The 113,741-nt window shown below is 64.9% G+C and carries 105 protein-coding genes and 8 pseudogenes (1 of these 113 only partly in view); 58 read left to right on the top strand and 55 right to left on the bottom strand.

From position 1 onward, the window contains the following. Positions 1-958: 958 nt before the first annotated feature. The 5 genes from H0B43_RS13850 to H0B43_RS13830 all read right to left on the bottom strand — a co-directional run bounded on the left by H0B43_RS13850 (position 959) and on the right by H0B43_RS13830 (position 6,206). Positions 959-1,255 carry a DUF4193 domain-containing protein gene (locus H0B43_RS13850; protein WP_185727388.1) on the bottom strand — a complete coding sequence of 99 codons (297 nt, stop codon included), beginning with the start codon at positions 1,253-1,255 and terminating at the stop codon, positions 959-961. 112 nt (positions 1,256-1,367) lie between these two features. Next, a complete protein-coding gene (locus tag H0B43_RS13845; RefSeq protein WP_185727389.1) occupies positions 1,368-2,633 on the bottom strand; it encodes an amidohydrolase in 1,266 nt (421 codons plus the stop codon). Between the two features lie 5 nt (positions 2,634-2,638). Continuing rightward, a complete protein-coding gene (locus H0B43_RS13840; protein ID WP_185727390.1) occupies positions 2,639-3,361 on the bottom strand; it encodes a TRIC cation channel family protein in 723 nt (240 codons plus the stop codon). 175 nt (positions 3,362-3,536) lie between these two features. Next, on the bottom strand, positions 3,537-4,109 hold the full coding sequence (locus tag H0B43_RS13835; RefSeq protein WP_185727391.1) for an NADPH-dependent FMN reductase: 573 nt from the start codon (positions 4,107-4,109) through the stop codon (positions 3,537-3,539). Between the two features lie 1,167 nt (positions 4,110-5,276). Further along, positions 5,277-6,206 carry a LysR family transcriptional regulator gene (locus H0B43_RS13830; RefSeq protein ID WP_185727392.1) on the bottom strand — a complete coding sequence of 310 codons (930 nt, stop codon included), beginning with the start codon at positions 6,204-6,206 and terminating at the stop codon, positions 5,277-5,279. Positions 6,207-6,419: 213 nt separating this feature from the next. Between H0B43_RS13830 and H0B43_RS13825 the strand changes: the two genes are divergently transcribed. Then, entirely contained in the window at positions 6,420-6,827 is a 408-nt protein-coding gene (locus H0B43_RS13825; protein WP_185727393.1) for a hypothetical protein, read from the top strand. A 27-nt stretch (positions 6,828-6,854) separates the two neighbouring features. Then, the gene (locus H0B43_RS13820) at positions 6,855-7,736 is read left to right on the top strand and encodes an alpha/beta fold hydrolase (RefSeq protein WP_185727394.1); all 882 of its coding nucleotides are present in this window, start codon (positions 6,855-6,857) and stop codon (positions 7,734-7,736) included. Between the two features lie 1,139 nt (positions 7,737-8,875). On the opposite strand, the gene H0B43_RS13815 is transcribed toward H0B43_RS13820, so the two are convergent. The 11 genes and pseudogenes from H0B43_RS13815 to styA all read right to left on the bottom strand — a co-directional run bounded on the left by H0B43_RS13815 (position 8,876) and on the right by styA (position 17,593). After that, the gene (locus H0B43_RS13815) at positions 8,876-9,046 is read right to left on the bottom strand and encodes a hypothetical protein (RefSeq protein ID WP_185727395.1); all 171 of its coding nucleotides are present in this window, start codon (positions 9,044-9,046) and stop codon (positions 8,876-8,878) included. A 308-nt stretch (positions 9,047-9,354) separates the two neighbouring features. Next, positions 9,355-9,990 carry a styrene-oxide isomerase StyC gene (gene styC, locus H0B43_RS13810; RefSeq protein ID WP_397517541.1) on the bottom strand — a complete coding sequence of 212 codons (636 nt, stop codon included), beginning with the start codon at positions 9,988-9,990 and terminating at the stop codon, positions 9,355-9,357. Between the two features lie 49 nt (positions 9,991-10,039). Further along, a pseudogene (locus tag H0B43_RS13805) lies at positions 10,040-10,332 on the bottom strand (nitric oxide synthase oxygenase); the annotation flags it as partial. 96 nt (positions 10,333-10,428) lie between these two features. Next, complete coding sequence (locus H0B43_RS13800) at positions 10,429-10,731, bottom strand: hypothetical protein (RefSeq protein WP_312037640.1); 303 nt, start codon at positions 10,729-10,731, stop codon at positions 10,429-10,431. Between the two features lie 151 nt (positions 10,732-10,882). Continuing rightward, positions 10,883-11,296, bottom strand: coding sequence for a hypothetical protein (locus H0B43_RS13795; protein ID WP_185727396.1), 414 nt, complete (start codon positions 11,294-11,296; stop codon positions 10,883-10,885). A 523-nt stretch (positions 11,297-11,819) separates the two neighbouring features. Continuing rightward, positions 11,820-12,617 carry an ABC transporter permease gene (locus H0B43_RS13790; protein ID WP_185727397.1) on the bottom strand — a complete coding sequence of 266 codons (798 nt, stop codon included), beginning with the start codon at positions 12,615-12,617 and terminating at the stop codon, positions 11,820-11,822. Further along, positions 12,614-13,561 (bottom strand): ABC transporter ATP-binding protein, encoded by a 948-nt coding sequence (locus tag H0B43_RS13785; RefSeq protein ID WP_185727398.1) that lies wholly within the window; start codon positions 13,559-13,561, stop codon positions 12,614-12,616. The genes H0B43_RS13790 and H0B43_RS13785 overlap by 4 nt, the downstream gene beginning before the upstream one ends. A gap of 82 nt (positions 13,562-13,643) precedes the next feature. Beyond that, a complete protein-coding gene (gene styD, locus H0B43_RS13780; protein ID WP_185727399.1) occupies positions 13,644-15,134 on the bottom strand; it encodes a phenylacetaldehyde dehydrogenase StyD in 1,491 nt (496 codons plus the stop codon). Between the two features lie 76 nt (positions 15,135-15,210). After that, entirely contained in the window at positions 15,211-15,717 is a 507-nt protein-coding gene (gene styC, locus H0B43_RS13775; protein ID WP_185727400.1) for a styrene-oxide isomerase StyC, read from the bottom strand. A 65-nt stretch (positions 15,718-15,782) separates the two neighbouring features. Further along, positions 15,783-16,271 carry a styrene monooxygenase NADH-dependent flavin reductase subunit StyB gene (styB, locus tag H0B43_RS13770; protein ID WP_312033765.1) on the bottom strand — a complete coding sequence of 163 codons (489 nt, stop codon included), beginning with the start codon at positions 16,269-16,271 and terminating at the stop codon, positions 15,783-15,785. 44 nt (positions 16,272-16,315) lie between these two features. Then, positions 16,316-17,593, bottom strand: a complete 1,278-nt coding sequence (gene styA / locus H0B43_RS13765) for a styrene monooxygenase subunit StyA (protein WP_185727402.1) — start codon at positions 17,591-17,593, stop codon at positions 16,316-16,318. A gap of 419 nt (positions 17,594-18,012) precedes the next feature. On the opposite strand from styA, the gene H0B43_RS13760 reads away from it, so the two are divergent. From H0B43_RS13760 to H0B43_RS13745, 4 genes are all read left to right on the top strand, one after another. Continuing rightward, a complete protein-coding gene (locus H0B43_RS13760; RefSeq protein WP_185727403.1) occupies positions 18,013-19,029 on the top strand; it encodes an AraC family transcriptional regulator in 1,017 nt (338 codons plus the stop codon). 194 nt (positions 19,030-19,223) lie between these two features. Next, positions 19,224-20,240, top strand: a complete 1,017-nt coding sequence (locus H0B43_RS13755; RefSeq protein WP_312033767.1) for a helix-turn-helix domain-containing protein — start codon at positions 19,224-19,226, stop codon at positions 20,238-20,240. Positions 20,241-20,463: 223 nt separating this feature from the next. Then, a complete protein-coding gene (locus H0B43_RS13750) occupies positions 20,464-21,363 on the top strand; it encodes an alpha/beta fold hydrolase (RefSeq protein WP_185727404.1) in 900 nt (299 codons plus the stop codon). Positions 21,364-21,974: 611 nt separating this feature from the next. Next, positions 21,975-22,304 carry a serine recombinase gene (locus H0B43_RS13745; RefSeq protein WP_185727405.1) on the top strand — a complete coding sequence of 110 codons (330 nt, stop codon included), beginning with the start codon at positions 21,975-21,977 and terminating at the stop codon, positions 22,302-22,304. 14 nt (positions 22,305-22,318) lie between these two features. Here the strand turns inward: H0B43_RS13745 and H0B43_RS13740 are convergent, their stop codons facing one another. Next, on the bottom strand, positions 22,319-23,218 hold the full coding sequence (locus tag H0B43_RS13740; protein WP_185727406.1) for a helix-turn-helix transcriptional regulator: 900 nt from the start codon (positions 23,216-23,218) through the stop codon (positions 22,319-22,321). Positions 23,219-23,319: 101 nt separating this feature from the next. On the opposite strand from H0B43_RS13740, the gene H0B43_RS13735 reads away from it, so the two are divergent. From H0B43_RS13735 to H0B43_RS13720, 5 genes are read left to right on the top strand one after another with little or no spacing between them, the layout of a single operon-like run. Further along, the gene (locus tag H0B43_RS13735) at positions 23,320-24,369 is read left to right on the top strand and encodes an alcohol dehydrogenase catalytic domain-containing protein (protein WP_185727407.1); all 1,050 of its coding nucleotides are present in this window, start codon (positions 23,320-23,322) and stop codon (positions 24,367-24,369) included. After that, positions 24,366-25,214, top strand: a complete 849-nt coding sequence (locus tag H0B43_RS41510) for an MFS transporter (protein ID WP_312033769.1) — start codon at positions 24,366-24,368, stop codon at positions 25,212-25,214. Before H0B43_RS13735 ends, H0B43_RS41510 begins: the two co-directional genes overlap by 4 nt. Further along, positions 25,211-25,828: an MFS transporter gene (locus tag H0B43_RS41505; protein ID WP_252189793.1), complete on the top strand. Its 618-nt coding sequence runs from the start codon at positions 25,211-25,213 to the stop codon at positions 25,826-25,828. The genes H0B43_RS41510 and H0B43_RS41505 overlap by 4 nt, the downstream gene beginning before the upstream one ends. A gap of 4 nt (positions 25,829-25,832) precedes the next feature. Continuing rightward, positions 25,833-26,717 (top strand): aldo/keto reductase, encoded by an 885-nt coding sequence (locus tag H0B43_RS13725; protein ID WP_185727408.1) that lies wholly within the window; start codon positions 25,833-25,835, stop codon positions 26,715-26,717. Between the two features lie 9 nt (positions 26,718-26,726). Continuing rightward, entirely contained in the window at positions 26,727-27,146 is a 420-nt protein-coding gene (locus tag H0B43_RS13720; protein ID WP_185727409.1) for a cupin domain-containing protein, read from the top strand. 255 nt (positions 27,147-27,401) lie between these two features. Here H0B43_RS13720 and H0B43_RS13715 read toward each other — a convergent pair. The 5 genes and pseudogenes from H0B43_RS13715 to H0B43_RS13695 form a co-directional block, all read right to left on the bottom strand. Beyond that, a pseudogene (locus tag H0B43_RS13715) lies at positions 27,402-27,818 on the bottom strand (hypothetical protein); the annotation flags it as partial. A 292-nt stretch (positions 27,819-28,110) separates the two neighbouring features. Continuing rightward, on the bottom strand, positions 28,111-29,757 hold the full coding sequence (locus H0B43_RS13710) for an NAD(P)/FAD-dependent oxidoreductase (protein WP_185727410.1): 1,647 nt from the start codon (positions 29,755-29,757) through the stop codon (positions 28,111-28,113). 214 nt (positions 29,758-29,971) lie between these two features. Beyond that, a complete protein-coding gene (locus H0B43_RS13705) occupies positions 29,972-31,117 on the bottom strand; it encodes an acyl-CoA dehydrogenase family protein (RefSeq protein ID WP_185729969.1) in 1,146 nt (381 codons plus the stop codon). Between the two features lie 147 nt (positions 31,118-31,264). Next, positions 31,265-33,055, bottom strand: a complete 1,791-nt coding sequence (locus H0B43_RS42835; RefSeq protein ID WP_185727411.1) for a helix-turn-helix domain-containing protein — start codon at positions 33,053-33,055, stop codon at positions 31,265-31,267. A gap of 84 nt (positions 33,056-33,139) precedes the next feature. Next, the gene (locus H0B43_RS13695) at positions 33,140-34,831 is read right to left on the bottom strand and encodes a long-chain fatty acid--CoA ligase (protein ID WP_312033771.1); all 1,692 of its coding nucleotides are present in this window, start codon (positions 34,829-34,831) and stop codon (positions 33,140-33,142) included. A gap of 132 nt (positions 34,832-34,963) precedes the next feature. Here H0B43_RS13695 and H0B43_RS13690 point away from each other — a divergent pair, with 132 nt between their 5' ends. From H0B43_RS13690 to H0B43_RS13670, 5 genes and pseudogenes are all read left to right on the top strand, one after another. After that, the gene (locus H0B43_RS13690; protein ID WP_087556109.1) at positions 34,964-35,863 is read left to right on the top strand and encodes an SMP-30/gluconolactonase/LRE family protein; all 900 of its coding nucleotides are present in this window, start codon (positions 34,964-34,966) and stop codon (positions 35,861-35,863) included. A gap of 2 nt (positions 35,864-35,865) precedes the next feature. After that, complete coding sequence (locus tag H0B43_RS13685) at positions 35,866-36,840, top strand: nitronate monooxygenase family protein (RefSeq protein WP_179220131.1); 975 nt, start codon at positions 35,866-35,868, stop codon at positions 36,838-36,840. Positions 36,841-36,859: 19 nt separating this feature from the next. Beyond that, entirely contained in the window at positions 36,860-37,741 is an 882-nt protein-coding gene (locus H0B43_RS13680) for a crotonase/enoyl-CoA hydratase family protein (RefSeq protein ID WP_185727412.1), read from the top strand. An 18-nt stretch (positions 37,742-37,759) separates the two neighbouring features. Then, positions 37,760-37,973 (top strand): annotated as a pseudogene (locus H0B43_RS41495) (acetyl-CoA C-acyltransferase); the annotation flags it as partial. Between the two features lie 158 nt (positions 37,974-38,131). Further along, positions 38,132-39,229, top strand: coding sequence for a hypothetical protein (locus H0B43_RS13670; protein WP_160102256.1), 1,098 nt, complete (start codon positions 38,132-38,134; stop codon positions 39,227-39,229). A gap of 162 nt (positions 39,230-39,391) precedes the next feature. On the opposite strand, the gene nudC is transcribed toward H0B43_RS13670, so the two are convergent. The 3 genes from nudC to H0B43_RS13655 form a co-directional block, all read right to left on the bottom strand. Next, complete coding sequence (gene nudC, locus H0B43_RS13665; RefSeq protein WP_185727413.1) at positions 39,392-40,321, bottom strand: NAD(+) diphosphatase; 930 nt, start codon at positions 40,319-40,321, stop codon at positions 39,392-39,394. Positions 40,322-40,394: 73 nt separating this feature from the next. Then, positions 40,395-40,697 carry a Dabb family protein gene (locus H0B43_RS13660; RefSeq protein ID WP_087556114.1) on the bottom strand — a complete coding sequence of 101 codons (303 nt, stop codon included), beginning with the start codon at positions 40,695-40,697 and terminating at the stop codon, positions 40,395-40,397. 73 nt (positions 40,698-40,770) lie between these two features. Continuing rightward, a complete protein-coding gene (locus H0B43_RS13655) occupies positions 40,771-41,511 on the bottom strand; it encodes an alpha/beta fold hydrolase (RefSeq protein ID WP_185727414.1) in 741 nt (246 codons plus the stop codon). Between the two features lie 233 nt (positions 41,512-41,744). Here H0B43_RS13655 and H0B43_RS13650 point away from each other — a divergent pair, with 233 nt between their 5' ends. Next, positions 41,745-42,677, top strand: a complete 933-nt coding sequence (locus tag H0B43_RS13650; protein WP_185727415.1) for an alpha/beta hydrolase — start codon at positions 41,745-41,747, stop codon at positions 42,675-42,677. Positions 42,678-42,701: 24 nt separating this feature from the next. On the opposite strand, the gene H0B43_RS13645 is transcribed toward H0B43_RS13650, so the two are convergent. Continuing rightward, positions 42,702-43,457 carry an IclR family transcriptional regulator gene (locus tag H0B43_RS13645; RefSeq protein ID WP_185729971.1) on the bottom strand — a complete coding sequence of 252 codons (756 nt, stop codon included), beginning with the start codon at positions 43,455-43,457 and terminating at the stop codon, positions 42,702-42,704. Positions 43,458-43,609: 152 nt separating this feature from the next. Here H0B43_RS13645 and H0B43_RS13640 point away from each other — a divergent pair, with 152 nt between their 5' ends. Genes H0B43_RS13640 through H0B43_RS13630 form a run of 3 tightly spaced genes read left to right on the top strand, consistent with a single transcriptional unit; the run spans position 43,610 to position 47,021 of the window. Next, positions 43,610-44,833, top strand: a complete 1,224-nt coding sequence (locus tag H0B43_RS13640) for a CoA transferase (RefSeq protein ID WP_312033773.1) — start codon at positions 43,610-43,612, stop codon at positions 44,831-44,833. A gap of 14 nt (positions 44,834-44,847) precedes the next feature. Next, positions 44,848-45,993: an acyl-CoA dehydrogenase family protein gene (locus H0B43_RS13635; protein ID WP_185727417.1), complete on the top strand. Its 1,146-nt coding sequence runs from the start codon at positions 44,848-44,850 to the stop codon at positions 45,991-45,993. Continuing rightward, the gene (locus H0B43_RS13630; RefSeq protein ID WP_185727418.1) at positions 45,993-47,021 is read left to right on the top strand and encodes an acyl-CoA dehydrogenase family protein; all 1,029 of its coding nucleotides are present in this window, start codon (positions 45,993-45,995) and stop codon (positions 47,019-47,021) included. The genes H0B43_RS13635 and H0B43_RS13630 overlap by 1 nt, the downstream gene beginning before the upstream one ends. Before the next feature lie 106 nt (positions 47,022-47,127). Here H0B43_RS13630 and H0B43_RS13625 read toward each other — a convergent pair whose 3' ends face one another. The 7 genes from H0B43_RS13625 to H0B43_RS13595 all read right to left on the bottom strand — a co-directional run bounded on the left by H0B43_RS13625 (position 47,128) and on the right by H0B43_RS13595 (position 57,003). Beyond that, positions 47,128-47,928 (bottom strand): crotonase/enoyl-CoA hydratase family protein, encoded by an 801-nt coding sequence (locus tag H0B43_RS13625; RefSeq protein ID WP_185729972.1) that lies wholly within the window; start codon positions 47,926-47,928, stop codon positions 47,128-47,130. 163 nt (positions 47,929-48,091) lie between these two features. Continuing rightward, on the bottom strand, positions 48,092-49,075 hold the full coding sequence (locus H0B43_RS13620; RefSeq protein WP_312033774.1) for an alpha/beta hydrolase: 984 nt from the start codon (positions 49,073-49,075) through the stop codon (positions 48,092-48,094). Next, a complete protein-coding gene (locus H0B43_RS13615) occupies positions 49,042-50,658 on the bottom strand; it encodes an NAD(P)/FAD-dependent oxidoreductase (RefSeq protein WP_185727419.1) in 1,617 nt (538 codons plus the stop codon). The genes H0B43_RS13620 and H0B43_RS13615 overlap by 34 nt, the downstream gene beginning before the upstream one ends. Positions 50,659-50,760: 102 nt before the next feature. Continuing rightward, a complete protein-coding gene (locus tag H0B43_RS13610) occupies positions 50,761-52,233 on the bottom strand; it encodes an aldehyde dehydrogenase family protein (RefSeq protein WP_185727420.1) in 1,473 nt (490 codons plus the stop codon). Between the two features lie 1,351 nt (positions 52,234-53,584). Beyond that, entirely contained in the window at positions 53,585-53,869 is a 285-nt protein-coding gene (locus H0B43_RS13605) for a YciI family protein (RefSeq protein WP_185727421.1), read from the bottom strand. Positions 53,870-54,259: 390 nt separating this feature from the next. Then, a complete protein-coding gene (locus tag H0B43_RS13600; RefSeq protein ID WP_185727422.1) occupies positions 54,260-55,258 on the bottom strand; it encodes a histidinol-phosphate transaminase in 999 nt (332 codons plus the stop codon). A 62-nt stretch (positions 55,259-55,320) separates the two neighbouring features. Then, positions 55,321-57,003, bottom strand: coding sequence for a nitrite/sulfite reductase (locus H0B43_RS13595; RefSeq protein WP_185727423.1), 1,683 nt, complete (start codon positions 57,001-57,003; stop codon positions 55,321-55,323). Between the two features lie 125 nt (positions 57,004-57,128). Between H0B43_RS13595 and H0B43_RS13590 the strand changes: the two are divergent. From H0B43_RS13590 to H0B43_RS13580, 3 genes and pseudogenes are all read left to right on the top strand, one after another. Beyond that, positions 57,129-57,609 (top strand): annotated as a pseudogene (locus H0B43_RS13590) (sulfurtransferase); the annotation flags it as partial. Between the two features lie 275 nt (positions 57,610-57,884). Continuing rightward, positions 57,885-58,667 carry a hypothetical protein gene (locus tag H0B43_RS13585; protein ID WP_185729974.1) on the top strand — a complete coding sequence of 261 codons (783 nt, stop codon included), beginning with the start codon at positions 57,885-57,887 and terminating at the stop codon, positions 58,665-58,667. A gap of 853 nt (positions 58,668-59,520) precedes the next feature. Next, a complete protein-coding gene (locus H0B43_RS13580) occupies positions 59,521-59,898 on the top strand; it encodes a phage holin family protein (protein ID WP_185729975.1) in 378 nt (125 codons plus the stop codon). Positions 59,899-60,391: 493 nt separating this feature from the next. Here H0B43_RS13580 and H0B43_RS42500 read toward each other — a convergent pair whose 3' ends face one another. Then, positions 60,392-60,517 carry a hypothetical protein gene (locus tag H0B43_RS42500; RefSeq protein WP_282555437.1) on the bottom strand — a complete coding sequence of 42 codons (126 nt, stop codon included), beginning with the start codon at positions 60,515-60,517 and terminating at the stop codon, positions 60,392-60,394. A gap of 642 nt (positions 60,518-61,159) precedes the next feature. Here H0B43_RS42500 and H0B43_RS13575 point away from each other — a divergent pair. The 9 genes and pseudogenes from H0B43_RS13575 to H0B43_RS13540 all read left to right on the top strand — a co-directional run bounded on the left by H0B43_RS13575 (position 61,160) and on the right by H0B43_RS13540 (position 66,844). Continuing rightward, a complete protein-coding gene (locus H0B43_RS13575) occupies positions 61,160-63,313 on the top strand; it encodes an MMPL family transporter (RefSeq protein ID WP_185727424.1) in 2,154 nt (717 codons plus the stop codon). Between the two features lie 96 nt (positions 63,314-63,409). Beyond that, on the top strand, positions 63,410-63,679 hold the full coding sequence (locus tag H0B43_RS13570) for a metal-sensitive transcriptional regulator (RefSeq protein ID WP_185727425.1): 270 nt from the start codon (positions 63,410-63,412) through the stop codon (positions 63,677-63,679). A 33-nt stretch (positions 63,680-63,712) separates the two neighbouring features. After that, positions 63,713-63,892, top strand: a complete 180-nt coding sequence (locus tag H0B43_RS13565; protein WP_185727426.1) for a DUF2892 domain-containing protein — start codon at positions 63,713-63,715, stop codon at positions 63,890-63,892. A gap of 87 nt (positions 63,893-63,979) precedes the next feature. After that, complete coding sequence (locus H0B43_RS13560) at positions 63,980-64,393, top strand: DUF302 domain-containing protein (protein WP_185727427.1); 414 nt, start codon at positions 63,980-63,982, stop codon at positions 64,391-64,393. 31 nt (positions 64,394-64,424) lie between these two features. After that, a pseudogene (locus H0B43_RS43135) lies at positions 64,425-64,544 on the top strand (sulfite exporter TauE/SafE family protein); the annotation flags it as partial. A 283-nt stretch (positions 64,545-64,827) separates the two neighbouring features. Next, the gene (locus H0B43_RS13555) at positions 64,828-65,121 is read left to right on the top strand and encodes a WhiB family transcriptional regulator (RefSeq protein ID WP_185727428.1); all 294 of its coding nucleotides are present in this window, start codon (positions 64,828-64,830) and stop codon (positions 65,119-65,121) included. 441 nt (positions 65,122-65,562) lie between these two features. Next, positions 65,563-65,730 carry a hypothetical protein gene (locus tag H0B43_RS13550; protein ID WP_185727429.1) on the top strand — a complete coding sequence of 56 codons (168 nt, stop codon included), beginning with the start codon at positions 65,563-65,565 and terminating at the stop codon, positions 65,728-65,730. 23 nt (positions 65,731-65,753) lie between these two features. Beyond that, positions 65,754-65,945 carry a hypothetical protein gene (locus H0B43_RS13545; protein WP_185730165.1) on the top strand — a complete coding sequence of 64 codons (192 nt, stop codon included), beginning with the start codon at positions 65,754-65,756 and terminating at the stop codon, positions 65,943-65,945. Between the two features lie 461 nt (positions 65,946-66,406). After that, a complete protein-coding gene (locus H0B43_RS13540) occupies positions 66,407-66,844 on the top strand; it encodes a hypothetical protein (RefSeq protein WP_252190869.1) in 438 nt (145 codons plus the stop codon). Positions 66,845-66,880: 36 nt separating this feature from the next. Here the strand turns inward: H0B43_RS13540 and H0B43_RS13535 are convergent, their stop codons facing one another. Further along, positions 66,881-67,891 (bottom strand): NADP-dependent oxidoreductase, encoded by a 1,011-nt coding sequence (locus H0B43_RS13535; protein ID WP_185727430.1) that lies wholly within the window; start codon positions 67,889-67,891, stop codon positions 66,881-66,883. A gap of 234 nt (positions 67,892-68,125) precedes the next feature. On the opposite strand from H0B43_RS13535, the gene H0B43_RS13530 reads away from it, so the two are divergent. From H0B43_RS13530 to H0B43_RS13500, 7 genes and pseudogenes are all read left to right on the top strand, one after another. Continuing rightward, positions 68,126-69,094 carry a polysaccharide deacetylase family protein gene (locus H0B43_RS13530; protein WP_185727431.1) on the top strand — a complete coding sequence of 323 codons (969 nt, stop codon included), beginning with the start codon at positions 68,126-68,128 and terminating at the stop codon, positions 69,092-69,094. 52 nt (positions 69,095-69,146) lie between these two features. Continuing rightward, positions 69,147-70,667: a long-chain fatty acid--CoA ligase gene (locus tag H0B43_RS13525; protein WP_185727432.1), complete on the top strand. Its 1,521-nt coding sequence runs from the start codon at positions 69,147-69,149 to the stop codon at positions 70,665-70,667. Positions 70,668-70,753: 86 nt separating this feature from the next. After that, the gene (locus tag H0B43_RS13520; protein ID WP_312033775.1) at positions 70,754-71,707 is read left to right on the top strand and encodes an AraC family transcriptional regulator; all 954 of its coding nucleotides are present in this window, start codon (positions 70,754-70,756) and stop codon (positions 71,705-71,707) included. Between the two features lie 136 nt (positions 71,708-71,843). Beyond that, a complete protein-coding gene (locus H0B43_RS13515) occupies positions 71,844-72,680 on the top strand; it encodes an SDR family oxidoreductase (protein WP_185727434.1) in 837 nt (278 codons plus the stop codon). Between the two features lie 117 nt (positions 72,681-72,797). Continuing rightward, positions 72,798-73,131 (top strand): annotated as a pseudogene (locus H0B43_RS13510) (acetyl-CoA C-acyltransferase); the annotation flags it as partial. Positions 73,132-73,175: 44 nt separating this feature from the next. Further along, on the top strand, positions 73,176-73,949 hold the full coding sequence (gene fabG / locus H0B43_RS13505; protein ID WP_185727435.1) for a 3-oxoacyl-ACP reductase FabG: 774 nt from the start codon (positions 73,176-73,178) through the stop codon (positions 73,947-73,949). Next, positions 73,946-74,401 (top strand): MaoC family dehydratase, encoded by a 456-nt coding sequence (locus H0B43_RS13500; protein ID WP_185727436.1) that lies wholly within the window; start codon positions 73,946-73,948, stop codon positions 74,399-74,401. Before fabG ends, H0B43_RS13500 begins: the two co-directional genes overlap by 4 nt. A gap of 543 nt (positions 74,402-74,944) precedes the next feature. On the opposite strand, the gene H0B43_RS13495 is transcribed toward H0B43_RS13500, so the two are convergent. Next, complete coding sequence (locus tag H0B43_RS13495; RefSeq protein WP_185727437.1) at positions 74,945-75,118, bottom strand: hypothetical protein; 174 nt, start codon at positions 75,116-75,118, stop codon at positions 74,945-74,947. A 200-nt stretch (positions 75,119-75,318) separates the two neighbouring features. After that, positions 75,319-75,495, bottom strand: a complete 177-nt coding sequence (locus H0B43_RS13490) for a hypothetical protein (protein WP_185950066.1) — start codon at positions 75,493-75,495, stop codon at positions 75,319-75,321. Between the two features lie 66 nt (positions 75,496-75,561). Between H0B43_RS13490 and H0B43_RS13485 the strand changes: the two genes are divergently transcribed. Beyond that, positions 75,562-77,772: an acyltransferase family protein gene (locus H0B43_RS13485; RefSeq protein ID WP_185727438.1), complete on the top strand. Its 2,211-nt coding sequence runs from the start codon at positions 75,562-75,564 to the stop codon at positions 77,770-77,772. 310 nt (positions 77,773-78,082) lie between these two features. On the opposite strand, the gene H0B43_RS13480 is transcribed toward H0B43_RS13485, so the two are convergent. Next, entirely contained in the window at positions 78,083-78,730 is a 648-nt protein-coding gene (locus H0B43_RS13480; RefSeq protein WP_185727439.1) for a TetR/AcrR family transcriptional regulator, read from the bottom strand. 389 nt (positions 78,731-79,119) lie between these two features. On the opposite strand from H0B43_RS13480, the gene H0B43_RS13475 reads away from it, so the two are divergent. Further along, positions 79,120-79,632, top strand: coding sequence for a DUF4863 family protein (locus H0B43_RS13475; protein WP_185727440.1), 513 nt, complete (start codon positions 79,120-79,122; stop codon positions 79,630-79,632). An 86-nt stretch (positions 79,633-79,718) separates the two neighbouring features. Further along, positions 79,719-80,405: a nitroreductase gene (locus H0B43_RS13470; protein WP_252189795.1), complete on the top strand. Its 687-nt coding sequence runs from the start codon at positions 79,719-79,721 to the stop codon at positions 80,403-80,405. Positions 80,406-80,543: 138 nt separating this feature from the next. Here the strand turns inward: H0B43_RS13470 and H0B43_RS13465 are convergent, their stop codons facing one another. Next, positions 80,544-81,056, bottom strand: coding sequence for a DoxX family protein (locus H0B43_RS13465; RefSeq protein WP_185727442.1), 513 nt, complete (start codon positions 81,054-81,056; stop codon positions 80,544-80,546). 530 nt (positions 81,057-81,586) lie between these two features. On the opposite strand from H0B43_RS13465, the gene H0B43_RS13460 reads away from it, so the two are divergent. Further along, positions 81,587-82,972, top strand: a complete 1,386-nt coding sequence (locus tag H0B43_RS13460) for an MFS transporter (protein ID WP_185727443.1) — start codon at positions 81,587-81,589, stop codon at positions 82,970-82,972. A gap of 38 nt (positions 82,973-83,010) precedes the next feature. Here the strand turns inward: H0B43_RS13460 and H0B43_RS13455 are convergent, their stop codons facing one another. Beyond that, positions 83,011-83,991, bottom strand: a complete 981-nt coding sequence (locus tag H0B43_RS13455) for a GlxA family transcriptional regulator (RefSeq protein WP_185727444.1) — start codon at positions 83,989-83,991, stop codon at positions 83,011-83,013. Between the two features lie 132 nt (positions 83,992-84,123). Here H0B43_RS13455 and H0B43_RS13450 point away from each other — a divergent pair. The 4 genes and pseudogenes from H0B43_RS13450 to H0B43_RS13435 all read left to right on the top strand — a co-directional run. Further along, positions 84,124-84,763, top strand: a pseudogene (locus tag H0B43_RS13450) (HD domain-containing protein). A gap of 81 nt (positions 84,764-84,844) precedes the next feature. Beyond that, positions 84,845-85,282: a carboxymuconolactone decarboxylase family protein gene (locus tag H0B43_RS13445; protein ID WP_185727445.1), complete on the top strand. Its 438-nt coding sequence runs from the start codon at positions 84,845-84,847 to the stop codon at positions 85,280-85,282. A gap of 634 nt (positions 85,283-85,916) precedes the next feature. Beyond that, the gene (locus H0B43_RS13440) at positions 85,917-86,555 is read left to right on the top strand and encodes an HD domain-containing protein (protein ID WP_185727446.1); all 639 of its coding nucleotides are present in this window, start codon (positions 85,917-85,919) and stop codon (positions 86,553-86,555) included. 164 nt (positions 86,556-86,719) lie between these two features. Then, positions 86,720-86,885 (top strand): annotated as a pseudogene (locus H0B43_RS13435) (IS701 family transposase); the annotation flags it as partial. A gap of 25 nt (positions 86,886-86,910) precedes the next feature. Here the strand turns inward: H0B43_RS13435 and H0B43_RS13430 are convergent. Together H0B43_RS13430 and H0B43_RS13425 are read right to left on the bottom strand one after the other, a co-directional pair. Next, positions 86,911-87,063, bottom strand: a complete 153-nt coding sequence (locus H0B43_RS13430) for a hypothetical protein (RefSeq protein WP_185730166.1) — start codon at positions 87,061-87,063, stop codon at positions 86,911-86,913. Between the two features lie 166 nt (positions 87,064-87,229). Then, positions 87,230-87,826, bottom strand: coding sequence for a recombinase family protein (locus H0B43_RS13425; protein WP_185727447.1), 597 nt, complete (start codon positions 87,824-87,826; stop codon positions 87,230-87,232). Between the two features lie 262 nt (positions 87,827-88,088). Here H0B43_RS13425 and H0B43_RS13420 point away from each other — a divergent pair, with 262 nt between their 5' ends. Next, positions 88,089-88,574, top strand: a complete 486-nt coding sequence (locus tag H0B43_RS13420; RefSeq protein WP_312033778.1) for a hypothetical protein — start codon at positions 88,089-88,091, stop codon at positions 88,572-88,574. Positions 88,575-89,261: 687 nt separating this feature from the next. Here the strand turns inward: H0B43_RS13420 and istB are convergent. The 3 genes from istB to H0B43_RS13405 form a co-directional block, all read right to left on the bottom strand. Next, positions 89,262-90,026 carry an IS21-like element helper ATPase IstB gene (gene istB, locus H0B43_RS13415; RefSeq protein ID WP_072816447.1) on the bottom strand — a complete coding sequence of 255 codons (765 nt, stop codon included), beginning with the start codon at positions 90,024-90,026 and terminating at the stop codon, positions 89,262-89,264. A gap of 53 nt (positions 90,027-90,079) precedes the next feature. Then, the gene (gene istA / locus H0B43_RS13410) at positions 90,080-91,618 is read right to left on the bottom strand and encodes an IS21 family transposase (protein ID WP_185723831.1); all 1,539 of its coding nucleotides are present in this window, start codon (positions 91,616-91,618) and stop codon (positions 90,080-90,082) included. Positions 91,619-92,329: 711 nt separating this feature from the next. Next, positions 92,330-92,947 carry a TetR/AcrR family transcriptional regulator gene (locus H0B43_RS13405; protein WP_185727449.1) on the bottom strand — a complete coding sequence of 206 codons (618 nt, stop codon included), beginning with the start codon at positions 92,945-92,947 and terminating at the stop codon, positions 92,330-92,332. A 126-nt stretch (positions 92,948-93,073) separates the two neighbouring features. On the opposite strand from H0B43_RS13405, the gene H0B43_RS13400 reads away from it, so the two are divergent. From H0B43_RS13400 to H0B43_RS13390, 3 genes are read left to right on the top strand one after another with little or no spacing between them, the layout of a single operon-like run. After that, complete coding sequence (locus H0B43_RS13400; RefSeq protein ID WP_185727450.1) at positions 93,074-93,985, top strand: alpha/beta hydrolase; 912 nt, start codon at positions 93,074-93,076, stop codon at positions 93,983-93,985. After that, positions 93,982-94,917, top strand: a complete 936-nt coding sequence (locus H0B43_RS13395; RefSeq protein ID WP_252189796.1) for an SDR family NAD(P)-dependent oxidoreductase — start codon at positions 93,982-93,984, stop codon at positions 94,915-94,917. Before H0B43_RS13400 ends, H0B43_RS13395 begins: the two co-directional genes overlap by 4 nt. A gap of 4 nt (positions 94,918-94,921) precedes the next feature. Then, on the top strand, positions 94,922-95,812 hold the full coding sequence (locus H0B43_RS13390; protein WP_252189797.1) for a short-chain dehydrogenase/reductase: 891 nt from the start codon (positions 94,922-94,924) through the stop codon (positions 95,810-95,812). A 123-nt stretch (positions 95,813-95,935) separates the two neighbouring features. Here H0B43_RS13390 and H0B43_RS13385 read toward each other — a convergent pair whose 3' ends face one another. Beyond that, complete coding sequence (locus tag H0B43_RS13385) at positions 95,936-96,322, bottom strand: DeoR/GlpR transcriptional regulator (protein ID WP_185727451.1); 387 nt, start codon at positions 96,320-96,322, stop codon at positions 95,936-95,938. A gap of 307 nt (positions 96,323-96,629) precedes the next feature. Continuing rightward, entirely contained in the window at positions 96,630-97,244 is a 615-nt protein-coding gene (locus H0B43_RS13380) for a hypothetical protein (RefSeq protein WP_185727452.1), read from the bottom strand. A 475-nt stretch (positions 97,245-97,719) separates the two neighbouring features. Here H0B43_RS13380 and H0B43_RS13375 point away from each other — a divergent pair, with 475 nt between their 5' ends. Both H0B43_RS13375 and H0B43_RS13370 read left to right on the top strand, forming a co-directional pair. Then, positions 97,720-98,580 (top strand): hypothetical protein, encoded by an 861-nt coding sequence (locus H0B43_RS13375; protein WP_252189798.1) that lies wholly within the window; start codon positions 97,720-97,722, stop codon positions 98,578-98,580. A gap of 322 nt (positions 98,581-98,902) precedes the next feature. Further along, entirely contained in the window at positions 98,903-100,111 is a 1,209-nt protein-coding gene (locus H0B43_RS13370) for a fatty acid desaturase (protein WP_185727454.1), read from the top strand. Positions 100,112-100,304: 193 nt separating this feature from the next. Here the strand turns inward: H0B43_RS13370 and H0B43_RS13365 are convergent, their stop codons facing one another. Next, a complete protein-coding gene (locus tag H0B43_RS13365) occupies positions 100,305-100,682 on the bottom strand; it encodes a MerR family transcriptional regulator (RefSeq protein ID WP_252189799.1) in 378 nt (125 codons plus the stop codon). A gap of 533 nt (positions 100,683-101,215) precedes the next feature. Here H0B43_RS13365 and H0B43_RS13360 point away from each other — a divergent pair. Continuing rightward, on the top strand, positions 101,216-101,419 hold the full coding sequence (locus tag H0B43_RS13360) for a cold-shock protein (RefSeq protein WP_185729979.1): 204 nt from the start codon (positions 101,216-101,218) through the stop codon (positions 101,417-101,419). Positions 101,420-101,572: 153 nt separating this feature from the next. On the opposite strand, the gene H0B43_RS43130 is transcribed toward H0B43_RS13360, so the two are convergent. Together H0B43_RS43130 and H0B43_RS13350 are read right to left on the bottom strand one after the other, a co-directional pair. Further along, positions 101,573-101,809, bottom strand: coding sequence for an AMP-binding protein (locus H0B43_RS43130; protein ID WP_397517515.1), 237 nt, complete (start codon positions 101,807-101,809; stop codon positions 101,573-101,575). Beyond that, positions 101,784-102,698 (bottom strand): Xaa-Pro peptidase family protein, encoded by a 915-nt coding sequence (locus H0B43_RS13350; protein WP_185727456.1) that lies wholly within the window; start codon positions 102,696-102,698, stop codon positions 101,784-101,786. Before H0B43_RS13350 ends, H0B43_RS43130 begins: the two co-directional genes overlap by 26 nt. A 102-nt stretch (positions 102,699-102,800) precedes the next feature. On the opposite strand from H0B43_RS13350, the gene H0B43_RS13345 reads away from it, so the two are divergent. Continuing rightward, on the top strand, positions 102,801-103,817 hold the full coding sequence (locus H0B43_RS13345; protein ID WP_185727457.1) for an AraC family transcriptional regulator: 1,017 nt from the start codon (positions 102,801-102,803) through the stop codon (positions 103,815-103,817). A gap of 321 nt (positions 103,818-104,138) precedes the next feature. On the opposite strand, the gene H0B43_RS13340 is transcribed toward H0B43_RS13345, so the two are convergent. The 5 genes from H0B43_RS13340 to H0B43_RS13320 form a co-directional block, all read right to left on the bottom strand. Next, positions 104,139-105,080 carry a 3-carboxyethylcatechol 2,3-dioxygenase gene (locus H0B43_RS13340; RefSeq protein WP_185727458.1) on the bottom strand — a complete coding sequence of 314 codons (942 nt, stop codon included), beginning with the start codon at positions 105,078-105,080 and terminating at the stop codon, positions 104,139-104,141. Positions 105,081-105,224: 144 nt separating this feature from the next. After that, positions 105,225-106,094, bottom strand: coding sequence for an alpha/beta fold hydrolase (locus H0B43_RS13335; protein ID WP_185727459.1), 870 nt, complete (start codon positions 106,092-106,094; stop codon positions 105,225-105,227). Continuing rightward, positions 106,091-107,998 (bottom strand): FAD-dependent monooxygenase, encoded by a 1,908-nt coding sequence (locus tag H0B43_RS13330; protein ID WP_185727460.1) that lies wholly within the window; start codon positions 107,996-107,998, stop codon positions 106,091-106,093. Before H0B43_RS13330 ends, H0B43_RS13335 begins: the two co-directional genes overlap by 4 nt. A gap of 4 nt (positions 107,999-108,002) precedes the next feature. After that, complete coding sequence (locus tag H0B43_RS13325; protein WP_185727461.1) at positions 108,003-109,424, bottom strand: MFS transporter; 1,422 nt, start codon at positions 109,422-109,424, stop codon at positions 108,003-108,005. A gap of 318 nt (positions 109,425-109,742) precedes the next feature. Then, positions 109,743-110,468 carry a GntR family transcriptional regulator gene (locus H0B43_RS13320; RefSeq protein WP_185727462.1) on the bottom strand — a complete coding sequence of 242 codons (726 nt, stop codon included), beginning with the start codon at positions 110,466-110,468 and terminating at the stop codon, positions 109,743-109,745. Positions 110,469-110,830: 362 nt separating this feature from the next. On the opposite strand from H0B43_RS13320, the gene H0B43_RS13315 reads away from it, so the two are divergent. From H0B43_RS13315 to H0B43_RS13305, 3 genes are all read left to right on the top strand, one after another. Further along, positions 110,831-111,904 carry an LLM class flavin-dependent oxidoreductase gene (locus H0B43_RS13315; protein ID WP_185727463.1) on the top strand — a complete coding sequence of 358 codons (1,074 nt, stop codon included), beginning with the start codon at positions 110,831-110,833 and terminating at the stop codon, positions 111,902-111,904. A gap of 25 nt (positions 111,905-111,929) precedes the next feature. After that, on the top strand, positions 111,930-112,550 hold the full coding sequence (locus H0B43_RS13310) for a cysteine hydrolase family protein (RefSeq protein ID WP_185727464.1): 621 nt from the start codon (positions 111,930-111,932) through the stop codon (positions 112,548-112,550). A 104-nt stretch (positions 112,551-112,654) separates the two neighbouring features. Further along, positions 112,655-113,741: the 5' portion of an alcohol dehydrogenase catalytic domain-containing protein gene (locus H0B43_RS13305; RefSeq protein WP_185727465.1), read on the top strand. It continues 23 nt past the right edge of the window; the window shows 1,087 of its 1,110 coding nt (coding positions 1-1,087); the start codon lies at positions 112,655-112,657; the stop codon falls past the right edge of the window.

Raw genomic sequence — 113,741 nt, 5'->3', positions numbered from 1 at the left:
GGACGCGGACGTGCGCACGTGGAGGAGCGCTTGTCGCCGGTCGCATGTGGTTCGCATGGGGCTGTGGCGGTCATGATCCTCCTCCGAGGTGTCGGGTCGGCGAGCGCACTTCGGTGCGGGGGATTCTCGCGGTTCCGGGTGGCATTGGCTACGAAGAATTTAGCACTCTCGATATTGGAGTGCTAATGGTTTGTGAAACGAAATTGTGCTGCCGGCAGTCGGCGGGTACCGGGTCCGTTTCGGGATCGCGTTATTTCCCGCGGGGGTTTGGTGAGTGTCGCCATGCGTGGAGGATGTCGTGGCGTAGGGCTGTCTCGAGGGCGTGGAGTCGTTCGAGGTCTGATGGGCGGGGGGTCATCGCGGCTTGGAGCAAAACCAGGAACCTTGCCCGGTGTACGCCGAATTTGATGAACAGTTCTTCGGGGTCGGCGCCACCGTAGGGGGCCCATTCGATCGCAAAGGCGATCAGACCTCGCTCAGAGGGGCTCAATGACTGCACGCTGGAGAGAAAATCGCAGACACGGAGGGAATGCCGTACCCAGTCGATTTCAGGAGATCGTGTCGGAGCGTCTGCATGGCTGCGACGGCGGCGGGCTTCTTGGCCGCTTCGGATACGCGAGGTGCGGGCCCGACACGGAAGGCTCGATGGTGCAGGCTCGGCAGACTTGATCGACAGCGTCCTGGGCGGTGGGGCAAGGGCTTCACGCATGGGTGCCTCTGATGGGTGACGAACGGACCGGACCCCACGATGGTCCCGGGTACCCACGCATTCGGGACCGGCCATTCGACCGGGTGGGGTGCCTGTTTCGGTTCCCGCAGCGCACCCCGAGGTCCACCGGATGCCGGTATCAGTGTTTGTCGGCACCGGGGTGGTGGTGTGTATGGTGACGCGGTTTCGTAGGGCGCAGCCAAGCGCAGCCCCCGCCAACGGCGGCGGCAACCGCGCAGGCCGGCGTTCTCAGAGTGCGCAGTCCCTGCAGATCAGTTGATCGGCCTGGGCGAGGCGGCTGCGGTGGTGGACCAGGAAGCAACTGGTGCAGGTGAATTCGTCGATCTGTTTCGGGATCACGCGGACGGTGAATTCTTCACCGGACAGGTCGGCGCCGGGCAGGTCGAAGGACTCGTCGGGGTCGGTGTCGTCGACGTCCACTGCGGGGGACTGGGATTCTTTCCTGCTGGCCGTCAGTTGTTCGAGGGACATGTCCGTCGACTCGTCGGATTCGGTGACTCTGGGTGCGTCGTAGTCGGTGGCCATGTCTGCTGTACCTCATGCTCTGCGTGAATGCCTGCGTGTTCGGCCCGCCAGATTAGAGGGCGGACTGGTGTGACACACGCCCGGGTCTGGATTGCGTGGCCGCTTTTTTCGGTCAGGGCGTCAGCCAGGCGAGTGCGGCGATGGTGAGGGTCTGCGTTCCGGTGTCGAGGGTGGGTTGGATGACGGGTGCGAAGTGGGGGGAGTGGTTGACCGGGATGTCGTCGTCGACGCGTCCGGCGGTCTCGGCGTTGCGGTAGGTGTCGGGGTCGATGCCTCCGATGCCCCAGTACGTGTAGGGGGCGCCGAGGGCGGTGGGGATGTCGCTGAAGTCCTCACTTGCGGTCTGCAGGGGGAGGTCGAAGGTCCGGTCGCCGCCGAAGTGGTCGTCGAATGCGGCGCGGACCCGCGCGGTGGTGGCCGGGTCGTTGTCGGTGGCGGGGAAGTGGTCGACGACGTCGAAGTCGGGATCCCGGGGTGACCTGGAGGCCTGGCATTCGGCGGTGACGATGCGGCGGATGGCGTCGAGGATGGCGGTTCTGGTCCGGTCGCTGTAGGTGCGCACGTTGAGTTGCAGGACTGTGTGGTCGTCGATGACGTTGCTCTTGGTGCCGGAGGTGATGCTGCCGACGGTCAGCACTGCGGGGTCGGCGGGTGCGATCTCGCGGGAGACGATGGTCTGCAGTCGGAGGACGATCATCGCGGCGAGCACGACGGGGTCGACGGTGGATTGGGGCATGGAGCCGTGTCCGCCTCGGCCGTAGACGGTGATCCGCATGCTTTCGGCCGCCGCGAGTACCGGGCCGGGCCGGGTCCCGACCTGTCCGGCGGGGAAGGGCAGCACGTGCTGGGCGAGTGCGACGTCGACGCTTCCGACGATCCCGGCGAGGTCGTCGTCGATCATGCGGCGGGCGCCGTCGCCGACTTCCTCGGCGGGTTGGAACAGGGCGACCACGCGGCCGGACCAGTGGTCGCGGCCGTCGGCGAGCAGGGCCGCGGCGCCGAGCAGGCAGGCGGTGTGCACGTCGTGCCCGCAGGCGTGCATCACGGGGACCTCGGTGCCGCCGGGGTCGGTGGTGGTGCGGGTGCTGGCGTAGGGGAGGGCGGTGTCTTCCTTGACGGGGAGCGCGTCGATGTCGGCGCGCAGCAGGACGGTGGGCCCGTCTCCGTGGCGGAGGATCCCGACGACGCCGGTGCCGCCGATCTTCTCGTGGACGTCGTATCCGAACTCGCGCAGGCGCTCTGCCACCGCGGCAGCGGTGGTGTGCTCCTGGTGGGAGAGTTCCGGATTCTGGTGCAGGGCCCGGTAGAAGTCTTCCTGCCGGCCGCGGATGTCGTCCAGGCCCGCGAGCAGGTGTGTGGCCGGTGTATCAGCGCTCATGGTGCCTACCTTCTGTCATCGTCGTGGTTGTGGTCGGTTCGGCGGCCCGGTCGCCGCGTCCACCGGGGGCGGCTGGGCACGACGGTGGTCTGGGACCAGGCGTCCGCGTCCGGGAGGATCCAGCGGCGCCACCGCGCCAGCAGGCACAGCACGGTCCCGGTGGAGGTGGCCGCGAGCAGACCCACGGTGGGGTGGCCCTGGTACGTCAGGATGACCAGCACTCCGCTGGCGGCGAGCGCGCAGGTGGCGTACAGGGTGTTGCCGCCGAAGATGCCGGGGATGTGTCGGAGCACCACGTCCCGGACTGCGCCGCCGCCGACCGCGGTGATCGTGCCCAGCAGCAGGGCGGGCAGCCAGCCGAGGCCCACCGCGAGGGTTTTCTGTGCTCCGGTCGCGGCCCAGCAACCCAACGCGATGGCATCGAGGAACGGCCACACCCGATTCCACACCTGTCCCTCGACCCGGACCAGGAACGTCAACGCGGCCGCGGTGAGGGCGGTGGTCAGATAGGCGTAATCGGTGAGGGCGATCGGCGTGCCGTGCTGCAACAGCGTGTCGCGGATCATCCCGCCGCCGAGACCGGACAGGACGGCGAGAACGGCGAACCCGACCGGATCCAGCTTTTCGTGCCGGGCGATGACGCCGCCCAGCACGGCGTTGGCGAACACCCCCGTCAGATCCACCGCGCGGAAGGCGTCGGCCACCGTTACGGCAATCGCCACTCGCATCAGCTCCCGTGGGGCGCGTCGACCCGGCTGCTGGATTCGTCACCGAATGCGATTGGTCCACGTGGGCCCATCTCCAGCGTAGGAGGTGGCGGGCGGTCGTGGCCGCGGCACCGTGTGCGTCACCGGTCGGCCATATTCATCGCCGGGGAGCGGAGCCGTCACCGGAACTGCGACGTCAGCGTGTGCGCGGCAGGACCGTGAGCACGCGTTCGATGTGGTCACCGAACTCGCGCATGAAGGCGCGCAGGAACTGTGCGGTCGACTCGTCGGAGACCGAGCCGTCGTCGCCGTAGATTTCCGGATCGAAGGTGATGTACGCCTCGGGGGCCGTCATCTGCCGGGCGTTGGCGAAGCTCAGCACCGCGCGCAGGCTTTGCTGGCCCACTGCGGTGCCGATCGCGCCGGGGGAGGCGCCGATCACGGCGGCGGGCAGGTGGTCGAAGGAGTTTTGCCCCCATGGCCGTGAGGCCCAGTCGATCGCATTCTTCAACGCTCCCGGGATGGACCGGTTGAATTCGGGGCTGACGAACAGGATCGCGTCGACGGCGGCGATCGCCTCCTTCAGGGCTCGCCCCTCCGGCGGGTAGTTCGCGTCGTAGTCCTGGCTGTAGAGGGGAAGATCCTTGATGGGGATCTCGTCGAACGACAGGTTGTCCGGTGCGAGATTGATCAAGGCCTTGGCCAGAATCCGGTTGATCGAGGTGGAGGACAAACTTCCGACGATGTAGCCGACCGTGTAGGTGCTCACCGGTGATCCCTTCGGGCGGAGACGAATAACCCCATCATCCCCGTCCGATACACGGCTGCGCCGGGATTTCCCGATCCCGCCCGAATCGGGCCGACCTCACCATCGACGCGAAACCGCCGGTGCTCACGTTTACCCGGGCCTGGCGGGCGGATGAACCATGGGACCGGTGATAGCCGCCCCAGGCGATGGCGACGTCTTACGGACACCGTGCAACGTTCGCCGGTACCACCGTGCAGCGGTGGATAGCGATGCCAACAGGACCATGGACGCCATACCTTCCCCGTATGTGCAGATTGCACGGGCAAGGGAGCAGCAGAGCGCTGACCACCCGGGAACACATTCCGCAGCACGGAAGACCCCACGCCCGCCGCCAGCAGGCTCACTGCGTGCAGTGTCAGCGGGGTTCGGGCGAAATCGCTCCCCGTACAGGCCGTCCGTCGGCGTGGGTTGTCGGAGTTGGCATCGTAAATCCTTCGGGCCCCGAAGCTCGCCCGCTACTTCGGTCCCCGGTTCGGCCGACGCTACGAATCACCTGCGGCGAAGGCTGTCGCCGGTAAGAGGTAACCAACGAGATGCTCGAGCGTCATCGTGCCGTCTGGCTGCTTCCCGTCCCGCGAGGTACCCGGATACCAGCCCGAGCGAGATCATCCCTCCGGCGCCTCCGTAGAAGAAACACTGCTCGAAGGCAGAAAAATGGAAGGCGCGCAGTGCAATTCGATTGAATAACGTTCGGTGGAGCGGGTGCGGCGGTGCCCGATTCGTCTGCTGTCAATGCACTCATGACAACTCCCGCGTCCTGGCCACCCCGGAACCTCGCGGCGGCACAGAATTGTCGGCACCGAGGCTTCTCGACCAACCGCCCGGCGGTCGGGTGTGGCACCCGAACTCGGGCCCACCCCGACTGACTGAACGCCCTCCGCGGACGGAACCCCGGGGATCGTGGGGCAACCCGGGACGGCATGGGATCGGTATCCGAAGAATCAATCGGCAAGACGCCGAGATGCATCACGTCCCCTTGAGATCGAGCGCACCCTCGCATGAGATGACGACTACCCGCGCCTGACGATCCACGACGAACCTGAACGGCGTGCCCGTCGTCGGCTTCCTGCAGCTCGCCGCCGCCCTTGCCTGCCTCAACGAACTCCTTCGCCAATGAAAGACAAGCTCTCAGCCGGTGGGCGCCCAGGCGTGCGGAACGGTGCGCAGCGAGGCGACGGCCCGCGCGGTGTCGATGAAGTCGCGGACCGGCTGGGAGTCGACGTCGGTGCGCCAGGCGATGGACAGCGATGTCGGCGGAATGTCGGTGACCGGCACGAATGCCAGCCCAGGTCTGCCGTAGAACCGTTGCGTCGAGGACTGTGAGAACGCGACACCGCGTTCGGACAAGATCGCCTCGAAGCACTCGTCCACCGTGGACACTTCGGCGCCGAGCCGGACGGGCTCACCCAGCCGCGACTCGGTGGCGAGCCAGAAATTGCGCCACTCTTCCGGCGCCTTGCGGGCCACGAAGAACTCGTTCGTCACCTGCTCGACACTGATGTGCGGTTGCCCGGCCAGGGGCGAACTCGTCGACACCACCAGCACTCTCGGCTCCACGAACAGGGTCTCGAGTCCCAGCCAGTCCTGCATGAGCAGCGGCGGACGGACGAAGGCGACATCGGAGGACCCGTCGGCCAACCCGACGTGCGGGTCGGTGAAATCGAACGATTGCATCTGCACCTGCACACCCGGAAACTGCGCCTGGAACGCGCCCAGGATCTGCGGCGTCAATTCCGCCGCGGCGTTGGCCTGGAACCCTACGACCAGCTTGCGGGCACTGGACCCGTGCGCGGCGTCCCGAGTCAGCGCGACGATCCGCTCCGCATCCGCCAACATCCGCCGACTCTCCTCGAGCAACACCTGCCCCGCCGGGGTCAGCTCCACGTGCCGGCTGCTGCGCAGCAACAGCACCGCACCGAGGGTGTGCTCGAGCTTGCGGATCTGCACGCTGAGCGAGGGTTGGGCGATGTGCAGGCGGGCAGCGGCACGCCCGAAATGCAGCTCTTCCGCGACCGCGACGAAGTACGACAACAGTCGCAAGTCGAGCTGGGGAAGCATGCTTCGAGGCTAGAGGAGCAGGCCCGTGCAGACCAGTAGTCGTTGCCTATCGATCCATGGCCACCAGGTATTGGACGATCACCCGTCCCGGCGAGTGTGATTGGGGTCATGTCCGGCGCGGCCGGCTCACACAGTTCGTGTGGAACCCCGCTCCGACATCGCGGCGAGTGCAGACGTCCGCCTCGCCCACCCCTCGATCGAAGGAATCACACCATGACCGTCACCACCCGCGCATCGTCCGCGACCGACTGGGCCACCTCGTTCGCACAGGCCAGCAACGAGGACCGGGAAATCCAGGCGCACGGCAAGTACTTCACCTGCTCCTACCAACTCGACATGGCCGACCACACCTTCGTCGTGCAGATGAGCCGCGGTCAGGTCGTCAACGTCGCCGTGGACCCGGGACCCCTCGACGTGCCCTACCAGTTCGCCATCCGCGCGAGCGCCGAGACGTGGCGGAACTTCGGTGTCCCGGTACCCGCCCCGATGTACCACGGCATCTGGGCCGCCAGCTTTCAGCGCGACATGAAACTCGAAGGCGACGTGCTCGTGCTCATGCAGAACCTGCGCTGCATCACCCGACAGATCGAGCTTCTGCGCTCGGTCGGCGTCCCCGTCTAACTCCCCAAACCCGAAGGACTACAACCGATGAGCAAGATTTCGCCCGTCACCGGGCACTACGTGGACGTCGACGTCGACGGTTTGCTGTACAAGGTCTTCTACCTCGAAAACGGCACCGGCCAACCGCTGGTGTGCCAGCACACCGCCGGTTGCCACAACCACCAGTGGAGGGGCCTGCTCGAGGACGAGGAGATCACCCGCGACTACCGGGTCATCGCCTATGACCTGCCCCGGCACGGCAAGTCCGACCCGCCGGAGAACACCGAGTGGTGGACCGAGGAATACCAGCTGTCAGCGGACCACTACGCGAACTTCATCGTCGCCCTGTGTGACGCGCTCGAACTCGAGAACCCGATCTTCATGGGCTCGTCGTTCGGTGGCAACATCGCCCTCCAACTCGCATACCGCCACCCCGACCGGTTCGCCGGCGTCATTCCCGTCGAGGGCGCCGACTACTCCCCGGGCTTCTACCTCGACTGGTGGCAGCACCCCCACGCCAACGCCGCCCAGGTCTGCGCCAGCGGCGTATGGGACCTGATGGCACCGCAGTCCCCAGAAGCTGACCGGTGGAAGACCTGGTTCTACTACAGTCAGGGCTCCGAAGCGTTCAAGGGCGATCTGTACTTCTACTCCGTCGACCACGACCTGCGCGACAAGCTCGCCGAGATCGATGGCGACCAGTGCCCGGTGGTCATGCTGACCGGCGACTACGACTACCTCACCACCCCGGAGGACAGCGCCCGCACCGCCGCGAAAATCAAGAACGCCGCCTTCATCGAGATGAAGGACATCGGCCACTTCCCGATGAGCGAAAACCACCCGGTCTTCCGCACCTACCTCATCCAGGCCCTGCAGATCCTGCAGAACAATGCACCGCACACGAACGAGGCCCTGACCACGAAGTCCTGACACAACCGGCACCACCCGCTTGCCCGCCAGCTCAAACCCTGGCGGGCAGCGGCACCACCCCATGCAGAGACCGTAACGGTCCGTACCCCACCCAACGACGAGGAACACCGTGTCAGCGAAGCCCCGTCGGTTCTGGGTCGCCGGCCAACCCTGGCTTCCGCCAATTGTGGGGCATTGTCCTTGGTCATCGCTTCTCGCCTGAAGCGGCGGATTGTCGTCTGGTCGTCGTGTGAGTGGCCGCGGCTTCTCCGCGCCACCGCCCCGCCATTTCGGCTGAGATCCGCCACTTCCGACGCGAAGCGACATCAAGTTAAGTCTGTTTAGTTACTTATCTAACGAAAGATAGTTAACGAAACGGAGCTGTAGACACTTATTCGCAGACCATGGCAAATAGGCAACTTATTAGTTGACAGAAAGTAAATTATCGGCACTTTGGAAACCCCTTTCCGGCACCGCATTTGGCGGGACTCCTGAACCGACGAATCCGAAGTTCGACTGTTCGCTAACGCTGCACTACACGGCATCTGCCTGGAATGCCCCGGGCTCCGAGCACCACGTAGGTATGCAGGAACACGAATCTTGCTTCGTGCAGGGTTACATCCCTGTGCGTTCCCGACGAGCATCTGTCGTACAGTTCTGGCAACGTGCGCCGAAGCCGGTCTCGTCGTCCTTCGGATGCGTCAGACGCATGAGCATGTGCCTGTAGTCGATTTAGAACGTTTTGTTGTCCGACCCTGAACGGTTGACCGCCGATGTCGTACGGGCTCTCCGTCCACGAGCACCGCGATTCCGCGTTGCTGCTGATGGGGTTCGCCGGCGCGTTCGGCCGTCGGTGGGCGCAGGTCGTCGCCGCCTACGACCCGGCCGGGCGGCCGGGGGGTGATCCGGTTACTGCGCACCACACCGGCATTCGAGAACCATGTGTGCCGGGGCGGGCTGCCGCAGATCCGCAAGAACGTCAACCTGTCCGACCGCCCGCTCCTGTCAGTACCAGGGCGATGCCCATTGCGGCACCACCGACAGTCCGACGGACCTGAGAAAGCATGACCTACTCCGTATCTTGCTCGATGAATCGAAAGTGATTGTTGGACAATTAAAGTGAAGTACTGCGCAGGTTCGATATCGGCGTCTGCGGTGTGTCAGTACAGTGGGTCGTGGTGAATGTCGTTCGACTCGACGCCGGCTGCCATCAATCGGTACGTGGTGGTGCGGATCATGGAGGGTGATCCGACGATCTGGATGTCGTGGTCGGTCCAGTCCGCATATTCGGCGACGACACGTCCGAGTTGGCCGGTCAGCCGGTGATGCATCCCACCCGGGGGGTGCAAACAGGACGGCGTAGGAGGATTGCGCGAAGGTGCTTTCGCCCCCGGGTGTCGCTCCGATGGATTTGAAGCTGACCAATGAAGTCGTCAGGGGATCCACGACAATCGTTGCCTCCGTCTTGTTCGGTGCTGGGGAAGGTGGATGGCGCACTCGCCGCGCCTGCTGTGTCCACCTGTAGAGGAGAAGGGGGTGCCACCCGTTTGCGGACGGCACCCCACTTCAGCTCCAGCGATGACCTGCGCTAGAAGTAGCGTCGGCCTCGGCGACCGAGGGCGCGGTCGCCAACGTGGTGCTATCCGATCTTTTCGAGAACCTTGTCCGCGGTCTTAGCGTTCTTGAGGGCCTTCCAACCGATGATCGGCATCGCGACCGTGACGAGGACACCGAAAACGTAGGCAGGCAGCAGCCCGATGGTCGAGAAGATGTTCTGCTTGCCGTGCTTGTTCGGTCCGAAACTCAGCGACCGATTCTCGGTGAAGTTCGACGCGAAGTAGAACAGGACATTGGCCCAACCGTCGGCGACGACGATCCATCCGAGACGCTTAGCGGTCGTGGTGTTCAACCCAGTGTGCGGTATGACCGACGCGGCTGCGATCACCATCATGCCGTTGAGGGCGGGGCCGGTGTGGGCGCGAGCCCACCCCTCGTCCGTTCCCGGCACATCGAACTTGACGATCCTTCCGGGGCGGACTTCCCATCCGCCGAGGAGCTTGGCCCACAAGACCAGTCCCGCAATCAATGTGGAGAAGATCATCAGGATGCCGTGGCCGGCCATCTTTCGTTGCAGGGTTTCCATTACTTCCACCTCCATTTTCGTGCTTTCCGGGTACAGATGTACGGGGTCGGGTGGCACCGAGTCGGCCGAGCGATCCCGGTGCGGTGCGTTCGAGTAAGTCGGGAGAAGAGTTCCCGCAGGACGCGTCTGCAATCGGGCTCTAAAGTTCGCGGATCGGCGTGATGGCAGCGGTACATGGGGATTACTCCGACGTGGCCATCGGGCACCTGGAAGCCGGCGGTCGGACGACGAAATTGGGGCGGACCGCCAGGTCGGGCGAGTCGAAAAGCCGGTGGTAGGTGGGGTCAGGCTGGCCGACATCGGCGGGTTGATCCAGGCCCAGTCGGTGGGACAGGAGCGTCCTTCACGGGCTTCGTGGTCGATGAACTGGGCGGCCACTGTGTGGTGGTCAACCATGATGACCCTGGCAGCGCGGAAGTTGTGGATGACGGCGCGGTTCGGCTCGACCAGGGCGCGGTCTTCCCACAGGGTGCGTGGTTGATCCATGAGGTGCACCGCGTGGGGTGCGGTCCCACGCTCGTGCTCCTCCGACAAACACGAGCGAGGGGTGGGCGTTACCGTCCCGCCGGTCTACTCCCCGATGACGGGCAGTATCAGCGAGATCCGCAGCTTCGAGTCGACTTCCTGCGAGCGGGCGAGGGACTGGTCCAGCAACGGGGCGAGGGCCTGCACCTTTCCGTCCGCGTCTGCGAGGGTGTGCACGATCTGCTCGGCCGGCACGGCAGCGGCGTTGGCCTGATCGGTGGCCGACGAGCCGGCGTCGATGATCCCGGCGAGCGGCGCGTCGGCGGACTCGAGTGCGTCACCGAGATTCTGCCCGAGCAGCATCCCGACGATGCCGGCCACGCCGTTGGCGTCCCGGCCGTCGTACAAGGTGACGGCGTACCTGTCTCGACGGTTGTCATGGGTCAAAGCCTTTCCAAGCAGGGTGATCGATCGAAGGGGTCGGTCCCGCGCGGGACTCACCGACGGTGAGTCCCGCGCGAGGGGCGAACTGGTGCGAGTGTGGCGGTTGCAGAGGCTGTTACACGTCCCAGTCGGTGGGGATCTGCCCCCAGGTGCGCAGGAAGGCGTTGAGGGCGCCGGCGTTCTCGATCGCCGCGGAGATCGGGCCCTTGGCGAACTTGATCAGCCCCTTCATCAGAAGCTTTCCGCCCTCTTCCTCGCCGGCGGCTGCGGTCCGCCAGGTCTCGAAGCTGCCGTTGATGACCAGCCACAGCTCACTCTGATCGAACACGCGCGGCGACCAGGAGACGATCTTGCCTTCCTTGAATTCGAGGTGGCTGGCGACGTCGTCGCGGCCGAGGACACCGAATTCCAACTTGTTGGTGAACGACGACGCGTCGTTGAATCCGGCGAGGACGTCCGGGTTCGCGTTGACGGCCTCGCGTGCGGCGTCACACCATTCCTGCGAGAAGAACTTCAGCTTGTCGGTCATGTGATCTCATCTCCTTTGTGTTGCGCCAGCCCGTGGTCGAGCTGGTCAGGGTTGTAGTTCGGGGCGGCACGGTGACCCGGCCCCCGCCCGTCTCCCACCGTCCGCGCAGTTCCGGCCCTGGCCGGGCGGGTGAACCAAACGCGCCCGGGCGATGCGATCGGGTGCGGTCGACTCATGTTCCTCGCCCCGACGGGCGCGGTGCACGGCACACACGGCCTGTGTTGTGGTGGCACTCACGTCTTGTGTCATTTGGTGTGGCTAGGTCTTGTCATTTCGCGCTCAGATTGTGCGACGAATCCGAACCCGTTTCGGATCTCCGGTTCGCCTTTCTGCCAATGGAAACGGGATGCAGGCGATGGCAGGGGCTCGAACGCCGGTTGTGTGGAAGCATCGGACGGGCGGTGTTGCAAGGTCGGGTGGACGCTGCCTGGTGTCGGTCAGGTCGACTGCCCGTCAGGTGACGAGGCGCTGTGGCAGTAAAGACGCGCGCCATGCGGAAGACGCCCGCTCGAACGTGAACCGTTCAGGAAAACTTGAACGTTCGTCGTGCCACCGTCGTGGCCGCGGCCGTCCACAGCGTCAGCACGGCCAGGCTCGGCAACGCGAAATGACCGTCGTTCGCCTGCTGGAGAGCGGTCACGAGAGCGCCGGCAGGGGTCACCTCGACCGCGGTCTGTACGGCGGCCGGGGCGTGGCCGGTCAGGCTCGAAACCGAGCACAGACCCAACTGCACGAACCAGAGGATATTCGCCAGTGCGAGAACGATATCTGCGCGCATACTGCCGCCGAGCAGCAGTCCCAGCGCCGCGAAAGCCGCGGTACCGACGATGATGACGGCGCCGGTGAGGATGAACTCCAGCGGGTTCGGAATGCAACCCAGGACGAGGGCGATGGTGCCGAGCAGCACCGTCTGCAGGCTGACCACGACCACCACGGCGGCACTCTTACCGGCGATCATCGCCCACTTCGGAATAGCGTTGGCGCCCAATCGCTTCAGTGCCCCGTAGCGGCGGTCGAAGCCGATCGCGATGGCCTGGCCGGTGAACCCGGTGGACATGATCGCCACCGCGAGGACGAGGGGGAACACAGTGTCGATGCGCGGCTCGGGAAGGTCGCCAATCGGGAGGACCGTCAGCCCGATCAGGAAGGTGACCGGCAGCAACATCGTCAACAGCTGTTGTTCACTGTTGCGGAGCAGCAGGGTCGCCTCCAGCCGGGTGAGGGCGGCGAGCATGGCCGGTGCAGAGTTCCTTCGCGGTGCCGGAGCGAAGGTGCCGGCAGCGAACACCGGCGCCGGACCGGAGGCGGTGGTGGTAGTCATCGGTAGCTCAACTCCCGCCCGGTGAGATCGAGGAAGTATTCCTCGAGGCTGCGTTGTTCGACCCGCATTTCGGCCATTAGCACGTTCATCGCCGTGCACCAGGTGGAGACGGTCGTCAGCAGTTGCGGACTCAGGTGCCCTTCGACCAGGTATGCGCCGGGGCTGGTTTCGCTGATGCGGTGGGTGCCGGCGAGGGTGGACTGCAGGGTGGTCAGGTCCAGGCCGGGTATCGCGGTGAACCGCAGTTGGTGTTCGGTGCCGCGGCGCACCAGCTCTTCCGGGCTGCCGGCGGCCACGATCCGGCCGTGGTCGAGGATGACGACGTCGTCGGCGAGTGCTTCGGCCTCGTCCATCTGATGGGTGGTGAGTACGACGGCGACACCGTCGCGGCGGAGGCTGTCGATCAACTCCCACACCAGGTGCCGTGCCTGGGGGTCGAGTCCGGCGGTCGGCTCGTCCAGGAAGACCAGTTCGGGCCGTCCGACGAGCGCACACGCCAGGGACAGGCGCTGCTGCTGGCCGCCGGAGAGACGCTTGTAGGGGGTGCGGGCGGCCTCGGCCAATCCGAGGGTCTCGAGCAACCAGTCCGGGTCGTGGGGGTCGGCCGCGCAGGCCGCGACCACCCGGAGCATCTCACCGGCGCGGGCACCGGGATAGCTGCCGCCACCCTGCAACATGACGCCGATACGGGGACGGAGGGCGTCACCTTCGATGCTCGGGTTCAGCCCGAGCACGGAGATCTCACCCTCGTCCGGAATGGTGAAGCCTTCGCACATCTCGATCGTGGTGGTCTTGCCGGCCCCGTTGGGGCCGAGCAGGGCCAGCACCCGGGCGGAAGCGAGCTGCAGGTCCACTCCGCCCACCGCGGTGGTGTCACCGAACCGTTTGGCCACCCCTTTCAACTGGAGACAAGGCTGGCCGGTGCGGGGGCGGTAGGCGTTCATTGCTACTCCGAAGGGGTAGAGGGAAATTCGGGGAACCGGCTGGTCGACCCGGATCGCGGTTCGGGCCGACCAGCCGATGGGACTAGAGGACGATGGTGACGACCTTTTCCTCGGTGTTGGCGAGGATGCCGGCGTAGCCGAGTTCACGGCCGATGCCGGAGGTCTTCATCCCGCCCCAGGGGAGGGCCGGGTCGATCGCAGCCCAGCCGTTGACCCAGACGGCACCGGCGCGAACCTGCCGGGACAGGGTGTGCGCGCGGGAGACATCCTGGGTCCAGATGCTGGCGGCGAGCCCGTACCGGGTGTCGTTGGCCAGGCGGATCGCCTCCTCCGGATCGTCGAACGGAATGACCGTGCCGACCGGGCCGAAGATCTCTTCCCGCGCGATGGTCATGTCGTTGGTGGCGTCGGCGAAGATCGTCGGCCGCACGAAGTAGCCGAAGTGATCCGGCCGGGTGCCGCCGGCCGCGACACGGGCGCCTTCCTTCTTGCCCTGCTCGATGTAGGACAGCACGGTGTCACGCTGCTTGGCGCTGACCAGTGCACCGAGAGTGGTGGACGGGTCGAACGGGTCGCCGAGCACCTGCGCGTCCGCCGCTCCGCTGAGGGCCTCGACGACGTCGTTGTAGAGAGAGCGGTGCACGAACACCCGGGTGCCGGCGGCGCAGACCTCGCCCTGATTGAAGAACAGGCCCATCGCGGTGCCCTGCACGGCCGATTCGACGTCGGCGTCGTCGAGGATGATCTGCGGCGACTTGCCGCCGAGTTCGAGGGTGACGCGCTTGAACGTGGCGGCTGCCCGCTGCTGGATCAGCCGGCCGACCGTCGGGGACCCGGTGAAGCTGATCTTGTCGACGTCGGGGTGCTCGACGAGGGCGTTGCCGGTGACCGCGCCGTTGCCCGGCACGATGCTGACCACGCCCGCGGGCAGACCGGCTTCTTCGAGGATTTTGCCCAGGTGCAGGATCGAGAGCGGTGCTTCCTCCGGGGGCTTGACGACGACGGTGTTGCCGCACGCCAGGGCGGGAGCGAGCTTCCAGGCGGCGATCATCAGCGGGGTGTTCCAGGGGACGATTGCGCCGATGACGCCGACCGGTTCCCGGACGGTGTAGGAGTGGGTGGGCTTGCCGAAGTAGCCGGCGGTCGGGATGACGCTGCCGGTGATCTTGTCGGCCCATCCGGCGAAGTGTCGGAAGGTGGCGGCGGCGTTGGGGACGTCGAGCATCTTGGGCTGGCCGACGGGCTTGCCGACGTCGAGGGCCTCGAGGGTGGCGAGGATCTCGATGTCGCGCTCGATCAGCTCCGCGATCTTGCTCAGAATCTTTCCGCGGACCACGCCCGGGGTGGCGCCCCATTCTCCGCTGAGCTGGGCGCGGGCGGCGCGGACGGCGGTGTCGATGTCGTCCGGGGTTCCGGCCGACACCTCGGCCAGGACCTGTTCGGTGGCGGGGTTGATGTTGGTGAAGACGCTACCGTCGGACGCCGGCTGCCACCGGCCGTCGAGGAAGAGCTGGGTGGGGGTCCCGGCCGGCAGCGCCGCACCGACGCCGGGCAGGGTGTCTGCAGTGGTCATCGCAAAGTCTTTCCGAGTTGGTCGGGAAGCGGTGAATCGGGAGCCGAATCGGCGGACCCGGTCGACGAAGGTGGTTTCAGGCATTCGCCGATTCGAGGACTGTGTCCTCGGCGTCGGTCTGCCGCAGGGCCTTGATGCCGATGATGGCGAGCGCGCCGATGGCGAGGACGCCGAAGACGTACGCCGGGGCCAGCGCGAGGACGCCGAAGATGTTGGTTTCACCGAGCCGGTTCGAGCCGAAGCTCAGACCGCGGCTGGGAGCGAAGTTGCTGAAGAAGTAGAAGCAGACGTTGCCCCAGCCGTCGAGGACGATGATGTAGCCGAGCCGCTTGGCAGTTTTGAGGGGGAAGGCGAGCTTGGGCAACGCGAGGCCGATGGCGATCACCATCATGCCGTTGAGGGCGGGCCCGACATGGGCCTTCGCCCAGCCCTCGGCGGTACCGGGGATGTTGAAGTTGATGATGTACCCCGGGACGATTTCGAAGCCGCCGACGAGGTTCATCCACAGGAACAGCCCGAAGATCAGGGTGCTGAGGATCATCAGCACGCCATGTCCGTAGATCTTCCGTTCGAGCGTTTTCATGGTTCTCTCCGTGTAGTTCAGGTGTTGTGGGTGATCACGTCAGCGGTTGCCCGGAAGGGCACGGATCAGCGGTCGCCCAGGACAGGTTGGTGGTAGGTGCTGGCGAAGAACATCAGTGGGGAGCCGTCTTCGGATTCGCAGCGGGCCACCCGCGCCAGGAACAGGGTGTGGTCGTTGACCTCGATCGTGTCGAAGACCTTGCATTCGAACCGGGCGAGGCTGCCGAACAGGGTGGGCACGTTCTCACCGGTGACGAACTGCGGATGCCAGTCGCTCTCGCGGCTGCCGGCGAAGTAGCGGGAGTGCTCCTGCTGGCTCTTGCTCAGGACGCTCACTCCGTACCAGCCGCTCTTGCTGATCAGCTCGTGCGCGTACCCCGGCTTGAGCGAGATCATCACGGTCGGCGGGTCCAGGCTGATCGAGGTGAAGCTGTTGATTGTCGCGCCGTGCACGCCGCCGTCGCCGTCCTGCATGGTCACCACGGCGATTCCGGTGGCGAACAGGGCAACGGAGCTGCGGAATGCGGTCGCGTCGGCGGCGACCTCCTCGGGCACGACGAGCTCCTCGGGCGCGGGGGGAGCTTCGGCCGCGCGGGTCATCACTGTGCCCCCGTCAGTGCGAAAGGGCGAGCGGACTCCTCGGCTCCGGTCTCGTTCGCTTCGATCCAGGCGATCATGTTCTCCGGGCTGGAGAAGATGTCCCACTGCTTCTCGGGGTAGTTGAAGTTCTCGGTGAACCGGTCGGAGAGCTGCTGGTCGGTCAGAACCCGGCCGAGGAACTCGACGAAGTGGTTGGGAAGCTCCTTCATGTTGGTGAGCATGAAGTTGGTCCAGCGGGTGGCACCGAGAACACGGGTGGCGCGCCGAGCGTCGACGCGCTCGCAGAACAGTTCGTCGTAGACCTCGTTGTCGACGATCTCCTCGCCGAGCACGTGTGCGGCGTAGGAGGCCATATTGCCGCCCTGACCGAGCACTGGGTCGACGGTGGCGTGCGCGTCACCGAGCAACACCGCGAGCTTGCCGTTGTTGAGCTTGACGTGACCGTGCCGGACGGTGGGAGTGACCCCACCCTGGAGAATGTCGAGGTGGCTGTTGGCGACGTCGAATTCGTTCTCGTCGAGCCGCTCGGCGGTGATCGGGTAATGCTTCTCGAGCTTCTCGATCATCAGGTCGAGGAACGCCCGCGGGTCGTCCTCGTAGCGGGTGTGGGCGAGAACCTCGAGGTCGCTGCCGATGTGGTTCTCCATCACCAAGGCGGTGGCGTCGCCACTGAAGGTGACAGTGGGGATTTCGATCATCTCACCGGCGCCGGGGGAGATGCAGAACGTCACCGCCTTCTTCTCCGCCTGCGCGATGCCCTTGAAAAGGCCGACACACAACTTGCGCTGCGGCTCGGTGAACGGTGAACTCTGCTCGTCGCGGGCGAACAGGGTGCCCAGCCCGCCCTTGCCGGTGCCGATCACGACCAAGTCGTATTCCTCGGAGAGGGCGGTGAGGTCCTCGACGCCGATCGGCCGGTACTCGATCTTGCCGCCGCGCGCTTCGAAGTCCTTCATCATCTGGGGCTGCAGGATGCGGTAGTCCACCGCGCGGCTCGGCTTGCCCAGGTCCCCGTAGAAGCGGATCGGCATGTTCGGGATGCCGACGTAGTAGTAGTGCCCCTCGTAGCCGTCGTTCGGCCAGTGGTTGATCCCGAGCGCATCTTCGCGGTCGATGGTCACGTAGTGGTGTGCCACCGTGTTCAGCAGCCGGATGTTCGCGTATTCCTCGGGACGGCGATCCGTGAAAATCGTTGCATCGATGCCCTTCTCGTTCAGGTACAGACCGAGGTGCAGGCCGGCGGTGCCGGCTCCGACGATGGCGATTCGCTTGCTCATGGAAGGTCTCCTCCTGCTGACGCGCCGAGACGCGTCGGTGTGTGTGACACGGGATTTCTGGGTGAGCCGACTGCGCTTGTAATGCGGTCGAGGGTGTCTGCACCCGACTTTTGTGGTCAGTTGTGATCCGCATCACAAGTATGTACACGCTCAGGTGGACCAGTCATGCACTCGAGCGCACGGTTAGTTGGAGAAAACCGCACACAGAGTTGTCCGTCCGCGTCGTTCGCACCGGAGGGGACATCGAGTCGCTCGCGTCCCGCCCGCACGCCCGTTTTGCACCGAGATCGAAAGATAGTGCTCGGTATCGTGCCTCGGTGCTGTCGCGCCCGCCAAGATCTGGTGAAGCCGGACCTATTCGATGTCCGGATCGTGCGGCAGTGGCGGGCGCGTAACCTGGGGCTTTGGAGGCGAAGACGATGCAGGAGTCACCGCGGGGCACGGATGACACAGCCAGTGAACCTGACGCGCGGGAGGTCCGCGCGTTCGAGGCCACTGATCCCGACCGCGCCGAGGATGCCCTCGGGCATACCTACTTTCCGCACCGATTGCACCAGCTCGGCACGGGTGCGCACATGGACATGTCCCTGCATCTGGTCGAACTCGGACCGCTGACGGTGGGGCGGCTGACCTACGGCGCCGCCGAGGTCAGCCTCGACCTCGGCGAGCTCGGTAACGCCTACAACGTCGCCATCCCGCTCGCTGGGCGACACGAGACGGAATCAGCTGGTCAAACGCATATTTTCGCCCCCGGCCAGGCGTGTATTTACATGCCGCACCGGAGCACGCGGATCACCCGATGGAGCGCGGACGGTGTCCAGTACGGGATCAAATTCGACCGCGACTACCTCGAATCGGAACTCCAGGCGATTCTCGGGTGGCCCACACACGTGCCGGTGACGTTCGACCCCGTGCTCGACCTGTCGAATCCCAAGGTCAGCAGCTGGTTGGCATTGGTGAAAACCCTCGTCGCAGACCTCGACAAGGATCACAGCATGCTCTACTCCCCGTTGGTCTCACCCCCTCTCGTCGAGGCTCTGACCAGGGGTTTGTTGCTGACAGCGGACCATGATCGACGCGAGCTGCTCGAAGCCGGGGTGCCGGGCGCCCGGCCGAGAACGGTCAAGGCCGCCGTCGATGCCATGTATGCACACCCCGAAGAGTCCTGGACCGTGCGCACCCTCGCCGAACTGGCCGGCGTCAGTGTGCGCACGTTGCAGGACGGATTCGCCCGGTACGTCGGCGCTACGCCGATGGCATACCTGCGCGGTATCCGGCTCGAACGCGCTCACGACGATCTGCTCGCGGCCGACCCCGGATTCGACTCAGTCTCGGATATCGCCTATCGCTGGGGCTTTCGGCACCTCGGCCGTTTCTCCGTGGAGTACCGCAAGCGATACGGCCAACCTCCATCGGTGACCTTGTCCAAGGCGTGAAGGGCCCGAATCGGGAGAGCGGCAAAGTCTTTGCGCAGAATGGATAGTTTCTGCGTTCTGTGGATAAGGCCCCCTCTCCGGCGCGGCTATCGTTGCCAGCAGAAGGCGAAACTCCCAGGTCGATGCGGAAAGCATTGTTCCGGAAGCGGTGTGTCGGCTTCTAGCCCGCTGGGTGGCGAGTGAGGAGTGATCCCGTGAGTGCCCTGTATTCATTCGACGATATGCCCGCGCAAGAGAAATTCGGTGCGTGGCGAGAGACGGTGTCCAACGCGTTTGTGCCCTTGGACGCCAAATCCCACGCCCCCGGAGCCTTCGATGGGCACCTGCTGACAGAAGCGATCGGATCGCTGCAGGTCTTCGAGGTGACCGGGGGAGCAGTCGAGGTGCGGCGTACCCGCGAGGCGATCCGACGGTCCGATCCCGGCTACCTGAAACTGGGCATGCAGGTCCGTGGCTACTGCGTTCTGACCCAGGACGATCGCGAAGCCGCGCTGACCCCAGGCGATTTCAGCATCTACGACACCCGCCGCCCCTACCAGGTGTCGTTCGAACGGGACTTCGCACAGCTGGTTGTCATGTTTCCGTCCGAGCTGATCCATCTGCGCCCGGACGCGCTGAGGGATGTGACGGCCCGGCGGGTCTCCGGACGTCGCGGCATCGGCGGACTGGTGTCGAAATTCCTGGTCGGTATAGCCGAGCAATTGCGCGGGGTCGAAGAACTCGCCGCCAACCAGCAACTGTCGAACGGTGTCCTCAACCTGCTCGCCGCAGCACTGTCCGAACAACTCGGCTGTGAGTCGAATGTTCCCCCGGAAACACACAAGGCCGCCCTGGTGCTGCAGATCAAATCCTTCATCGATGCCCGTCTCTACGATCCCGAACTGAGCTCGGCGCTCATCGCTCGCGCCCACAACATCTCAGCCCGGTACCTGCAGAAGATGTTCGAGGGCGAAGGAACCACCGTGACCGAGTGGATCCGCCGTCGTCGCCTCGAGCACTGCCGCCGCGATCTTATTGATCCGCGCAACAAAAACACCCCGATCGCGACTATCGCCGCCCAGTGGGGGTTACTGGACTCCTCGTACTTCTCGAAGCTGTTCAAATTCACCTACGGCATCTCCCCCCGCGAGTACCGGGCGCAGGCTGTCGGCGGCGGCCACGACGTGGGCCAGACGTGGGAGCGGACTTTCGCGAGTTCGCCTGCAGACTGACCGCGACGCGCATGCTGGCACCAGGTCGAGCCGGAACGGCCGCCACAGCCAACGACCTCATCGAGGACAGGGGCGCAGCACCCGCGATCCGGCAATCTGCGGCGGTGTGGTCTCCGGTGCGTCGGAGTGGATGCGCCTCCACAGGTGCGGGGTAAATCATTGTTCACCCCGTGGTGCACCATGGGGGGAGATTATTCAACTCGTTGTGTTGGTGAGGTATCTGATGGATCCGATAGTCACAGAGTCCGAATTCCGCGGTGACGGTGTCACGCTTGCCGGCGACCGGTGGGATCCCCCGACTCGGGGTGGGAGCGGGACGAGCACCGACAGGAAGGGCCTGGTCCTGCTGCTGCACGGCGGCGGACAGACGCGGCACTCCTGGCGAAACACCGGACGCAGTCTCGCGGCGGACGGCTGGTCCGCCATCGCGCTGGATGCACGTGGCCATGGGGACAGCCAGTGGGCGCCGGACGGGGACTACGGAATCGATGCGTTGGTCGCCGACGTGACCGCGATCATCGGGGAGCTGGGCGAGAAGCCGGTACTCGTCGGTGCCTCGATGGGCGGTATGACGTCGTTGATCGGGCAGGGGGAGAATCCCGAGCTCGCTCGTGGTCTGGTTTTGGTCGATATCGCGCCGAGGGTCGAGACCGGCGGCACCGCGGAAATCATGGCTTTCATGCGCAGTGGCCTCGATGGTTTCGAGAGCCTCGACGATGCAGCGGCAGCGGTCGCGGCCTACACTCCGAACCGTGTCCGCAAGCCCAACCCGCAGGGGTTACGCAAGAACTTGCGCCTGCGTGACGGCCGCTGGTACTGGCATTGGGATCCGGAGTTCCTTCGCGTGGGCGACGAACCCACTCGCCAATCCGACTCGATCGTGCAGTACGAACGCGCCCGGGACGCCGCAGCCGCGATCACCGTTCCCACGATGCTCGTTCGTGGCAAGCAATCCCACGTGGTCAGCGAAGAGGGTGCCAAAGAGCTGCTCGAATTGATCCCGACCGCCACCTTGATCGACGTCGCCGGGGCCGGTCACATGGTGGCCGGCGACGACAACGATGTCTTCAGTGGCGGTTTGAAGGGTTTCCTCGACAACGAGGTTGCGGCAATGCGTCGCTGATGCCACCACTGCCCGCGAACCCCGCCGGGCGTGGGCTCGCCGAGATCGAGTGCAGTTGTCATGCTTATTCGTCTGTGCCCGGCGCCCCGCCCCGCGCCCACCTGGACGGCGGGCGCGGGGTGGGGCCGTGCTTTGTCGCTACCCGGTGTAACGCCCCTTCACGACTCGCGAGCGGTGGAAGTGGTTTCTTGCGAACGATTCTCGGTCGCAGCTCGCGTTTCGGGTGTCCGCATCACGGATCTTCCGGTGCCACCTGCCGATAAGTGCTCAGCTCTTACGCTTTCGAACAATTGGAGTCGAGTCCTCTGCTTTCGCACGCTTTTCGGCGCGACGCTCCTTGAGCGTCCGTGCAGACTGCTTGGAACGGGGTAGGCGCCACGATTGAGTCCATCCGGACCTCGGCCATTGTGTCGGCTGAGGGCCGCGGTTCTCCCGCGGACGGTAACGCGATCACCGGGTGTTCGGTCCGAGATGCGGAAGCTGAGACACCTACGGTGGAATGCGTACCCGAAATATCAAGACATGCAGGAAATCTCATGAGACTTGCATATTCCGTTCCAGTGGCTATGGTGCATGTCAACGATCAACGGCATCTACCGGAGGACTGAAATGTGAGTGCAGCAACCGATCGTCAGTGGGCGGTTCGTGACGCTGTTCTGGGCTGGCTGGTGGCGAAGGCGACCGAGGGATACCGCAGCCCGATCCTGGACCCGGACGCCATCGGCGACACCGTCGGGTGGGTGCCCTCGCCACTCACCCGAGACGAGGTCGCCGACGCGTCCAATTATCTCTACCGTGAGGGGTATCTGACCGGCGTGCCGGTGATGGGACTCGGAATTCCCCGCCCAATGCTGACGGTTGCCGGTCGACGATTCGCCGAATCCCGTAAAACGCTTCGTCTGAACAAGGATTCGACGAACACCGCAGCCACCGCGCGATGAGCCGCGCTGCCGGGTCAGCGCGAATGGCTGAATGACGTGTGTTCGGTGTCGAGTTGTTCTTGGCTGGCGGCCCAGGTGGCGAGGAGTTTGAGGGCGTCGGCGGTGGGTGTGTCTGCCGGGGCGGTGTAGATGTTCAGTTGCAGTTCGGGTTCTGAGGGCAGTTCCATGGCCTCGAAGTCGAGGTCGAGTTGGCCGACGGCGGGGTGGCGCAGGCGTTTGCGGCCGCTGCGGTGGAAGCGGACGTCCTGGGAGGCCCATCGCTTGCGGAACAGTTCGCTCTGGGTGGAGAGCTCCCCGACCAGTGCGATGAGTGCTTTGTCGTGGGGGTTGCGGCCGGCTTCGAGGCGCAGCATCGCGGCGGCGTCCTTGGCGATCTGGTCGTAATCGACGAAGAATTCGGCGGCGTGGGGGTCGAGGTAGACGAACCGGGTGGTGTTGACGGGTCGGCGGGGGTCGGCGAGGACGGGGGAGTAGAGGGCGCGGGCGAGTTGGTTCATGGCGATGATGTCGTGGCGCCCGTTGCGGATCCATGCGGGTGCTTCGGTGATGGCGTCGAGAACTTGCTGTAGTACCGGTCGGACCGTGGTCGGTGGGGTCCGGCGGGGCCGCCGGGCAGTGCCGGCCTGTGATTGGCGGGCCAGGGCGAACAGGTGATCGCGTTCGGCGTCGTCGAGTTGCAGGGCACCGGCGAGGGAGTCGAGGACACTCTCGGATGTGCCGGAGAGGTTGCCGCGTTCGAGCCGCACGTAGTAGTCCACCGAGACTCCGGCGAGCAGGGCGACCTCTTCGCGGCGCAGCCCTTTGACGCGGCGGTTGCCGCCGTACGCGGGCAGGCCGCTCTGTTCGGGGGTGATGCGTGCCCGGCGCGAGCTGAGGAACTCGCGGATCTCGGTACGCAGGTCGATCGTGCCCATGGATCCACCGTAGGCAGCTCCCGGTCCGGGAGGGAGGTACTGGCATTACCCGGAAGATCCGTCACTCCCTGCGTGCGGCGGATCGGGGTCCAATGGTGGGCATGAAAGCTACGTACATGTACGGCGTGGGCGATGTCCGCGTCATCGACGTCCCCGACGCGGCCCTGCAGCAGCCGACCGATGCACTCGTGCGCGTGGTCCGGAGCTGTGTGTGCGGCAGCGACCTGCATCCCTACCATTCGATGCCGGCCGATCCGGGTGGTACGTCGATGGGGCACGAGTTCATCGGGGTCGTCGAGGAGGTCGGCGACCAGGTGGCCACCGTGCGACGGGGCGATTTCGTGATCGCACCGTTCGCCGTCTCCTGCGGTACCTGCGTGTTCTGTCACGCCGGGTTGCAGACGTCGTGCGTGCGCGGCGGGTTCTGGAACGACCCCGCATTGGGGACGACGGGCGGTCAGGCTGAGGCGGTTCGAGTCCCGCTGGCCGACGGCACCCTGGTCACGGCGCCGGTGGACGAGCAGGCCGATGAGGCGCTGCTCGCCTCGCTGCTGACATTGTCGGATGTGTACGGCACCGGCTGGCACGCGGCGGTCCGCGGCGGCGTCCGCGAGGGCAGCGCGGTGACAGTGATCGGTGACGGCGCCGTGGGACTGTTGGCGGTGCTCTCGGCCCGGCAGCTCGGCGCCGAGCAGATCGTGCTGATGGGACGGCACAAGGCGCGGACCGATCTGGGGATCGAGTTCGGTGCCACCGAGGTGGTCGCCGAGCGCGGTGCGGAGGGCATCGCGAAGGTCCGCGAGCTCACCGGCGGGCTGGGCAGTGAGATCGTGCTCGAGGCGGTCGGGCACCGGCCCGCGTACGACCAGGCCCTCGGCGTGATCCGCCCCGGCGGGGTGATCAGCCGCGTCGGCGTACCTCAGTACGAGGACGCCCCGATCGGGTTCGGCGCCCTCTTCGGACCCAACATCACCCTGACGGGCGGACCCGCCCCGGTCCGCGCCTACATCGAGCAGTTGCTGCCGGCGGTACTGAACGGAACCGTCCAGCCGGGTCTGGTTTTCGACCGCACCACCGGTCTCGACCACACCCCGCAGGCCTACGCCGCCATGGATGCCCGCGACGCACTGAAGGTCGCGGTCCGGCCGTGAGCGTCGCCGCCGTCCGCGGCGCCCCACCCGCGGCTCCTGCTGCGATCCTGGGAATCATTCTGGTCAGCTACTTCATGGTGCTGCTGGACAATTCGGTCATCTTCACCGGCCTGCCCAGCATCCGGTCCGGGCTCGACCTGTCCCCGACAGCCCTGTCGTGGGTGCAAGACGCGTACACCCTGGTCTTCGGCGGTCTGCTTCTGCTCGCCGCGCGGGCCGGGGACATCGTCGGACGGCGACGCTTGTTCGGGATCGGGCTGGCGATCTTCGGCGCGGCGTCGCTGCTCATCGGGCTTGCGCCGACAGGCTGGTGGATGATCACCGCCCGGGCGGTGCAGGGAGTCGGTGCGGCGATCGTCGCACCGACCTCTCTGGCGCTGATCACGGCCTACTTCGACGGCGACGCACGCAGGAAGGCGATCGCCTGGTACGCGGCAACGGCAGGTATCGGCGCCAGCCTCGGCCTGCTGATCGGAGGTGCGCTCACCGACTGGATTTCCTGGCGGGCAGCGTTCTTCGTCAATGTGCCGATCGCGGTCGCCGTGATCGTCGGATCCCGGATCGTCCTCGCCGAGACGCCCCGGCAGCGAGGCCGATGCGACGTCATCGGTGCGCTGTGCGCGACACTGGGGATGGGTGCGTTGATCTTCTGGGTCGTCGAGTACGGCACGGCCGGGTGGGGAGCGCCGCGGGTGCTCGGTGCTGTGGTCGTCGGGGTGCTCCTGCTCACCGGGTTGGTGATCCACGAGGCTCGGGTCGAGCAGCCGATCATGCCGTTGGGCTGTTCGGAAGCCGTGAACGTGCCGGCGCGTACGCAGCGCGACTGCTGTATCTGGGGGCGATGATCGGGTTCTTCTACTTCACCACCCAATTCATGCAGGACGGGCTCGGGTTCTCCCCGGTGCAAGCCGGCCTCGGCTTTCTGCCTATGACCCTGGTCAACTTCGTCGTCGCCCTCGCCGTCCCTCGACTGAGCATCCAGGTGTCGAACGGGGCACTGCTGGCCGCCGGCATCGCCGTCACGCTGGTCGGCATGTTGTGGTTGAGCCGGATCGGTGTCGGTGAGACCTACCTGGTCGCGGTCGGGCTGCCCATGGTTCTGATCGGCGCCGGCCAAGGTCTTGCCTTCGGGCCGCTGACCAACGCCGGGATCGCCGGGGTCGACCCGGCCGCCGCCGGTGCCGCCTCGGGCCTGGTCAACACCGCCCATCAGCTCGGGATGGCACTCGGGCTCGGCATCTTGGTCGCGATATCGGCCGACTCGGGCGCCGGTCTCGACAACCTGTCGGCCGTGACCAGGCACGTCGGCGTGGCACTGACCGGTAGCAGCGTTCTGCTCGCCCTGGCGCTCGTCGTTGCAGCGGCGGTGATCGTGCCCGCCGGGCAGGCCCGGACAGGGGTACTGCCAGTACCCGGCTCGACAGGCACTCCCTGGTCACGCCGATCGCACATATCGTGAACTCATGACCACGACAGTCCTGACACTCAACAACGGAATCGTGATGCCCGCGCTGGGATTCGGTGTGTACCAGACGCGACCGGAGGAGACCGTCAACGCGGTGACGACCGCGTTGAATACCGGGTACCGGCACATCGACACCGCCGCGGCGTACCTCAACGAGCGGGAGGTCGGCGAGGCCATCGCGCAGTCTGGAATCGACCGCTCGGACATCTTCATCGAAACGAAGATCTGGATCACCGACTACGGCTACGACGCCGCGCTGCACGCCTATGACAAGAGCGCCGGCAAACTCGGTGTCGAGCAGATCGACCTGCTGATCCTGCACCAGGCGTTGCCAGGAGAATTCGATCTGACGATCGAGGCCTACCGGGCACTCGAGCGGCTGCTCGCCGACGGCAAGGTCCGAGCCATCGGCGTCAGCAACTTCATGCCGGAACACCTCACCCGCCTGCGCGACGCAACGTCGGTCGTCCCCGCGGTCAATCAGATCGAGGTCCACCCCTACTTCCGGCAATCCGACCTGCTGGCTGCCGACGCCGAGCACGGAATCGTCTCCCAGGCCTGGTCGCCGATCGGTGGCATCACGTTCTACCGGAACGGCTCCCGCGGGTCCACCCTCGACGACCCCACCCTCGGCGAGATCGCCCGCACCCACGGCAAGACCGCGGCCCAGGTGATGCTCCGTTGGCACCTCCAGCAAGGCCGCCAGGTCATCCCCAAATCGGTCACTCCCTCGCGGATTGCCGAAAACTACAATGTCTTCGATTTCGACCTCACTACAAGCGAACTCGTGGCCATCGACGCCCTCGACACCGGTGTGCGCGGCGGCCCCGGGCCCGAAGACGTCACCCGAGAGAAGTTCGGGATCGACATCCCCGAAGCCTGAGGAGCATCCATGAATATCGACCCCCGCACACCGACCACCAAGAACCCGCCCGAACAATTCACCGGCGACGTCTGGCTCGACCCGATCGCATATCCCCGCGACGACGGCCAGCGCATGATCGTCGCGAAGGTGCGGTTTGCACCCGGCGCCCGCACCGCATGGCACTCACATGCGCGTGGTCAAACCCTGCACATCACCCAGGGCATCGCGTGGGTCCAGTCCCGCGGTGGGCAGAAGGTCGAAGCCCATGCCGGACAAACCCTCTACTGCCCACCGGGAGAGGAACACTGGCACGGAGCCACCCCGGACTCCTTCATGGAGCACCTGGCGATGCTCGACAACGCCGACGACCCGGCCGCCACCACGACCTGGCTCGAACACGTCACCGACGCCGAATACCTCCACAGCGCGCACCAGCCCGGCCGGTAGCGCGCTATTCGCCTCCGCGGTTCGGCGGGCCGCGGTCTGACATCGCCTGGTCTGCAGTGTCATTCACACGGCTGACAGCGGCCCGTGAAACGGACCGATTAGTATGCGCATTTGATGCGACGGACCCCGGTAGGCGGCTCAGGCCCTACTCCGGCCGCGCAGTGTTGTTGCGGTTCCGGGTCGAGTCGTCTACAGAAGTCCACCCAGCCGATTCGCGCCAGTGGAGTGGAACAACCCGACACAGAGGTCGGACGATCACCCACGCCCGTAACCTACTCGCTGCCGCACAACGAAACTCAGCACCGGCACCTCAGTCGATCGGTGAATTTTGGGTAAGTCGTCAAGCAGCCCGGGTGGTGCGTGTCGGAGGTAGCCGTGGAGGATGCCGACGAGGCGGTTGCCGAGTGCGCGGAGCGCTTGGTGGTGCAGGTCGCCGATGTCGCGTCGCTGGTCGTAGAACTCCCGGGCGCGGGAACTGGCCGACAAGGCGCTGAACCCCCAGTGATCGATGGCATCGTAGAGACGCCGGTTGCGGACGTGGCGGGCGAGCACGGCGCGTTTCTTGCCGGACGCGACCGTCAACGGCGCGGTTGTGGCGTAGGCGCCGAGTTTGACACCAAGTCCTGGCAGGTAGCGGTAGATGTCGGCGTCCGGGTTGAACTCAACTGCGGTTTTGCCAATTCGTTGTCAGCGAGGGCTTCTCACTGAGCTGTCAGAATCCTCAGCTTCAGTGCGCTGCTGCAGGAGGAGAGCTCACCGCGCAGCGACAAGCGCGTGCGGTCTCGCGGCCTCGGGCTGATTGCGGCGCCGGCCGCCGTCTCCGCGCTCGGAGTAGTCATGTCCGAGGGGGGAAGCGGACCGGCAACCGTTCATCGTCCGGGTGGTCGGATGGTCTGCTCTTCTCGCCCGCTGCAGCTCGTGGGCCACGGATGATGCACCGCGGCCCACGTGAACCTCCTTCCGATCAGTTCGTCTCGTAGGCGTCGTAGCCGTTGGCCTTGATGTCGTCCCAGCGAGCGAAGTACTGCGGCACACCCCCCGAATAGTTGAGCATCTGCGCCGGCTTGCCGGGCACGTTCGCGCCCCAGTACCAAGATTTTGCCTTTGTGAACATCGAGTTCAAGAACAGTTCGTCGACGTGCGCACGCCACTGCTTCTCCGACTCAGCGGTGTTCTCGAATCGGGTGAGGTCGTGGTCGCGCAGATGCTGAAGGAACTCGACGACGATCTCGCCTTGGTACTCGGCGGACGTGGGACCGTTACAGAAACCGGACGGGCTCTGCGGGCCGTAGAGGAACATCATGTTCGGGAACCCACGGGTAGACAGGCCCATGCAGGTGTCGACCCCGGACTTCCACTTGTCCTGGATGCTCAATCCGTCGACACCTTGGAGGTCGATGGCCATGATTCCGCCACTGTTGTTGTCGAAGCCGGTGGCCAACACGAGCAGGTCGCATTCGATGACGCCCTCGTCGGTCTCGATTCCGTGGGGCAGCACCCGGCGGATCGGGGTGACGTTGGAGTCGATGACATCGACGTTGCTCTGGTTGATGACGTCGAAGTAGTCCTGCTCGAGTGATGGGCGTTTGACTCCGTAGGGGTGCGGCGGTGTCTCGGGCGCCACGATCGCGGCCTTCTTCGGGTCGGTGACCCGCTCGTGGACCTTGCTGCGCCAGAAGTCGTAGAAGGTACGGTTGGCCTCCTCGTCGACGAGGATGTCCTGGAAGGTACCGAGCCACATCTCGAAACCACCTTCGGACCACATCTTCTCGTAGATCGCGTCGCGCTCCTCCTTGCTCAGGTCAGTGGCGTTCTGCGGCAGGAAGTCGAAGTCGAAGCCTGCGAAGGCCTTGTAGCGTGCCGCGAACCGCTCGGGCAGTCCTTTCCGGAAGTTCTCGTTGTCGTCGGGGCTGAGCGTGCGCTGCTGCATCGGAATCGCCAGGTTCGGGGTGCGCTGGAACACCGTGACGTGTTCGGCGACGTGACCGGCTTCCTGCACCACCTGCACGCCACTCGAGCCGGTGCCCATGACGACGACCTTCTTGCCGGTCATGTCCACGCCCTCCTGCGGCCAGCGGGCAGTGTGGTGGCATTCACCGGCGAACGAGTCGAGCCCTTCGAGATTCGGGTAGAGCGGCTTCGCACCGAATCCAGTGGCGACGATCACCTGACGTGCCTTCTGGACCTTGCCGTCCGCGGACCGCGCGGTCCACTCGCGGGAGGCCTCGTCCCACGTGCACGCCTCGGCGAAGGTATCGAACACGACGTCGCGCGTGAGATCCAGCTGCGAGTCGACGTGCTCGAAGTAGTTCCGGACTCCGGCGAAACCTGGATACAGTTCGGCGAAATCGTAACTTTTCCACAGGTCCTTGTGCGAGAACTGATAGATCTGTCCGGTGCTATCGGTGCGTGCACCGGGATAGCAGTTCCACCACCAGATTCCGCCTAATCCGCCGGCCGCGTCCCAGACCTTGACGGTGAAGCCGAGGTCGCGAAGCCGGTCCAGCGCATACAAGCCGGAGAAGCCTCCGCCGATGATCAGGACGTCGAGCACAGCGTTGTCAGAGTGCGAGCCGGTGCGGGTGGCCGTGTCGGCCTGGGATGCCGTCATTGGTTCCTCCTCGAGGTTTCCCGGGACGTCTATTCCTGCCCGGACATGTATGACGTTAGAAGCGACGGTGTGATGTGAAGTGTCCGAAATCGAATCACGAGTGCCGATCGGTTCCAAGATAGTCCCAAGAACCACAAGGACATTCGAGTTCCGTCTTCAGACGGACCAGGCGGCAGCAGCCACGATTGTTCCCGCGCGCGCCACCGACCGGGATTCAGAAACCGAGGTCGCGGCCGATCAGTTCCATCATGATCTCGTTCGACCCCGCCCAGATTTTCGTGACCCGAGCATCCCGCCACGCCCGCGCCACCCGGTATTCGTTCATGTAGCCATAGCCGCCGTACAGTTGCACGCAGTGGTCGATCACCCGGTTCTGGACGTCGGCGGTCCACCACTTCGCCTTCGCCGCGTCGACGGAGGTGAGCTCACCCGCCACGTGGGCTTCGACGCACCGGTCGACATACGCCTGCGTGACCTCGATCTGCGTCACCAGGTCGGCGATCAGAAACTTGTTGTGCTGAAATGTTCCGATCGACTGACCGAAAGCCTTTCTCTCGCGGCAGTAGTCGATGGTCTCGACAAGGATCTGCGCGGCGTGCGCAAGATTCGCGACAGCACACCCCAGCCGCTCCTGGGGCAGGAACGACATCATGTGGATGAAGCCGCGATCGAGCTCACCGATGACATCGGCGTCGGTGACCCGCACGTCGTCGAGGAACAATTCGGCGGTGTCGGCTTCGTCCTGGCCGACCTTGTCGAGTTTACGGCCCCGCTCGAATCCGGGCAGTGAAGTCTCGACACCGAAGAGGGTGATGCCCTTGGCCTTCTTCTCCGGTGAAGTCCGTGCCGCGATCACCACCAGGTCCGCCGAATAACCGTTGGTGATAAACGTTTTCGCGCCCGAGAGCACCCAATGGTCGCCGTCGCGTACCGCGATGGTCTTGAGCGCGGCCAGATCCGAACCGCCACCGGGTTCGGTCATCCCGATCGCCGTGAGTATCTCACCCGAACACACACCGGGCAGCCACCGCTTCTTCTGTGCGTCGGTGGTCAGTTGCACCAGATACGGCGCTACGACATCGCAGTGGATGCTCACACTCGACGCCAGGGCAGCGTTGACCTTGGCCAGTTCCTCGATGAGCACCGCGTTGAAGCGGTAGTCACCCGCATCCGCACCCGTATACTCTGCCGGCACCTCGAGTCCCAGCAGATCGTGTTTGCCTGCTTCGAGCCAGAAGTCCCGGGGCAGCGCCTTGTCGGCACGGACGTCGTCGGCGCGCGGTTCGAAGTGCCGGGCGAGGAACTGACGGACGGAGTCCCTGTATGCCTCGTGGTCGTCGCCGTAGACGGTGCGCTTCATCATTGATCATCCCTTCGGATCGGTCCGCCGCCGACACCCGGCGGGGCGGCGCGAGGAGTCGGGTGACTGGGGTCGCCCGTCCTGCGCCTATCGTCTCCGCAATGGATGTGGCTGGGATGTCCCGATACGCGACAAGGGGTTTCGGGATCAGGATCCGAAGCGTTCGTTCTCCAGCCCGAGCGCGCGGATCTTACGGTACAGCGTCGACCGGGCGACACCGAGCCGATCGGCGGCGAGCGACTTGTTGCCGTCGGCCTCGTCGAGGGCACGCACGATCGCTTCCCGCTCGCTGCGTTCGAGGGAGGTGAGCTGCCGGCCCGATCCCAGTGCGCGGTAGTCGTCGGGAAGGTGTTCGAGTCTGATGTCGAATCCCATCGACCGGGCGATGGCTGTGCACAGGACGGCATCGAGCTCTCGGACGTTGCCCGGCCAGTGGTGGGCAACCAGAGCCCGGTGGGCTGCCGGCTGCAACTGCGGGGTGGGCCGCCCGGGGAGGTGAGCGCCGAGCAGTTCACGTGCGAGGTCGTCGAGATCCTCGATCCGCTGGCGCAGCGGCGACACGGACACACTTCGGCGCACATGGGTGTGCACCTGCTGGCCGGCACCGTCCGGCGCCGTCGAGGTCGCGGTCGCGACGATCGGCGCGGACATCGTCGCGGCCGCGTCCAGTAGCCGGCGGGTGGGAGCGACCGCGTCGTCCGGTATCTCGTCCACGTGTTCGACGATCCACGGGACGTTGCTCGACAGGCGCGCGCGCAGATCTGTGACGGTCTCGGGGGTCAAGGTGGACCCGTCGATCACGGGGATGTCGCCGTCGTGGCCCCAGCGTTGCTGAATGTACCGGGCGACATGCGACTTGCCGACCCCGGACTCGCCGGTCACCAGGACCGGACCCACCGTGCCCGCGATCTCGTCGATGCGGCTCTGCAGCCGGTGCGTGGCCAGGCTTCGGCCCACGATCCGGCCCGCGGACTCGGTGGCGGGAGCATGACGCGACGCGGGAAGCACGGCCGTGTGAGGACGGGAGACCGCGGACGAGACCATCGGACGCAACTCGAGAATCGCACTGAGCTGCTCGCCCGACTCGCTCACCCGACGCGCATGAACGCGCACGTCGATGCCGTCCGCGAAACGCAGCGGTCCTTCCCATTCCTGCTTCGTGCCCAGATGGCTGCTGATCCAGTCCCAGATCATCATCTGATCTGTCGAGTCCATCAGCCGAGACGCGGTCGGAGTTGCGATCACCGTGTCCGGACTCATCGCCACCACCGCGGCATTGCCGCGGCGCTTGCTCCGCATGTATTCGCGCAGCAGAACTTGCTCACTCTTGGCGGACTGGTCGAAGAGCCGCTCCTCGACCTCCCGGACCGCGGAGAAGATCAGCGGCGCCATCAGGTCGCTGACCTGATCGACGTTGCACGTGATGTCGAGGATGCCCACCACCGTGCGCGAGACCGGGTCGACGATCGGCGAGCCGACGCACGCCAGCGACTGCAGGGACTCGAGCATGTGCTCGCCACCGCGCACCCGGAACGCTTTGCGTTCCTCGAGGGCCGTGCCGATGCCATTGGTGCCTGCGTACTCTTCGGAGAACATGAAGCCGGGCGCCACCTGGGCACGGTCGAGACGCCCGAGCAGTGACCTCACCCCCGTGCGGCGGTCGACAATGGTGGCATCCTGATCCGCGAGCAGGATCGTCACCGGCGTATCGGCGAGCTGTTCGGCCAGCCGATCCACGACGGGGCGTGCGGCACGAATCAGTTTCGAATCGGTGTAGGTGTCGTCGATGAACCGAAACCGCGAGCCGTCCGGCGCCGCCCCGATGGCGCGGCACCGCCGCCACGACTGTTCGATCTCCGGTCGCAACCTCAGCGGAGCACCCTCATCCGCATCGAGGGAACGATCGTCCGCACGCGCGGAGGACCGGTCGGTTACCACACCACATCACCACCTCGGAGCACCTCACAGCCAGTACATTCATTATGTAACCGAGGTCACACAGGCTGCGAGTGTCCCAGAACGCTACACCACGTCCTCGCGCCACAGTTGACGCATCCGCGCCTTGTCGAGTTTTCCCACCGACGTCGTGGGGATCTGGCCAACCCGGACGAACGAGTCCGGAAGCCAGAACTTCGGTAGGGACGCCGCCAGATGGGTCCGCAGTTCGTCGTCGGTGACCTCGCCGGTGAGCCGGACCCACGCCACGGGGCGTTCCTGCCACGTCTCGTGTGGAACGGCGATGACGGCGGCTTCGAGGACAGTCGGGTGGAGCAGCAGCTTGTTCTCCAGCTCGACCGAGGAGATCCACTCCCCTCCGCTTTTGATGAGGTCCTTCACGCGGTCGTGGATTTGGACCTGGCCGTCGGGGTGGATCACAGCGACGTCGCCGGTCCGCAACCAGCCGTCGTCGAACGCGTCGGCAGTACGGTCGTCGTCGAGGTAGGTGCCGGTCACCCACGGCGAGCGGACTTGCAGTTCACCTGTGGTGAAGCCGTTCCACGGCAGGGTCCGACCCTCCTCGTCGACGATGCGCACCTGGAACAGCGGCAGGGGCCGTCCGTGGTTTGTGGGGGCGTGGCTGAAGGTTCCCATAGGCGACGTCTCGGTCATCCCCCATCCGTTGACGGTCGACACTCCGTGCGCCGCCCACCAGTTCACCAGACCCGACGGCGGCGCCTGGCCGCCCAGCCACAGGGTCCGCAGGCTCCCGAGATCGTAGCGGCCGGGATCGGCGTCGAACCGCTCGCGCATGAGCGCCGCGACAGCCGGTACGCCGACGAACACATCCGGGGTCTGCTCGGTGGTGATGCGTAGCAGCTCCGCCGGTGAGGGGTGCGGTCCGGGAAGGACGAGGCGCGCCCCCTGCAGGACACCCGCGTGCGGAACACCCCAGCTGTGGACGTGGGACATCTGCGTAGTCAGCAGATACGAGCGTGACCCGTCGATCGCGACACCACCGGAGGCACTGATGGCCATCGCGTGCAGCACAGTGCTGCGGTGGCTGTACACGACACCCTTGGGCAGTCCGGTGGTGCCGGAGGTGAAGCAGATCGACGACGCGGAGGTCTCGTCGAACTCCGGGAACTCCCCGATCGGCACGGCGTCGTGCAGGAGCTGGTCGAACGACCACCACGTCACCGTCGCGGACGCTATGGGCGCGATACCGTCGAAGGCCCCGAAGACCACGACGTGCCGGACCCGGGAAAGTCTGGGAAGTACGTCTTCGAGCACGGGCAGCAGATCGGCGTCGATCAACACCACTTCGTCCTCTGCCTTGTCCATCGCGTAGACGATGTGGTCGGGCGACATCCGGTGGTTGACCGTGTGCAGGATCGCCCCGCACGCCGGAACCGCATAGTAGGCGACGAGGTGCTCGAATGTGTTCCACGCGAGCGTCGCGACTCTCGTCCCGAACCGGATCCCGAGGTTGTCGAACGCACCAGCGAACCTGCGGGTGGCCGCGCCGAGATCGCGATAGGTGAACTCCCGGTCGCCGCGGTCACCGTCACACGAGACGCAGACTCGGTCGGCGAAAACGTTCTCTGCATGCCACAGCAACGAGCTGACGAGCAGTGGGCGATCCATCATCGTGGTGAACATTCTGTATTTCTCCGGATCCGGTGGGTGAGCGAGTGCGACCAGCGTCCATGCCGAACCGCCCTGCGGACCGTCCGAATTCGCGACAACGAACCCCGAGCCGCACTGCGAACTCACTGTTGCGTTGTGGGACACCCGCGCCGCACCGCGAATCCCGAGACTGGGGCTCACACCACCGGCCCGGTCGATCGACCTGCGACCGACGGCACAACGCACGGCAAAAAGCCGAACTCAGGAAGAGGTACCGACATGTCCGATCGTCAGCTCACCGAGATCGCGGCGGGCTTCACCTACACCGAGGGACCCCGCTGGCACGAGGACCGACTGTGGTTCGTCGACTTCTATACCCACTCGGTCAACGTCGTGAACCCGGACGGATCCGTCGAACGGGTCTGCACCGTCGAGCACCAGCCGTCGGGCCTCGGCTGGCTCCCCGACGGACGCATGCTCGTCGTCTCCATGAAGGACCGCAAGGTCCTGCGCAGGGAATCCGACGGCGCGCTCGTCGAGCACGCCGACATCTCCGAACACTGCCGCGGCTACGCCAACGACATGGTGGTCGCAGCGAACGGGCAAGCGTATGTCGGTGAATTCGGATTCGACCTCATGGGCGGGGCCGACCACGAGCACGGTGTAGTCGTCCTCGTCGAGCCGGACGGCACCTCCCGCGTGGCCGCAGGCGGACTGTCCTTCCCGAACGGCATGTGCATCTCCCCGGACGGAAAAACACTGTACGTCAACGAACTGTTCGGTAACCGGGTCTCCCAGTTCGAGATCGGACCAGACGGAACACTCGGCCCCCGAGAGGATTTCGCCTCGTTCGGTGACCTCGGCGACGAACCGAACGTGGAGAAGCGGCTCGCGGCATGCACGATCGCCCCAGACGGTCAGGCCCTCGACGCCGACGGCGCGGTCTGGATCGCCGACTGCGTCAACCAACGCGCCGTCCGCTTGGGTGAGGGCGGGACCGTCCTCGACCAGGTGAGCACTGCACCGCTGGGCGTGTTCGCGGTCGCCCTCGGCGGACACGACGGACGGACGTTGTTCCTGTCGGTCGCCCCCGACTTCGACGAGACCAAGCGCAGTGCCGCACGCGAGGCCAAGGTCCTCTCGACGACCGTCGACGTTCCGCACGCGGGACGGCCGTGACCATGCTGCGCACACGCTTCACAGAAGCCTTCGGTGTCGAGCACCCGGTGGTGTGCGGGGGTATGACCGGTGTGGGCACCGCGGAGCTGATTTCCGCGGTGGCCGAAGCCGGAGGCCTCGGCTTCCTCACCGCACTGACCCAACCCACACCCGAAGCGCTCGCGGCCGAGATCATCCGGTGCCGGGAGATGACCGACAAACCGTTCGGCGTCAACCTCACCCTCCTGCCGACGGTCACTCCCGTACCGTACGACGAATACCGTGCCGCGATCATCGACAGCGGCATCACCATCGTGGAGACCGCCGGCAGCAATCCCCGCGAGCACGTCGAGGCGTTCAAGGCCGCCGGAATCAAGGTCATCCACAAGGCCGTGGCCGTCCGGCATGCGCTGAAGGCCCAGTCCATGGGCGTCGACGCGGTGAGCATCGACGGATTCGAGTGCGCCGGCCACCCCGGCAACGAGGACATCCCCGGACTCGTCCTCATCCCGGCCGCGGCCCGCGTACTCGACATCCCGATCATCGCCAGCGGTGGATTCGCCACCGGGGACGGGCTGGCAGCAGCGCTCGCCCTGGGCGCCTCCGCGATCAACATGGGCACCCGGTTCGTCGCGAGCGACGAGGCCCCGGTGCATCCGAACGTCAAGGCCCAGATCGTCGCCAACGACGAATGCCAGACGATCCTCGTCTTCCGCGAGTTCCACAACACCGCCCGTGTCGCCCGCAACGCGATCTCGGAAAAAATCGCGGCGATCTCGTCTCGTCCCGGCGCAGAATTCTCCGACATCGCGCACCTCGCGTCCGGGGCACGCGGTCGCACCGAGGTACTGCAGAAGGGCGACATGGACGGCGGCATGTGGTGGGCGGGCCAGTCCCAGGGCCTCATCGAAGCCGTTCTGCCGTGCAAGACGATCATCTCGGACATCGTGAGCGATGCGGAAACCGCCATCCGCAGAATCGCCGCCGACCTCACCTGATGCGCAGGCAGGAGCAGCCATGAAGTACAGGACCATCCGCCACGAGATCGAGGACGGCATCCTCACCGTCGTCCTCGACCGCCCCGACAACCTCAACGCGTTCACCGTCGAAATGGCAGACGAACTCGAGCACACTTTCGTGTCGGTGAACGACGACGATGCGGTCCGGACCGTGATCGTCACCGGTGAGGGCCGCGCCTTCTGCGCCGGCATGGACCTGTCGAGCGAGGGCAACGTATTCGGGCTCGACGAATCGAAGACGCCGTCCCTCGCCGACATGGACGATCTCGGCGATCCGGAGCTGCGCCGGATCCGCGACACCGGTGGCCGCGTCACCCTCGCGATCCACGCCTGCCGTAAACCGGTGATCGCCGCCATCAACGGTGCGGCCGTCGGGATCGGTGCGACCATGACGTTGGCGATGGATGCGCGCCTGCTATCGAACCGAGCGCGGTTCGGGCTGGTGTTCGGCAAACTCGGGATCGTGCCGGAAGCGTGCTCGACGTGGTTTCTGCCCCGGCTCGTGGGCATGCCCGCGGCACTCGATCTGGTGTACCGGGCCGACATCCTCGACGCCGACGCCGCACACGCCGTCGGGCTGGCGCAGGCCGTTCACGAACCCGATGCGCTGCTCGGTGCGGCACGAGCGCTGGCGGACGCGTGGACACGCGACCGGTCGCCGGTGTCGGTGGCACTCATGCGCCAGATGTTGTTGCGGAATTCGGCGGCGCCGCATCCCGTCGATGCCCATCGCGTCGATTCCCTGGCCATGTTCTACACCAGCATCGGCGACGGCGACGACGGGGTGCGTGCATTCCTCGACAAGCGCCCGCCCGCGTTCCGCGGGAAGGCATCCGAGATGCCGCCGTTCTACCAGGAGTGGATCGATGCCACCACCTGATCACCACCACACCCCGCGGTGTCCAGCGAGGATAGCGACGAGGTGGTCATAGGCTGAATCGGTCGTCGGCCCCGATGCCTACCACGCCCGCCGTGTGAGCCTGGTCGCGGGATCGCCGGTGACCACCCCGGCATACTCCGACAACAGGCTGTGCGGTTCGGGCTTGCAGGCGATCTGGTCGTCGGCGATGCAGATGCGCTGGGGCGGCGCGGATATCACGGTCGCAGCTGGGGTGGTGCAGCGTCGCCAGACTCGACTGCAGGACCGTGCCACGGCCGTGCACAGACGGCATGGCCGCGAGTGGCCGAGATCAGCACACCGACGATCACGACGATCTACTAGCACCCCTGCCTGGAGTTTGGGAGCAGACCGAGCGGGTACGCGAAGGCGGTGAAGGCGAACGAGCACCTGCAGGGAGGGCAATCCGGTGCAGCGGGTGAGCAGGTCTCGGTGCTGTTCATCGCGGATCCGGGCACGCCTGCGGCTCTCGCGGAACGCGTCGCGAAGTACCTGCCGGAACGCCTGCGGAGCCGTGATCGCCCCGAGCGCCGGTGGACGACGTGCGTGCGCCGCAAACCGTACCTCTCAGACGAGCAAGCGGATTTCGCCGAAGTGATCGACGCGGTCGATCCGTCCTCCGAGCGAGAGGACATCGTCGTGTACCTCACCGATCTGCCGCGCCGCGAGGACACCTTGCCGGTGGTGGGCGAAGTCAGCGCCGACCACAAATTCGCGCTCATCTCGGTCGCCGGGGTGGGCGGCGTCAATATCGAGCGCCGGGTCCGCACCGTCACCGAACTCGCGATCGCCCGCGTTCTCGGTGAGCCGGAACTCATGCCCCCCGGCGCGGCGCGACGGTTCCGGTCTGCGCAGGTTGAGGACGGCATCCGGTACTTCGCGCCCTCGGGGCTGCGGCGGCTGCGACTGCTGTCGGGGATGGTGCGGGCCAACCGGCCGTGGCGACTGGTCACCGGACTGTCGAAGGTGCTTGTCGGCGCCTTCGCCACGGGTGCGATCGCGCTGGCCACCGACACGATCTGGTTGTTCGCCGACATGATGGGGCCATGGCGTATGAGTGTGGCGACGATTTTGTCGATCGTGGCGATGATTCTCTGGCTGATCCTCGACCACGAACTCTGGGAGCGGCCGAAGTCGCCGGTGGAACGCAATCGATCGGTGCTGTACAACACCGCGACCGTGGTCACCCTGGTCATCGGTGTCGTCGTCCTGTACGTGGCCCTGTTCTGCCTGCTGCTGTTCACTGCGCGTCTCGCTCTTCCGTCGGAACTGCTGTCCCGTGTTCTCGGGCGAGGGGTGAACTTCTCCGACTACCTCACGCTCACCTGGCTGCTGGCGTCCATCGCCACCATCGGTGGGGCGCTCGGGTCGGGTCTCGAGGACGACGCCGCCGTCAAGGAGGCGGCGTACGGGGTCCGGCAGCGGCAGCGCATCGAGGAGACGCGGACGCAGTCGAACGAGGCGGGATGATTTGTTGTCGGTCCACCGAAAAGTGGTGGTGGGGGCAGGTGGCGCCGTCTGGGTAGCTCGCTCCAACCTTCCCGCAAAATGCGCGCTCTGGGAATCGACTGAGGCCGTTCCTTCCGCAGTAGTGCCAGTCGATGACGGGACCGTGCCGACCATGACATAGCGTCAGTCAGCGGGTCGCGCCCAGGCCTCGAGCATGCGCCTCGCAATCGAGACTGCGCCGGGCAACAACACGTGCGCATCCGACCGGCTCGTCCAATCCCCGGCAGCCAGAGCCTCCCGTACCTCCGCGCGGGTGCACCAGACAGCTTCGCCGATCTCGCCATCCATGAAGACGAGCTCGTCTCGAGGGTCGGCCGTGGCATGGAATCCGAGCATGAGGGAGCGCGGGAAGGGCCAGGGCTGACTTCCGACGTAGACCACGTCGGAGACAGTGAGACCGACCTCCTCGGCGACTTCCCGTGCCACACAGCTTTCCAGAGACTCGCCCGCCTCGACGAAGCCCGCCAGCGTCGAGAAGTTCCGTGCCGGCCAGTTCGCCTGACGCGCCAGCAGTACTCGGTCTGCCCCGTCGTGCACCAGACAAATGATCGCGGGATCGGTACGCGGATATTCCTCCCGACCGCACGCCGTGCACAGTCGCACCCAACCACCCGAGGTGATCGTTGTCGGCGCCCCATCCCCGGCGCAGTAGTGGGCGTCGTCGTGCCACGTCAGCAATGCCAACGCCGTGACATACCGGTCGGCGTCGGCAGCGTCGAGGAATGCTCCGTGTGAGCGCAGGTCACCGACCTCGACCATGGTTCCTGCTGAGGAATCGTCAGCGAGGAACTCGTCCCGCACCGCCCACTCGTGAACCGTGCCACAGACGCCGAGCAGCACGGCGCGCGCGGGAGGCTCGGAGTAGAGATCGGCGGCCGGTTCCAGCATCAGTTGTCTGTCGACAAGCCGGACCTGACCACGACCGTTCACGCGAAGTATTCGGGCATCCGGCCACGCCTCCACCCACGCGGCCGCGTCGTCACGCACAGAGGCGGGACGGCTCAGGGCACCACACGACAGGGCCTGCTGCCCGGTATGTTCGACACTCACCACTGGATCACAACTTTCGGAAACGAGCGACACTGTCGACCGGACCGTCGTTCGCCGAACGACGGTCCGGTCGCTGCTATCGCGAGGCGAATTCGATCTGAACGGACGAATACGATTCGGCCATCACCGAAATGAATTCCTGGACGAGGCGCACATGAGCGGGATGTGCCAGGTAGGTGCGAAAGTCGGGGACGTCTTCGAAGGTCGCGGAGATTGCGTAGTCGCCTCTGCCGGGCTTGAGGGCCAGATCCCTTCCGTAACGGTATTCCACGACCTCCGGAATAGTATCCGAGACTGTGCTCAGAGCTTCGTGAAAGGACTGAATTTGATCGTCACTGATGTCCTGCTTCCATATGAACGTCACAACGTGATTCAGCATGATGAATCCTCCCTGGATTCGTAATTTGAACGTGGCGGGGCCGGAACCCCGGGTTACGTTCCCGGTCAGATCATTACAGAGATTGCTCCGACAACGCCACCGTCTCCGGAGCGTTCTCCACCATGGGGTAGTGCCCGGCTTTGCCCCGCACGGTCTTCAGGTTCCCGTTCTTCAAGGCCGCCAACGTGTCCCCGAGGTACTCGGCGGTGACGAACGGGTCGCTCTCACCTACGATCAGGGTGGTCGGCCCTTCGTAGATGCCTATCCGGTCGAGAAAGTCGGGACTGGTCCAGTTCTTCAGGTAGGACTCCCAGGTTGTCTGGTCCATCGTCGAGCGGTTGCGGTCGACGAGGTTCTTCAGATCTGTCTCGTCGATGTATGGTGCCAATGCGCCACGGATGGCTGCACCCGGGTCTGCCCAGGCCTCGGCGAAGGAGCCGTAGGTCGCCTCGTCGAGAGGGGTACCTGCCGGGGAGACGGGCGTCAGTGCGACGACCGAGGTCACGCGTTCAGGTGCGAGTGTCGCCACCCGAAGCGCTGTGGTGCCGCCCATCGAATGTCCGAGAACAGAAAAGGTCGACCATCCGAGCTGATCGGCGGCGTCGAGGGCAACCGCGGCCATCCCGTCGATTCCGTCGGCCGGTGCTTCGGGACGGTTGACCCCGTATCCCGGAAAGTCGAGGTACGCGTAGGTGAAGCGGGACTGATCCGTCCGGGCGCGGGCGGTGAGCCATACGCTGCTGTCCAGCGCCCAGCCGTGCAACACCAAGGTCCGATGGGCACCGCTTCCTTCGATCGCTGCAATCGCGCTCACTGCGTTCCTCTCTGTCGGCGACGCTGAAATTCCAGCCGTCTGTTGATCACTCCGAATGAAACTAGAACCGCAGTAGGGCGTCGGCGTGTCCGATTGTGAAACACACGGCCGTGCCACCGGGGGCGAAGATGGGTGTGTGATTTTCGGACACTCCCCGCGCTGGATGCACCCATAGCGTGGCTCCACCTGCCTGCCGGCTGAGCAGACTTGTTCATGACATGAAGGAGAACACCATGGCACTCGATCCTGCGGTCAAGAATTTGATAGACACTCTGAACGAGCAGGGACTGAAGTCGTTCGAGCAGATGAGCATTGCCGAAGTGCGTGGGGTGGTCGAGTCCTTCAGCGGCCTCCAGGCACCGAAGGCGGACGTCGCTCGTGTCGTCGACACGGTCTACCCCGGACCCGGGGGCGACCAGGCAGTGCGTCTCTACATCCCGGAGTCCGAAGTACCTCTGCCGATCGTGGTGTACATCCACGGCGGTGGCTGGGTCGCCGGCAGCCTCGACGTCATCGAGCAGCCATGTCGCGCGCTGGCCACCGATGCGAAAGTCATCGTGGCTGCACCGAGTTACCGGATGGCTCCCGAGCACAAGTTTCCTGCCGCACCCGAAGATACGTTCGCCGCACTGAACTGGGTGGTCGAGCACGCAGCCGAGTTCGGTGGCGACGGCACGCGCGTTGCCATCATGGGTGACAGCGCCGGAGGCAACCTGGCCGCGGTCACAGCCCTCCGGGCACGCGACACCGGCGCCCCGGCACTGCGCGCTCAGGTATTGATCTATCCGGTCATCGACGGCACGGCACGATTCCCGTCGCGCGAGGAGTACGCCGAGGGGTACCTGATCACCACGGCAGCCATCGACTGGTTCTGGGAGCAGTACCTGGCCACCCCGGAAGACGCCGAGAATCCGTACGCCTCCCCGGCCAAGGCCGCGGATCTGTCGGGGCTTCCCGCCACCCTGCTGTTGCTCAACGAATACGAGGTCACTCGGGACGAGGGCGTGGACTACGGCCGGAAGCTGGCCGACCAGGGCGTCCCGGTACAGGTCGAACTGTATGAAGGCCTTGTCCACGCCGTGTACTGGATGACCGGTGCCATTCCACGCAGCGCTGAACTGCACGGCGCCGTCGTCGAATTCCTCGGCAAGCAGTTCGCCAACTGATCACGGTGTCCCGGGTCGGCTGCATTACAGTCGCAGGCTGCGATCAGACCAACTCCGGGCACCTTGCTCCAAGAGGCCGACCAACCGGTCACGCTCCTTAGTGATCACGGTGTGTGGTGCGATGACACCGACGGCGGCGACGGTCTTGCCGTTCTCACGAACCGCGACCGAGACACCGTCGCCGTCGGTCGACTCGTTGGGGGAGGCGCAGATTCCGGTCTGTTCGATCTCCGGTAGGGCGGCGAAGAACCGCTCGACGGTGTCGCGATCCTCGTCGGGCAGAGTTTGGATGTACGCCCAGAGGTCACGCTTCTCCATCCCGGCAAGCAGTATCCAGCCGCCGGAGGTGCGGATGAGCGATCGCCTCACGTAGTTCTCGGCGAGGTACGCGAACCGTGGGTCGGAAGAGCAGTAGTCGACGTAGAAGATGTTCGGACCGACAGCGATCGACAGCACGGTCGTCAAGCCGGAACTCGCGTGAACGTCTTCCAGGTCGGCGTGCGTGACCGTCGAGACGGGCTGCCGCCCCGCGAGGCGGTTGAGTAGATACGGGGCACTGCCGAGCGAGTACCGTCGATCGTGCTCCTCGAGATAACCCGTCGCAACGAGGCCGTTGACGAGACCTTGCGTCGAACTGATCGGCGCGTCAAGCTCTTTGGCCATCCCGCTCAAGGTCAGTCCGGTACGGGATCGGGCCACGAGCTCGAGAATCGCAGCAATGCGGTCCACGGTTCGATGGCGACTGCGGCCTCGAACATTGAAGGCATCATCTTGTTGCATCACGGCAAATTCTCCCTACGGGCACTGCTCCATCTGAGCGGTCACCACCCACTTTATATTACTTATATCTGTAATCAACTCCCTTATTGCGGAAGACTGCTCCAGCTGACATAGTCCTAGAAATGCTTCCTGTCGCAGCGAAAGAGGTTTCAGTGGAACTCACACCCGGCGCCCTTCATGGCCTGCGCGTCATCGATCTGACCACCGTCATCATGGGCCCCTTCGCCACCGCAACCCTCGCCGACATGGGCGCAGACGTCATCAAGGTCGAGAGTCTCGACGGTGACATGAGCCGAGATATAGGTGCCCGCCGCCATGACGGTATGAGCGCTCTGACACTCAACCTCCAGCGCAACAAGCGCAGCATCGCAATCGACCTCGCCTCCGAGGAGGGCCGCGAAATCCTCGACGATCTGGTGCGCAACGCGGATGTGTTGGTGACGAATCTACGGCCGAGCTCCCGGCAGAAGTTGGGCATCACCTATGAGCGGCTCTCGGAGAACAATCCGGGACTGATCCTCTGCACCGCACAGGCATACGGCTCCGAGACCGCCTTTCGGGACTACCCCGCCTACGACGACATCGTGCAAGCCGCATCCGGCGCCGCGAAACTCACGGAACTCATCGACGGGGAACCACGGTATGCCCCATACGTCATCGCCGACAAGGTCGTCGGTCTCTACATCGTCATCGCCGTCCTCGCCGCCGCGATGGAGAAGAACCGCACCGGCCTCGGCCAGGAGGTCGACGTGCCGATGGTCGACGCGATGATCGGCTTCAACCTCGTCGAGCACTTCGGTGGCCACACCTTCACCCCCGTGGAAGGGAACTTCGGATGGGCGCGAGTGCTGACACCGGAACGTGTCCCACACCAGACGGCCGACGGCTGGATCTGCATCATGCCGTACTCGGCGAAGAACTGGAATGACTTCTTCATCATCGCCGGGCGTTCCGACCTGGTGAACAACCCCCGCTACGCCTCGGTGAACGACCGCCACACCCACATGGGCGAACTCCTCTCCGCGATCCGTGAGGCCGTCCCGAGCCGAACCACTCAGGAATGGTTGAATTTGTGTCAGACAAAGGGAATTCCCGCGTCCGACCTACTCGATCTCGCCCACGCACACGAGAACGCCTACGTCCTGGACCAGGAATTGATCACCAAACGTGACCACCCCACCGAAGGCGAGTATTACGCCACCCGCACTCCGTTTGCGATGTCGCGCACACCGATTTCGTTCAGCCGACACGCTCCCCTGCTCGGCGAGGACACCTTCACGATCCTCGAAGATCTCGGCTACTCCGCCGACCGCGTCCGTGCGCTGGCCGATGCATCCGTCGTCACGGCGACGTCGCCTCAGGCCACCTCCTCCTGAATGGAAGAACCATCATGACCAACCTCAGATTGGTGCCCCCGGTCTCCAGTGACCCACACGCCATGGACGACTTGCGGACCGAAGTCCGTGAGTTTCTTGCCGAGCAACTCAGTGAGGGCAAGATCGGCCGACAGGTCGACTCCTGGTTGACCGGCTGGGACGAAGACTTCACACGTGCACTGGCCGCCCGCGGATGGCTCGGCATGACCGTGCCGGCCGAGTACGGCGGCCACGGTCGACGCCACCTCGAACGGTTCGTCGTCACCGAAGAGCTCCTCGCCGCGGGCGCCCCCGTCGCCGCCCACTGGATCGCCGACCGGCAGATCGTCCCGTCGCTGCTGAAGTACGGCACCGAGGTCCAGAAACGCAAGTTCTTACCGGCCATCGCGCGCGGGGAATGCTATTTCGGTATCGGTATGAGCGAGCCGGATTCCGGGTCCGACTTGGCCAGTGTGCGCACAAAGGCCACCCGAGTGGACGGAGGGTGGTCCATTACCGGAGCCAAGGTCTGGACCTCCGGTGCTCATCGCGCCGACGCGTTCATCTGCCTCGCCCGCACCGCCCCACTCGATCCGGCGCACCGGCACGATGGCCTCAGCCAGTTCATCGTCGATCTGCGCGCCCCCGGAGTCGACATCAGACCGATCGTGTCGATGAACGGGCAGCACCACTTCAACGAGGTCCTCCTCGACGAGGTCCTCGTCGAGGACGAGATGGTCTTCGGCGCCATCGACAACGGGTGGCAGCAGGTCACCTCGGAACTCAGCTTCGAACGCAGCGGCCCGGAGCGATTCCTGTCGACATTCGCGCTGCTCGCCGAGACGGCCGAACAGATGAAGCAGGGAACCTTGCCGCGGCATTCGAATCTAGGCCGGTATCTCGGACGAATCGCCGGTCTGCACCACATGTCGACCGCAGTGGCGGGCGCACTCGAGCGCCACGAACCCGCCGACACCGCCGCCGCCGTGGTCAAGGTCCTCGGGACGTCCACCGAAGGCGACGTAGCCGACTTTGCCGATCTCCTCACCGATGAATCTTCGCCTACTCGTTACGCCACGATGCTCGAGGACGCCATCGTCCAACGCCCGGGATTTACTCTCCGGGGCGGCACCAACGAAGTTCTGCGCGGCGTGATCGCGCGGGGATTGGGGATGCGCTGATGCACGCACCAACCACGGTCGACGCGAACCTGACCGACATGATGTCCGCAGTCTTTTCCGATCACCGGGAACGGAACGGGCTCGAGAACGGTATCGCCACGTGCGATCCCGCACTGTGGGCGCAACTCGACGAACTGGGTCTTGCCCGGCTGACCGGCCGCGAAGAGACCGGCGGCAGCGGCGCAGGTTGGTACGAGGCAGCGGAACTCTTGCGCGCCGCGGCGTCGCACGGAGTCCGGATTCCTCTCGCCGAACACGACCTGCTCGCCGGTTGGCTCCTCGAAGAGGCCGGCCTACCGACGGACAATGCGCGCCGCACCGCATGCGTACTCGACGAGAACGGCGTCGCCCGCGGCGTGCCGTGGGCGTCCCAGGTAGACAAGATCGTCACCGTCTGGCGGAAGAACGACACGTACGTAGTCGCCGACCTCGAGACAACAGTCTTCGACATCACCTCCGGGTCCAACCTCGCCGACGAACCCCGCGACGTCGTTTCCGCTGACACGACCGCATTGTCGGGCACCGCAGTGTCTGACTCGGTGATCCGACAACTTTTTCTACGGGGCGCCCTCATCCGGGCGCTGCAGGTGTGTGCCGCCCTCGACCGCATCCTCGATCTCTCCGTCGCCCACACCACCGAACGAGTGCAATTCGGACGCCCACTGGCCAGGTTTCAAGCCGTGCAGAACCTGGTGGCCGATATGGCAGCCGAAGCTTCCCTCGCCCGAACAGCGACCGAAACAGCGCTGACGGAAGCGGTCCGCACACAGTGGTCGAGTGAGAACCTCGAACTCCCCATTGCCGTCGCCCGCTCGTGCGTCGGACACGCGGCATCGGTCGTCGTCCGTAACGCCCACCAGGTACACGGGGCGATCGGCACCACCCGCGAGCACAGGCTGCACGAATTCACCAAACCCGCACTGGCGTGGCGCTCGGAATTCGGATCCGTCCACTACTGGGACGAGATTTTGACCACCGCCGCACTCGAAGCAGGTTGTGAAAATATCTGGGGCCTCGTCACCCGCTGAAGTGCCCAGGCGCTACCAGAAGCACTAGTTTCGCGAGCGGACCTGAAAGAAGAACTCCGTGGAAGCATCAATTCGCTTCCACGGAGTTCTTCGGTTCTCGGGCACGTCACTCGCCGGTGAAGGCGGCAGTTCGCTTCTCCATGAAGGCGTTGACTGCCTCGGTGTGATCGGTCGTCTGCTGAACCAGCGCCTGCATGGCAGCGGATAATTCGAGGAGACTGTCGAGGCTTTGGTGCTGCCCCTCGCGGAGGAGCCTCTTGGCCATCCGTACCGAGTGTGGCGGATTGGCGGCCACCCGGCCGGCGAGCGCGCGAGCTTCGTCGAGTAGCTTCTCCGGCGCAACGACACTGGAGACCAATCCCCACTCGAGCGCCTGGACCGCGTCGACACGGTCGCCCGTCAATATCATCTCTGCGGCCCGCGCCATCCCGACGGCCTTGGGTAGCAGCCACGCGCCACCGTCACCCGGGATGATTCCCAGCTTGACGAAGCTCTCTGCAAAGAATGCCTTTTCGCTGGCAATGCGGAGGTCGCACATGAGGGCGAGGTCGCATCCGGCACCGATTGCGGGGCCGTTCACTGCTGCGATGAGAGGCACGTCGCAGTTGTACATGATCCGCGGAATCCGTTGTATCCCCGCTCTGTAGCCATCCCGTTGTTCGTGAGGCTTCCCCCCGAACAACCCGCGACGATTCGCCATGTCCTTGACATTGCCGCCGGCGGAAAACGTCGATCCGGCGCCGGTGACGATGACAGCTCGCACACCGTAGTCGGCGTTGACGGCATCGACGCAGGCGACCAACGCGTCCACAACGTCCATCCCGGAAATGGGATTGCTCTGCGCGGGTCGATTAATCGTCCACGTCTCGATGAATCCGTCGCGTTGGACGAGCACTGGACTATCCATGGGTGTATCTCCCCTATCTTCACTGCGGATCGACCGTTCGAATGGTGTCCGACCGGCACGCGAACGAACTCGTCGGCGGCGGTAACGACCGCCGCCGACGAACACGTTCACCTCCTGCCGCCGAACACCTTCGCGTTCATACGCACGCTGCGCATGGCAGGGTTCAGGCGAGACCCAACTTGGGTCGCAGCCACTGGGCAATCCGGCTCAACGCTTGATCCGCCTCGGGTGCCCGACCCGCGTTGAAGTGGAATACATGCTGTTGCTCATCGACCACGTCGAGCACGACCTCGCCGTTCACCTTCTCGATCAATTCGGCCAACCGACGTGAGTCGTCCAGCAGGGTCTCATAGCCTCCGACCGATACGTACACCGGAGAGAAGTCGGTGTAGTCGTTGAGCAGTGGGTTCGCCCGCGCGTCCGTTGCATCTGCGGGGTCGGCGAGGAACATCTCCCGCATCATTTCCAGCACCGCCCTCTTGGCCAATACGTCGACCGCGTCGTTCGAATCGACCGTCAACCCCTTGATCTCCATATCGAGCCACGGTGAAAGCGTGACGACGGCAGCAGGAGTGGGAAGCTCCAAGCTCGCGAGTTCGAACGCCGTCGAGATCGCGAGATTGGCGCCCGCCGAGTCGCCGACAGTCGCCATGTACTCTGACTTGTAACCCTTTGCGCGGAGCCACTTTTGGACGGCCATGCAGTCTTCGAGTTGGGCCGGGTGCTTGTGCTCCGGCGCGAGCCGGAAGTCCACGATCAGGGCGTGAACACCCGTCAGTTTGGCGAGGTGTGCTGCGAGCTTGCGGTGGGAGAACCGTGAACCTGTCGCGAACCCGCCACCGTGGGTGAAGACGATCACGCGGTCCTCGGCGGCCCCCAGAGGCTTGGCCCACATTGCCGGCACACCGTTGGCTGTCACTTCCTCATAGGTGACGTCGGTGGGTTCGATGGTCGGAAGATGCCATTCTTCGAACATATCTCGCTGACTGGCGAGGTCCATTCCTTCGGACCGGGTAAGCCACGAAGCGTACAGGTCGTTGAGGAACAGGGATTCTTTGCTCACGGACATGCGTTGCTCACTTTCATCACTACTCGAGGAGGAAGATTGACTGCTCAGGAAAGCGTGAAGCCCTTGTATCCCGCACACACGGTCTCGTCCCACTTGGCCAGGTAGAGGGGAAGACCACCGGGGTAGTTCAGCAACTGCCGCGGTTTACCCGGGACGTTGGCACCCATGTACCAGGAGTCGGCTTTGTCGTAGAGCGCCTCGGCTGTCAGCTCGGCGACGTGATCGGACCAGGCAGCATCCGCGTCCGCCTCGGATTCGATACGGTCCAGGGCGTTGTCCCGCATGTAGTCGAGGGTGTTGACGATGAGGTCACCTTGGATCTCGGCGCAGCTGGGCCCGTTGCAGAAGCCCGACGGGCTCAGCGGTCCGTAGAGGAACAGCAGGTTGGGGAATCCTGCCGTTGCGACTCCGAGGTTTGCCTGCACACCATTCGACCACTTGTCCCTGAGCAATGTACCGTCGGTGCCGCGAATGTCGATGGCGGTCAGGCCACCGGTGACGGCGTCGAAGCCCGTTGCATAGACGATGATGTCGAACTCGTGCTCTTCGGATGTGGTCCTCAGCCCGGTACGCGTGATCGTCTCGATCGGGTCCTCGTGCAGATCGACGAGACGCACGTTGTCCTGGTTGAAGATGTCGTAGTACGTCCGCTCCAGCGAGGGGCGCTTCACGCCGAAGGGGTACGCCTTCTTCATCGGCGCCAGCTTCTCGGCGACGACCGGGTCCTTGATCCGGGCACGCGTCCGGTCACGCCAGAACTCGTAGGCCGTGTCGTTTGCAGCATCGTCGACAAAGACGTCTTGGTACGTTCCGAGCCAGAACTCGAAACCGAACTCCCACAGTCGCTCATATGTGGCGGTCCGCTCCTCGTCGCTCACCTCGAATGCTGACTTGGGAATGAAGTCGAAGTCGAAGCCGGAGAACGACGCCGAACGACGACTGAATCTGTCCGCCAGATCGGACTTGATCTTCGCGTTGTCCTCGTCGGTGAGCTGGCGCTGTCGCATCGGGAGCGCCTGAACGGGGGTGCGCTGGAAGATGGTCAGCTGTGCGGCTTCCCTCGACGCCTCCTGAGCGACCTGCACACCGCTGGCACCGGTACCGATAATGGCGATTCGCTTTCCTGCGAAATCGATTCCGCCTTCGGGCCACAGACCGGTGTGGTGGCTGATCCCTGCGAAGCTGTCCATTCCCGCGAGCTTCGGGAAGATCGGCTTTGCCGCGAATCCGGTGCACAGAACGAAGTACTTGCAGACGAAAATGCTGCCGTTCTCCGCGGTCACGGTCCAGGTGTTCGTCTTATCGTTGAACTCGGCGGAATCGACCCGGGTGTTGTAGTAGATGTCCTTGCTCAGATCGAGCTTCGCGTCGACGTACTTGAAGTAGCGGCGCAGTTCGTCGCCTCCGGGGTAGAGCTCGGAGAACGCGAAGTCATCCCATAGGTCGGGGCGCGTGAACTGGTAGATGGGACCTTCGCTGTCCACTCGGGCGCCCGGGTAGCGGTTCCAGTGCCAGATTCCGCCCAGGTCCTGACCCGCCTCGACTACTTTCACCGAGTACCCTCGACTCCGCAGATTTTCGAGCTGGTACAGCCCGGCGAATCCTGCTCCTACGACGAGAACGTCGAGTACTTCGGTCACGGCTGGTGCGGCAGTGCTCACTGTTGTCTCCTTTGATACCGAGTGTTGTTTGGGGTTTGTTGATTGCGCTCTGTGTCGCAGACTGTGATGAGCTGATTACGGGAAGGCCGTCCGGCCTGGCTTCTAGGTCCAGCGGACATACGCGGTCTTGGTGGTTGTGAAGAAGGTACGTGCGGCCTTTCCCTGTTCTCTGCTCATGCTGCTCGAGCCTTTGAGCCCCCCGAACGGCACATGTGGCTCAACACTGCTGGTCTCGCGATTGACGTGCACCAACCCCGATTGTGTGCGCCGGATGAAGGTCATCGCGGTCGCGATGTCTCTGGTGAACACTCCGGAGGACAGGCCGTAGTCCGTGTCGTTCGCGACCTTCAGCGCATCATCGAATCCGTCGACTTCCTGCACGGTCACGACTGGTCCGAAGATCTCCTCCCGGACGAGCCTGCTCTTCTCCGACACTCCGGTCAGGATGGTGGGTGCGATATAGCAAGTGTCGGAATCGAACTCTCTGCCCGTAAGGAACTCGGCGTTCTCGTCGCGGGCGAGTTGCAGGTATCCGGCCACCGTGTCCCGTTGCTCCACCGAGGCAAGTGGACCGACGTCGGTGGCTTCGTCGTACGGATCACCGACGACGAGCGCGTCAGCGTGCTTCACCAGCAGTTCTCGCAGTCTGGGAGCGACGCTGCGGTCCACGTAGACCCGGCTCGTCGCTGTGCAGCGCTGTCCCGCGTGGAGCATCGCGCTCTTCACGATCTGCAGCGCTGCATCCTCGACATCGGCGTCGGCAAGAACAATGGACGGGTTCTTGCCGCCCAGCTCGAGCTGGACCTTGACGTTGCGATCACCGACGGCCTGACGGAGCCGCGACCCCACTGCACCCGAACCGGTGAAGGTCAAGGCTGCGAGTTGCGCGTTCCCGGTGAGCGCCGCCGAAAGCTTTCTACCGCTGCCCGTCACCAGATTGAGGACCCCCGCGGGCAACCCGGCTTCTGCGAGAATCCGCGTCAGGAACACGGCGGATCCGCAGGCCGGTTCGGCGGGCTTCCACACAACTGCGTTCCCGAAACCTATTGCCGCCGCGATCTTCCACGCCGGAAGCGCGAAGGGGAAGTTCCACGGTGTGATTGCACAAACGACACCGAGCGGCTCCTCTACCGTCATCAGCATCGTGTGTGAATCAGCACTGGGGTACGTCTCTCCACTGGGCTGCAGGATCTCACCCGCGTAGTAGCGGAGAATGGCGACACTTCGCAGGACCTCGGCGCGTGCGTCGCGGATCGCCTTCCCCATGTCCGCGGTGATCGTCAGGGCAGCCTCGTGTACGCGGCTTTCCAAAAGGTCGGCGGCAGAGCGAAGAAAATCCGACCGCTGAATCGCTGGCGTCTCGGACCACGCTGGTTGGGCACCGGCGGCGGCCGCATACCCAGCCTCGACATCGTTGGGAGTCGCCGAAGCGTAGATTCCCGTCACACGGCGCAGATCGGAGGGATCGACACGCTCGAAAGTGTCGGTGGCGGTGCTCCATCGACCTGCGATGTACAACGTTCTCCCGTCAGGGATCGACGACGACAACGCTGGGTGGTCCAAGTTCACGGACATTTTTGTTCCCCTATCTGTGTAGGCGCAGAAATGGGTGGAAGTTTCACCACTCGGCGCGGAGATGATGAATGGCCTGACCCGTGCGCAATGCGGCAGACGTGCCGGTACGAATATCCTCTCGGCATTTCCGTAGTCCGTACTTTTAACGCGGGCGGGTCGATGTCGGACGTTCCGTGCTCAGGACAGTGGCGCGACGGCGGTCGAACCAACTGGAACAAATTGCTCGATTGTTCTCAAAAGACTTGCGCTAAAAACTATTTGAAGTCTCGCCCAACCCGTTCACCCATGACTCCTCATACCCAAAGTGACCTGCAACACCTTGCAGGGCAAGCATGGCACCCGCACCCTGAAAACACAATAGGAGATTTATTTACGTATATAGGCAATTTGAGCTGGTGCCCAGCGGGAGATGCGCGACAAAATTTGGCGGAATCGAGGAGGTGGGCGGCATAGATCGTCGATCTCGCCATCGGATCCTCGAGTCGATGGCCCAGGCCGGCGCCGACTAGCCGTGTCCAGCATCTCGCCGGCACACCCGCGCTCCACACACGACGTGCGCAACGTACTCCTGGGGCAGACGCGGGCCAAACTATCTTGCCCGCAAAGACTTCGAAACCCAGCCTTCGCGAGCAGGCATGACCGTTACGCCCGGTCCCGGCGTCATTTTTCGAGCGAGAAGGGTACTGGGGTGGCAGCGGGAACAGCCTTCACAGGAAAGAAGGAGACCTTACTGCCGCGGATCCGGAGTCGGTCGCCAAAGTGATCGACATCGTCGGCCGTGCGTGGACGAAAAGTTGCCGATTCAGGCTCTGGACCGGACCGCACCGGTGCTGTCGATGCGTATCGGCTCGCTCGGGAGGCCACCCACGACTACGCCCGACACGGCACCTCCACCCTGTTCGCCGCTTGGATATCGCCACCGGCAAGGTCACCGGGCTGCGCAGACCGCGCCATCGCCCTCAGGAGTTCCTCATCGTCCTCAAACACCTCACCCGCGCCTACCCGGAGCGAGAGCTGCGTCTGGTGATGGACAACGACGCCACCCACAAGAGGGGCCGAAGTCGGGGCGTGGCGGGCCGACGGTCCTCGTATTCATGTGCATTCCACGCCCACGTCGCATCGTGGATGAACCTTGTGGCGGTGTGGTTCGGAATAATCGAACGGCGGGCCATCCACCGCGGACCTTCGGCTCCATCAAGGAGCTGACCACCAAGATCCGCGCCTTCATCGACTGATGGAACACCCGCTGCGCGCCGTTCGTCTGAACCAACACCGCCAAGCAAGTACTTACCAAGGCACAGCGTGAAGATACTTCAATCACGAGCCGGGGGACCGGCGTTGCGCATTGTCGTTAGACGCCGACGAGAGGGCCTATGACCGGATTCCACTGGTAAATGTGCTGCTCTACGACGACGCCCTGCTTGACATAAGGATCCTCCGCAAGCAGAGAACGCAAGGCGTCTTCGCTGACCGCTTGGAATACCAGTAGGGCTCCGGCGCCGTCAGCCCAGGCGCCGGCCTCCTGCAACACGCCTCGGGCAGCGGCATCCTTGACGAAAATCAGGTGTTCGGCATGCGCTGCCTCTTTGACCGAGGCATCGGTGGTATACGACCAGATCACAGCGAACAAGGCCATGGTTACTCCTCAAAGGGGGAATGAAACATGAAACGGCTCCGAATATGCACATGGAGTGCGCACTCGAGAAGGTTAGAAGTACGGATGAGGTGACGCGTGTCCTATTTCGCAACACTGGTTGCGGGCGGGGTCACCACCGCGCAGCCGGGTCGGTGAGCGGGTCGATCACCTCGACCGGCTCGGCCACGGCCGATTCCCGGCCACGGACCGGATCAGACCCGCCGTGGATCTTTGAAACGACTGGCCGTGCGCCGTCAACAGCACAAATCCGACATCGTGGTGCCGCAATACACCGGGGCACTGACCGTTGTCTGCCGTGTGCCGTGCAACTGTGATCGACAGCGAAACGGAACATTCCTGTCGGCTGACTGCTGACTGCTGACTGCGTTGTTATTGGGTCAGGGCGTCGATGCAGGAGAGTAGGTGGTCGTTCTCTTTCCGGCTGCCTACCGTGATTCTGATTTCCCTGGGCCCCACGAGCCGGACTAGCGCACCGTGCCGGGCCAGGAGTTGTACCTTCTTCTGGGCTCCGTGTTGGTGGGGGAGGAACAGGAAGTTCGCCTCGCTGGGGACTACCTCGATTCCTTTGCTCGTCAGAATGTCGAACACACGATTTCTCTCGGATACCGTGGCAGTGATGCGCGATTCCAGCGCTGTTGTCACAGCGGGTTCGAGGCACGCGAGGGCCGCTGCCTGAGCCGCCGCGGAGACGGAAAAGGGGATTCGTACGGCGCGAAGCAGGAGGCCGACATCGGGGGACGACAGGGCATAGCCGATCCGCAGTCCCGCCAAACCTGCAGACTTCGACAACGACTTGACGACGGCGACGTTCGGGAATCGTCCGAGGAGCCGGAAGCCGCTCGCAGCGTTGGGATCGGTCACGAACTCGCGATAGCACTCGTCGAGCACGATCAGCAGGTCCCCAGGTACCGCCTCGATGAAGGCTTCGAGCGCGCTGTGGGCGACGGTGGTACCGGTCGGGTTGTTGGGCAGGCACAGAAGCACCACCCGCGTGCGTTCGTTGATGGCGGCGAGGATGCGCGTGAGGTCGAGGCGGTAGTCAGGTGTGAGCGCGACTCGAATGGGTGTCGCTCCCGCCAGCAGCGCGGCGTGCTCGTAACTCGGGAACGACGGCCGTCCGTAGACGATTTCCGTTCCGGGGCCGGCGCACGCGGTGACGATGTTGCGTAGGAGGCTGCTGGACCCGCTGTCGACGCTCACCTGATCGGGGGACAGGTGCCACCGACTCGCGAGGGCGTCGGTCAGTTTCCTGCTCTCGAAGTCCGGGTACCGATTTGCCTGCGTGATGCTCGCGCGGATCGCCGCCGCTACCCTGTCGACCGGAGGGAAGGGTGACTCGTTCGAAGCGAGCCTCGCTGCTCGCCTCATGGATGCTCCGGAGTCACCAGGCACGTAGCTGTCGATCTCGAGGATGCCGGGGCGGTGCCGGATCATGTGAGGTCGGCTTCGGTGGCGCGTTGAACCCAGGTCGCGAACTTTTCGGAGTCGGCGCGGTCGGTGACATAGCGTCGAACTATCCGCTGGATGTAGTCGGCCACCTCCGTGGCGGGAAGCTTGTGACCGCGGAGTTTGCGCCCGAAACTCGTGTCCAGCCCGAGGCTGCCGCCGAGATGAACCTGGAAACCCTCGACCTGGTTCGAGTCGCCGTCGGTCACGATCATGCCCTTGAGGCCGATGTCGGCGACCTGGATGCGTGCGCACGAATTGGGGCATCCGTTGAGGTGCAACGTGATCGGGTGCTCGAGCTTTTCCTGGATGTCGGCCAGTCGCGTCTCGATGTCGGTGATCACGTTGGCGGCTCGCGCCTTGGTCTCGACGATCCCGAACTTGCAGAACTCGATGCCGGTGCATGCCATGGTGCTCCGTCGCCACGGTGACGGGCGCGACGGGAATCCCAGACTTTGGAGATTGGATTGGAGTGAGTCGATCCGTTCGTCGGGCACGTCGAGGATCACGAGTTTCTGCATCGGGGTGATGCGGACCCGTTGGGATCCTGAAGACTCGGCCGCGTTCGCCAATTCGGTCAGCATGGTGCCGCCGACTCTGCCGACGACGGGTGCGATTCCCACGGCGTTGAGGCCGTTCTTCTGCCGTTGGATACCCACATGGTCGCGTGGTTCGTCGAGCGGTTGGGGCGCCGGACCATCGAGCATCGGATGTCCGAGGTACTCACGCTCGAGAACGTCGCGGAACTTCTCGACACCCCAGTCTGCGACGAGGAACTTCAGACGCGCCTTCGCCCGCAGTCGCCGGTACCCGTAGTCGCGGAAGAGAGAGACGATACCGATCCACACGTCGGGCACGTCGTTCAGCGGCACCCATGCACCCAGGCGCTCGCCGATGCGAGGATTCGTCGACAGGCCGCCTCCGACCCAGACATCCAGTCCGGGGCCGTGTTCCGGGTGTTCGACGCCGATGAATGCGACATCGTTGATTTCGTGGACGACGTCCTGGAGTCCGGAGATGGCGGTCTTGAACTTACGCGGCAGGTTGGAGTATTCGGGGTTCGCGATCAGCCTGCGGGTGATCTCCTGCAGTGCGGGGGTGGCGTCGAGGACCTCGTCGACGGCGATGCCGGCCATGGGCGAACCGAGGACCACCCGTGGGGTGTCACCTGCGGATTCGGCCGTGGTGAGACCTACGCCTTCGAGCCTCCGCCAGATTTCGGGCAGGTCTTCCACCCTGATCCAATGCAGCTGAATGTTCTGGCGGTCGGTGAGGTCCGCGGTGTCGCGGGCGAATAGTTGGGAGACTTCACCGACGACGCGCAGCTGTTCGGTGGTCAGTGCGCCGCCGTCGATGCGGACGCGGAGCATGAAATGTTCGTCTTCGAGCTCTTCCGGTGGCAATGTGGCAGTTCGGCCGCCGTCGATCCCGGGTGCGCGCTGGGTGTAGAGCCCCCACCAGCGGAACCGGCTTCGCCGATCGGTGGGGTCGATTCCGGTGACACCGGTATGGCAGTACAGCTCTTCGATCCGTCTACGCACGTTGAGGCCGTCGTCATCCTGTTTGACCTGCTCGTTCACGTTGAGCGGCGCGCGGTCGCCCCGGGCCCATTGCCCCTCCGTTCGCGGGTTCGTTGCTCGGGCAGGCCGGGTCTTCGGTGTTGTCATCGGTCCTCCTGTCGAAACTGCGTGCCCGAAACTGTAGCGCAGGCGAATAGATCGTGCATTAATAATATGCGCACGCCTCAACTTGCTGTGATGCGAAGGATGATCGATGAGTAGAAGCAAGTTTTCTGGTCGACGCGGTCTGGGTCGTCGAACACGGGCAGGACCCCGACGTCGTTCTCGTCGAGGTGGACGAGGACACCGCCCTGTACGAGAAGGACCACATCGAGGGGTGCCATACGCATTGATTGGAAGCGCGATCTTCAGGATCCGGTAAGCCGCGACTTCACCGGCCACCGACTACGTGGTGTCCGAGCCCGTGTCGGGAATCCGGGCGGTACCGCGACGAGGTGATCGAGCAGATAGGGAAGAAGCATCGTCGACGTCCGGCCTCCCGACGAATTCTCCGGCAGGATCCTCGCCTCGGCGCAGTTCCCGCAAGAGCAACCGGGGCACGTCCCGACTGCTGTCAACCTTCCGTGGTAGAAGGCTGCCGCTGACGACGGCACCTTCCGCGGCGACGAAGACCTGCGCGCTCTGGGCAGCGATGCGGGCCTCGACGACACGAAGGAAATCATCGTCTATTGCCGGATCGGCGAAAGGTCGGCGTCCCGGTCGAGAGGTAACCCGCCTCGACCACCAGTTCCCGCTTCATCGAACTCAATCGACGCGTGAGGCCGTCCACACCCTCCACTTGGGGCCCGGTGTCCTCATGTCTCTACAGCGCCCGTCGGTGCGGCCTCAACCGGTCCAACGAACGCGGGACCAGATTCGGGCCGAACATCGTTTGCTCCCGTACAGGGATCTGTTCAGGTCTTGTCTGTTACTCGGGTCGGCTACCGTCGGGGCTTGTGACGGCAGGTAGTGCGGGGCGCGGGCACAAGATGACGCCCAGCCCGGAGGTTCCCCTCGACTTCGCTCGGGAATGGGTCGAGTTCGGCGACCCCGACAACTCCGAGCACCTCATCGCCGCGGACATGACGTGGCTTCTCTCCCGCTGGACCTGTGTGTTCGGTACGCCGGCATGCCAGGGCATCATCGCCGGCCGGCCCGACGACGGCTGCTGCTCGCACGGTGCCTTCCTCGCCGACGAGGACGACCTCGAGAGGCTGAATGCGTCGGTGAAGCTGCTCACACCCGAGGACTGGCAGTTCATGAAGCAGGGGCTCGGGAAGAAGGGGTACCTCGAGGAGGACGAGCTCGAGGAGGAGCCGGCGCTGCGGACCCGCCGCTATCAGGGGGCCTGCATATTCCTCAACCGTCCCGGGTTCGAGGGGGGCATCGGATGCGCGTTGCATTCGATGGCCCTGCGGCGTGGCATCGAACCGCTCGAGGTGAAGCCGGACGTGTGCTGGCAGCTGCCGATCCGGCGCACGCAGGAGTGGGTGGAGCGACCCGACGGCGAGCAGGTCCTGAGGACGACGATCACCGAGTACGACCGCCGCGGCTGGGGTGAGGGCGGCGCGGATCTGGACTGGTACTGCTCCGGCTCCCCCGACGCGCATGTGGGGACGAGGGCGGTGTGGGAGTCGTATGCGCCCGAGCTGACCGAACTGATCGGCGAGGCCGCTTACGGCGAGCTGGCGGCGCTGTGTCGACGGCGCGCCGGGCTCGGGCTGATCGCCGTGCACCCGGCGACCGCGGCCGCCGAGAAGAAGTGCCGGTAACGGAGCGGACCCCGCGGTCGACTGGTCCGAGCCCGAGGAGGTGGGACATCGCCGCCGAGGGCTCGAGGCCGGCGTCGCGCATCTCGGCCGCTGCCTGGTTCGGGCTGATGATCCGTGCCGCCGCCGATGCTGCCTTCGCGCAGCGCTGGCACGCGCCTTGACCCTTACGGACGTTGGCGCACGTCCGCGGATCACCTGTTGTCCATTCGGAAGGACGAGGCGGTTGAAAGAGGCCGGGGCATGTCCGGACGGTTCGCCGGTCAGATCTGTGACAGATGGCGTTCAGTGGTCCGGGGCCGTGTCTCCGGGATGCTCGTGAGTATGAGCGACACGAAGTTGTTTGTTGTGCAGCGTGTTTCGGGTTGCGTTGTGTCGCTGGTGTGGGCTGAGTTTCTGCTGTTCCCCATTGCTCGACGATGGCGGCGCTCCACGGTTCGGCCATCGGATGTTCGACGACTACCTGGGCATGGTCGCGGCCCGATCCCGGCCGAGCGAGGTGCCGGCCACCGCGTACGACTGACGGTGTTCTTCTTGGTGGCCGGAAACTCGCCGGTCACCGAGGCGGAGGTGCCGGCGTTCGTCGGGTGCGCGTCAGCCCGCGGTGTGGGGTTCGGGCCGGTCCAGGTGAGGCGGGTATTCGCGCACACGATCATGCGCCGTCAGGCCTGGTCACCGGGCGGTACAGGACGGCGATCGTGGTGCGGTCGGCGTACCGTCGGAACTGGAGGCGGTGAAGTCGAGGGTTGGACGGGGCCGTCCGGGGGAGGGCCAAGATGGGCATGTGGTCGGTCCGGGTGAAAGTGGTCGCGATCTTCGATTCGTGCTGATCAGCATGGGAGAGAGGGCTGTTCGAATGATTCGTTTCCTTCTTCGGGTCGTGGTCTTCTTGGGGTCGGCGGCGATCGGTCTGCTGGTGGCGCAGTGGCTCCTGCCGGGGGTCACGATTTCCGCGTCGGGATTTGTCACCGTGGTGGTGGTGTTTGCGGTGGCGCAAAGTGTCCTGTCTCCGTTCATTGGGAAGGTGGTGGCGAGGAACGCTTCGGCGTTTCTCGGAGGCGTCGGGCTCGTGTCGACATTGGTGGCTTTGGTGATCGCATCGCTTCTCGGCGGTCTCAGTATCGACGGGTGGCGCACCTGGATTCTGGCGACCCTGGTGGTCTGGCTGGTGACCGCGGTTGCAACTCTGGTGCTGCCGTTGGTGTTGTTGCGTAACAAGAAGTCGGCCGCGTAAGAGACCGCGGGAAGCGCAAGAGGGGATCAGCTCGACGGGGCGGGTGCTCGGCGTGGATCGTTGCTGAGCTCGATCGTGAGGCGACTTGTCTGGGGGTGACCCGGCAGTCGCTGATCAAGGTGTAGATCGCGGAGAAACTCGAGCGAACGGTTCAACGGCCACGTAGTTCCGTCGCAGTGGTGTGGCGATACCGGATCTGAACGGGCCTACTATCGCGGCCTGCTCACCGATGACGAGATCACACGGCTGGTGGAACGCAACAAGGACGCCCGCGGGCAGGCGGCCCGGTCCGCGTGAACTTCCCGGATCCGCTGCGCGGGACCGTCGCCGTGCAGCTCACCGCCATGTCCGTGCCCGGCGGCCCGCTGCACACCAAGTCCGATACCGGCACGATGATCAGCTTCGCGGCATCCCCGGCTGCGGCTGCGCCGCACCGTCGTCGACCGGTACCTGGCACAGCACACCCCACTGCGGGAGGAACGCTCGGCGATCCTCACCGCAGGCACACCCGGAGTTGCCGCAAGCCAGTGAGTGCGTCCATCAGTTGGGTGGCGAGCAGTGCGGTGATGATTGACGCCTGGGTGGGGTTGCCGATGCCCTCTTCGGTTTTGCCGGCCATGTTTGGCTCCGGTCGCGGACGTGTTCCCGAATATCTTGGGCAGCCATTCGGGGGCGTGCTCGGTGGTGGTGGTGCTGATCGAGTTGTCGAGGAGTGGCGGTAGGCGTCGGCGGAGTCGTCGGGCTCGGTGGCGTCGAGCATGCGGTAGATGTCGTGGGCGTCCTTGTTTTGCAACCGCTGGGGGTGCCGAGGCGTTCGTGGATTTCGGCGACGAGGAGTGCGGCGGTGCCGGCGAGGCGGACGTCGTAGTTGCCGTGATCGGTGCTGCCTAGGGCCGTGATGGTCATGGTGTTGATCCGCATCGCGTTCGTGGCGTGCGGTGGGAGCCCGGGGGAGCGCCCGGTTTCGCTGCAACTACAACCGCGCCCGGACCGGTCACGATCACCACTCGGGCCTGTGGCAACACCGGGGCGCTTCGGTCGGCACTTGCGTCCAGGCATACCCCCTGGGGTATGGTGGCCGATGTCGATATACCCCCATGGGTATGAAGGGTGTGTCGTGCGTGGCGTCGAGATCGCTGAGTTTGCCGGGAGCTGGGCCGGCTCGATACCAGAGACCGATCGTGAACGCACCGCTGTGCCTACCCCCGCCGACGCCCGCAGCCGGCACCCACTTTGCGATATGACCTCGAGGAGACCTCTCATGACTGGTATTACGACCATCGGCGGCGACCCGCCTGCAACCGCGCTCGCCGAGGGCGGGGTGCTGGGCCGTCTGGGCGCGTTGATGGCCGGTCACGCCAAAGAGGTGTTCGGAGTCTGGTTGATCGTGCTGGTCGCGCTCGGCGCCGCGGCGCCGTCGGTGTTCAGCTCCCTGGCAGGCGCCGGGTGGCAGGCCAACGGATCGGAGTCGGTGCAGGTCCGTGAGCTTGCGCAGCAGCATTTCGGTGGCAATTCCTCGGCCGCGGTGCAGGTGGTCGTGCACTCGGACACCCAGGGAATCGACAGCCCGCAGATGCAGCAGACCCTGGCGGATGTCGGGTCCGTCTTTGCGGGCGACTCACGGTTCGGTGACGTGATCGCGCCGCAGCCGGGGATGTCGATCAGCCCGGACGGGCACACCGGAATCCTCATCGCCGGCGCGAACGCGTCCACCGACGAGATGGTCAAGGCCGTCGACGAACTCACCGGCGAGCTGACCGCCCTCTCCGCCGGCGGGATCGAGGTGTACCCGACCGGGGCCTCGGCACTGTGGAGTGACTTCAACAAAGCCAATCACGACGCGATGATCCAGGCCGAATTGTTCTCCTGGCCCGTCACGTTGGCGATCATGGTGCTTGCGTTCGGCTCGCTCGTCGCCGCCGGACTACCACTGTTGTTGACGCTGGCCGGGCTCGTCGCCTCCGCCGGTGGGCTGGTGTTGCTCAACGAGGTCACCCCGATCTCGGTGTGGGCGATGAACTTCGCGATGATGTTCGCCCTCGCCCTCGGTATCGACTACGCCCTGTTCATCGTCTCCCGGTTCCGGGACGCGCTGAAAAGCGGCGGCGACCCCCGAGCGGCGGTGGCCGAAACCATGGACACCGCGGGCAAGGCGGTGGTCCTGTCCGGAATCACGGTGCTGGTGAGTTTGTCCGCCGTGTTGCTGGTGCCCGCCCCAGCGGTGCGGACGATGGCCGTCGGGATCATGCTGGCCGTATTTTTCGTGCTGTTGGCCTCGATGACGTTGTTGCCCGCCGCGTTGGGCGCCCTCGGCGGGAGGGTCAACGCCGGATCGTTGCCCTATGCCAAGCGTCAGATACACCGTTCGCCGCGATTCGCGGCCTGGGGGCAGTTGCTGCATCGCCACCCGTGGCCGTTCGCGATCGGCTCGGTGATCGTGCTGATCGCGCTGGCGGCCCCGGTGCTCGGTCTGAAGGTCGCGATGCCCTCGATCGAGGTCGTTCCCCCCGATGCCCCGGTCCGGCAGGGCTACGAACTCGTGCAGGCCCAGATGGGTGAGGGCGCACCGGGAATGCTGCAGATCATCGCGCCCACCGTGGAGGGCGCGGACACCGCTACCGCCGCCGCGGAGGCCGACGGCATCGCCATGGTCACCCCGCCGCAGCCCGCACCCGACGGCAGCGACTACGTGATGCTGCAGGCCATGCCCGCCGTCGACCCATCGGACGGGCAGATGGGCACGATTCTCGGCACCCTGCGCGCCGACCTTCCGGACGGCGCGTTGGTCGGCGGCGCCCCGGCGGAGAACCTGGACCTGCAGCAGGCGCTGAACGACTACCTTCCGCTGATCATCGGCATCATCCTGGTCCTCGGGTTCGTGTTGTTGTTGGTGGCGTTGCAGGCGCCACTGATCGCCGTCCTCGGCACCGTGGTCAGCCTGCTCTCGACCGCGGCCGCGTTCGGCGTCGCGAAGCTGATCTTCCAGGACGGACACGGCGCCAGCCTGCTCGGTTTCACCCCGCAGGGATTCCTGTACGGGTGGGGACCGGTGTTCTTCTTCGCGATGATCTTCGCGATCGCGATGGACTACACCGTCTTCCTGCTCGCCACCGCCAAGGAACACTACGAACGCTCCGGCGATCCCAAGGTCGCGCACGTCGACGGACTGGCGCATTCGGGGCGGGTGATCCTCGCCGCGGCCGCGGTGATGGTCGCGGTGTTCTTCACCTTCGCCCTCGCGGACCCGCTGCCCCCGAAGGAGATGGGCATCATACTCGGCGTCGCTGTGCTCCTCGACGCGGTGCTGATCCGACTCGTGCTGCTGCCGGTGCTGCTGCGGTTGACCGGGCACGTGGCGTGGTGGTCCCCGGCCTGGCTGCGCAGAATCCTGCCGAACATCAGCTTCTCGCACTGACGGACCGGTGCGCGAGGTGGGTCGGCACACACGCCGCGCCCTCCGCTCCGATACCCCCGGGGGTACAGTGGTGGGAGTCGAGGAAAGGACACCGCCATGGTCGGCGACGAAGACAGCATCGCATTGGTACTCAACCGGCTCCGCCGTGCCCACGGGCAGCTCGCCGGTGTGATCTCGATGATCGAGCAGGGCCGCGACTGCAAGGACGTCGTCACCCAACTCGCCGCGGTCTCCCGCGCCCTGGACAGGGCCGGGTTCAAGATCGTCGCCACCGGCCTGCGGGAATGCCTCACCGGCGACACCGCCGAGGGCAAGGAGCCCATGACCGAGGCCGAACTCGAGAAGCTCTTCCTCGCTCTCGCCTGAGGCCCCTTCGATCCACCGCCAGGAAAGGCGACCATGACCGACACACTCCACGACCGCAGCTGGACGATCGAACGGGCTGTTCCGCTGCCGGCTGGAGGCATGGTGCTGGTGAGCATCGCACGGACATCGGCGCACTCGTCGTGGTGGCGGCTGCTTCAACTTCTGAGCGTGCCGCGCCTCGCCACACCGTGTCCCACCCCCACGGGGCGATGACACGCTGTTCCAGCCGATAAGGGCGATGGCCGGTGCAGTCCGCCACCGGTCACCCCTATCGCTCGATAGAAAGGGAAGAACACACTCATGACACTCGCACTGTCGACCACCCTGCACACCTCGTTCGCCGACGCGGTGGAGCGCACGCGAAATGCCCTGGCCGATCAGGGTTTCGGCGTGCTCACCGAGATCGACATGAAGGCCACCCTCAAAGCGAAACTCGGTGAGGACATGGAGGATTACCTGATCCTCGGGGCCTGCAACCCGCCGCTCGCGCACCGCGCGGTCACCGTGGACCGCCAGATCGGGCTGCTCCTGCCGTGCAACGTCGTCGTCCGCGCCGACCCCGCCGATCCGGGGACGGTCCGGATCGACGCAATGAATCCGCAGGTGATGGTCCAGGTCGCCGACCAACCCGGGCTCGGTGCGGTCGCCGACGATGCCACCACCGCGTTGCAGGCCGCCATCGACACCCTCTCCCGGAACGCCGGCGACCGATAACCAGAATCTACGCACCCGGCCGGGGTCGACGATCGATCTCGATGTCCTGGCAGGACTCCTGGGCGGCGGTGAATCGATCCTGGCCGTCCCTGCGCTGGTCAACGGACTCGGCCTCGAACTGCAACAGGCCATTCCGATCTCCCTATCGGTTTCGCTGCCGTGAGATCGTCGCCGGAAGCCGAATGTTGATGGACCGCGGCGACACGAGATACGGGGATCGACCGGCGCCGCGGCGCCCCCGCTCCATACCCGCCGGGGTCATGGTGGGATTTCTGACTGCGCGTGGATATGTGGGGATTTTACGGTGTCGGTTGAACGCGTCGGGGTCCCGCCTGGAGTAGGGCTGCGCTGTTTCTGTGCACAGGGGCGGGGGTACAGGATGTGGACGAAGTCGGTCCGCTCGATACCCGAGCACGAAGTTTGAGGAGTCCGCCATGCCGCCTGCGCATAATCACCGTCTCGCGCCGCTCGTGGATGTATGGGACTGGCAGTTGGAGGGCCTGTGCCGAGGCGTCGATTCGGCCGTTTTCTTCCACCCCGACGGTGAACGCGGTGGGGCCCGTGCCCATCGGGAGGCCCACGCCAAGGCGCTGTGCCGGCGCTGTCCGGTCCTGATCGAGTGCCGCGAGCATGCCTTGGCCTCGGCGGAACCGTTCGGGATTTGGGGCGGCATGTCCGAGTCGGAGCGTGCTGCGTATCACCGTGAGCAGCACGACGTGGCCAGCTGATGTGACCTGCGGCGGAACCGTTTCGCCGCCGCCCTGGACATGTCCGACACTCGCCCTGAGTGGTTGTTTCCGGTGGTGCGGCGCGGCGAGGGGCCGCTGCTGGTTGTGGTCAGAATCCCGCCCGGAGACACCTGGGTGTGCGACAGCCCTCCTCTTTTCGACCAGTTCCGGTCCCCAGAGTGCCTGCGCCTCGGGCGCGTAGGTGTTGTTCCGTTGACGGAAGAATTCGGTGGCTCCATTCCGACGTCCGTAAGGAGGGGCTCCTGCTGGGACGCCATCCGAGTGGTATCAGCGCAGTGCGAAGGGCGCCCGCAGGTCGGCGCCAGATATCTGGACGTTTGTGCAGATCGCCGGCGTGTACCCGGTGTGCTAGAACTGGTCAGGTATCAGTAGTGACGTGACTCACATTTCGTTTCCGCACGAGAGCAAAGGACGCATCACGTGATCGAGGACACCGCAGAATTACCCCTTACCCCGATGCCCGCCCCGTATCTGGTCGACCTCGCCGCCGGATCCTCGCCCTGTCGGCGCACCCCCGGTGCCGTCCGGTTCGACGATTGGGAGCAGCTCCTCACCCAACTCCCGCATCGGCACGCCTACGCGAGCTGAGTGGAGCAGTCCACGCCTCGTGTGTGGGAGTCGAAGTCGGTACGACTCGGCAGACCCCGTTGCTGTTCGTCAACTTTGTTCGGGCCGGGCGCCGAGACCGGGAGGCACTTGCCGTGCAACAACTTCTCGCCGACCATGAAGCCGTCGTCACTGTGGTGATGGTCGTGGTCGTGGTGGCGCTCGCGGCCGCCGCGGTGTGGACGATATTCCGCTGACCGGATACGGCGGCGGGTCTCCTGGTGCGCCGTAGGTGCCGGCGGCTGACCGAAGGTATCGACGTTCGCGAGGAGCGCCGTCCCGGCAAATTCACTGGTCGTCGTCGACTCCTCTGCTCATGGTCACGAGGCGCTGCGGTGATCGAGCAGGGCAACTGCTGCAAGTGAATTCGAACCGTTCGAGATCGAGCGGACGGCTAGTTCTGGACCAGGCGGGTCGGTGCCGTGCAGCGCGACGTGGACTCGGCGGTGTCGAGGTCGTCGACCGCGGACAGTTCGAACGTGAGGCCTTCTCGGCCACGATTGGTCCGGCCGCGGGCACGGCGATTCGCCGGTAACGGCTGCAGGTTTCCCGAGAGTCCACCCAGGCAGGCGGTTGTCAGTGGTTCAAATGTTCGGGAGTTGCCTTGATCGGGTGCTGACCGGTGGTGACGGCGGTCGAAGGTCCGTATCGGTCTGTGATGACGAGGGACCGTGCCCGTGCCCGCCCGCCGGTGGGGGATGTGGAGCGTGGCCTGCGGGCGATCCCGGCGGAGAAGGAACTGCTGCAGATCAAGTTGCTGCGCGCGGTGGCGCACGCGACCGACGATCAGGTGCCGCAGCGGGTACGCGAAGAACATGGCCGTCACGCAACCGGAGGTCAGCCGGATCGTGAAAGGCTACGGTTGAATTCGTCGGCCCGCGACCGCAGCCCCCGGGAGGTGCTCCTCGAGCACGCGGCGAAGCGAATCGACCACGACCGGATGATGGCCGAACTCCTGGCCTGGGACTACACCTTCAGGCATGTCCCGGGCGATGACCCGCTCGGGGAGAACTTTGCCCAAGCGTCGATCCACCTCGTCGACCCGGTCTCCTGCCGTCGTACGCGCGCGTCAGCAACGGTTGCTGCGGCGCGGTGACGGGATACGACCTCCGACGGAGGCGGCAGAGACTGGCTATGCAGTGAGATCGATGATGAGCTTGCCAGGTTTGCCGTCGGAGAATGAGTCCACGAAGGCGGCCGGCAGCTGTTCGAATCCGGGCAGTACGGATTGCACGGCTTCCAACTGTCCGGAACTGATGAGCTCGCCGAGCGTGGCTTCAACCTCTGCTGCGCGGTCCATGTAGTCGAGCACGACGAATCCTTGTGTGTGGATCCGCTTGGTGAGGAGCTGGCCGAAATTAGCCGGGCCGGAGGGTCTTTCCGTCAAATTGTAGCCGTCGATCAGGCCGCACAACGCGATGTGTGCGTGGTTGTTCAGCCGGGTGATCGATGCTTCGAACATCGGGCCTCCCGAGTTTTCGAAGAGGCGATCGATGCCGTCCGGTGTTGCCGCCTCGAGCTGGTCCTTCCAATCGGGGGACTTGCGGTCGACGACGGCGTCGGCGCCCAGTCGGGCCACGATCGAGCACTTGTCGGCGCCTCCTGCGATGCCGACAACGCGCGCGCCCGCCTGCTTCGCGAGCTGGACAGCGACGCTTCCGACTGCGCCAGAGGCGCCGGAGATCAAGACGGTGTGCTCTGGTGTCGGCCGCAGGAGGTCGCACACTCCGGCCCACGCGGTCAGGCCCGTCATCCCGAGGACGCCAAGATAGTGCTCCAAGGGGATGTCCTCGCGTGATGCGATTCGGTCCCAGTCCGTACCGGGCGAGCTGACGATCTGGCGCCGTTGCCAGCCGACGAAGCCACGGAGGATGTCGCCCACGGAGAAGTTGCTGTTGCGTGAGGCGGTCACGCGTGCCAGACCGAAGGCGCGAACTGGTTCTCCGATTGCGACTGGCGGAAGGTAACTCGGTCGGTCGTCGAGCCAGCCCCTGATGGCCGGATCGATCGAGATGAAGAGGGTCTCGAGTGCGACGTCGCCGGCCTCGAGTTCGGGCAGGGCGACGTCCTCCACGCGGAAGTCCTCCATGCTCACGTGCCCGTGGGGGCGTTGCGCCAGGACGATCTGTTGTGATGAATTCACTGGGTGCTACTCCTTCGTCACCAACGACGGTAGAAGTCATGACACGGCGAAACTTGGCCCTGTGCGCACGGGATTCGAAGGGCACGCACAGCGCGGATCTCAATGTCGAAGACGATGCGCCAGACGAAAGCAGGCACGCGCAAACAGCCAAGACGTGATGTCCGTCACTTCGTAGGGTCGGTGAGAACTGGGCTCCGCGCCGAGAGCCCTCCTGGAAGAACCCGGAGTCAACGCATGAATGACACACGCGACTACCGACCTCTCAAGATTGCGGTCACTATCGATGACTTCGTCCTGTGGGACGGCGTTCCCATGCCGGACGACACGACTCCCACTGACATCACGCGGTCTGTGGCGAAAACGCTGAACGACTACGGCCTTGACGGGACCTACGGCTTCTCTCACACCTACCGGCTGGAGAACGAGCCGGAGCAGATGGGGGCCTTCGAGGCGTGGGCCGAAGCAGGCCATCATCTGGGCAACCACACTCACCAACATGCTCCACTGCGCTGGATGCCCGACGCGGCATTCCGAAGCGATTTTGAGACGGCCGAGAAGTACATCGGTCATCTGATCGAGGCCGCACCGTCGAAGTACTTCCGGTACCCCATGGACATGTCATCAGGATCCGAACGACGTCGAGGGGAAGTCGAGAAGTACATTGCAGATCTCGGCTACCGCACTGCCCCGATCACCAGTTGGTTCAGTGATTTCGCGTTCATAATGCCGTACTTCCGCGCGCTGACCCTCGGCGACAAGGACGTGCAGAAGCAGGTACGCGACCTGCACGTGTCGACCGCGGTGGACATGCTCTACAAGCACGCGGACACCGCGCACACCCTGTTCGGTGCCGACGCGCCTCTCATCTGGCTCGTACACGGCACCACGATCTCTCGTGACACCCTCGCCCCGATCCTCGAGGCCTTCCTCGCGCGTGGCGTGGAGTTTGTAACCCTCGATGAGGCGATGAAGCATCCCGTGAACTTCGGGAAGCCGCCGTGCAATGAGAGCTTCACCAACCAGCTCCAGAGATTCGCGATTGCTGCGGGCCTGCCGAAACCTGAACTCGACTTCGAGCAGCTTGCCGAGATCCTGAACCTCGCGCCCATTCCCGGCCTCGACACGATGGCGACCTACGAAGAGCGCATGTTCAAGCCGTTGGCGAAGCGGGTGGGCGCTGAATACGACTGGGATTGGTCCTGAGTCGGCAACCCACATTCACAACGTCACACCGTCATCATCCGAAAGCAGGATCATGCTCAACCTGGCCACCATGCTTGCCGACACTGCTCGACACACCCCCAGCAGAACCGCTGTCATCGAAGGGGACCGAACCCTCACCTTCGGTGAGATCGATGCGGCTGCGAACAGTGTTGCCCGTCTTCTTCTCTCGCGGGGGTTGCGTCCAGGCGACCGCGTCGCCCTGACGATCGCGAATGTCGTCGAGTTTCCGATCGTCTATTTCGGCATCCTCAAGGCCGGCGGAGCCGTCGTGCCGCTCAACACGATGCTCAAGCGGGAGGAGGTTGCCCACCACCTCCGTGACTCTGGCGCGACCGCGTACTTCTGTACCGTGCCGGGGCTCGACGACGAGGCGTGGCGTGGATTCCAGGACGTCGAATCCTGCGAGCATCTGGTCACCCTTGGCTCCGCATTACTCGATGAGCCAGGTGTGGGAACAACCTTGGCGGACGTCTTGGCCGAACACCCCGCGGAAGACGTCCTGCAGGTGACCGAGGCAACGGACACGGCGGTGGTCCTGTACACGAGCGGGACGACCGGCAAGCCGAAGGGTGCGGAGCTCACCCACGCCAACATGGTCCTCAACGCCATCGGGCATAACCAACTTCTCGACGCCCGAGCCGACGACGTACATCTGGTCACACTTCCGCTCTTCCATTCGTTCGCACAGACCGTCCAGCTGAACGCCGGTTTCGCAGTGGGCGCCACCCTGGTCCTGCTGCCACGATTCGACGCTGCTGAGGCACTGGCGCTGATGACGCAGCACCGGGTGACGGTCTTCGCCGGTGTCCCGACGATGTACTGGGCTCTGCTCAACAAGGCCGCTGACGGCATGGACGTTGACCTTGCCGGTCTCCTGCGAATCGCGCTGTCCGGCGCAGCTGCCCTGCCCGTCGACGTGCTGGAGAGGTTCAGGGATGTCTTTGGTGTGGGGATCCGGGAAGGCTACGGACTCTCCGAAACCAGTCCGACCGTCACCTTCAACCCGCTCGATCAACCGAACCGGTCGGGATCGATCGGCAAACCGATCTGGGGAGTAGAGGTGAAGCTCATCGACGATCATTGGAACGAAGTTCCCGCCGGTGAGCCAGGAGAACTCGCCGTACGTGGATACAACGTGATGAAGGGATACCTGGGGCGGCCCGAGGCGACCAAAGATGTGCTCCGCGACGGCTGGTTCCGCACCGGCGATATCGCATCGCGAGACGAGGACGGCTACTACTTCATCGTCGATCGCGCCAAGGACCTGATCGTGCGGGGAGGGTTCAACGTCTATCCGCGCGAGCTCGAGGAGGTGATCATGGCCCATCCGGAGGTCAGCCTCGTGGCCGTCATCGGAATCCCCGACGAGCGAATCGGTGAGGAAGTGAAAGCCTTCGTCATCCGCGAGCCCGGATCGGAGTTGAAGGAGGAAGACCTGATCGGCTGGTCACGCGAACGATTGGCGGCCTACAAGTACCCGCGCCTGGTGGAGTTCCGGGACACCTTGCCGATGAACGCGACGGGAAAGCTCCTCAAGCGGGCTCTGCGATGACCAAGCCGTTGGCGTGGGCGCCGGCGCGCGCTAGCGTCGACAGTGGCACGAGTCGCAGTGTCGACATACTGGTGTGAGAAGGTGTTGTGACCTTGTATTCCGTCGATACGTTGCGCAGCAACGAGCACGACCAGCGTGAGCGCGGTGATTGGTGGCGCGATCAGGTCTCGTCGATCCACTGTCCGATGGTCTTCTCCCTCGAGAACAACTACCAGGGAATTCTCGAGCATCAACATTCGGACACGTACCAACTAATTCGCTGGTGGGGCGAGGCGGAAGTCCTCTCCCGCACGGCAGCCGACATCCGTCGACATCCACATGGCGCCTACGAACTGCTTTTACCGGTCCGGGGCGAATTGATCCTCGAGCAGGATCGTCGGGAAGCCACGATCACACCGGCGGTCATGGCTCTCACATCGCTGGACACGGTGACTGATCTGCGCCACGGTGATGGATTCTCCTCTGTGGCATTCGTGATTCCAGGTGAACGGATCGAGGCGCGGGTGCCGACATTGTCGCGCGCAGGCACCGTTCTGGATGCCACATCTGGACTGGGACGCATCGTTGTCGACGTGGTCAGCAGTCTGCGCAGGGGGCGGCATGAGCTCACCGGGAGTCAGTTCGACGCGATCGCCGACCGAATCGTCGATCTCGTGGCGCTCGCCTACAACGCAGACACGGCGGCCCCCTCCGTCGACGTTCAGGAAGGCTTGGTCACCGCCATCCGGCGCTTCGTTCGAGAGAACGCGCACGATCCGAACCTCACCGGAGCCGTGGTCGCGACGCGCCTCGGCTGGTCGCTCCGGCACGTTCAGGCCCAGTTGCAGCGGATCGGGACAACACCGTCGGAGCTCATCCGAGAGGAGCGTCTGGCGTTGGCCCGGTTGCGTCTTCAAGACCGCGGCTGGAGCCACCAGAGCGTGACGCAGGTGGCATACTCCTCAGGATTCGGCGACCTCAGCACCTTCAGTAATGCGTACCGGCGGGCCTTCGGTGAGCGCCCGTCCGACACCCGTTCTGCGGCATCCGATAACGGCTGAATCAACAGACCCGTGGGTCGGCTCAGGCTTGACGACCGGGCCCCTGCCCGCGGATCTGCTCCTGTGCTGCGCGCGGAGCAAGCGAAGTGCGCTGCCCCCCAAGAGATAACACCAACCCGGTCCTAGCGTTGATGGCATGAATAGTGCAATCACCTCCGAAGCGCGGCCGGCACTCGACACCCTCTTCGCTGTCGCCGGGAGGACCGCCGTCGTAACCGGTGGCTCACGAGGGATCGGCGCCATGATCGCCCGCGGCCTGGTACTGGGCGGTGCCCACGTTGTCATCACGAGCCGAAAGGAAGAACAGTGCCGCGCGACATCCGAAGCCATCAATGCCGAGGCAGATGCTGCGGGAACGGCAGGACGCTGCACCTCCGTCGCCGGCGACCTGTCGACGGCCGACGGGGTGACCGGTCTGGTCGACTGGCTCGTCGAGCACCTGACAAGCATCGACATCCTGGTGAACAATGCCGGGGCCACCTGGGGTGCGCCACTTGACGAGTTTCCCCTCATCGGTTGGACGAAGGTGCTCAACACCAACCTCGTCGCCCCGTTCTACCTCATCACGGGAACGCTTCCGCTTCTGCGCAATGCGGCACGTCCCGACCGGCCCGCTCGTGTCATCAACATCGGCAGCGTCGATGCCTTGGCTACACCGAGCTGGGAGAACTACTCCTACAGTGCGAGCAAAGCCGGGTTGCACATGGTCACCCGCCATCTAGCCAAGCAACTGGCGTCCGACGGCATCACCGTCAACGCGATCGCCCCCGGCCCGATCTTGACGGACATGCTCGGACACGTCGCGGCGGATCCACAGGTCGAGGCGGAGCTCCTCGATCGCGTCCCGCTGGGTCGCTACGGACAAACCGACGACCTGGTCGGCACGGTCCGCTTCCTGGCCTCCCGTGCCGGCTCGTATCTAACCGGCACCATCATTCCGCTCGACGGCGGGATCTCCGGCTGCGCCGGCTGACTGAGAACCTCCGCCTGCACCTTCTTCCGCCCACAGCAATCACCAATTCGAGGAACAGCCCATGCCCGAAGCTGTCATCGTCGCCATCACACACTCGCCGATCGGAAGAGCGGTTCGCTCAACGATAGGGCTGCATCCGTCGTGATCATGTCGGACCTGAAGGCGAAAGAGCCCGGAATCACCCCTCTCGCGCGCATCGTCGGCACCGGTGTCCCCGGTCTGCAACGAGGCCTTCCGCCGCCCAGGTGATCCCGCCAGCCCGCGAACTCCGCGTCGACGAGCAGCGACTGAATGTCAACGGTGGGTCGGACACCCGTTCGGCATGACCGGTGCGCGGATCACCAGCATCCTCATCAACTCACCGCAGACGCACGACAAGCAGTTCGGCCTGGAAACCATGTGCGTAGGCGGAGGACAGGGCATGGCCTTGATCCTCGAACGGCTTTCCTGACCCGAAGTCACATCGATCCAATCCCAGAGAGGAACCCCCATTTCGTGAGCGCAGCCCCTCATCCCGAACACCGCCGTACCGCAATCGTCACCGGCGCTGCCCGGGGAATCGGTGCCGCCGTCGCACAGCGGCTCGCAGCAGACGGCCACGCTGTCGCCGTCCTCGACCTCGCCGAGGCCGCCGCCCAGAACGTGGTCGACACGATCACCCAGGCCGGAGGCGCCGCACTTGCTGTCGGCGCAGATGTCTCCAAGGGAACCAATGTGGAGAAAGCAGTCGACAAGATCACAACGGAGCTCGGAGAACCGGTCGTTCTGGTCAACAACGCCGGCGTCACCCGCGACAATCTTCTGTCCAAAATGTCGGCCACCGACTGGGATACCGTCATGAACATCCACCTACGTGGCACGTTCCTCATGACCAGAGAGGTCCAGGGACACATGACACAGGCCGGTTTCGGACGAATCATCAACCTCTCGAGCGTGTCCGCGCTCGGAAACCGAGGCCAAGCAAACTACGCCGCAGCCAAAGCCGGGTTGCAAGGTTTCACCAAGACTCTCGCCCTCGAACTCGGCAAGTTCGGCGTGACCGCGAACGCCGTTGCTCCCGGTTTCATCGAGACCGACATGACAGCCGCAACGGCAGCGCGAATGGGAATGAAATTCGATGAACTCAGGAAAAGGGCGGCCGCCGACATCCCTGTCGCTCGAGTTGGGGTACCCGACGACATCGCACACGCGATCTCATTCCTTGCGAGTGAGGGAGCCGGATTCGTCTCCGGACAGGTTCTCTATGTTGCCGGAGGTCCCAAGATATGAAGACACTCAACGGAATCGACGAACTGTATGCCGTGGCGAACACTCGCTTCGGCTACTCGTCATGGCACACCCTCACCCAGGAGAAAATCGACACGTTCGCTGACGCGACGGGTGACCACCAGTGGATTCACGTCGATCCCTCACGGGCTGCTGACGGACCGTTCGGCGCCACCATCGCCCACGGACATCTGCTGGCCTCGATGATCCCGATGCTTGTATGGGAGGTCTACGCCGTCGACGGCGTCCGAATGGGAATCAACTACGGGTCGAACAAGGTTCGATTCCCAGCACCTGTACCCGTCGGCTCACGGATTCGGGCTGCGGTTGACATAACAGACGTTGAAACCGTTCCCTCGGGAGTCCAAGTCGTCACAGCAGTCACGATCGAACGCGAGAACGCCGACAAGCCGGTTTGTGTTGCCGAGATCGTTAGCATCTACGTTCCGAAGTAACCTCGCATATTTGAGACCCTACTGCGCGATCTGTGATGCGAACGCGGCCGGCCACGGGATCTGGCCGACAGTCGCAGAGTCAGCTGTACGCGGACACGCCAGACCCGCGCGTTCACTGTGGCGCTATGTCATTCAGGTGCGGGTCGAGCTACCGCGCCGCAGACGATCGCGGTGTTTCGTGCAGCGAGGTGACTGCGCAGTGCTGATGGTCGACAAGGACAAGGCACTCGTCCCGGAGCAGGGCCGCGACCCGGTCACATTGATAGGCGAGCATCCCGACGCGGCGGAGGCGGTGGCATTCTCTGCGATTCGCAACGGAAGACGAGCGAGCCGATAACCGCAGCGCAGCGCGCTCCTCGCAAGCGACATCATCGTCATCGATGGACTCTAGTCGTTGGTGCCGGCAATCCGCTCACCTCTGTGTGATCCTGGATAGCCGTTGCCATGCCGCTACCAGTCCGGTTGGACTCGTTGCCCTAGCAAGCTCTGTGTCCCGGTGAGACCGACGCGGGGCTTGGGTGCTTGGATCCGCCGCCGGCATCGTCATCCGGTCTGACGTGGCGGCGGCTCCTTGTAAGCGCTCGATGTGGCGGTGTGTGCGGCGGTGAAGGCGTGCGCGAGGGTATCGAACGTGCGCACCGCGTCCATGTCGGCCAGGGCGATGACCCCGGCGCAGGTGTTGAGGTACGGCGACGGTGGACGCCGCCACCTTTTCACGCGGTGGGGTCGTCTCGTCCTTCGCAGAGAGGTTCAGAATCCCGCATTGCGTTCGTCGACGGCGTATTGGCCAGTCGCAGTTTGCTCGTCCTCAATCCTGCCGTCGACGACCACGCGACACGTCACCGACGTACCGATGGTTTGGCCACCCGCTGCGATCGCAAAGGGCGAGGGCTTGTGCGGGAGGATGCATGGTGCGGTCACGTTCTGGTCTTGTTGTAGCGCCATTTGGCAACGAACCTCGTCAAGCTATTGAGCGTGTTCGATTCGGAAATGACCTCGTAGATGATCTTCTTCCGTTCGCCTTGCGGTTCGCATCGCTCGCTCATTGTTCGTCCGAGTGAGTTCGGGCGGCCCGCCCGGGCGGAGGTGGCCACTCGATGGCATCATATCCGCGGTGCCGCAGCTGAAGGGGCTGGTCGAATGAGAATGTTGCTGGTCGAGTGAACAGTGTTGCGACTCCGGAGCGGCGTCCCCGGTCCGAGCGCCGCCGGTCCGGCGGTGCGAACGGAAACGACACCTCCTTCCGTCCGGACATCGAGGGCCTGCGGGCGGTTGCGGTGCTGGCCGTCGTGCTCTTCCACGCCGGAGTGCCCGGAATCGGCGGTGGGTTCGTGGGCGTCGACGTCTTCTTCGTCGTCTCCGGTTTCCTGATCAGCGGACTGCTGTGGCGGGAGGTGGCGGCCACCGGCCGCGTCCGACTCGCCCGGTTCTACGGCGCCCGGGCCCGCCGGTTGCTGCCTGCCGGCTGCCTCGTGCTGGCCGCCACCGCGCTCGGCGCGGCGGTGTTGTTGCCGCCGCTGCAGGCCCGCGCGGTCCTTGGCGACGGGATCGCCAGTGCGCTCTACGTCGGCAATGTCCGGTTCGCCGTGCACGGCACCGACTATCTGGCCGCCGACGCGCCCCCGTCACCGTTCCAGCACTTCTGGTCCCTCGGCGTCGAGGAACAGTTCTACCTGCTGTGGCCGGCACTGATCATCGGAGTCGCCTGCCTCGTCCGCCGCCGGAGACGACGCCCCGACCACGGCACGGTCCGGTCCCGGCCCGACGATGCCGCGCCGTCGACGGGGCCGTACCTGGTTGTTCTTGCGGTGGTCGCCGCAGCGTCGTTCGCGGTCTCCCTCGACTGGACCCGGACGCTGCCGCCGTGGGCGTTCTTCTCGCTGCCCGCCCGGGCCTGGGAACTGGCGGTCGGCGGCGTGGTGGCGCTGACCGTGCACCACTGGCGCCGCCTGCCGTCGGTGATCGCCGCGACGGCCGGGTGGGTGGGTCTCGCGCTGATCGTGGCGGCGTGCGTTCGACTCGGCGAGCGGACGCCCTATCCGGGCACCGCCGCGCTGCTCCCCGTGGTGGGCACGGTCCTGGTGATCGGGGCCGGGTGCGCGACACCCCGGCTCGGTGTCGGGCGCGGGCTCGCGGCGCCGCCGCTGCGCGCGGTCGGCCGGGTGTCGTATTCCTGGTATCTGTGGCACTGGCCGGTGCTGCTGCTCGCTCCGGCCGCGCTCGGCCACCCGCTCGGACTCTCCGACAGAATGCTGGCGGTGGCGCTCGCCGGTGGCCTCGCCGTTCTCACGTTGCACCTGGTGGAAAACCCTGTCCGGTTCGCGGAACCACTGCGCCACTCCGCGGCCCGGAGCCTCGCCCTCGGTGGCACCGCCACCACCCTCGCCGTCTGCGCAGCCCTCGTACTGCTCATGATGCGGCCGATCCCGGTCGGCCACGGTGCCGCGGCCGCGGCACTGACCGTCTCGGCGCCACCGGTGTCGGCCGCCGCGGCCGTCGACCCGCACGAGGCGGCGGTGCAGCAGGTGACCGCGCAGGTGCAGGCGGCGGTCGCGGAATCGGCCGGACTGGCGGCGATCCCGTCGAATCTGACCCCCTCACTCGCCGACGCGCCCGCCGACAAACCGGCCGTGTTCGTCAACGGATGCGTGCGCTCGTGGCTCGAGGTCGGCCAGGACGAGTGCGCCTCCGGTGAGGTGGCCTCCCCGACCACGGTCGCCCTGGTCGGCGACTCCCACGCCGCGATGTGGTCCCCGGCGTTCGAAACAGCCGCCGCACAACGGCACTGGCGGCTCGAAACCCTGGGCAAGGTGACCTGCCCCCTGCTGGACCTCCCGCTGATCAGCCCCTACCTCGGCCGGGAATACACCGAGTGCGAGCAATGGCGCGGCGAGGTGGTCGACCGACTCCGGACCGAACGGCCGGAGCTGATCGTGCTGAGCATGTCCCGCCGGTACGGCGGCGACTTCGGTTTCACCGTGTACGGGCAGGCCTGGCTCGACAGCCTCACCCGCCTGGTCGCACAACTGCGGGCCACCGGTGCGGCGGTCCTGGTCCTCGGGCCGATCCCGGACCCGCAGTCGACCGTGCCGACCTGCCTGTCCGCCCACCTCGATGACGCCACCGCCTGCTCACCGGACACACCGGTGGCGATCGACGCCGCCGGCGTGGCCGCCGAGGCAACGGCAACCGCGGCCGGCGGCGGACACTACGCCGACCTCACCACGTTGTTCTGCACGGCCCACCGGTGCCCGGTGATCGTCGGCAACACCCTGGTGTACCGCGACGACAACCACCTCACACTCGAGCACGCTCAGGCGCTGACGCCCGTCGTCACCGCGCTCGCCGAACGCGCACTCGCCGCGAACTGATCGAGGTTTCCTCGAGCCCGCAGCCGGCTTCGGAGTCGACGACGCGTTGGCGCGACGCCGGTTGCCGTCGGCAGGCGTGCAGGGCCACCGCCCGTGTAGCCCGTCTCCGTGACGGAGTGTGTGATGTGTGCCCCCCGCGGCAGTGGCAGCGGCCCGTTCGATCTGGGACGTCGTGAACATGAGTGTGCCACTGACACAGTGCATGTCGGTGGCACTGTGGCAGGTGCTTGGTCAGGCCGACGCGGCGAGGGATTCGGCCGCCGGCGGAGGGCGACGAGTCGGTCGATGCGGTTGCGGCGTTGCGGTGCTGCTAGGTCTGTGAGACGGCGATCCCGGGCCACAGGGTCGCTGCGACCTTCTCGGCTAGATCTTCTCGATCGCTGTCACCCCGGAGAAAGGCGGCATAGTAGCTGCCGAAGCACATGGTGGCCACGGTGTGGGGATCGATATCGTCGCGTACTTCGCCCCGGCTGCGTAGATCGGTCAGCACGCCTTCGACCAAATTCACCCGTGGTTCCACGGCATGTTCACGCACGATCTCGAGTAGCTCGGGCGTTCGCAGGGCCTCACCCATGAAGTTGCCCATGAGAATCATCGCGTCGGGGTTGAAGTAGCTTGGGTCAACCCGCCGGATCGCCTCGGTGAAGGCTTCGAACGGCCGTAATTTCCCGAGCTCCAGATCCGGATAGGTCGCGCGTTGGGCGCGGAATCCGAAGTCGAGGGCGTCGACGACGAGCTCGAACTTTCCCGGCCACCGCCGATAGAGAGTGGGACGGGTGACGCCTGCATCTGATGCAATATCGCCCAATGTCATTCTCGAATACCCGTCGATGACGAGACGTCGACGAGTGGCCTCGATGATCGCGTCGTCCAGGTTCGGGTTGCGTGGACGGCCCCCGCGCGCATTATCGGTTTCCACGCTTTCGTGCGGGTCGATGATGACTTTCTTGTCCGCCATAGCCGCACTCTCCATCCGCTGTTCCATTACGCATCATTATTGTAACGTAGGGTACCGCGTGGTTTGCGTGCGTGAACCGCCGGAGCCGCCGTGTTCTCCTTCTGGGTAAGTTCTCCCGTCATCTCCGTCGTGGCGTAGGAGCACGGTGCCGAAATCGCGCCCGAATGTGATTATGGAACATCCGCAAATCCTGGTGGTAACGAGACCGATCCGCCCAGTGAGGTACCGGGCAGCGCCGAGGTGGCGTGGTCGGTCGTCCTACGGGAACTCCCGGGTAGGTGGTGAACGAGCGATGCGACAGTTCCGTTACGCATCTTGACTGTAACGTAACTGCGTCTTAGTGTGGCAACAGCCACAGAAGTGGCGTGAGTCCCATTCAGGAGTGCGTCATGAATCCCAGTCAGGCTCTGATCGATCGCAGCATCCCATTTCTCGGCGAGGTCAAGAATCGGACCGCCGGCGGCGAATTGGAAGGGTGGCTCAACACCAACTACGGTCCCGGGACCGAGCTGTACGACGACCTTGCGCGAATGATCACTGGGGGCGTCAACGACGGGTGGGCGGCGAATGTGGAGCTCGACGGACCGAAATATCGCCGCAGCCGTATCGCTTCGCCGAGCGAGGAGCTCCACTACTTCAGCGTCACCGCGGTCTACATGAACAGCATTTCCCGGTATCGGGGCCAATATCACCAGCATCCCTACGGTGAACTGAACTTGGTGGTACCCCTCGATCCCGGTGCGGAGTTGGCCGGCCCACGCGGATGGTGCGGCGCAGGCTGGACCGCGCCCGGACCGGGTAGCCATCATTACCCCGAGGTGCGAGGAGGTGCTTTGATCGCCCTGTTCTATCTGCCGGCCGGTCGGATCTCCTACGACATCACGCCCGCCGTCACCGCCTGATCGAGGAAAGAGGCGCATGCTCCATGAATGATGTGACCACCACCGCGCCGGAAGCGTCTCGGGCGGTACACCGGGTGAATGAAGACATGACCGTCGAGCAGGCGCTGCTGAGCAGGCGAAGTGTTCGTGCCTTCCTTCCGACGCCGGTACCGCGCCACGACGTCGAACGCCTACTCGCATTGGCAGCGCGATCTGCCAGCAATTCCAATTGTCAGCCGTGGCAGGTCCATGTCGTGACCGGTTCGGTGAAGACGCGCCTGACATCCGCGCTACTCGCTGCGCACGACTCCGAGGGGCGTGTGAGTGTGCGGGAGTACAACTACCAACCCAAGCCGGACGAATGGGCGGAGCCGTTTCGCACTCGTCGTCGTAGATTCGGTGAGGGTCTGTACGGCAATGCCTTGGGCATCGCGGCGTCGGACTCTGCGGCCAGACTGGCACACCATCGGCGCAACTACGACTTCTTCGGTGCTCCCGTCGGCATCATTCTCACGGTCAGTCGGCATCCACTCGACGGTGCTCTCGTGGACGCGGGCCTGTTCCTGCAAGCCCTGATGCTCGCCGCCCGCGGTGCGGGACTCGACACCTGCCCTCAGGCGGCATTCATCGACTTCCACCCGGTTCTGCGCGACCGCCTCGATATCCCCGAGGATCAGCTGATCGTGTGCGGGCTTGCGCTGGGGTACGCAGACCGCAAGCATCGACTGAACGAACACAGCACCACCCGTGAGGCTGTCGCGTCCTTCGCGACGTTCTACGGCGACGCCCCATAGGATTTCGCTGTCGGCGCGTAGCAACGCACACGTGGGACGCCCGCCTCGGATTCGAAGTCCGATGCGGGCCGTTCTCCGTTCGGACGGCTTCAGCCCCCGCAGGGTGCGCGGGGGCTGAGGCTGTCTTCCGGGAGCGCTTTACGCCACTGTCTCGATCTTCGACGGTCGATAGAACAGGAGAAGCTGGGTGACGCCGGCGAGGATTCCGACCCCTGCCGCAAGGACGAGGCCGGCCCACCCGTCGGCCGGGTTGGCGCCGAAAAGCATCTGATCGATGCTGATCTGTCCTGCACCGAGCATGGCAACGCACACGGCCGTTGTGGCAATGACGAAGGTGTATTCCCACCCCGACGTCATCACGTAAAAGCCCTTCGTGCGGTGCACAGTCCACGCAGCCACCAGCATCAGCGCCACAAACGCTGCCGCCGCGACGGAGGTGAATAGTCCCACCACCAGCGCAAGGCCTGCGGCGATCTCGGTCCCGGCGGCCACCCGTGCATGCAGGTGGCCCGGGCGCATGCCCAAGCTTTCGAACCACTTGGCATTGCCTGAAAGCCGGCCGGCGAGAAATATCTTGTGATACCCGTGAGCGGCCATCGTGAGCCCGAGGCCGACGCGTAGCAGCAACATGGCGAAATCGAATGCACTCATCCCCGTCGCCGTCCGGAAACCGCACTGGTGAAGTGTCTTTCGGGTGAGCCGGCCGTCCATGTCAGCGAGAAACAGTGTTGCCCGAGCGCCGCCTCTGCGGCTGAACCGTTTGTGCTCATTGTTCTCCTTTGAAGGTGTTGGGTAGATCAGCCGCGGCGTCGCGGGCACGTGATCGGATTACGCGCCCGTCCGGTCCGGAGGCTGGTGTGTGCGCCACTCGAGTGGGACGGCGCACTTCGCCGGACGATTTCTGGCACGCCGGCAGTCGAACCGTACGACGCAATTACATTACAGTCAACATGCGTAACGTAATCGAATTGGCTCGGATCGGCACCGGATACCTGTTCGAGCGATGTCGAAACACGGCGCAGGCATCCCTTTAGATTACAGCTATTGACTGTAACGAAATGCACTTCTATGGTCTTCATCACCGGCTTCGATGCACGGACCTCCCTGCAGGCTTCGCGACGCGTGGCGAAGACCGGCCCGAAGACCCATCAACTCGCATCTGAGCGAAAGTGAAGTCGCACATGGCCTCTGAACTCTCGAGTTCGCACACATCCGTCACCGAGACAAGCGTCGGTGAACTCATCGACGGGCGGCCCGTGGGCCGCTTCCACTACCTTCTGCTCGCGCTCGCCGGCGCGGTCATGTTCCTCGATGGCTTCGACACTCAGGCAATCAGTTTTGTCGCCCCTGCGATCGCACGCGAGTGGGGTCTACCTGTTTCCTCCCTGGGGCCAATCTTTTCCGCGGCCATCGTCGGCCTGATGGTCGGATACCTGTGCCTTGCGCCGCTGGCCCAGCGATCCGGGCAGCGACGCGCGGTCATCGTCTGCACCGCGACATTCGGAATCTTGACCCTCCTGTGCGCGATCGCAGAATCACCGCTTCAGCTGATCGCACTGCGATTCCTCACCGGAGCTGGGCTCGGCGCCGCCATTCCCAGCCTCGTCGGTCTGGTCAGTGAGTTCGCACCGGCGCGGCGCCGCTCATCCTTCGTGATGTTCATCTACTGCTGGTACGCCTTCGGATTCGTCGCAGCCGGTGTCGTCTCCGGACTGGTCATCCCGCTGTGGGGGTGGCGCGCGATGTTCGTCGTCGGGGGCGCCGTACCTGTGGTGCTGTTGATGTTCCTGCTGCGCTACTTCCCGGAATCCCCCCGATACCTGCTCCAACGCGGTGCCGGCGACCGCGCCCACGCCACGTTGCGCCGCCTCGATCCCAACCTGCCCTCCGATGCCATCGTCCTGACAGATGCGCCAGGCCTCAGTCACCCCGAGGCAACCTCGAAGGAGAAGGTCTCGGCTGTTCTCGACCTCGTACGAGGCCGGTGGTTGCTGAACACCCTTCTGCTTTGGCTTGCATTCGGTGCAAACCTGGCAGCGTTCTATGCCATCCAGAGCTGGCTTCCGACAATCGTTGGCTCCCTGGGCGAATCGTCACGTGTCGTCATCGCAACCACCGTTCTCACGACGGTTGGTGGCATCGCGGCCGCTGTCCTCATCGGCCCTGCGATGGACCGAACCAGCCCATTTCGCACCCTCGGGGTGGTCTATCTTGTCGGTGCCGTATTCGTGGCCTTGCTCGGATGGGTGCTCGGCGGCGCCGGCACGGGTGTGCTCCTGGTTTCCGCCTTCCTCACGGGGACTTGCGTTACCGGAGGCCAGATGAGCGTGATCGCCTTGGCGGCTGTTCTGTATCCGACCGACATGCGCCCGACCGGAGTGGGGTGGGCACTCGGAATCGGCCGACTCGGCGGAATCGCCGCCCCCCTGATCGTCGGTTCCGCGCTGGGCGCGGGTATTTCGCCTCGCGAGGTCTTCTTCGCGTTGGCAATCATCCTCGTCGCCGCGGGCCTCTGCGTGCTAGCCCTCGAACGGCGCGTGCGAACTCAGCGCCGCGCAGCGAGCTGATCGAAACACCGGAGAGGTGAGGTCGTCGAAAGCGCGGCCTACCCGGCGTCGACGCGGCGCGCGGTGCCGAAGCGGCGTTGGTAGGCGGCCGGCGACATCGACAACTCCCGCACGAAGACTCTACGTAGGCTCTCGTAGCTGGGGAATCCGGCGAGTGATGCTGCCTGCGTTGCATTGTGTCCCTGGTCGAGCATCGCCTTCGCCAAGTCGAATCGGACCAGCTCGACATACCGGGCAGGTGTGGTGGACAACTCGGTGCGAAAGAGTCGCGTGAGATGTCGAGGGCTCACGTTGAGGTGCCTGGCGAGTTCGGTGAGGGAGTGGTTCCCGGCGGGGTCCGCCGTCACCAGATCCACAATTCGGCGAAGGGCTGGTGTTCGCGGAGGTGGCCCTTGGAGTGGAGCCGAGAATTGTGATTGTCCGCCCGCGCGCTGCAAGTAGACCACCAGGCGTCGGGCGACGTCGCGCGTAAGATCGGGGCCATGGTCCTCCTCGACCAGCGCCAGCGCGAGGTCGAGGCCGGCGCTCACGCCCGCGGACGTGTACGTCGTGCCGTCGCGAACATAAATCGAGTCGGGTTCGACGTGGGTGGTCGGGTGCCGGGCGGCAAGCTCGTGTGCGACTTTCCAGTGCGTGGTCGCGCGCTTGCCCTCCAGGAGACCGGCCGCGCCGAGGATGAATGCCCCTGTGCAAATGGAGCCGACCCGAGCAGCTCGCGTCGCCAGCGCGCCCGTGGCCTCGACGAGGTCACGAGCGATGGCGGTTCGCGGGTAGATGTCGCCGCCGGCTACGAGGAAGGTGTCGGGGGCCAGCTCCGATTTTGCGTCGCCGCCAACGGAAAGTGTGATTCCGATAGACGATGCAACATCGGCACCCGTCGGCGACAACAGCACAATCTGGTAGTCGGCGCCGCACCGATTGGCCTCCGCGAACACCTCGGCGGGGCCTGCGACGTCGAGCAGCTTCACCCCGTCATAGACCAGGATCGCGACCCGATGCGGATGGGGGCTCGTGTGCACGCGCTCACCTCCTGTCCGGATTCGGGTGACTCATGGCCGGACCGAGGCAGCGGTGAACGCGCGATACACGGCACCGTGGAGGAACGGACACACCGTCCGTTCTACAACATCGAAACCCGAAAGTGCAGGGCCATGACCGAGATCATTGCAGGAGTAGAGATACCTGAGACCGAGGTGGCAACCGAAGCCACTCACGTCATCCGGGAAACGACGAACCCCCTGCTGTTCCATCATTCGCGGCGCGTCTTCCTCTTCAGCATGCTCCAGGCTCGCGAACTCGGCCTGCAGCCCGACCCCGAGCTGCTCTACGTCTCTGCGCTCTTCCACGATTCCGGCCTCCTCACTCCCTACTCGGCCGTCGAGCAGCGGTTCGAGCTCGATGGAGCAGATCATGCTCGTAAGTTCCTGCTCGATCGCGGTTTCTCCGACGCCGCCGCCGAGGTGGTCTGGACGGCCATCGCGCTTCACACCACGCCCGGGATTCCCGGCCGGATGGGGGACGAAGTCGCCGCCACCAACTTCGGTGTCCTCACCGACGTGGTCGGGCTGGGGCTGGACCGACTGTCCGCGGACCAGGTGGAGGAAATCACCGCTGCCCATCCGCGAGGCGACTTCAAGAACGGGTTTCCGCAAGCCTTTGTCGACGGGCTCAGCCACCGGCCGGACACGACCTACGGCACCGTCAACGCCGACGTACTCGAGCACTTCGTTTCCCGGCTTCCGCCGCACGAGCATGATTGATCGCATCACGGGGTCCGCCTGGACTACATAAGGCATCCCGTCACCATTCGATCCCGTCTACAACCATCGGCCCCGTCCCCGGCGATCGGCCCATCTGCTCGGAAAGAAGACAATGACCAGCGTAAATCTCGGTAAGCAGCACCCGTCCGTGTACCAGAGTCTGATGAAGCTGGACACCGAGGTGAGGGCCGCCCTGGACGCGGCGGGAGTGGACCCGCTCCTCGTGGAATTGGTGAAGATCCGCGTCTCTCAACTCAACGGCTGCGCGTTCTGCCTTCGTCTGCACACCCGCGACTCTCTTGCCAAGGGAGAGACTGCGGATCGACTCGCGGTCCTCGCGGCGTGGTGGGAGTCGCAGTACTTCACCGATCAGGAGCGCGCGGCGCTCGCTCTCGCCGAACAGGTCACCTCCCTCGCCGTTCCGGAACGGCGAACCTGGGATGACGGCTCCCTCAACGACGCACAGGTGTCCGCGGTCAGCTGGCTCGCGACCGTGATGAACGCCTGGAACCGAGTCGCGATCACCAGCCACTACCCGGTTGCGCCGTAAGCATTGGTTCGGTGAGCTGATGTTGTTGGGCAGGACGTCCGAGTGCCGGACGCCGGATCGGCTGCTCCGCGAGACACGATCGGGGCGCAGCGGCACGCTCGTGTTGCGCGGGGCCCCGGGATCGGAAAATCAGCGTTGCTGGGCTTCTGGCTACCGGAGAGAAGGCGCGCACGCGTACGATCGAGAACGTTGTCGAGCTCACGGCCCAGGAAGCTCACATCGCAACCCTGAGATCGGTGGCCTGTTGTTCGTCAGTTCCCGCGCTGTCGAGTGGCTCCGGCACAACGTATATTCCAAGCTGGGCATCGCGTCGCGCAGAGAGCCTCGTAAACTGTTGTCCGGGAACGGATACTCGCACTCGCCGACATAGCGTATGCCCACGCCTGCGGACTCCGTCTCGGGGTCCTGAGGTAGCAGTTCCTTCGTTCGGAAAGTTAGCCCGAGCCGCGCCGTCAAGCAGGATGACGCTGACGAACGCGGGTACGGCGACGCGATTCGGTGACTCGGTTTCGCAGTCCTTGTCTGGATTTGAGGACAGCGTGGCAGAAAGGACGTGGCGCGCAGGCTGGGGTTGCGACATTCTGAGTTCACGGACCAGGGCAACCGTGCCGCCGGATGAGTGAGGAGAGCAACAATGACCGAAACCATTGCTGGAGTAATGATTCCCGATACAAAACTTGTCTCGGAGGCGACCGAGTTGGTCCGCGACGCCGCCCCGCCACTGCTGTTCGATCATTCCCGCCGCGTTTACCTGTTCGGTATGTTGCAGGGGCAACAACGGGGGATCGTTCCGGATCCGGAACTCTTGTATGTGGGAGCGATGTTTCATGATCTAGGCCTGACGGAGCAGTACCGCCGCACCGATCAGCGGTTCGAGGTCGACGGGGCCGACGAAGCTGCTCGATTCCTTGCCTCCCAGGGTCTTCCCGACGACGTCGTGCGGCGGGTGTGGACCTCGATCGCCCTCCACACCACGCCTGGGATTCCCGAGTTCATGGAGCCTGAGGTGGCACTGGTGGCGGCCGGCGTGGAGACCGATGTGCTCGGGATCGGATATCACGATCTCGAACAGAGTGTGATCGATGCAGTGACCGATGCTCATCCTCGGCCTGATTTCAAGCGGCGAATTCTGGCCGCGTTCACAGAGGGATTCAAGGATCGGCCCGGCACGACCTTCGGGACCGTCAATGCCGACGTTCTGGGCCACTTTCTTCCAGGGTTCGTCCGCGACGACTTCGTGAAGATAATCGAATCGAACGCGTGGGCGGAGTGAGAACTCGTGCCTCGTCCGAACGTCGCCGTTCGTGACTCTCTATAAAGTGCGCCGCCGTGTTTCACGATGCGGGTTCCCCCATTGACTGGCCTCGCATGCTGGACGGTAACGAACCGCCCAGTACTGCAACGGCACTTGCTTGGCACGTAGCTGATACTTGTTGGGTGGACGTCGATTTGGTTGTTGCGGAGCTGGAAGCGTTGCACGAGCGTGTGTCCCGCCGGTTCGCGCGGTCGGAGCCGAGGTCCCGGGTGCGTGAGTGCGTCGCCGGTTTGGCCCACTCTGGAACGCGGGAACGGGTGGACGCCGGCCGAGCGCGCCGGTGAGGTCTTTGCTGAGACGCGTGCGTAGCCGATCAGCATGTGTTGACCACCCGGGGGTAGCCGGACAGATCCATCAGGAGGTTGTCGACGGCGTCCCGGAGAAACGGATCCTGAGCAGATGGTGTCCGAAGCCGACGTGCCTCGGCGAGGGTGATAACGCCCTGCAGGAGAAGTTTTTCCACCATTCGCTGGTCCTCACGCATCAACCAACTCATGCCAGTCGGACAGGATCGGTCTCGGCGCGCGCGCTCATCACAACAGTGTAAGCAGGCGAAAGGAATCGGCACGTCCGATAGCGAACGTCCGCCGGTGCGGCGGGGGCCGGCGGACGTTCCCACTGTGCGGGAATCGCTAGGCACTGGCTTCCGAGGAGCCGTCGCGAGGTCGGCGGGCGCGTTTGATCGCCCGGTACACCGTCGACCGACCAACCGAGAACAGATCGGCGAGTTCGGCGGTCGAGTACTCGCCTGACGCGTCCAGCTCGACGAGGTGTCCTTCCTGCCGTGGGTTGAGCTTCGGTTTCTTGCCCTTGAGGTATCCTTTCGCCTTCGCGATCCGCATCCCCTCCCTCGTTCGTGCCCGAATCAGGTCGCCTTCGAACTCGGCGACCATTGCCAGGACGTTGAACAACAGGCGGCCGACCGGGTCGGTGGGATCGTGCAACGCGGCCCCGATCTGCAGGCACGCGTGCCGAGCAGTCAGCTCGTCGACGATGTCCCGGGCATCCGGCAACGAACGAGCCAGGCGATCCAACTTGGTCACCACGAGGGTGTCGGTGTTCCGGCAGGCTGCAAGCGCGTTCTGCAGGCCGGGCCGCTGGCGATTGGCTCCGGTCAAGCCGTGATCGACGTAGATCCGTTCCGGTGAATCCCCGAGTGCCAGCAGAGCCTGCTGCTGTGCGGTTAGGTCTTGCTGATCGGTGGATACTCGTGCATATCCGATGTACATCGCTGATTCCAATCTCTCGGACACACAACGCCGAAGGCGTGGTGCTTGGAAATCAACGGTCAAACATCATCGACGAGTGCGACTAGAACCGCTCCCGATGGCTACTGCTCCGCTGGTGGATCACCATTCCGTTCTCCGATAGGTGTTCGTACTCACGAGTACGCTGACCTGCAGCAGGGTCGGGACAGTGTCAACGTTGGAGGGGCGCGATATGCGCTGTTCTGCGATTCTTCGGTCGTCCGTCGCCTGGGTCGTGGGATCCGTGGCTATCCTCGTCCTTCCCCTCTGCTCGGCCGCCGTCGCGACGGCGAACCCGCCTCCGAGCCAGGCGACGACGACGGTGTTCCAGGTCCCGGTGCGGTTCGTCGTGGGATGCCTGGGCAGTACGTTTCCGTGCTGGAACCTGCCGCCGGTGACGACCGTGTCGCCGTCGGCAACGATGGGTCCACCCGGCGTGGTGACCTTCGCAACGGAGCCTGCAGCGAACTGGGCCTACTGCGTCGACGTGATGGTGAATTGGCGGAATCTGAGTACCGGTGTCGTCGGCACCGCCGCGCTCCAGATCGTGGAGCGGGACTACACGCGGCCCATCGCGCCGGAGGATTGGTGCCGATACGCTCCCGCAACGGCGATCACCGGCCGCGGCACGGTTGTCGCGGTCGCCGACGTCGACACGGTCGTCCCTTACGGCTTGTGGGGTTACAAGATGCTGGTCCACCCGGGGCTCGGCAACTTTGAAGTCCCGTAGTGCCGATATCGGTGACTAGAGCGATCCTTAGCGATCCGTCGCCCGCAAGCCCAACCGTCACCGGGACGATCTTGGCGCCCAGCGAGTGCTGACCGCAGCCGGAGTTCTTCCCGTAAGTCGATCCGCGACAGGCGACGGGTTCTGTGCCGCAGGCGCTATAGTCCGCCGCCTACACCGCCGCCACTGCTGTTGAAAGGAAAAATGTCAGTATGAGAGCCGTCCATGCGCCGAGGCGAGACCGAGGAATAGGAGCTCGGTTTCCGGTCAGGGAGTAGCCCTCGGAGGCCACGCAGGAGGTCTTGAAACGTCATCCTCTGGAACCAGCGCCTCGAGTCGGGCACAGTCTCTGACACGTACGGGATCGGTTCCTTGCGTACGTAGTGCTCCATAACCCCAGGTTAGTCGGCACCGAGCGTCTACGTTCTCGCTTGCGTGGACCGCAATCAGGTCGTCATACCGCGCGGGTGACACCGCTGATTCGCCGTCCCTTCAAGGATCGGCTAGCGGTATGGCCCCAGCGACTGTGTTGGGCTTGGCGATGGCGACGCGGCTGTATCGCGCCGATTCAGTGGTATCTGGTGTACCTGACTGTCGACCGTCACGTAATTCCCCAGGGGTGTCCGTCACGTAATTCCCCATGCTCGGGCGTGCTGAGTCGAGGGTAACCCGAGCGGGTGGGGGTGCGGATCAGGTTGCGCCGGCGGTGCGATGTCCGGGTCGTTTGCGGGGTCGGTAGGACGGTCCGTCCATCAGGGTTTGGTGGCTGGTGTTGATGAGCCGGTCGAGGAGCGACTCGGCGACGACCGGGTTCGGGAACAGCGGGTACCAGTCCTTCGGGGCGCGGTTGCTCGTCAGAATCAGCGGTTTGCCGGCGATCGCCCGGTCGGAGACGAGATCGTAGAGGTCATCCGACTGGGTGGTGGTGTGCTCGCGCATCGCGAAGTCGTCGATGATCAACACCAGCGGACGGGTGTATTCGCGCATCCGCTGACCGATGGTGCGGTCGGCATGGCCACCGGCGAGGTCGGCAAGCATGCGGGAGCACTTGACGAAACGCACGTCCCCACCGCGGCGGGCGACATGATGCCCGAGTGCTTGTGCCACATGGGTTTTGCCGACCCCAACGGGTCCGTAGAGAATGACCGACTCGCCGGCGTCGAGCCAGCGCAGGGCGGCCAGGTCCCGCAGCATCGCCGCCGGGAGTTTCGGGTTCGCCGTGAAATCGAAGTCCTCGAACGTGGCCTGTTGCTCGAACCTGGCCCGCCGCAGCCGGCGGGCCAGCGCCGCCGTTTCCCGGCGGGCGATTTCGTCCTCACACAGCACTTGGAGGAATTCGAGGTGTCCGAGCTGCCCGTCCCGGGTTTGGGCGAGCCGGGCATCGAGCGTGTCGAGCATCCCGGTCAACTTCAATGTCTTCAGTGCAGCACGCAGGCTGGGATCATGAATGGTCATCACAGAAACCTCCTGGTTCAACGTGATTGCAGGACAGTTGGGTGGAGTCGAGATCAGGCGGTGCGTTCGGCGTCGAAGGCGTCGGGTCCGCGCAGGAACGCCGGCGCCGGCGCGGCGGCCGGGGCGGGCTGTCCGTCGTGTTCGGTGCCGGCGGCGAGGATGCCCTTGACGGTGCGGTAGCTGGGGTCCCCGACCTCGAGGGCACGGGCGCACGCCGCATTCAGGCGCCGATCCTCGTAGCGGTCCCGCAGCCGGACGATGCCCTGGATCGCCCGCAGCCGATGCAACGCGTTTACCTGCGACAACTCGGCGACCACGGCGACCGCGCCGGGACCGATCTGCTCGGCCTGCGCCCTGCACCAGGACACGGTCTGCAGTGTGTAGGCGATCTTGTGCGGCGGGTAGTGCTCGGGGTTCGTCGACCGCCCCGACAGGTGCAGCACGTGGGTGGCGACCACCTGCTCGGTATGGAAGATCTGCACCACGTCGCCGCTGGTGCGAATCAGCACCTGCTGGCCGATCAGCCGCCAGGGCACCGAATACAGGGCCTTGCCGGCCTTGACATGACAGTCCGGGGCAACCTTCCCGGCCTGATAGAGGACCGGTTCGAATGGTCGCGGTGGAAGCTGTGTGAGACGGTGCTTTTCGATGGCCTCGAACACCGCTGTCGGCTGCGCTCCGTCGAGACCGCGGTGCTGGTGCCGGCCGTAGACATCGGTGCACCAGGCCAGGGCGGCGTCCTGCATCTGCGCCAGTGAGGTGAACTCCCGGCCCTTGAAGAACGAGTCGCGGATATAGGGCATCGGACGCTCGATCCGCGGTTTGTCCTTCGGCTTGCCGGCGCGAGCCGGGTCGATCAACAGCCCGTAGAACCGGGCGAGCTCGGCATAGGCGCGGTTGATCTTCGGGTCGTACAGGTCCGGCCGGTCGACCCCGGTTTTGAGGTTGTCGCACACCATCCGGGCCGGGACGCCGCCGAAGAGCTCGAACGCCGCGACGTGCGAGGCGCACCACGAGGTCTGGTCCATCCGCAGCACCGGCTGGACGAACAGCATCCGCGAGCAGGTCAGGATCATCGCGAACGCCCATACCGCCACCCGACGGTCGGTGGCCGGATCCCGCCACATGCCGAGCTTGCCGTAGTCGACCTGGGCCTCGTCGCCGGGCGGGACCGGGCCACGGGGCACCGTCACCTTCGTCTCCGCCACCTGATCGGCGAATCGCGCTGCCACATAACGACGTACCGTCGACTCGGACACCGCGACGCCGTGGTCGTCACGTAGGCGTTGCGCAATCGTCGCGACCGTCACCGACGCGGTCAGCTGCCCGTTGATCCAGTCGTGGTGCGCGGCGATCGCCGGCCACGTCACCGCCCTCGCCGACGGGTCGCCGACCTCCGGAAACCACCCCGAGATCAGCTCCCGCCAGAGGGCCTCGTCGAACTTCCCGCCCTCGCCGTGCGCCAGCCCCGCCGCCAACGCGGGTGCCAGGTATTTCCGGATCGTCTTGCGGTCGATCCCCAGGGCCGTCGAGATCTGCACCTGGGACCGGCCGGCATGCCAGTGCCGGAACAACTCCATCAGATCGGTCATCGTCCACGTTCTCCTTGCCACCGTCAGGCCCCTTCCCGGGCCCGTTGTCGATGGCCCAGTCAGGAGCGAACCTGCAGCAGCACCCGAACCCCGGCCGACACGCCCCAGGGTGGGGAATTACGTGACGGCAGGGTGGGGAATTACGTGACGGCCGAACCCCTCAACCTGGGGAATTACATGACCGCTGACACCTGACCGACGGTGAACGGTCACCGAACACGATCATGGAGTACGCGCACGGTCTGAAGTGTGCCTGTGCTCCGATACCAGGCGTCTGGCGCGCTCCCTCGGCCGGACACCGCGCCCAATCGTCAGACAAATCACGGCGCAGACGACGAGAATCGGAGGCACGCATTCCGTCCGCTACCAGAATAGGGAGCTGTCATGACTCTCATATCCGAGTCGCGGACCACTGTTCTCCGGTGTGGCGCAGCCTCACCGCGGCAGGGCTGACACCGACCGGCACCGTGCTACCCGCGCTCGCACACTCCCTCGTAGAAGCCCGCAAGTAAACCGCCACCTGCAATCCCCGAGAACTCGCGTGGCGCCGTCATCGAGTGGTAGCCAGTACGCCATTCGCGATCCTCGTCGCGACGCCCCTGCTGCGCAGCCTCGATACGGCTGTTCTGTCGATCCGACCAGGCCACAGCGCTCTGCGCTGTCCGCGATTGGGGAGCCGAAGGTGACCTGGGTGTGCCGGGGTCGACCTCATCAGTCCTTGGTGAGCCCGTTGATGACGATCTGGGCCATGGTGGCCACGAGTCCTTGGATCTGTGTGTCGTCGGCTCGGAGTCGATCCGCGCGCCATCGCAGGGCGAGGATTCCGTTCCATGCTGCCCAGAGCACTGTGGCGGTCATCGTCGGATCGATGTGGGCGGGGATGGTCTCGTCGGCGATGCCGTCGGAGATCGCTGTGGCGAGTTTGGTGTTTTGTTCTTCGATGAGGTCTGCGACGCGGGCGAGTGCGTTGGGCTCGTTCGGTGGATCGGCGAGCAGTCGGAATTGGTGTGGTCGTTCGACGGCGAAGCGGGTGTACGCCTCGGCGGCCCGCAACACCCTTTCGATCGGTGTGCCGGGGGCGGCGTAGGCAGCGTCCATGTACTGACGGTTCTCCTCGAACGCGCGCTCTGCGACTGCGATCAGAAGCGCCGAGCGACCGCCGACCCGGTTGTAGATCGTTTGGACCGCGACATCGGCCCGTGCGGAGACTGCGTCCAATGTCAGTGCGTCGGAGCCGACCTCGAGGATCAGTTCTTCCGCGGCGTCGACGATGGCGCGGGAGTTCGCCGCCGCACGCCGTGTCGTCCGGGTCAAGCCCTCCGTAGTCATGCTTCCACTATAGACGCACAGCTGGATTCGATCCCATTGTTGGAATGCCTTCCATTTTTGGAATGGATTCCATACAGTGAGTGACGGCGGTCATAGTGGCTCGCCAGTGCAAAGGAGTGAACGGGCATGGGAAAACGTCTCGACCTGCGGTTTTCGTCAGGTGGTGTCAAGTGCGCCGCGTGGCTGTATCTACCCTCGGGGGAGCCTGCGCCGGTGATCGTGATGGCGCACGGTCTGGGGGCCGTTCGTGGCATGCGCCTCGACGCCTTCGCCGCGCGATTCACCGACGCGGGGTATGCATGCCTGGTGTTCGACTACCGCCACTTCGGCGACAGCGACGGTGAGCCGCGGCAGTTGCTCGACATCGATCGTCAGCGCGACGACTGGCGGGCCGCCATCGATTTCGTTCGATCCCTTGATTCGGTTGATGGAAGTCGAATCGTGTTGTGGGGGACCTCGTTCGGTGGCGGGCATGTCATCGCCGTCGCGGCATGCGACGACGACATTGCCGCAGTGATCGCGCAGTGTCCGTTCACAGACGGGCCGGCTTCGGTGCTCGCGATGCCGCCGCTGGCCTCGATGAAGGTCACCGCCCGCGGCGTGGCCGACAGCATCGGTGCCAGATGGGGCAAAGATCCGTTGCTGGTTGCCACTTCGGGGCCTGCGGGCTCGACGGCGCTGATGAGCGCACCCGACGCACAGCCCGGTTATCTGGCATTGGTGCCGCAGGGCATGGCATTCACCAACGAGGTCGCAGCTCGGATCGCATTGGCTGTCCCATTCCGCATTCCCGGCCGCGCCGCACGCAACGTGCGGTGCCCGATCCTGTTCGCCGTGTGCGAGAACGATTCAGTGGCACCCGCGAAAGCGACACTGCGCCACGCCCGTACAGCCCCTCGGGGTGAGATCCGGCTGTACTCCGAAGGCCACTTCGATATCTACGTCGGTGAGGCGTTCGAACGAGTCGTCGCCGACCAGATCCGGTTCCTGGCCACGCACGTACCGCCCACACCTTCGGATGCGAAGGACCACACATGATGCCCCGCTATCCCCTGACCGGGCGCACCGTCGCCATCACCGGTTCCACCGGCGGCCTCGGCACTGCACTCGCCGCCGCTTTGCGGGCCTGCGGCGCGAACCTTGCCCTGCTCGATCTCGATGCCGACCTCGCCGGGGCGCAGGCCAGTTCGCTCGGATCGACAACGGTGGCCCGCGGCTGGCGCGCCGATGTGCGCGATCTGTCGAGCTTGGAGGCCACGCTCACGGAAGCGGCCGAGCACTTCGGGCGTCTCGATGTCGTGATCGCGGGTGCGGGAATCGACACGATGGCGCCCATGGCGACACTGGACCCGGCCGGGTTCGAACGAGTCATCGACATCAACCTCACCGGCGTCTGGCGCACCTTCCGCGCCGCACTCCCACACGTGAGTGCGCACGGCGGTTACCTACTCGCGATTTCCTCGCTGGCTGCGTTCGGGCACTCTCCGCTGCAGGGTTCCTACACTGCGAGCAAGGCCGGAGTCTGGGCGATGTGTGACAGCATCCGACTCGAGGTGCGCCACCTCGGCGTCGGTGTCGGCAGCGCCCACCCCACCTTCTTCCGCACCACCTTGATGGACGACGTCGTTGCCGATCCCGCCGGTCAGGAACTCTGGGGCGGCAACGAAAAGGGCCTGTTCAAGATGATCCCCATCGAGACCGTGGTCGATGCCATTCTCGCCGGGATCGAGAAACGTGCCAAGGTGATCGTTGCGCCGCGGGCCAATATGCTGATGGCGAAATTCCCCGGGCTGCTACGCCCGGTGGTCGATCGGTCATTCGACCGCCGCAGCGTCGTCCGCGCGATCGAACTGGCCGACCCGACCGGGTGGCGCGACCGCACCGCCGTCGACCGGTACGCCACCGTCCCCGCGAGCGGTTCCATGAAAGTAGCGGCACCTCGTCCTGCCGCCCCGAACGAGAGCGTCTGAATCCATGCCCACAAAAATGCGTCTTTCCGGTAAAACCGTCCTGATCACCGGTGCCGCAGGAGGGATCGGCGCCGCAAGCGTCGCCGCACTGCACGCCCGCGGTGCGAACACCGTGCTCACCGATCTCGACCAGGACGCTGTCGACAAGGTCGCCGCCCGACTCGGCGACACCCGCGTCCTACCACTGGCCGTCGACGTCACCGACACCGACGGACTCCGCGACATCGTCGAACAGGCCGTGGCCAGATTCGGCAGCCTCGATGTGGTCGTCGCCAACGCCGGCATCGCCGCCGATCCACCGGCGACCATCGCCACCATCGATCCCGCCATGTTCGAGAAAGTGGTCGAGATCGATCTGCTCGGCGTGTGGCGCACCGTGTACGCGGCGTTGCCGCACATCATCGCCGCTCGCGGCCACGTCCTGGTCACGGCCTCGGTCTACGCGTACTTCAACGGCACTGTCAACGCGCCATACGCCATGGCGAAAGCGGGGGTCGAACAGTTCGGCCGAGCACTGCGCACCGAACTGGCTATTCACGGGGCCACGGCCGGCGTTCTCTATCCGGGCTGGGTTCGGACTCCCATCGCCCGTGCCGCGTTCGGGGACAACGATCTGATCACCGCGATGCGCGAACAGCTTTATCCCAAGTTCCTTGCCTCCGCGATCGAACCCGAGGTCGTCGCCGGCCGGATGGTCACCGGAATCGAGAACCGGTCGGCACGCATCATGGTTCCCCGGCGTTGGCAGCCGATCTCGGCGCTTCGAGGCATCGTCAACCCGCTGATCGACCGATCACTCGAACGCAATACACGACTGAAGGCAATGCTCGGCCAACTCGAAACACGAGCCCGGGCCCGTGCTGCGATCAGCGATGGCGATCCGATCGGCGGGTAAGCCAAGCACCACAGGCCCCGGCACGCCCGTCGAATGCGAAAGCCGGTGCCTACCGGCGGGCTACGTCATATCCGCCCGAAAATTCGGCCGATGCTACGGCGACCCCAACTGACATTGCCAGTGTCAGTGTCGAAGTCGAGTCTTGGCGACGACGATGTGGATGCCGGCGTCGCGGAGTCGGTCGAGATGGTCCCGGTTGGTTGCCGAATCGACGATCACGGTGTCGAAATCGGATAGGGGTGCCATGGCGTGGAGTGCGCGTTGGTCGAATTTGGTGTGGTCGGCGTACAGCACCCGCTTCTGGGCGGCCTCGAACATCGCCCGCTTCACCTGAACTGTTTCGTGATGCTGGTGGAAGCAGACGTCGTCACGATGGCGGGGGTCGACATGAAGAAGACGTCGGCGCAGGCTCTGCAGCGCGGCGGTGGTCACTGCCCCCATGTAGGCATCGCACCACTGGTAATACTGCCCGCCGGTGGAGATCAGGGCGACGAACCGAGAAATCCCCACCGACCAGGCGCTACGCGAACTTCGTTGGTTTCTGCGCCATTACTGCCGGAACCCCTATCTGCCATGACACCGCGACCGCTCGAGTGGGTGTGGTCACCATGCCCAGGCGGGGACAGGGTAACGCCCTCTGCGTTTCGAGCAGCGGCGCCGGTACCACGTTCAGTCGCCGCATGACCGCTTCGATCGGGTTCTGTGCGGGCCAGTCCCAGCTTCATGGCTCTGCTCCGTCTCGGCGGAAACCAGCCGAGACGAAGTCCAACGGGCTGCAGACCGGTGCGATCATGCATCGGCGGGTGCATGTCACGGTTCAGCCGGTTTCGAGGTCCTCGCGCCCCCGCACGACGAAGTTCCCTAAGAAATCCCCGGTCACTGCGACGATCCGGTCGATCTCGGCGATCAATCCAGGGCCATCGCGCAGTAGTCCATCGGGGTCGGTGACGTCGCTGGCGCCTCCGAAGTTGCGGAGAACGAAGGGATTCACCTGTTCGTTGACGAAGGAATTGTAGGGATTTGTGAACTCGTCGAGTGTCGGGATGAGCTGCATGCTCCCCACCAGGAAGACCATGTTGACGGTCTTGATTGCCGCCTCTCCCTTCTCAGAGAGGTCGTCGAATGCCGCCCGGACAGTTTCCCGATCGGGAGGATTCCTCATCAGCGTCCCTTTGACGTATCCGAGTCCTTCGAGGTACTCGATGACGCCGGTCATGAGATCCGCGTAGACCCTTTGCCGGTTCTCTCGCACCTCTTTGGCTACTGCGACGGTCTCGTTTCTCACCAACTCGTTTCTGCTGACATAGACGGCTGATCCGGCCGAGACGGCGCTGGACACGATTGCTGCGCAGAGGGCGGTGGCCAGGGCGTAGCGGCCGGTGCGGCTCGCGGCGCGGATATCGCGTTCCAGGCTCCCGGTTGACGCCGTCACTGGTTCCGATGTGTCCGAGGTCGGCGCCGGGGCGGGTGGCCGGGCGTCCGGCCCGTTCTCGGGCTCTGGTGTGCTGTCAGTATCCATCGCAGGCCACCGATCCTCGTTCTACCTGAGTCACGCTGCTGGTGCGTATCAGTGTGTTCGAGCGACCAGGCCCTGCGCAGAGTATTCGGGTACTCGAACCGAGCCGCCGATGTGCACCACTGGCTGCGTAGCGACTTCTGCAGGGTCTCGCGAACTGTGGCGTCGGGATTTTACGACGAATGGGTCGGTGGCGGATCCGCTTTCGAGGCGGGTTCGATAGCGTTCAGTGATGGACCGGGTCACTCTCGTTCTCGCGTCACCACGCGGGCGATTTTTCTGCGCGAACGTCGCGTACATGTGCAGTACGGACGAGCGAGCGGCCGAGCATTGCCGTCCCCGAACGCCTGCGGACCTGCTCGAGGTAATCGAGGCAGTCGATGTTCGAGCCATGTCGGGGCTGTCCGAACTGGACCTACTCGACGCTCTCGCGTTCGCGACGGATTGGGCACGGTACTGGCAACCGCCGGACGAGGAGGACGTCATGTTCGCCACGCCGGCTACCGTGGCGGCTTTGCATCCGGTCGCTGCCGCCTTTCTGGACTCACCGCTTATCCGGTGGTGGGCTGAGCCGGTCGACCTCGACAACCAGCGGATGGTTGGCCATCTGCCTTCGAACGAGGAGTGGCCGGAATCGACGATGCCGTACCGCAGTACAGCTGTCGGCCTCGATCATTGGCGTGACCACGTCCTCGCGGATGAAGCACGGTTTCGCACTTGGCGAATCGAGCGTCCGGACAACGCCATCGGTGGTGAATGGTGGTCGACACCGTTACCCAGTGCCGCCTTGGTGACCAGCCGGGCGCGGGAGGGCGTGGGCGCACTGGAATTGCTGCTGGAGGAGGACTCGTTCGGCGGGGACGAAGCGCGGGTCTGGCCGGTCTCGATCCGCCGCACACCGCGGGTGTACGAGATCACGAATCCGACGGACTGGGCGCGGTTGGTCGACGCGTATCCCTTGGCCGTGCCCGAGTCCAAGCGCTCCGACTGGTTCGACACCACCGGGGAGTATCACGACTGGTGCATTCCTGACTGGGTTGCGGTGGCCGACGACTACGACGCCGTGCACCTCACTTTGCACGGCTACCTGACCACACCCGGTCTCGCAATCCCATTGGCAGACAACGAGGGGGCTACGGTCCTGGCCGGTTGGAACCCGGACGCGACGTGGTGGCTGAACAGCGAGGTCGCTCACGTCGACGACGAGCCAGCCTTGTGGCGACGGTACGACGACCGCTGGGTACGAGTCTGAGCTCCGGAGAAAGATCGGTGACCGGTCAGCGATGGGCATCTGCGACCTCACCGAGGCGCGGTCGAGGCAAGGTCGAGGTCGCGGGCCTAACAGGGGCCGGCCGAACGATTCGAGCGACCGGCCACCGATCGGAGTCGGACACCAGAATCTCGGCATAACCATGCATGAAGAACGGGTTGCGGTCCTGGTCGACAAGCCGTATCCGTTCCACGCGGGATGCCGACCGAGTGCGGTTGAGGAGCGTCCCGGGGCGATTGCCGAGCTAACTCACCTCTCATCTGCACGTAACCTACCGTTACGTAACCTACGATAGCGTAACCTTATGGCGATTTCGGATGTCACGACGTACACCCACCTGACCGAGGCGGATGTCGAAGCGGTCGGGATCGAGTTCGACACGATCCGCCGCGACATCGAAGCCTCGCGCGGCGAGCGTGATGCCCGGTACATCAGAAACGTGATCCGGCTGCAGCGGTCACTCGAAATCAGTGGGCGTGCAGCATTGTTCGCGAGCCTGTTCCCACCGACGTGGCTTGCGGGCACCGCGATGCTCGGCATCGCCAAGATCATCGAGAACATGGAACTCGGGCACAACGTGTTGCACGGTCAGTGGGATTGGATGAACGATCCGGAGATCCACTCGTCGTCGTGGGAATGGGATATCGCCGGCCTGTCGGAGCACTGGAAGCACACCCACAACTACATCCACCACAAGTACACGAACGTGGTGGGAATGGACGATGACGTGGGCTACGACCTGCTGCGGGTCACTCGCGATCAGCGGTGGACGCCGCTGAGCGTCGGCAACCCGGTCTACAACCTGGTGCTGCAGCTGTTCTTCGAGTACGGCGTGGCGTTCCAGCATCTCGAGCTCGGCAAGGTTGTTACAGGCCGCGTCGATCGCGAGGAGTTCGAGCGCAAACTCCGCGACGTGCTCGGGAAGGTCGGCCGCCAGGTGCTCAAGGACTACCTCGTCTACCCGGCGCTCACCGGTCCGGCGTTCCTGACCACCTTCACCGCGAACCTGACGGCGAACATGATCCGCAACGTATGGACGAACACCGTGATCTTCTGCGGTCATTTTCCTGACGGCGCCGAGAAGTTCACGAAGGAGGACCTCGAAACCGAGACACGGGGCCAGTGGTACCTACGACAGATGCTGGGTAGCGCGAACTTCGAGGCCGGCCCTGTCCTGGAGTTTCTGAGTGGCAACCTCTGCTATCAGATCGAGCATCATCTGTTCCCGGACCTGCCGAGCAACCGCCTGCGGGAAATCTCCGTGCGGGTGAAGGCACTCGCCCAGAAATACGACCTGCCCTACACGTCGGGTTCGCTGCCGGTGCAGTACTTCCAGTCGTGGCGGACCATCGCCAAGCTGGCACTGCCGAACACGTTCCTCACGGCGACCGCCGACGACGCACCCGAGACGGCGTCGGAACGCAAGTTCACCGACCCGCGCCCGCAGATCGATCCGGTCACGGGCAACCGCCGCGGGCTGTTGACAGCGCTGCGCGCTCGTGCGGGAGTCTGACACGTCACGGCGCTGGGATGTCCGCAGATGTGACCCGACCCCAACTCCGGGTTCCGTCACGTTCGACCCCCAGAGACCTCGGGGCGGGTACCGCAAGCGAGCGGCGTCGGCTCGCTCACCTTTGATCAGCGACCTTCTCGGCGATACGCGCACTCAACAGACCTCGACAGGCGTTCGCCCCAGGCGGGGTGTTTCAGCTCAGTGCGGGGCTGGGCCCGCCCGTCACGGGAGGGTGGGTGTGCTGGAGTTCGGTGTTGATGCGGCGGGCATCGGCGAGTTGGTCTTCGAGAATGATGATGCGGCACGCGGACTCGAGCGCGGTGCCCTGGTCGATCAGTTCGCTGGCGCGGGCGGCGAGACGGAGCTGGTATCGGGAGTAGCGGCGGTGCCCGCCCTCCGAGCGTCCGGGGGTCAGTAGCTTCGCGGCGTCGAGGCTGCGAAGGAATGCCTGTGTCACGCCGAGGATCTCGGCGGCGTGGCCCATGCTGTAGGCCGGGTAGTCCTCGTCGTCGAACTTCGCGGCCGGGCCGCGGTCGGGCGAATCTTGCTGAATGGGTGACACCTTGTACATGGTCAGGGCCCCCGGCGCCGTGAGGCACCGGGGGCCGGAGGGGTTTACACTTCCATATTCACTGCACGGGCCCTTCTGCTGCCCAGTCGGAAATTGCCGGGGCCACACACTCAATCAACCCTTTGTCCCGGCACATCCCTGTCTTGCGGTAGTGCTCTGCGGGTAGTTCGTGCCCTCCCGCACCTTCTGAAATCTTTCCTTGCGACGAGAGAGACTCTACAACGCCGAAACGTCAATGTCTACATTGACCACTGAAGAATTTGTGGACTGAGTCGACCAGGGATTTTCCTTCGAACAGGCAGGGACGTTGGTTCCGTCGACGTCGGCGGAGGGTCCCGTCTCCGGTCCGGCTCTCGATGATCGATGACCGGGACGGACGAAGTCGGGAGTCGTAGTAGGCGACGTGGAGTATGTCCGTTTGGCTGGGATCCGGTGCGATCGTCGAGGCGCGGTTCTACGGGTGGCAGGATCAGCGGTATCGAGATCGGGAATTCGATGTGAGTGCCCGGATCGAGGTTGTAGGGAGTATCGGCATGGCGCAGGGCATTGTGAAGTGGTTCAACAGTGAGAAGGGCTTCGGTTTCATCGCACCAGACGACGGAACTCCGGATGTCTTCGTGCACTACTCGGAGATCTCGGGCGGTGGTTTCAAGTCGCTCGATGAGAACCAGCGTGTGGAGTTCGAGGTGGGCCAGGGGCAGAAGGGCCCGCAGGCCACGAATGTGCGGGCTGTCTAACCAGTCTGCGGGACCGCATCCGGTGGGTGCGGTCCTTCATTCGTTAGCCGGGTGAGGATCGGCTAACGAGATAGCGACCGATCTGAGGATTTCCGACAAGTTTGTGAGAATCAGGCACTGTGCCGGCAGCGAGAACCCGCAGGTCGGACGCACTCAGAGGTGACACCGAGCCTGGAACCTGCAGTTGTTCGGCAGCATCGACAACCCGACGCGGTCGTCGATGCCGATGCCAGCAGTTCGGAGCAGTCCCGCCGCCCAGCAGGTCTGCGCCTGGAAGTCGGCGTAGGTCAGGGTCACGTCATCGAGCCTGAGGGCGACCCGGTCCGGATGCGCCGAGCCGTCTCGAGAAGGTTGGTTGCGGGGTTCATGCGGTGTCTGCGGCCTTCGGATCGGTCATGACGCCGTGCTCGGCCCAGTAGCGCACGTGCGGGAGGTCTTCGTCGAGCCAGTAGGCGGTGTCCTCGGTCACCACGAGGAGTTCTTCCCACTTGACGCCGATGTCGCCCTTCCCGATGTGCGGCTCGATAGCCCACAGGCCCGGCTCACAGGGACGGTCGGACTCGCTGTTCCACAGGGGCTTGTCGTGGTTCGACGGGCGGACGATCCCCTCGACCATCTCGCCGGTCAAGTAGGCCACCGCTTGCGCGCTGAAGTTCTTGATACGGAACGTCGGGAGTCCGAGCCCACGGATCCGGCTGACCCTGTGGGCGAGGACGCCGCCCGGGTAGTAGGAGTGCACGTTCTCGTAGCCCTGGTCGGCAATGATCGCGTCGACCTCCTTGTAGATCGCGCCACGCGTTTCTCCTGCCTGCACCATCTCCAGGATCCGGCTGCGGTACGGCGCAAGGGCCATCCGCGCCTGATGGAACTCGTCCGTCGGCTCGCCGAATGTGCACGAGTAGCCCATGTCGGAGGCCGCCCTCCCCGAGATCGGACCGACATCGAGGATCACGGCGTCACCCCGACGAAGCGGCCGGTCGGTCGGCAGGAACTGCTTGCCGAAATGCGCCATCTTCGGGCTGAGCAGATCCTTGACACCGTTGCCCGACGGCTTCGCGAAGCCAGCGAAGCGGGTGCGGTCGCCGAACCAGGCGAAGCCGTAATGGAAGAACCGGGTGACGCCGCGGGCACCGAGCCAGTCCTCCAACATCGTGGCGGCCTGTCGCTCGGTCATGCCCTCGAAGAGCTCCTTCTCGATCGCGGCCGTGGCGTCGTAGGCCAGCCGCTGCGCGGCCTTGAACTCCTCCAGTTCGGCTGCGCTGAACTGTTCTCTGGTCATCTGCTCGTCCCTTCCGGTGACAACATCTTGGGACTTCCATCGTCGACGCGACGCGGCCGTCAGGTCTTGACAAAAGGCGACATTGATTTGACAGTTGGCGACATGACCGTGATCAGGGGCACATCGCTGAAAGGATTTGCCGAGCTCGTCACCGAGCTGGGTGTGGATCCGTCGGCGCTCCTGGCCCGTGCTCGGCTGCGCGCCGAGGCGGTCGGCGACCACGACAGTTTCATCGACTACCGCAGCGTGATCACGGTCCTCGAGTTCGCTGCACAGGCCACCGGGACGCCGGACTTCGGGCGGCGGCTGGCACAGCGGCAGGGCCTCGAGATCCTCGGTCCGGTGGGTGTCGCCGCGCGCACGGCACCGACGGTCGCCGCCGCAGCCAGCGCTATCACGCGCTATCTGGCCGTCTACAGCCCCGCGCTACGGGTGACGATCGACCCGCGGCCAGGCCGCCGGCACGCCTGGTTCGACTGGCGGATCGTCGCCGAACGGATTCCCCCGCATCGGCAGGGAGCCGAGCTCGGCATCGGCGTGTCAGTGCAGATCTTCCGCCTGCTGGCCGGGCAGGACTTCACGCCGTATGCCGTCAGTTTCCGCCATCAGCCAGCCGAGGACGTAGCCAACTACGCCGCCTACTTCGGATGCCCGGTCGACTTCGGGACCGATTCGACCGGCTTCCTGTTCGACCAAGAGGTACTGGCTCAACGGTTGGACGCGGACTCCGCGGTTCACCAGGTCGTTCAGGACTACCTGGACTCGATCGCCGCCCCGGAGGACACCCAGCTCGACGGCTCCGTCCGTCACCTCATCAGGCGCATGATCTCCACGGGCGGACTCAATATCAAACTGGTCGCCGATCATCTCGCGGTCCATCCGCGCACCCTGCAACGTAATCTCGCGGCGCACGGCACCAGTTTCGGCGAACTCGTGGAGGAGGTCCGCAAGGATGAGATGCAGCGGTATCTCCGCGACACCCACCTACCGCTGAGCCAGGTCGCTGGACTCCTCGGCTACAGCGAGCAGAGTGTCCTGACACGCTCATGTCGGCGGTGGTTCGGTGTAAGTCCCACCGCGGTACGGGCAGCAGCCGGATCTGGAGCACTCATGGCGTAGCAAGGGGACCCGCCCGAGGTGATGCGCGATCTCCAGCACCAGCTCCGTGCGGAGCCGGTGCTTACCCGGACGGCGGCCGAGAGTTGGGTGGCTCGTTCCACCCGCTGGAGAACCGGTGATACAGGTCAGGGAACCCGAACGCTCTCGAGGCGTTCGCGAGAGCGAGTGCGGGTTTGACGAAGCACAACACGACGGCCCATCTATCGATGGTAGGGCCCGGTCCGGGTAACCATCCCTCTGCGGTGATTCACGGCCAGGTGGACCTGAGGCGCGAACCCGGCCGCATCTGTGTCTTGCACACCATATCGATTTTCGACGGGATTACTTGTCAGGGAGCGCGGTCGTGATCGAAAAGCCTGCAATCCATTCCGGGATCTCACGGTAGAACGTGGAGGTGACGCGGTACTTCCCGGTGGCGCTGAGGGCCGCGTACGCGGCGATCCAGGTACGTACTTCGTGGGAGGAGTGCCCGGCCTGTTCGACGAACCAGTCGTTGGTCCAGGAATCGATCTGTGTGAGGTCGCCGGAGGCGAGCACGTCGAGCAGGCGCTGATCCCATTCCGGGTTCAACGGCGCGATGGTGGCTACTCCGGCGGCGAAGTCGCGGCCGGCGGTGATGACCCGTTGTTCACGGGCGTGGCGTTCCTCGGCGGTGGGGTTGCGGCCGTCGATGAGCTTGTCCTTCACCTCTGAAGGTGCGGTGGCGAATTGCGGTACCGGCGGATCGTGGGAGAGTCCGCCGGAGCCGACGAACAGCACCCGCTTGTCCAGCTGGGCTGCGGCCCGGCCGATGGCCTCGCCGAGCAACCGGATGCGGCTGACGGGGCCGAGGGGTTCGGCGACGGAGTTGATGAAGATCGGCACGGTGGGGACCGCGGTGATCGAACCGACGAGCAGTTGCAGGGCCTGGGCGAAGCCGTGGTCGACGTGCATGCGTTCGGAGAATGCGACGTCGACGCCGCTGGCGAGGACTTCGCGGGCGAGAGCACAGGCGGCGTCGCGGTCGACGTCGAGTGGGCCGGCTTCGGTGCCGTAGTCGCCGACCGATTGTGCTGCCGCGCCGATGCAGAACGGGGGCAGTAGGTCGTAGAAAACTCCGTTGTAGTGGTCTGGGGCGAAGATGACCACCAGGTCGGGGGCGAAGTCGGCGATGAAGGTACGCGCGTTGTCGAATGCGGCATCGACGTCGTCGATCACGTTTTGGGCGGGGTCGTTTCGTCCCATCAGGGGGGAATGCGACATCGCGCACAGCGCTACGGGCATCGGTGGTTTCTCCTCGAGCTGTCTTCAGTCCTCGATTTCGCCGCTGGGTCGCGGAAGGGACTGGGGTGGTGAGTGTGGCGAGACGTGGGATCCGGGCCGGTGCCTGCCGGGTTCCAGGGGGCGGGCACCGACCCGGGGTCTATATCAGCTACGGCCGAGGAGGAAGTCCAGGTGCAACGTGTTGAAGGTGTCGGCGTCCTCGTACTGCGGCCAGTGCCCGCAGTTCTCCATGATGGCGAGCTGCGCGCCGGGGATGTGGGAGGCGATGCGCTTGGCTTCGTCGACGGGGCCTGAGGGGTCTTTGGTGGTCCACAGCACCAGCGCGGGGACGGTGATGCCTTCGAGTGTGGCGTCGGTGATCATGTTGCGTTTGCGGGTTTCCGGGTCCTGCAGGGCCATGTTCAGCTCGCAGGCCTCGAGCCAGTCCGGTTGCTGGAAGATCGCCTGCCGGGTGCGGATCAGGTCGTCGGTGACCATGGCAGGGTCGGCCATGAGCCATTCCAGGCGCGCCTTCACGCGTTCCCAGCTGGGGTCCTTCGCCGCCTCCATGGACAGGGTGTAGAGGCGTTCCATCACCTTCGGGTTGGCCATGGTTCCGCCCATGGTGTTGAGCACGATCCGGTCGACCTTCTCCGGGTGATCGTGCGCGAACTGGGCGGTGACCCACCCGCCCAGTGATTCGCCGGAGAACGAGGCCTTCGCCACGCCGATCGCGCCCATGAACTGCAGCACGTGGTCGATGTAGTGCTTGATCTCGAGGGGGTGGTCGGGTTTGGTCGAGTAGCCGTGCCCGATGAAGTCGATCGCCCAGACGTTGAAGTGCTCGGCGTGCACGGCCAGGTTGCGGACGTACGCTTCGGCGTGGCCGGTGATGCCGTGCAGCAGGATCAGTGTCGGCTTGGAGGTGTCGCCGGCGTGCAGGTACCGGGTCCGGTATGGGCCGGCCTGGATGAAGCCCTGGCTGAACTCGACCTGGTTCAGGTCGTTCCAGACGCTGGTGTACGGGCGGGTCATCGGTTCTCTCCCTCGAATATGGTTGTGGCGGAGGCGGGTTCGGCGTCCGCGGGGGTGGCGTGCGGGACGGTGATCGGCACCGCCTGGGTGTTGTACTGCGGTTCATCGGTGGCCGCCGCGGTCGACTCGCCGGGGCCCGACGTGCGGTCGAGGACTGCGGTGAGCGCGTCCTCGAGGCTCACGAGCGCTTCGCTGTCGTCCCAGACGGGGGCACTGTGCCGCCATGCGATGTAGCCGTCGGGACGGATGAGAAGAGCGCCGGCCTCGTCGATGTCGCGGACCTGCCGCCAGTAACCGTAGGGGTCGATGGTGCCGGGTTCGCCGACGACCACGGTCCGCAGGAAGGGGACATCGAGTTTGGCGGCGGCGCGCTTCCACGCCTGGCCGCCGAGTCCGGTGAGCAGGGTCATCATCCCCTTGCCGGTGACGTCGAGGGTGGAGATGCGGGTGCCGTCGGCGCCGACCAGCCACGCGTGCGGGAGCTTCGCGCCAGGCCGGGTGGTGGCCTGCAGGTACAGCTGTCGGTCTCGGGTCCACTGTTCGTCGCCCGCCTCGGGGTCGGGGGCGACCGCGGAGGAGATGTAGCGCTGGTTGAGTTCGACGCCGTGGGCGTTGAACTCGGTGTTCTTGAGCTCCAGCGCCTCGTACAGTCGCTCGCGTAGGGCGACGCCCTCGGGCGAGGGTTCCTTCAGCTTCGCCAGCCCGGCCGCGACCGGATCGTCGCCGCCGGGGGCGAACCATTCGCGCAGCCCGGCGTAGTCCTTGCGGGACTGGTTGGCGCGGGCAACGATCTGCTTGCCGACCGTGACCCGCTCGGAGGAATAGGACTCGAGCAGGCCGTCTCCGGCGTATCCCTTGACGACGAACGCGATCTTCCACGCCAGGTTGAACGCGTCCTGAATGGACGTGTTCGATCCCAGTCCGCTGCTCGGGGGGTGCCGGTGCACGGCGTCGCCGCCGCACAGCACCCGACCGGACTGGTAGTGCTCGGCGTACTGCTGGTTGACGTACCAGAAGGAGCGCGAGACGATCTCGACGTCCAGGTCCGGGTCGCCGACGAGGGTCCGGATCTGTTCGAGGACAACGTCGTCGGAGACGTCGGGCTGGCCGTTCGCCATGTCGAAGCCCCAGCCGGCGATCCACTGGTCCCACGGCTTGATCGCCCGCAGCAGGCCCATGCCGATCTCCCCGAACCCGGCCTTGGAGTTGACGATCCAGTGCAGGATGCTCGGCCGGTGCGCGACGTACTTGCTCAGGTCCGCATTGAAGAGAACGTAGGCGGTACCGGCGCGGGCGAGTTCACCCTCGAATTCGAGCCCGATCTCCTCGGCGATCTTCGAGCGCGCACCGTCGAAGCCGAGCAGGAATCGAGCACGCTGGCTGAATTCGGTGCCGGAACGGACGTCACGGAACCGCACGGTCACCCCGTCCTCGTCCTGGGTGTGGTCGAGGTATTCGGTGTTGAAGCTGATGATCGCACCGCGTTCGGCGGCGTTCTTGATCAGCACCGGCTCCATCAGCGGCTGAGGGATGTCGAGCATCGTGCACGGGCTGCCGGACAGGTAGTCGCCGTACCGGTTGTCGCCCGTTCCCCAGGTCTGCAATCGGACGATTTCCTCGCCCGCCAGACTCGTGGTGAACAGGGTGTCACCCATCTGGTCCCACGGCGTCGCGTACTTGCGTGCCTCGTCTTCGACTCCCAGGTCGCGGAGTACTTCGACGGCGCGCTGGTTGGTGATGTGCGCGCGCGGCGAGTTCGCCACCCAGGGGAACATCGAGATGGCGTGGACGCGCAGTCCGTACGTGGCCAGGGCGAGTGCCGCTGTGCCACCGGCGGGGCCGAGTCCGACGATCACGACGTCGGTGTCGTAGGAGGTGAGCTCGTGTTCACTCATGTCTGTCATCACTTCACTTGTCGAGGACGCGCAGGGTCTCTGCGCTGTCCGCATCGAGGACTGTCGGAGTCGAAAATGTCTCGGCGTCAACCGTGTTCGAGATGGAGGCCGCCCGGTCGCGAACGAGTTGGTGGGCGGCGCCTGCGCGGCCCCATCCGCCGGGCAGCAGGATCACCGAGACGATCGAGATGGCCGAGACGATCAGCAGGTACGTCACGATCGAGGTGCTGGACTTGGTAGAGGCATACAGGGCGGTGGCGATCGTCGGTGCGAATGCCGAGCCCGCGACCTGCGAGAGGGTGTAACCGATCGAGACGCCGCTGTAGCGCACGTCCGCGTCGAAGACCATCGTGAACAACGACCCGGTGACTCCGGCGGCGGGCGCCATCGCGATCCCGAAGACCAGTACCTGAGCGGCCATGAACAGCCAGGGGTTGCCGGTGTTGATCAGCGCGAACGCCGGACCGATCACCACCCCCATGGCCACGGCTCCGAGCAGGTACATCGTCTTGCGGCCGAATGTGTCGGAGAGGGAACCGAAGACGGGGTAGAGGATGACGGCGACGATGCCTGCGACGAATACCCCGGCGAGCGCGAAGGTGCGGCTGATGCCCGCGACGGTGGTGCCGTGGGAGACGAGGTAGGCCATGCAGATGTAGGCGAACACTCCCTGGGACAGGTAGGTCCCCGCGATGAGGAGGATTTCCTTCCAATGCCTGCGGAATGCCTCGGCGATCGGCATCCGCACCACCGCGCTCTGCGCCTTCACCTCGGCGAAGTCGGGGCTCTCGGTCAGGGACAGTCGGATGAACAGCCCGATCACGATCAGTACCGCACTGAACAGGAACGGCAGTCGCCAGCCCCAGCTGAAGAATTGTTCGTCGGGCAGTTGGGAGACCGCGAAGAACGCCAGGGTCGCGACGCTGGTCCCGGCCGGGGCTCCCATCTGGGAAAAGGATCCGAAGAAGCCCTTCTTCGCGGCCGGGGCGTGCTCGACGGCCATCAGTGTGGCCCCGCCCCACTCGCCGCCGACCGCGAAACCCTGCACCAGGCGCAGCAGGGTCAGCAGGATCGGGGCGGCGATCCCGATCTGGGCGTAGCCGGGCAGCAACCCCATCAGTACTGTCGCCGAGCCCATTCCGACCAGGGAGATCACCAGCATCTGCTTGCGGCCGACCCGGTCCCCGAAGTGACCGAAGACGACACCGCCGAGCGGGCGGGCGAGAAACCCGACGCCGAAGGTCGCGAATGACAGCAGGATTCCGATCGCCGGGGATGCGTCAGGGAAGAACAGTTCGGGGAACACAAGTGCGGCGGCGGTGCCATAGATGAAGAAGTCGTAGTACTCGACCGTGGTGCCGATGAAGCTGGCCATCGCCACCCGTAGCGGTGAGGTGGGTGCGGGCTTCGCCGCGGAACCGGGTGTGTTGCTCATGGTCGGGCTTCTCCGATCCGCGGGCCGCAGCATGCCGGAGCCGCGTGGATCAACCTGCGCGAAGCGGTCGTCATGGCCGCTCCTTTCTCTGAAGGGGAGTGAGAGAAACATTCGCAACTGGAATGCTAGACGTCTAGAAGTGAAGCTACGCCGCTGCTCGAGGTGACGCAAGTCTCTCCGAGGGAGGTGATGCGGCCCTCGGCATTCACCGACGCAAGGTGTGGGTCGCCGGTGATGGGCATTTCGCCCGGTGGTGGGTATGAAAAAGGCCCGCCCCGTGCAACGCGTGGTTGCGAGGGCGGGCCGCTGCGTGCGGTCTCAGCCGGCCAGGTCGCCAGCTTCGTCGCGGATGACCGCGATGGTTCCCACAATGTGCCGTTCCATGGCCTGGCGGGCCGCCGCCTCGTCCTTATGGCGAATCGCCTCGGTGATCGCGTGGTGATCGTCCTGGCGTTCGGGCAACGCGCTCGACAGCGGGTTGGTGATCCCGGTGGTGTTGATCAGGAAGTCGGACATGTCCCACATGCGCTGACTGGTCTCGGCCATGATCCGCGAATGCGCCATTGCGTGGATGGCGGCGTGGAATTCGCGGTTGTGGATGCGGTATCCGTGGGCCCGCACCTCGGGGTCGTGAGAGTGGAGCAGCGCATCGATCCGGGAGGAGATCAGGTCCAGTTCGAGGAGCTGCGCGTCGGTCCGCCGGGCGGCTGCGACCGCCGCGATCGTGCCCTCGAAGCCCCCGAACAGGGTGAAGAAGTCCTCGACCTCACGCTGGGTGTAGGAGACGACCTCACATCCGCTCTGAGGGAAGATGTAGACGAGTTTGTCGCTGGACAGGCGGCGCAGGGCGTCCATGACGGGCTGCTTGCTGACTCCGAACTCCTGCCGGATCGACTCGACTACGATCTTCTCGCCCGCCGGGTAGCGTCCTTCGAGCAACCTTGTCTTGAGGATGTCGTACATGGCGGCCGAGAGCCGTGCACCGGAGGTCCGTGCGTGCGCGAGAAGGGCGGCAGCCGCCGCATCGGTGCTGGTGGTGCTCATAGGTACACGCTTTCGTCGGGCGCGCTGATCATGGTGTCCCCCTCGTCTGCGGCGCTCACCACAGTAACTTGCATTCTAGTACTTGTGGCTCGCGTCACTGTCAGCTACATTCATCTGGAACGCTAGAATTCCAATTTTGAGGTGCAGGGCTTGGCCTACCAGCGCAGCGGGCCGGCGGCAACTCTTTCAAGAAGAAGACCACGCCGCTCAATGCCGTTCCGTTTCAACGGAATTGCTACCGCTGCGCGGCGAGTCCCTGCCTCGGGACCCGAACACACCGTCCCGGAGTCGCCCCTCCCGCGAGCTCATCGCCCCTCATTCATGAAGTCGAACACACAGCGGGTCAATGCAAGGAGAAGAAGATGGAATTCTGTATCGGTACCTGCGCCAAGATCGACCAGGTCGCGATGGTGAAACAGGCCGAGGATCTCGGCGTCACGCACTTCGGTGTCGGCGAAGGCCCCTTGCTGTTTTCCGACCCGTACCAATTCCTCGCCCTCGCGGCCCAGCAGACCAGCTCGATCAACCTGGGCACCATGGTCACCAATCCGCTGACCCGGATCGCCCCGGTCACCGCGAACTCCATGGTCACCCTCAACGCCCTGGCCCCGGGCCGCACCTTCCTCGGCATCGGCACCGCCAACAATGCGCTGCGCTCGATGGGTAACCGCACCGCGAAGATCTCCGAACTCTCGCACGCCATCGAGGTCTCCAGGGAGCTGATGGCCGGTCGCCGCGTCACGCACCACTGGCTGGGACAGTCCCGGGAAGTGGAGTTCCTCGACAAGGACAACGGTTTCTACAACGTCACCGACGACATCCCCATCTGGGTTGCCGCCGGCGGACCGCGCGGGCTCGTCGAAGCGGCCAAGTACGCCGACGCCGTCGTCTACTGCCTCGGACCGAACGTCGAGATGATCAAGCTGATCCGCAATCGCCTCGACAAGGCGGTCGCGGACGCCGGCCGGGCGCCGGGTTCGGTCAAACTCGTCTCCCTGTCCTGGTTCTACCAGCTCGGCAACGGCGAGACCTGGGAAGACGGCGTCACCAACGGCTTCGGCTCCGGACCGATCAGCTCATGCATTACCAACGCCGGCTTGATGAACGCCCACCGCGATCAGCTGGGCGACTCCATCGTCGATGCCTCCCTCACCGCCGCGCAGCAGTACCTCGGCGACCCGAAGGCCCCGGACCAGCCGCACTACCTCGACGTCTGGGCGAAGTACCTGCGCGGACTCGACCCCGCGCACCGCCCGATCATCACCAAGGAACTCTTCGACTACTGGTGCCTCTACGGATCTCCCGCACAGCTGCGGGAAAAGGCGGCGCTGATGCGCGAGGCCGGCGTCGACATCCTCCAGGTCTTCCTGTCCAACCCCTTCACCGCAGCCCGCGACATCGACAACATCGGCCACTCCATCCTCGCCCACGCCTGACCCCATCACAGCCAGGAGCTTCATCATGGAACTCGACCCCCGCACCACCGCCGCCGTGGCCGTTCACTGCCAGGGCGACGTCGTCGGACCTACCGGCGCGTTCGCGGACTTCTTCTACCAGCAGGTGACCGAACGCCACGTCATCGATCAGGTCTCCGCGGTCCTCGGCGCGGTCCGCGACGCCAATGGCACCGTGGTTTACACCCGGGTCGCGTGGAAACCGGACTTCTCCGATCTCGAGGTCAACTCACCGCTGCTGGGTATCGTCGCCCAGTCCGGCTGCCTCAAGGAGGGCAGCGAGCTCGTCGAGATCGTCGAGCCGCTGAAACCGCACGGCGACGACATCGTGCTCACCCACCAGCGGATCGGCGCCTTCGCCGGGACGAACCTCGACACCATCCTGCGCGGCAAGGGCATCACCACGCTCCTGTTCACCGGTGTGGCCACCAACGCCTCCGTCGAGGGAACCGCCCGGGTCGCAAGCGATCTCGGCTACCGCGTCGTCATCGTCGAGGACGCCTGCTCGGCGGCCACCCCCGAAGCGCACCGGGCGAGCATCGACTCACTCGGGCTGCTGGCTGAAATCACTACCGTCGACGAGGTCCGCACCGCCCTGAACAACGCCGTCGCCGGCACCCCCGCCTGACCACACCGAACCGAGCGCTGGTGCGGCCACCCCGGCAAGCGCACCAGTCCGTAGCCGTGCCCACAATCCCACCCGAATACAAGAATCACCAGGAGTTTCCGTTCATGAAGTCCACCATGCGTGTCGCCCGCCTGCACGAGATCAACCAGCCGATGCAGATCGAGGAACTCCCCGTACCCGAGCCGCGCCCGACCGATGTGCTGGTGCAGGTCAAGGCCTGCAACGTCGTGCCGAACCTGAGCAACGTCCTGGCCACCTACAGCGAATGGTTCCCCTACCTGCCGCTACCCAAGCTGCCCGCCGTCTTCGGCCTCGACTCCGCCGGTGTCGTCGCCGCCGTCGGCAGCCACGTCACCGACGTCGCCGTCGGCGACCGGGTCTACGTCAACCCCGGCATCTCCTGCGGCGGTTGCCGCGCCTGCCGACAAGGTCAGGATCAGAACTGTGACCGCTACACCTTCATGGGCTACTTCTCCTTCGGCGCCGACGGCCAACAGATCTTCGATGCCTACCCCTACGGCGGACTCAGCGAATACCTCACCGCCCCCCAACGCAACCTGGTGAAACTGCCCGACTCCGTCACCTTCGAGGAAGGCGCCCGATTCGGCTACCTCGGCACCGGCTACTCCGCGTTGCGCAAGGCCGGCGCCGGTCCCGGCTCGACGGTGCTGATCGACGGCATCTCCGGCACCCTGGGCCTGGGCACCTGCCTGAGCGCCCTCGCGCTCGGTGCCACCCGCATCTTCGGCACCGGCCGCAACGCCGACCTCCTCGAGGACGTCCGAGCGATCGCCCCCGACCGCATCCGCGTCCTCCCCGCCGGCGGAGGCGGCCTGCGCAGCTGGGTCCACGAACACAACGACGGCGAGGGCGTCGACATCGTCATCGACTCCCTCGGCCCCGGCGCCCCCGCCGAATCCTTCCTCGACGCCATCACCACCTTGCGCCGCGGCGGCGTCGCCGTCGACATCGGCGGCATGATGGAACGCCCACCACTGGACATGTTCTCCCTGATGTGCAGCCAGATCAGCGTCCTCGGCAGCCTCTGGTTCTCCACCGCCGAAGCACAGGACATGGCCGACCTCGCGGGCGCCGGTGTCCTCGACCTGTCGGTCTTCGAGCATCACAGCTTCCCGCTCGAGAAGATCAACGAGGCCCTCGCCGACCTCCCCGCCCGGCATGGTGGCTTCA

Source organism: Rhodococcus sp. 4CII (assembly GCF_014256275.1).
In the GTDB taxonomy this organism is placed as follows: Bacteria; Actinomycetota; Actinomycetes; order Mycobacteriales; family Mycobacteriaceae; genus Rhodococcus_F; species Rhodococcus_F wratislaviensis_A.
This window is presented reverse-complemented; position numbering and strand designations above follow the sequence as displayed.

Excerpts from the sequence above, each read along its gene's own strand:
- H0B43_RS13645 (WP_185729971.1), bottom strand. The coding sequence starts at position 43,457 with ATGCAACAAGATGATGCCTTCAATGTTCGAGGCCGCAGTCGCCATCGA.
- H0B43_RS13735 (WP_185727407.1), top strand. The coding sequence starts at position 23,320 with ATGAAAGCTACGTACATGTACGGCGTGGGCGATGTCCGCGTCATCGAC.
- H0B43_RS13710 (WP_185727410.1), bottom strand. The coding sequence starts at position 29,757 with ATGACGGCATCCCAGGCCGACACGGCCACCCGCACCGGCTCGCACTCT.
- H0B43_RS13605 (WP_185727421.1), bottom strand. The coding sequence starts at position 53,869 with ATGGCCTTGTTCGCTGTGATCTGGTCGTATACCACCGATGCCTCGGTC.
- H0B43_RS13425 (WP_185727447.1), bottom strand. The coding sequence starts at position 87,826 with ATGTACATCGGATATGCACGAGTATCCACCGATCAGCAAGACCTAACC.
- H0B43_RS13310 (WP_185727464.1), top strand. The coding sequence starts at position 111,930 with ATGGAACTCGACCCCCGCACCACCGCCGCCGTGGCCGTTCACTGCCAG.
- H0B43_RS13315 (WP_185727463.1), top strand. The coding sequence starts at position 110,831 with ATGGAATTCTGTATCGGTACCTGCGCCAAGATCGACCAGGTCGCGATG.
- styC (WP_185727400.1), bottom strand. The coding sequence starts at position 15,717 with ATGAAAACGCTCGAACGGAAGATCTACGGACATGGCGTGCTGATGATC.
- H0B43_RS13725 (WP_185727408.1), top strand. The coding sequence starts at position 25,833 with ATGACCACGACAGTCCTGACACTCAACAACGGAATCGTGATGCCCGCG.
- H0B43_RS13840 (WP_185727390.1), bottom strand. The coding sequence starts at position 3,361 with ATGCGAGTGGCGATTGCCGTAACGGTGGCCGACGCCTTCCGCGCGGTG.
- H0B43_RS13540 (WP_252190869.1), top strand. The coding sequence starts at position 66,407 with ATGACGAGGGACCGTGCCCGTGCCCGCCCGCCGGTGGGGGATGTGGAG.
- H0B43_RS13430 (WP_185730166.1), bottom strand. The coding sequence starts at position 87,063 with ATGGTGGAAAAACTTCTCCTGCAGGGCGTTATCACCCTCGCCGAGGCA.
- H0B43_RS13360 (WP_185729979.1), top strand. The coding sequence starts at position 101,216 with ATGGCGCAGGGCATTGTGAAGTGGTTCAACAGTGAGAAGGGCTTCGGT.
- H0B43_RS13705 (WP_185729969.1), bottom strand. The coding sequence starts at position 31,117 with ATGAAGCGCACCGTCTACGGCGACGACCACGAGGCATACAGGGACTCC.
- H0B43_RS13680 (WP_185727412.1), top strand. The coding sequence starts at position 36,860 with ATGAAGTACAGGACCATCCGCCACGAGATCGAGGACGGCATCCTCACC.
- H0B43_RS13845 (WP_185727389.1), bottom strand. The coding sequence starts at position 2,633 with ATGAGCGCTGATACACCGGCCACACACCTGCTCGCGGGCCTGGACGAC.
- H0B43_RS41505 (WP_252189793.1), top strand. The coding sequence starts at position 25,211 with ATGATCGGGTTCTTCTACTTCACCACCCAATTCATGCAGGACGGGCTC.
- H0B43_RS13650 (WP_185727415.1), top strand. The coding sequence starts at position 41,745 with ATGGCACTCGATCCTGCGGTCAAGAATTTGATAGACACTCTGAACGAG.
- H0B43_RS13390 (WP_252189797.1), top strand. The coding sequence starts at position 94,922 with ATGCCCACAAAAATGCGTCTTTCCGGTAAAACCGTCCTGATCACCGGT.
- H0B43_RS13530 (WP_185727431.1), top strand. The coding sequence starts at position 68,126 with ATGAATGACACACGCGACTACCGACCTCTCAAGATTGCGGTCACTATC.
- H0B43_RS13575 (WP_185727424.1), top strand. The coding sequence starts at position 61,160 with ATGACTGGTATTACGACCATCGGCGGCGACCCGCCTGCAACCGCGCTC.
- H0B43_RS13830 (WP_185727392.1), bottom strand. The coding sequence starts at position 6,206 with ATGCTTCCCCAGCTCGACTTGCGACTGTTGTCGTACTTCGTCGCGGTC.
- styD (WP_185727399.1), bottom strand. The coding sequence starts at position 15,134 with ATGACCACTGCAGACACCCTGCCCGGCGTCGGTGCGGCGCTGCCGGCC.
- H0B43_RS13690 (WP_087556109.1), top strand. The coding sequence starts at position 34,964 with ATGTCCGATCGTCAGCTCACCGAGATCGCGGCGGGCTTCACCTACACC.
- H0B43_RS13560 (WP_185727427.1), top strand. The coding sequence starts at position 63,980 with ATGACACTCGCACTGTCGACCACCCTGCACACCTCGTTCGCCGACGCG.
- H0B43_RS13405 (WP_185727449.1), bottom strand. The coding sequence starts at position 92,947 with ATGACTACGGAGGGCTTGACCCGGACGACACGGCGTGCGGCGGCGAAC.
- H0B43_RS13500 (WP_185727436.1), top strand. The coding sequence starts at position 73,946 with ATGAAGACACTCAACGGAATCGACGAACTGTATGCCGTGGCGAACACT.
- H0B43_RS13465 (WP_185727442.1), bottom strand. The coding sequence starts at position 81,056 with ATGAGTGCATTCGATTTCGCCATGTTGCTGCTACGCGTCGGCCTCGGG.
- H0B43_RS13475 (WP_185727440.1), top strand. The coding sequence starts at position 79,120 with ATGAATCCCAGTCAGGCTCTGATCGATCGCAGCATCCCATTTCTCGGC.
- H0B43_RS13400 (WP_185727450.1), top strand. The coding sequence starts at position 93,074 with ATGGGAAAACGTCTCGACCTGCGGTTTTCGTCAGGTGGTGTCAAGTGC.
- H0B43_RS13660 (WP_087556114.1), bottom strand. The coding sequence starts at position 40,697 with ATGCTGAATCACGTTGTGACGTTCATATGGAAGCAGGACATCAGTGAC.
- H0B43_RS13565 (WP_185727426.1), top strand. The coding sequence starts at position 63,713 with ATGACCGACACACTCCACGACCGCAGCTGGACGATCGAACGGGCTGTT.
- H0B43_RS13370 (WP_185727454.1), top strand. The coding sequence starts at position 98,903 with ATGGCGATTTCGGATGTCACGACGTACACCCACCTGACCGAGGCGGAT.
- styA (WP_185727402.1), bottom strand. The coding sequence starts at position 17,593 with ATGAGCAAGCGAATCGCCATCGTCGGAGCCGGCACCGCCGGCCTGCAC.
- H0B43_RS13440 (WP_185727446.1), top strand. The coding sequence starts at position 85,917 with ATGACCGAAACCATTGCTGGAGTAATGATTCCCGATACAAAACTTGTC.
- H0B43_RS13610 (WP_185727420.1), bottom strand. The coding sequence starts at position 52,233 with ATGTCCGTGAACTTGGACCACCCAGCGTTGTCGTCGTCGATCCCTGAC.
- H0B43_RS13785 (WP_185727398.1), bottom strand. The coding sequence starts at position 13,561 with ATGAACGCCTACCGCCCCCGCACCGGCCAGCCTTGTCTCCAGTTGAAA.
- H0B43_RS13825 (WP_185727393.1), top strand. The coding sequence starts at position 6,420 with ATGACCGTCACCACCCGCGCATCGTCCGCGACCGACTGGGCCACCTCG.
- H0B43_RS13515 (WP_185727434.1), top strand. The coding sequence starts at position 71,844 with ATGAATAGTGCAATCACCTCCGAAGCGCGGCCGGCACTCGACACCCTC.
- H0B43_RS13625 (WP_185729972.1), bottom strand. The coding sequence starts at position 47,928 with ATGGATAGTCCAGTGCTCGTCCAACGCGACGGATTCATCGAGACGTGG.
- H0B43_RS13320 (WP_185727462.1), bottom strand. The coding sequence starts at position 110,468 with ATGAGCACCACCAGCACCGATGCGGCGGCTGCCGCCCTTCTCGCGCAC.
- H0B43_RS13570 (WP_185727425.1), top strand. The coding sequence starts at position 63,410 with ATGGTCGGCGACGAAGACAGCATCGCATTGGTACTCAACCGGCTCCGC.
- H0B43_RS13340 (WP_185727458.1), bottom strand. The coding sequence starts at position 105,080 with ATGCCCGTAGCGCTGTGCGCGATGTCGCATTCCCCCCTGATGGGACGA.
- H0B43_RS13525 (WP_185727432.1), top strand. The coding sequence starts at position 69,147 with ATGCTCAACCTGGCCACCATGCTTGCCGACACTGCTCGACACACCCCC.
- H0B43_RS13720 (WP_185727409.1), top strand. The coding sequence starts at position 26,727 with ATGAATATCGACCCCCGCACACCGACCACCAAGAACCCGCCCGAACAA.
- H0B43_RS13815 (WP_185727395.1), bottom strand. The coding sequence starts at position 9,046 with ATGCATCACCGGCTGACCGGCCAACTCGGACGTGTCGTCGCCGAATAT.
- H0B43_RS13795 (WP_185727396.1), bottom strand. The coding sequence starts at position 11,296 with ATGACCGACAAGCTGAAGTTCTTCTCGCAGGAATGGTGTGACGCCGCA.
- H0B43_RS13325 (WP_185727461.1), bottom strand. The coding sequence starts at position 109,424 with ATGAGCAACACACCCGGTTCCGCGGCGAAGCCCGCACCCACCTCACCG.
- H0B43_RS13350 (WP_185727456.1), bottom strand. The coding sequence starts at position 102,698 with ATGACCAGAGAACAGTTCAGCGCAGCCGAACTGGAGGAGTTCAAGGCC.
- H0B43_RS13580 (WP_185729975.1), top strand. The coding sequence starts at position 59,521 with ATGATTCGTTTCCTTCTTCGGGTCGTGGTCTTCTTGGGGTCGGCGGCG.
- H0B43_RS13470 (WP_252189795.1), top strand. The coding sequence starts at position 79,719 with ATGACCGTCGAGCAGGCGCTGCTGAGCAGGCGAAGTGTTCGTGCCTTC.
- H0B43_RS13790 (WP_185727397.1), bottom strand. The coding sequence starts at position 12,617 with ATGACTACCACCACCGCCTCCGGTCCGGCGCCGGTGTTCGCTGCCGGC.
- H0B43_RS13555 (WP_185727428.1), top strand. The coding sequence starts at position 64,828 with ATGCCGCCTGCGCATAATCACCGTCTCGCGCCGCTCGTGGATGTATGG.
- H0B43_RS13445 (WP_185727445.1), top strand. The coding sequence starts at position 84,845 with ATGACCAGCGTAAATCTCGGTAAGCAGCACCCGTCCGTGTACCAGAGT.
- H0B43_RS13600 (WP_185727422.1), bottom strand. The coding sequence starts at position 55,258 with ATGAGGCGAGCAGCGAGGCTCGCTTCGAACGAGTCACCCTTCCCTCCG.
- H0B43_RS42500 (WP_282555437.1), bottom strand. The coding sequence starts at position 60,517 with ATGGCCGGCAAAACCGAAGAGGGCATCGGCAACCCCACCCAGGCGTCA.
- H0B43_RS13585 (WP_185729974.1), top strand. The coding sequence starts at position 57,885 with ATGACGCCCAGCCCGGAGGTTCCCCTCGACTTCGCTCGGGAATGGGTC.
- H0B43_RS13375 (WP_252189798.1), top strand. The coding sequence starts at position 97,720 with ATGTCGGGGCTGTCCGAACTGGACCTACTCGACGCTCTCGCGTTCGCG.
- H0B43_RS13740 (WP_185727406.1), bottom strand. The coding sequence starts at position 23,218 with ATGGGCACGATCGACCTGCGTACCGAGATCCGCGAGTTCCTCAGCTCG.
- H0B43_RS13850 (WP_185727388.1), bottom strand. The coding sequence starts at position 1,255 with ATGGCCACCGACTACGACGCACCCAGAGTCACCGAATCCGACGAGTCG.
- H0B43_RS13460 (WP_185727443.1), top strand. The coding sequence starts at position 81,587 with ATGGCCTCTGAACTCTCGAGTTCGCACACATCCGTCACCGAGACAAGC.
- H0B43_RS13480 (WP_185727439.1), bottom strand. The coding sequence starts at position 78,730 with ATGGCGGACAAGAAAGTCATCATCGACCCGCACGAAAGCGTGGAAACC.
- H0B43_RS13635 (WP_185727417.1), top strand. The coding sequence starts at position 44,848 with ATGACCAACCTCAGATTGGTGCCCCCGGTCTCCAGTGACCCACACGCC.
- H0B43_RS13345 (WP_185727457.1), top strand. The coding sequence starts at position 102,801 with ATGACCGTGATCAGGGGCACATCGCTGAAAGGATTTGCCGAGCTCGTC.
- istA (WP_185723831.1), bottom strand. The coding sequence starts at position 91,618 with ATGACCGATCTGATGGAGTTGTTCCGGCACTGGCATGCCGGCCGGTCC.
- H0B43_RS13395 (WP_252189796.1), top strand. The coding sequence starts at position 93,982 with ATGATGCCCCGCTATCCCCTGACCGGGCGCACCGTCGCCATCACCGGT.
- H0B43_RS13330 (WP_185727460.1), bottom strand. The coding sequence starts at position 107,998 with ATGACAGACATGAGTGAACACGAGCTCACCTCCTACGACACCGACGTC.
- H0B43_RS13630 (WP_185727418.1), top strand. The coding sequence starts at position 45,993 with ATGCACGCACCAACCACGGTCGACGCGAACCTGACCGACATGATGTCC.
- H0B43_RS13750 (WP_185727404.1), top strand. The coding sequence starts at position 20,464 with ATGGATCCGATAGTCACAGAGTCCGAATTCCGCGGTGACGGTGTCACG.
- H0B43_RS13595 (WP_185727423.1), bottom strand. The coding sequence starts at position 57,003 with ATGACAACACCGAAGACCCGGCCTGCCCGAGCAACGAACCCGCGAACG.
- H0B43_RS13685 (WP_179220131.1), top strand. The coding sequence starts at position 35,866 with ATGCTGCGCACACGCTTCACAGAAGCCTTCGGTGTCGAGCACCCGGTG.
- istB (WP_072816447.1), bottom strand. The coding sequence starts at position 90,026 with ATGACCATTCATGATCCCAGCCTGCGTGCTGCACTGAAGACATTGAAG.
- H0B43_RS13335 (WP_185727459.1), bottom strand. The coding sequence starts at position 106,094 with ATGACCCGCCCGTACACCAGCGTCTGGAACGACCTGAACCAGGTCGAG.
- H0B43_RS13820 (WP_185727394.1), top strand. The coding sequence starts at position 6,855 with ATGAGCAAGATTTCGCCCGTCACCGGGCACTACGTGGACGTCGACGTC.
- H0B43_RS13365 (WP_252189799.1), bottom strand. The coding sequence starts at position 100,682 with ATGTACAAGGTGTCACCCATTCAGCAAGATTCGCCCGACCGCGGCCCG.
- H0B43_RS13760 (WP_185727403.1), top strand. The coding sequence starts at position 18,013 with ATGCAGGAGTCACCGCGGGGCACGGATGACACAGCCAGTGAACCTGAC.